Below are 112,568 nucleotides of genomic sequence, written 5' to 3' on the forward strand. Positions count from 1 at the left end.
CCTTCGGGACGTGGGGGTTCAAGTCCCCCTTCGCCCACAGGGTGCAGTTCCACGAACTGTGACGGACGAGGCCACGAACTCTTCGGAGATCGTGGCCTCGTCCTTTTTCGTTCCCGTTTTCCTGGGCCGGCCCCGGTCCCGGCTACTCGCCCGGCCGACTCCGCGGTACCGGCACGCCCGCGGGCACCCGGGTGCGTCGATTGCCGTGCGCGGCGGCGAGTTGCGGCCCGGTGACATACAGCGCGAGGGACAGATCGGCATCCTCCACCCGCGCGCCGCGGAGGTCCGCCCCGAGCAGATCCACCCCCGCGAGGTCGCATCCTCGGAGATCGGCACCGATGAGCAGCGCGTTCCTCAGGTCGGCGCCGCACAACCGGTGGCCGCGCAGATCGGTGCCGGCGAGGTCGGCTCCCGGGACCAGATCGGGATGCATCGGTGCGTCGTCCGCGAAGTACGAAGCCCGCACCTCCGCGCTGACCTCCAGCAGGACCGGTCGAACGGATGCGCGTATCTCCCCGATCCCGAGGGACTCGAGTTCGTCCACGCTCCGGCGGGTCAGGGTGGCAAGGGATTCGACGAGCTCCCGCGCGGCGTCCGCGATATCCGGATCGTAGGTGCGCTGCTGGGCCTCGAGCAGGTGCCACATCATCTCGTGCAGCTCTTTCGCAACGGCGAATGCCGAGAACATCCGGTCGCGAGTGTCGGGTCGGTCCCGCCAACTCATGCCGGCGAACAACCGCTGGGAGACCGCCTGTCCCGCACCGAAACAGTCGAAGACGGTGCAGCCGCGGAATCCGCGGGACGGCAGCGTCTCATGGATGGTGCACGAGAAGCGCCCGTCGAGATGCCGACACGGTGACCCGGCGGGCTTGTCCTCGGCGAAGTCCGAAGACCTGGTGAATCCGAAAGCCGTGCAACACAGTGCGAAACACCGGCTGCAGTCGCCCCGGAGGTCGGATCGATGGACGGTCGGCGACGGGGACGAGTGAAGCGATGGGGTGAACATGTGAACTCCGAGAGTCGATTCCGATGTACGACGGGATCGGGGAACCCTGGCGCGGGTTCCCTCTCGGTGCACACCGAATCACCGCCGCCTGCAGGCGCGGTTCGCGGATAGCGCGGGACATCTGTCTCACGGATACACGGTGCTGATCACTGGACCCGAAAATACCAGTCGGCACGCGCGGTGTCAGCGGGCCCGACGGCTGTCGTCGGACCTCGGGAAGACCACCTCGGGAAGACCTTCGCCTTCAGGCGCTCGCCTCGCGCGACCCCACCTGTGTCAGGGTGAGGCGCAGCAACTCGTCGAGGGCCTCACGACTACGTGTCAGGCACGCGATCCGGCCGTCGAGATCCTCGATCTCGTCGACGAGACGGGCGGCGAAGTCTCTGTCGCACTTGCTCGTCCACACGACCTCCCGGTCGACGCGCTGCTCGAGGACGATCGAGACCAGACGTGTGGGCACGCCCGAGGTGACGAGGTCGCGGATCAGTTTCGCGCGTGCCACGTCGTCGTCGGTGTAGTCGCGGTAACCGTTCGCACCCCGTCTCGGATGGATCAGACCTTCCTGTTCGTAGTACCGCAGCATCCGGGTGCTGAGGCCGGTTCGCCGGGACAGCTCGCCGATTCGCATGACTCTCCCCGTTTCGGGCTTGACCTTGACACTGATGTCAATGTTCAGCATGGTGCCATGACCGATACCGACGCACGTGATCCGGCGAGAATTCCGCCGGCGACGACAGTTCCGAACGCGTCTTCGACGGATCACCCACTTCCCTGGGCGACGCTCGTCGCCCTGGCCTTCTCGACCTTCGCGACGGTGACCGTGGAGATGCTCCCGTCCGGTCTCCTCCCGCAGATCGGAGGCGGCCTGGGCGTCGAGCCTGCCGTGGTGGGAGGCCTGGTCACCGCGTGGGCGCTCACGATCGCCGTGAGCAGCATGCCGCTGGTCCGGGTCACGCGGAACGTCCGCCGCACCCGGCTGCTCCCGGCCGCACTCGCCGTGGTGGCCGCCGCGGTACTGGCGACATCGCTCGCTCCGACCTTCGAGATCGCTCTCGCGGGCCGGATCGTGTCCGCGGCCGCGCACGGCGTGTTCTGGGCGGTGATCGTCGTGTACGTCTCCGAGATCGTGCATCCCGACCGGATCGGGAGAGCCTTGGCAATCGTGCTCGCGGGTCCGGCCGTCGCGGGACTGGTGGGCCTTCCGATCGGGGCGGCACTGGTCGACGTCGTGGGCTGGCGCGGCGTCTTCGGTGGCGCATCGGCGGTCCTGGCGATCACCGCGATCGCTCTCGCGCTGATCCTCACCGACCCCGGGAGGGCCACCGGAGACGGTGGGAGTTCCGGGCCGGGCGAGCGCACCTCGGGCTCGGGATGGGACCGCAGCGCGATTCCGTCCACAGGCACGGCCCTGGCGGGAACACTCGTGCTCCTGGGGCATTTCGTGTTGTTCACCTACATCTCGATGATCGTCACCGATGCGGCCCGGTTCGGATCCGGATCGCTTGCGATCGTCCTGGCGGTGTTCGGAGCGGCCGGCGCTGTCGGTGTGACCGTCTCCGGATGGCTGTCGGACCGCTGGCCGAGAGCAACCGTCCCCGCCGCGGTCCTCGTCCTGCTCACCGCGTTCGTCATCGTGGCCGTCGCGCCGACCGTGCCGGTGCTGTTCGTGATCGCGATCGTGCTGTGGGGACTCGTCTCCGGGGTGTTCCCGCCTGCGATGCAGGTCCGGGTCCTCCGGCTGGCATCCGCGCGGTTCCGCACGACCGCCGGCGGGGTGGTGGTCGCGACCTTCAATCTCGGTGTGGCCGCCGGTGCCGCTCTCGGGGGCATGGTGGTCGGTTCCGGCGTCGACCGTCTGGCTCCGGCGGCCCTGGTCGTCAGCGCGATCGGTGGAGTCGCTCTCGTGATCCTCGCCCGGACGGCACCGGTTCCGTCTCCGTGATCCGGGCGGCGTCCGATGACTTCGCGGGGTCCACGGGGTCTTCCTCTTCGTACCGGTCGATGGGGATGTGAGGAGAAGAGGGTGGCCCAGTTGCTGCGAGTACAGAACTTTTCGGTGTCGAGCGACGGTATCGGCGCGAGACAGAACCAGAGCTTCGAGAGTCCTTTCGGCCTGGATCCGGGTCCGATGTTCGAGTGGGCCGGCGCCACGGCGAGTTGGCACCTGCGCACCGAACCCGGCGGGAGCCGGGGACTCGACGACTACTTCATCCGGGACTTCTCCTGCAATATCGGCGCGGAGATCATGGGACGCAACAAGTTCGGTCCTCAGCGGGGCCCGTGGCAGGACCACGATTGGCAGGGCTGGTGGGGTGACGAGCCGCCGTTCCACACCCCCGTGTTCGTTCTGACCCACCACGCACGTCCGTCCTTCACACTCTCCGATACCACCTTCCACTTCGTGGACGGCGAACCGACCGCGGTGCTCGAACAGGCCCGCGCCGCCGCACAGGGTAAGGACGTCCGCCTCGGAGGCGGCGTCTCCACCATCCGCGAGTTCCTCGACGCCGATCTGATCGACACGATGCACGTCGTGGTGTCGCCGGTGCGGTACGACACCGGTCTGAAGCTCTGGGAATCCCCGGACGAGCTACGGGACCGTTTCCACCTCGAGGTCGTGCCCAGTGCGAGTGGGGTGGTGCATCACCTGTTCTGGAGGAAGTGAACGCCCGCGACCGGCGCATAATGGGGGGTGGGGTCAGGAGGTCGTCATGCGTGCTCTGAGTGGCCTACTGGATGTCGTGCTCGGACTTCTCACCGCCCTGCTCGGCACCGTCCTGGGGATCGTCGCTGCGGTGGTGATGCTCCTGGGCGCGGTGTTGTGCGTGACGATCCTGCTGATCCCGCTGGGCATCCCCGTCATCCGGCTCTCCCGCCGGCTGTTCACCCTCGCCGGGAAGATGATGCACGTGCCGTGAGTCCCGCGACCTATCGATGACGAGGCGCTCGGCCATCTCGTGAGGTGCTCGGGCAGGTCCTTCGCAGGCCTGCGGAACCCTCTTCGGATCGACCCCGCATTCTCGGGAATGCGGGGTCGACTTCTGTATCCGTCGTGACGTCATGGGCCTCTACCTGCGCAGATGCACGGCATACTCCATTGGTTGCCGCGTATACCCTAGGGGGGTATGGTATCGGTCAGGACGACCGACGCGACAAGGACGACTCCGATGCCGAATACCCCGAGCGAGACCGTGCACACCGATGCCGTCGCACACGACGACGCACATCAGCACAGCTACATCGCCAACAACACCAAGGCCGACTACCTCAAGCGACTGCGTCGTATCGAGGGGCAGGCCCGTGGCCTGCAACGGATGGTCGAGGAAGAGAAGTACTGCATCGACATCCTCACGCAGATCGCGGCGATGAAGAAGGCCCTCGGGGCCGTCGCGCTCGGTCTGCTCGACGAGCACATGGCGCACTGCGTGGCCGGTGCCGTGCGCGCCGGCGGCGACGAGGCCGACCTCAAGTTGAAGGAAGCCAGCGACGCCATTGCGCGACTCGTCCGCTCCTGATCGTCCCGACCCGTTCACGACCCGTATCCGAGGAGTTCCCATGAGCCAGACCAGCACCTACACCGTCACCGGCATGACCTGCCAGCACTGCGTCGCGTCGGTCACCGAGGAGGTCCAGGAGATCCCGGGCGTCGAGAACGTCGAGGTCGATCTTGCCACCGGTGCCGTCACCGTCACGAGCGCCGAGTCCCTCGACGATGCCGCCGTCGCGGCCGCCGTCGAGGAGGCCGGTTACAGCCTCGCATGAACACCCCGGCCAAGCTCACCGGCTTCGTCGCCGCCGTAGCCGCAGTTTTCGGTATCGCGCTGCTCGTCGGCGCGACCGTCGGCCCGGTGGAGGAGCAGACCGAGGATCCGGCCGTGAGCGCCCACGACGCCGGTCACGGTGAAGACACCGCCACCGGCAGTGCCGCGGAAACACCTGCCGCGGAAACACCTGCTGTGGAAGACATCCCGGGAGGTCTGATGACGTATCGGAACGGTTATACCCTCGCGCTCGCCGAGAAGAATCTCGAGTCGGGTGAGGACAGGAACCTGACATTCGCGATCCACGGTCCCGACGGCGCGCCGGTGACCGACTTCGACGTCACCCACGACAAAGAGCTGCACCTGATCGCCGTGCGCCGCGACTTCACCGGTTTCCAGCACGTCCATCCCGTGCTCGACGAGAACACCGGCATCTGGTCCGTCGACGTCGACCTCACGCCCGGCACGTGGCGGGTCTTCACCGACTTCACTCCCACCGGGGGAGAGGCGCTCACGCTGGGCACCGACCTCGCGGTGGCGGGCGAATTCGTCCCTGCCCCAACGGAAGCCGATAACCGCACCGCGACCGTCGACGGCTACGAGGTCACCCTCGACGGCGACCTGTCGTCGGGTGGTGACGCGATGCTCACCCTCACCGTGAGCAAGGACGGACAGCCAATCACCGACCTGCAGCCCTATCTCGGTGCCTACGGACACCTGGTGGCACTGCGCGGCGGCGACCTCGCCTATCTCCACGTCCACCCGGACGGGACACCCGGCGACGGCACCACACGACCCGGTCCCGAGGTCGTCTTCCACACCTCCGTCCCGAGTGCCGGCACCTATCACCTCTATCTCGACTTCCAGCACGACGGAGTGGTTCGCACCGCGGCGTTCACCCTCACCGCTGGGGGCACCGGCGAGGTGCAGTCGGGGTCCGGCGCGCACGGTGACCACAGCCATTCCGGCCGCTGACGGCCCTTTTCCCGAGGAGACACACATGACCACGCAGAGTCAGCCGGTCGCCGCCGAATCGATCGAACTCGCCATCACCGGCATGACCTGCGCATCCTGCGCCAATCGCATCGAGCGCAAGCTCAACAAGCTCGACGGCGTCACCGCGACCGTCAACTATGCCACCGAGAAGGCGAAGGTCACCTACCCCGACGACCTGACACCCGAGCAACTCGTCACGGTCGTCGAACAGGCCGGCTACGGCGCCGCACTGCCGCCGCCGCCCGCGCAGGGGGCCGACCGGACCGATGACGTGCCAGAAGCCGATCCCGTTGCGGCGCTTCGTCACCGGCTCGTCGTCTCGGCGATTCTGACGGTGCCGGTGATCGCGATGGCGATGATCCCGGCCCTGCAGTTCACCAACTGGCAGTGGCTCTCGCTCACCCTCGCCGCACCGGTTGTGGTGTGGGGTGCGTGGCCGTTCCACCGGGCGGCGTGGATCAACCTGCGCCACGGCACGTCCACGATGGACACCCTCGTGTCGCTGGGAACCCTTGCCGCCCTGGGGTGGTCGGTCTACGCCCTGTTCTGGGGCACGGCGGGTGAACCGGGGATGGTCCACCCGTTCGAGTTCACCATCGAGCGGGGCGACGGCAGCGGCAACATCTATCTCGAGGCCGCGGCCGGTGTCACGACGTTCATCCTCGCCGGACGCTACTTCGAGCAACGGTCGAAGCGACGCGCAGGCGCCGCCCTGCGTGCCCTGCTCGAACTCGGGGCCAAGGACGTCGCGGTCCTCGGACCGGACGGGACCACCGAAACCCGGGTGCCGGTGGAGCAGTTGGCGGTCGGGGATCTGTTCGTCGTACGGCCGGGCGAGAAGATCGCCACCGACGGTGTGATCGAGCGGGGCACGTCGGCCGTCGACGCGTCGATGCTGACCGGTGAGTCCGTTCCCGTCGAGGTCGGTGTGGGCGACAGTGTCGTGGGCGGCACGGTCGACGTGGGTGGACGACTCGTGGTGCGCGCGACCCGCGTCGGCTCCGACACCCAGCTCGCGCAGATGGCGAAGCTGGTGGAGGACGCCCAGAACGGCAAGGCCCAGGTGCAGCGCCTGGCCGACCGGATCTCCGGCATCTTCGTGCCGATCGTTCTGCTGATCGCCGCCGGCACGCTCGGTTTCTGGCTCGGCACCGGCAACGGAGCCGCGGCGGCCTTCACCGCGGCGGTCGCGGTGCTGATCATCGCCTGCCCCTGTGCCCTCGGCCTCGCCACCCCGACCGCGCTGATGGTCGGTACCGGTCGCGGCGCCCAGCTCGGCATCCTCATCAAGGGACCCGAGGTCCTCGAGTCGACCCGTTCGGTCGACACCGTGGTCCTCGACAAGACCGGTACGGTCACCACCGGCCGGATGACCCTGCGCGAGGTCGTCGCCGACGACGGTGAGAACGCCGACGACGTGCTGCGGTACGCCGGGGCACTCGAGTCGGCGTCGGAACACCCGATCGCACGTGCCGTCAGCGATGCGGCGGCGGACAGGTTCGGCGGTCTGCCCGAGGTCGAGGACTTCACGAACGTCGAGGGTCTCGGCGTTCAGGGAGTGCTCGTCGACGGCGACACGAGCCGCGCCGTGCTGGTGGGACGCCCGAAGTTGCTGGCCGACTGGTCACAGCATCTCTCCGAGAAGTTGCAGCAGGCGTTCGAGCAGGCCCAGAAGTCCGGTGGCACGGCCATCGCCGTCGGCTGGGACGGTAAGGCGCGCGGCATCGTGGTCGTGGCGGACGCGGTCAAGCCGACCTCTACGAAGGCCGTCGCCGAACTGCGGGAACTCGGTCTGCGTCCGATCCTGCTCACCGGTGACAACGCCGCCGTCGCGCACACCGTGGCGGCCGAGGTCGGCATCGACGAGGCCGACGTGATCGCCGACGTGCTGCCCACCGACAAGGTCGATGTGGTCGAGCGACTCCAGCGCGAGGGTGCGGTGGTCGCGATGGTCGGCGACGGTGTCAACGACGCCGCGGCGCTCGCCCGGGCCGACCTGGGTCTGGCGATGGGCACGGGCACCGACGTGGCGATCGAGGCGAGCGACCTGACGTTGGTCCGCGGCGACCTGATGGTCGCGGTCGACGCCATCCGGTTGTCGCGCCGCACGCTGACGACGATCAAGGGCAACCTGTTCTGGGCGTTCGCGTACAACGTCGCGGCTCTGCCGCTGGCGGCCGCGGGCCTGCTCAACCCGATGCTCGCCGGTGCGGCGATGGCGTTCTCGTCGGTGTTCGTGGTCTCCAACAGCCTGCGACTGCGACGGTTCCGCGCACACGCGGCCTGACCGCTTTCGGCTGCAGCGAGGAGGACGGCCTGTCAGGATCGGATCCATGACACAGCCGTCCTCCTTCCGTGCCCTGGTCGTCGACGACACCGACGACGACCAGGTGGCACAGTTCCGCGAACTGACCGACACCGACCTTCCCGACCACGACGTCCTCGTCGAGGTCGAGTACTCCTCGCTGAACTACAAGGACGGTCTCGTGATCGCGGGACCGCAGAAGATGGCGCGACGCACCCCGCTGGTCGCCGGAGCCGATCTCGCCGGGACCGTCCTCGAGAGCAGCAACCCCGACTGGAAGCCGGGCGACCGCGTCGTCGTCAACGGCTGGGGTCTGTCCGAGACGCAATCGGGCGGGTACACCCGGCGCCAGCGTGTGAAGCCCGAATGGCTCGTCCGCATCCCCGACGCCTTCTCCACCCGCGACGCCATGGCCATCGGCACCGCCGGCTACACGTCCGCCCTGTGCCTCGACGCGCTCGAGCGGTACGGGATCGCATCGGACGCGGAACTGCTCGTCACCGGCGCGGCCGGTGGCGTCGGGTCGATCGCCGTCGCCCTCGCCGCTGCCGCGGGACACACGGTCGTCGCCGCGACCGGCCGTCCCGAGACCCACGACTTCCTGAGCGAACTCGGTGCGTCGTCGTTCGTCGACCGCGCCGAACTGCAGGGCAAGGGCCGGCCCCTGGGCAAGGAACGCTGGGATGCCGCGGTGGACGCGGTGGGCGGTTCGACGCTCGTGAACGTGCTGTCGCAGATTCGCTACGGCGGTGCCGTCGCCGCGTGCGGTCTCACGGAGTCGCCGTCGATGCCCGATGCCACGGTGATGCCGCACATCCTGCGCGGCGTCGCCTTGCTGGGCGTCGACTCGGTGATGGCGCCGGCTCCGCTGCGCCGGTCGGCGTGGGATCGTCTCGCCCGCGATCTGCCTGCGAGCGCCCTGGATTCGCTGTCGCGGGTCGAACCGCTCTCGGACGTCCCGCGACTCGCCGAGGAGATCCTGGCGGGCAAGGTGCGCGGCCGGGTGGTCGTCGACGTCACCGCCTGAGAACGGTTCCGGAGAACGACCGGTGGGCAGCCACTTCGACAAGTGACTGCCCACCGGGCCGAGACGGACGGACGCTACGAGGACGCGTGGACCTCGCGCTCGTTGGGCACGCAATGCGTCATCTGCAATCCGGTCACATCACGGGGACCGTTCTTGCCGAGATTCGCTGCGCGTTGCAGTTCGTCCTCGTCGAGGGTCTGGCTCTGCAACGGAGGTAGATCCCGTACGTCGTTGGCACTGATACCGAGTCCGTCGCCGACGCGTTGTCCGAGCTCGTCGTCGCACATGAAGAAGTGCCACACCATCCGCTCCTGCACGTCGCGGACGGCCTGTCCGATACCGCCGACGAGGTTCTTCACCAGGTCGTCCTTCTCCCACTGCTCCATGAGCTGGTAGCGCTGACCGGCCTGCTCGTAGTCGTTGGTACGCGGAATACGTTTGCGCGTGAGACGACCCCGGATCTCCGGCCCCTGATCGTCGTGGGTCGGGAACTCGGCCTCGCGCAGACCGCCGGTGATGGACGGTTCGTAGTTCACGTGCGGGTTGTCGCCGACATCGTCGACGCCGTATGCCATCGGTCCGCCCTGCTGATTGGTGGCCACGTGGGCGTTCTTCGCCGAGTTGACCGGAAGTTGCAGGTAGTTGGGACCCACCCGGTAACGCTGCGTGTCGGAATAGGAGAACGTGCGTCCCACGAGCATCTTGTCGTCGGAGAAGTCGAGTCCGTCGACGAGGACGCCGGTGCCGAAGGAGATCTGTTCGTTCTCGAGGAAGTGATTCTCGACGTTGCGGTCGATCACCATCCTGCCGACCGGCATGGCGGGGAATTCGTTCTCCGGCCAGACCTTCGTGTCGTCCAGGGGGTCGAAGTTCAACTCCGGATGGTCGTCGTCGCTCATCATCTGTACGCGCAGTTCCCATTCGGGATGGTCACCGCGCTCGATGGCCTCGTACATGTCCTTGCTGGCATGCCCGAGATCGTGCGCCTGAATGGCCGCCGCGTCGTCCTCGGTCAGGCTCTTGACACCGATCTTCGGAATCCAATGGTATTTCACGAGGTGTGTCACGCCCTCGGCGTTGACCCACTTGTAGGTGTTGACCCCGAAGCCCTGCTGAGTCCGGTAGTTGGCCGGAATGCCCCGGGGACTGAACAGATTCACCAGCATGTGCATTGCTTCGGGGGTCTGCGACATGAAGTCGAAGATGCGTGCGGGTTCCTGCCGGAAAGTGACGGGGTCGGGCTTCAGCGAATGGATGACGTCGGGGAACTTGATCGCGTCGCGAATGAAGAAGACCGCGAGGTTGTTTCCGACAAGATCCCAGTTACCGTCCTCGGTGTAGAACTTGACCGCGAAACCTCGCGGATCGCGAGCGGTTTCCGACGAGTCGCGTCCACCGATGACCGTGGAGAGCCGGATGGCGACGTCGGTCCGCTTCCTCGGCTCGGCGAAGAGTTTCGCGCGCGTGTAGTTCGTGATGGGTTCATCGCCCCATTTCCCGGTGGCTTCGAAATATCCGTAGGCGACGAAACCGCGCGCGTGCACCACTCTTTCCGGAATGCGTTCTCGATCGAAATGGCTGATCTTTTCGAGGAACTGATAGTTCTCCAGCGTCGCGGGTCCGCGTGGGCCCACCGTCCGCTGATTCTGGTTGTCGTATACGGGATGGCCCTGGCGGTTGGTCAACACACGTCGGTCGTCTCTCCGGGCCGGGCCCTGCGACGAAACATCGGTCACGGTGTTCTCCCCTCGGATGCAGTTGATGGGCTTTCTCGTAATCGAGTTGTCGACCGTCCTGTGCGGCGGCGACATCCCTTTCACTATTACGTTCTTTCCGGGTTCCCGTCGGCCTTTCGCGAACAACAACCCGGATGCCCGACAACCGGCGCACCGTCTACACGATCAACTCGCGGTCTCCGCGTTCGGCAGTTGTTCCGGCGAGGCGGAGTCCGGATCGGTCCGCCGACCGAAGGCGAGCCAGAGCAGGAATCCGAATCCTGCTGTGACGTAGAGCGTGCCGAGCAGGTGCTGCCATGCGGCCCAGCCGAGTTCGAGATCGCCACCCGTGGGGAACAGGTGGTGCGGGCCGATCAGGAAGACGAGCGCGAGTCCGGCGGCGATCGCCGTGAGTCTCTGCGCATCGGGTGCGCACCACGCCCCGAGCGCGGGGGCGAGCAGTGCCGGCGCGACCCACACCCAGTGGTGCGACCACGACACCGGCGACGCCAGCAGCACGGCCGTCGCGTTCGCGAACAGGGCGAGCACGAGATCGCCCTGCTCGAGGGCACGGCGGATGGCCACCACCGCGACCAGCAGCATCACCGCGACGGCGAGCAGCCACAGCACGGAACCCATGAGTTCGGGCGGTCCGAAGCGGGAGATCACGGCCTTGAAGGACTGGTTGGTGGCGAAGTACGCCGCGCCGATCCGGCCGGTGTCGGGCAGGGTGTCCAGCCAGTACTTCGCGGAGGTCGCGGGCATCACGGCGAACGCCAGGGCGGTGAAACCGAAGGTCGACGCGAGGATGGTGGCGCTGGTCCGCCGGTCGCGTCGCAGCAGGAACAGCAGCAGGAACGCGATGGGAGTGAGCTTGACGGCGGCGGCCAGTCCGATCAGCATTCCGCGCGGCCACTTCGGGGTCTTCACCAGGACGTCGAGGGCGACGAGCGCCATCAGGACGAGGTTGATCTGCCCGAACGAGATCGTCTCGCGCACGGGTTCGAGCAGCAGCGCTCCGGCGACCGCGACGGCCGTGAGGATCCACGCCGTCCGCGCCTCGAAGTCCGGGCGGAGCCGGTTCAGCACGACCCGCAGGGTGACGACGAGCGCAGCGACCGACACGAGGGTGAAGACGATCTTGCCGAACGTCACGGGGATCAGCGCCAGGGGAGCGAAGAGCATCGCCGACAGCGGCGGGTAGGTGAACGGCAACGCGAAGTCGTCGGTCACCGGAGGCATCTGCCCGTAGATGTCGTCGCCGTCGAGCAGGACCCGGGCGCCCATCCGGTAGACCAGGAAGTCGATGAGTTCGCTCCGGACGAGGATCGCGACGAGCACACCCACGGAGACGAGCGACGCGATCACCGCGACGGCGGTACCGCGCTGTCCGGTGAGGAACGGAGGCGTCGTCGAGCCGATCGGATTCTGCCGTGATTGTCGCACCCGGCAACTTTAGTCAATTCCGATAATCGTTCCGGTCCGACGTGGGCAACACCATACGGACGGAATTTCACGAATCGACAGGTCGCAGCAGGTCGGGGTTGTTGTTCCGAGGTGAATTGACCGCGGTGCTCACCTCGTACAGTTCGAGGGTGGGTTCGGGAATCGAATTCAGCAGGGCGTCGACGTCGTCGCGGTCGTTCAGCCCGGGATCGAGCCACGGATCGACGAAGGTGTCGGGCAGGATCACCGGCGACCGTTCGTGGATGTGCCCGGCGGCGTCGGTCGCGGGACGGGTGAGCACGGTGCACGTCCACAACCAGCGGTCGGGATGGTCCTCCGGCAGCTCCGGGTTCGGCCACAGCTCGTAGAGCCCGGCCATGGAGATCGGTCCGTCCGCGTGGAGGAAGAACGGGATCTTCTTCCCGTCCTCGCCCTTCATCCACTCGTAGTACCCGTCGGCCGGCAGCACGCACCGCCGCTTCGCTGCGGCCGCCTTGAAGGCGGGCTTCTGGGTGATGGTCTCGGAGCGGGCGTTGATCATCCGCGACCCGATCTTCGGGTCCTTCGCCCAGAACGGTACGAGCCCCCACCTGATCTGCGAGGACACCATGCGGATCGGCTCGGCGTCCGGTTCCTCGCGCGGCGCTCGCTCGAGGACGACGTTCACGCGCTGGGTGGGGGCGATGTTGTACGACGGGGGCAGTTCCTCACCCACGGCCTCGACGGCGTCGTAGGCCGCGAGCAGATCCCCGCGGGTACTGGTGCTGGCATAACGTCCACACACGATGCATCTCCCGTCGGCGGCTCCGGAGCGACGATTCGATTCTCTCGCATCGGTCGCTCCGGAGCGGGTCGCTCAGACGGCGACTTCGACTCCCAGTGCCTCGAGCAGGGTGCGGCGGTACTCCGCGATCTCGACGACATGATCGGCCCGCGGATGCGGCAGGTCGATGGTGAGTTCGACGGCGAACGAGCCGTGGTCGAGCACGAGCACGCGGTCGGCGAGAGCGACGGCCTCGTCGACATCGTGGGTGACGAGCAGGACCGCGGGCCGGTGCTTGGCGCACAGTTCCTGCAGCAGTCCGTGCATCCTGATCTTCGTCAGTGCGTCGAGGGCACCGAACGGCTCGTCGGCGAGCAGCAGTTCGGGTTCACGCACGAGCGACCGAGCCAGCGACACCCGCTGCTGTTCACCACCGGACAGCTCGGTGGGCCAGGCCTTCTCGCGTCCGGCGAGCCCGACCTCCGCCAGGGCGGTGCGGCCGCGCTCGGCGGCGTCGCCGTCGAGACCGAGGATCACGTTGTCGAGCACCCGAGCCCAGGGCAGCAGTCGCGAGTCCTGGAAGACCACCGCCCGCTTCTGCGGCACCTCGAGGGTGCCCGAGCCGGGCACGCCGTGGTCGAGTTCGGCCAGGGCGCGCAGCAGGGTGCTCTTGCCGGAGCCGCTGCGTCCGAGCAGTGCCACGAACTCACCGGGGGCGATCTCGAGGTCGATGTTGTTCAGTACCGCCCGTCCGTCGAAACCGCGGCTCAGGCCCCGGGTGCGTACGGTCAGCTGCCGATCGTCCTGCGCCATGCCAGCGCCTTCCTCTCTGCCGCACGGACCAGCAGGTCGCTGCCGAATCCGAGGATCGCGTAGACCACCAGTCCGACGATGATGATCTCGGTCATGCCGTAGTTGCGGGCCTGGTACATCAGGTAACCGATGCCGCTCGAGGCGTTGACCTGCTCGACGACCACCAGGGCCAGCCACGAGATGGTCACCGCCAGGCGCAGACCCGTGAAGAAACCGGGCAGCGCCCCCGGCAGGGCGATGCGCCGGACGAACTGGGCGCGGGACAGATCCAGCGTCTCGGCCAGTTCGACGTAGCGGGCGTCGATGCCGCGCAGCGCCGAGTAGGTGTTGATGTAGACGGGGACGAACACCGACAGAGCGATGAGGAGGATCTTCATCTCCTCGCCGATGCCGAACCACAGGATGGCCAGCGGCATCAACGCCAGGGTGGGGATGGAACGCTTGATCTGCACCGGGCCGTCGATCAGCGCCTCACCGATGCGCGAGAGGCCGGCGGCCAGTGCGAGCACCAGACCGAGGACGACACCGATGACCCCGCCGATCAGCGCGCGCTGGACGGAGGTCCACAGGTTCGACTGCAGTCGCCCGTCGCCGATCAGATCCCAGGCGGTGGTGACGACCGTCCACGGCGCCGAGAGGGTCTTCGGATCGAGCACCCCGGTGGCCGAGGTGATGATCCACACCACCAGCAGCAGCACCGGACCGATCGCCAGACCGAACTTGATCGGCTTGCCGGGGGCGAGGCGGCTGCGGGTGGTGCGCGGCGACAGGTCGGCCGTCGCGCCGGGATCGGGCTTCTGGTCGGTGTCGGCGTCACCGGCCAGACCACTGCCGAAACGCCGGGGTTCGACGGAGACGCTCATGGCTCCAGTCCTTTCGTCGGTTCGGTCAGACGCCGGCGGCAGCGAGCTCGCGCGCGTACTGGCTCTCCGGACGCGGCAGGCCGTAGTGGTCGCGCAGCGTGGTGCCGGTGTACTCGGTCCGGAAGAGGCCGCGCTCCTGCAGGATCGGCACCACCTGGGAGACGAACGCCTCGAGGCCCTGCGGGTACTGCGGCGGCATGATGTTGAAGCCGTCGGCGGCACCGTTGGTGAACCACTCCTCGATGATGTCGGCGATCTGCACCGGCGTGCCTGCGACGACGTTGTGGCCGCGTGCGCCGGCGAGCTTGTGCAGCAGCTGACGCAGGGTCGGCTGTTCGCGCTCGACGATCTTCGCGAAGACCAGGCGGCGGCTGTTGTTGTTGTCGGTGATGTCGCCTGCGCCGGCGAACAACTCGACGGGCACCTTCTCGTCCAGCTCGAGTCGGGACACGTCGATGCGGCCCATCTTCTGGAGCTGCCCGAGGCCGTATTCGACGATGGTGAGCTCGTTGAACTCGCGATGCAGGTCCTTCGCCTCGGCCTCGGTCGCACCGATGAACGGGCTCAGGCCCGGCAGGATCTTCACGTGATCGGGGTTGCGTCCGAATGCCGCTGCGCGGGTCTTGATGTCGGTGTAGAAGGCCTGGGCGTCCTCGATGCGCTGGTGCGCGGTGAAGATCGCCTCGGCGTAGGTCGATGCGAAATCGCGGCCGTCGTTCGAGGATCCGGCCTGCACGAGCACCGGGCGTCCCTGCGGCGAGCGGGCCGAACCGAACGGGCCGCGCACCTTGACGTATTCGCCCTCGACGTCGATGCGGTGGATCTTGTCCGGATCTGCGTAGACGCCGGCGGCCTTGTCGATGACGAGTGCGTCGTCCTCCCACGAATCCCAGAGCTTGATCGCGGCGTCGACGAATTCGCGTGCGCGGGCGTACCGCTCGTGCACGTCGGGATGTTCGGTGTACCCGAAGTTCGCTGCTGCTGCCTCGGTCGCGGTGGTGACGATGTTCCAGGCGGCGCGGCCACCGGAGATGTGGTCGAGCGAGGAGAACAACCGGGCGAGGTTGTAGGGCTCGTAATAGGTGGTCGACGCCGTGGCGATCAGCCCGAGATGCGTGGTGACCGTGGCCATCGCGACCAGCGTGGTGATCGGTTCGAGGCCGTAGTCCGGACGGTACTTCACCTCGGTGCGCAGGGCCGGGCCGTCGGCGAAGAAGACCGCGTCGAGCTTCGCGCTCTCCGCGAGACGGGCGAGTTCCTGGAAGTAGGTGACGTCGTAGAGACGCTCGGGCACGCTGCCGGAGTGGCGCCACGAGGCCTCGTGGTGGCCGGTCGGGTAGATGAAGGCGTTGAGGTTGAGCTGGCGGTTCGTCATGTCGGATTCCCCTCGGAAAGGTCAGCTGCGGGTGTGGGACGCGCCGGTCTCGGCGACCGCTTCGGTGACGACCTCGTCGAAGCGAAGGTCGAAGGCGTCGGCGGCGTCGACGGGCTTGGGCAGTTCACCGGCGGCATCGATCACGTCGATGGTGTGCTGCTGGGTCGCGATGAGCTCCTCGTCGAGGTGCGGGAAAGTGGTGATCCCGGCGGTGTCGAGGATGCGCTCGCCGTCCGCGGCCGTCAGGCCCTGGCTCTTCACGAAGTAGGTGTCGATGTACGCGTCGCGGTTGTTGTCGGCCCAGTCGACGGACGTGATGTAGGCGGAGACGTAGGCACGGATCGCCGCGGCGGTCGCCGGGTCCGACAGGGCCTTCTTGCTCGAGTAGAGGTACGAGATGCCCTCGCTGAGGTCCTCGATCTCGGGGCGCGGCAGCGACGTCGCGCCCGGCGTCTGCATGTACCGGGAGAAGACCGGCTCGCTCATGGGGGCGGCATCGATCTGGTTGGAGCGCAGCGCGTCCGGGAAGTCCGGCAGCGACATCGACACGAGCTCGACGTCGTCGACCGAGAGGCCGGCCTTGTCGAGGCCACGGAGCACGAAGGCCTGTTGCGAGGTGCCCTCGGCGTAGCCGATGCGCTTGCCCTTCAGATCCGCGAGCGTCTCGATATCCGAAGCGTTCGGGGCAATGCCCATGTTGAGGCTGTTGTCCGTCTGCATGGCCGCGACGACCTGCACGTCGTCGCCGGCGACCAGCGACTGGACGGTCATGATCTCGCCGGCCCATGCGACGTCGACCGCGTCGGCGCGGAACGCCTCGAGGATCGAGGGCGCACCCTGGAAGGTCGCGAACTCGTAGGCGAACGGCAGCTCGTCGAGTTGTCCGGAGCCGGTGAGGAGGGCCAGCTGTCGCTCACCCTGGTCGGCGATGACGAGCTTGGTGCCCGCGGGGATCTCGGTGGGCAGCGCGCTGTCGGAACCGAGGCCGTCGCCCGAGGAACCGGAGCTACATGCCGCGACCGCGGTCAGAAGGAGCGCGATGATGGCCGTCGATCCGGCACGACGTAGACGGGGCATGGACTTCCTCACGGTTCTTGCGACGGGGAGCGATCTTCGACGGCGTCGAAGTCGTCACCGATCCTGTGCGATCCGTCGCCGGGGGACCAGGGTTTGCGTCAGCGTGAGCGAAAGGTCCTCTATTTCGCCCATCGGTGCTGTTCGCGGCCGATATCGCCCGTATCCGCGCATCGCGGCGGTTACCGTGCGAGGAAGAACCGGAGGCCGGGGAGGTGGCGCGCATGAGTGCGGACGATCGGCACATGTCGCAGACGGATCTGATGTCCTGGCGGATGGAGGAGGATCCGGTCCTGCGGTCCACGATCGTCGCGGTGGCACTGCTCGACCGCTCACCCGATCACGAGCGCTTCGTCCGGATGATGGAGCGCGGAACACGTGCGGTGCCGAGCTTCCGCCGCAAGCTCGTCGAATCCCCGTTCGGGCGGACCCCACCGCGATGGGTGGACGACCCGGACTTCGACCTGTCCTGGCATCTTCGGCGCATCGCGCTCCCGCATCCCGGGGGACTGGGCGCCGTCCTCCCACTCGTGCGCGCAGCGGCGATGTCGGCCTTCGACAAGGACCGTCCCCTCTGGGAGGCGACGATCGTCGACGGCCTCGACCTGCCTGTCCTCGTCGAATTGCTGGTGGAGGGCTTCGGTGACGTGCTCGCGGTGGGAGACGAGGGCACACGCATCGAGACCACGCTCTCTGCAACGGCGACCTCGCACCCCTGAGCGTCAACCGATGGTTGACGGATCCTATGCGTCAACTTAGAGTTGACGCATGGAACCCATTCGTCCTTCCCATCCCATCCGGCTCGACGACCTCATCGACGCGATCAAGAAGGTCCACGACGATCCGCTCGAGCAACTGTCCGATGCCGTCGTCGCGGCCGACCATCTCGGTGAGGTCGCCGATCACCTGATCGGCCATTTCGTCGACCAGGCCCGACGATCCGGCAAGTCGTGGTCGGAGATCGGCCAGAGCATGGGCGTGTCCAAGCAGGCCGCTCAGAAACGGTTCGTGTCGAAGAGCGACAACGACCTCGACCCCCAACAGGGGTTCTCCCGCTTCACGCCACGTGCACGGAAAGCGGTGGTGGCCTCGATGACCGGGGCGCGTGCTTCGGGCAGTCCCGAGATCACACCTGTGCATCTGCTGCTCGGCCTGCTCGGCGACTCCGATTCGATCGCCGCACGCGCACTCGCCGCCCAGGGAGTGGACTTCGCGACCCTGCGTGCGGCCGCCGAGGCGACGTTCCCCGAACCGGTCGGTGACCTCCCCGAACTCATCCCCTACGACGCCGCGGCCCGCAAGGTGCTGGAGTTGACCTTCCGGGAAGCCCTGCGTCTCGGTCACAACTACGTCGGTACCGAACACATCCTCCTGGCACTGCTCGAACACGAGAACGGTGACGGCGTGCTGGCCGGGGCCGGCGTGGACAAGAGCGCCGTCGAGCAGAAGATCTCGGAGGACCTCGCCGCGATCGTCGAGGCCCAGCAGTCCGAGGACGGCGGGACCGGGGGCGTAGAGCCGGGCAGGACCTGCGCGCCCCAGGTTCGCCGACGGCCCCCTCGGGGTACGTCGAAGGCATGAACACACGCCACGCATGTCTCGTCGCGGGCTTCTCCGTCGCCACGCTCGTGGCCGCCGGGTGCAGCACCGACGACTCGTCCACCGACACCGAGACCACCGTCGAGACCCCACCCACTTCGCTCACGACCACCACCACCACCACCGATTCCATGCCCACGCCGCTGCCCGGAATGAGTGGCGACGCCTTCGGGCTCCCGAACGAGGGAGGCGACGACGACAACGCCTTCACCTACGACGAAGAGGCCGTGCCGGTCGGCGCGACCTTCGACGTCGAATCCGAGGACGAGAACGGCCGGACCACCGTCACCCTCCGGGTGATGGGTCTGCAACCCGATCGGGACTTCGGAGCGCACGTCCACACGCAGCCGTGCGGGCCGAACCCGTCCGATTCGGGGCCGCACTACCAGAACCAGGTCGACCCGGCGGCGAACCCGGACTCTCCGTCCACCGACCCCGCCTACGCCAATCCGCAGAACGAGATCTGGCTCGACATCACCACCGACGCGCAGGGCAACGCCGAGGCGTCCACGACCGTCGATTGGGAGTTCCGCGACGACGAGGCCAACTCGGTGGTGCTCCACGCCCAGCACACCATGACCGCACCGGGTGAGGCAGGACAGGCCGGCGACCGGCTTGCCTGCATCGACGAGGACTTCTGACCCGGACGACGCAGTGACGACCCGACGGTCCGGTGGGTGAGCGCCACCCGCCGGACCGTTCTCGTGCCGTGAATCGGGCTCGGGCGAACGACTTCCGTGCCATGCTGACGCCGGAACCGGTGAAGGAGGAGCGTGGATGGAACCCGTCGTCGACACCACCGGCGGACGAGTACGCGGTACGACCGTCGGCGGCACGGCCGTCTTCAAGGGCATCCCGTACGCCGCCGCGCCTTTCGGTGAGCTCAGATTCGCAGCGCCCGGACCTGTTCCCCGATGGGACGGCGTGCGCCCCGCGACCGAGTTCGGTCCCACCGCCCCGAAGGCGCCGTACGCCCCACCGATCGATCAGCTCCTGCACGAACCGTCGATCCCGGGCGAGGACGTCCTCGGACTCAACGTGTGGAGTCCCGACCTCTCCGGCTCGCTGCCCGTGATCGTGTGGATCCACGGTGGCGCGTTCGTGCACGGCAGCAGCGCGGTGGCGCTGTACGACGGCGCGAACTTCGCGCGCGATGGTGTCGTCTTCGTCAGCATCAACTACCGACTCGGCGCAGAGGGATTCGCGCTCCTCGACGACGCGCCGGCGAACCGCGGTCTCCTCGATCAGGTCGCCGCCCTCGCATGGGTCCGCGACAACATCGCGGCCTTCGGCGGTGATCCGGATCGCGTGACGATCGCCGGTGAATCCGCGGGGGCGATGAGTGTGGTCTCGCTGCTGGCGATGCCCGCCGCGCGCGGGCTGTTCCGTCGCGCGATCGCCCAGAGCGGCGCCGGCCATTCGGTGATGTCGGCCGGCACCGCGCGGACGGTCGCCGGCGCCCTGAGCGCCATGCTCGGCGTCGCCCCGACCCGCGCGGCCTTCGCCGGGATCGAGCCGAAGGTGCTCGTCGACGCGCAGGAACGTCTCACGGCCCGGATCCGCAGTGAGCGCGACCCGGCGACATGGGGTGAGATCGCCACCGACTCGATGGCCTTCGAACCGTGCGTGGACGGGACCGTGCTCCCGGGCCGGCCGATCGACCTCGTGGGGAAGGGCGCGGGATCCGACGTCGATGTGCTCATCGGCCACAACGACGACGAGATGACGCTGTTCTTCGTGCCTCTCGGGGTCGACGGACTGCTCGACGAGGCCGCTGCGCGCGGACTCGCCGCCGCCTACGGCCTCACCGAGCCGGAGGCGTTCGACGCCTACCGTCGCGCCCGGCCCGATGCTCGTCCCGGTGAGGTGGCCATGCACATCGTGCGCGACTGGATGTACCGCATCCCGGTGCTCCGCGTCGCGGAGGCGCGTGCCGCACACGACGCCGAAACCCATGTCTACCGGTTCGATTGGAAGTCGCCGCTGTTCGACGGCCGGCTCGGCGCGACCCACGCGCTCGACATCGGTTTCGTGTTCGACAATCTCCATCTCCCTCAGGCCGCGGCGCTCGCGGGTTCCGCACCTCCGCAGGAGCTGGCGACGCGGATGCACCGGGCGTGGGTGGACTTCGCGACCACGGGTTCGCCGGGATGGCCGCCCTACGGGGACGAACGCACCGAGATGCTCTTCGGCGACACGTGTGCGACCGCCGACGACCACGAGGCCGATCTGCGGACGCTGTGGGACGGAATTCGCTGACCGAGTTTGATCTTTGTTCCCACGGGTAGTCGTGGGGAAGACGTGCCCAGCCCCGGATATCCACTCGACAGACGACAGCCACGAATCGGAGTTCCCATGCCCGCCGATACCCCGAAGATCCCCGGTGTTCCCTCGTCCACCGTGCCGTCCGTGGAGGAACCCACGACGCCCACGACTCCGCCCGAGCCCAAGCCGGATCAGGTCGAGCCCGAGGTCAGGACGGCCACCGGTACTCCCGCGGATCTGCCGCGCGGTCGTGCCCAGCAGGGGGAGTACCTGACGACGGCTCAGGGTGCGCGGCTGACGGATACCGACCACTCCCTCAAGGCGGGCCGGCGTGGTCCGATCCTGTTGCAGGATCATCACTTCCGCGAGAAGATCACCCACTTCGACCACGAACGCATCCCGGAGCGGGTGGTGCACGCCCGCGGCGCCGGCGCCCACGGTGTCTTCCGCGCGACGGGCGCCGCGAGCTCGATCACGCGTGCCCAGTTCCTCCAGAAGGACGTGGAGACACCGGTGTTCGTGCGGTTCTCGACGGTGCTCGGTTCCCGTGGCTCGGCCGACGCGGTGCGCGACACCCGCGGTTTCGCGACGAAGTTCTACACCGAGGAAGGCACGTTCGACCTCGTCGGCAACAACATCCCGGTGTTCTTCATCCAGGACGCCATCAAGTTCCCGGACGTGATCCATGCGGGCAAGCCGCACCCGGATCGTGAGATCCCGCAGGCGCAGAGCGCCCACGACACCTTCTGGGACTTCGTCTCGCTCCACACCGAGGCCACGGCCCACACGATGTGGAACATGTCCGACCGCGGCATCCCGCGCTCCTACCGCATGATGGAGGGCTTCGGCGTCCACACCTTCCGCGTGGTCAACGCCGAGGGCGACACCGCGCTGGTGAAGTTCCACTGGAAGCCGCGCCTCGGCGTGCACTCGCTGGTGTGGGAGGAAGCCCAGCTCATCAACGGTTTCGACCCGGACTTCCACCGCCGCGACCTCGCCGACGCGATCGAGGCCGGTGCCTACCCCGAGTGGGATCTCGGTGTGCAGGTCTTCCCGGACACCCCGGAACAGACCTTCGAAGGGATCGATCTGCTCGATCCCACCAAGATCGTCCCCGAGGAACTGGCTCCCGTGCAGATCATCGGCACGATGGTCCTCAACGCCAACCCCACCAACTTCTTCGCCGAGACCGAACAGGTCGCCTTCCACCCGGGCCACCTCGTCCCCGGCATCGACGTCACCGACGATCCGCTGCTGCAGGGCCGCCTGTTCTCGTACCTCGACACCCAGCTGACGCGACTCGGCGGACCGAACTTCGGGCAGATCCCGATCAACCGCCCGCACGCTCCCGTCAACGACATGTTCCGCGACGGCTTCCATCAGCACGCCGTCCACACGGGTGTCGCGCCGTACAAGCCGAACTCGCTCGACGCGGGATGTCCGTTCATGGCCGGCGTCGCCGACGGTGCCTTCGTCGACCTGCCGGTCGAGGTGCCGGCGGCGAAGAAGGAGCGCGAGATCTCCCGGTCGTTCGACGACCACTACACGCAGGCCCGCCAGTTCTACCTGAGCCTGTCGGAGATCGAGCAGGACCACGTGGCGTACGCCTACACCTTCGAGCTGGGCAAGTGCTACGAGCAGACCATCAAGGAACGGCAGCTGCAGATCCTGGCGAACATCGATACCGGGCTGTGCGAGAAGGTGGCGGCCGGTCTCGGTCTGCCGGCGCCGAAGCCGACCGTCGAGGTCTCCGATCTCCCGCAGAGCCCCGCGCTGGCGCAGGTCGGCAAGACGTGGCCCGTCCAGGGTCGTCTGATCGGCATCGTCGCCGACGACACCACCGACGTCGATCAGGTGCTCGCGGCCGTGCAGGCCGTGGACGCGGCAGACTGCGTCCCGCTGGTCGTGGCCCCGCACGGCGGGATGCTCGGTGGAGTCGTGCCGATCTCGCGTACCTTCCTCACGGCCCGCTCGATCGAGTTCGACGCCGTGATCATGGCGACGACCGTCCCCGACACGCGGGTCCGGATCCTCGTCGACGAGATGTTCCGGCACCACAAGGCGCTGGCCGCGTGGGGCGCCGGTGCGGCGGCACTGGAAGAGCTGAAGGCACCGGGTGTCGAGATCGTGGACGGACCGGAGACGGCCGTCGCACAGGTGCTGGAGCTGCTGGGTACCCACCGAGTGTGGGATCGAGACGCCGTGTGACAGACCTCACCTGAGCTCACCTTCCGAAGTTCGGGTGCCCCAAGTTATTCTTTCGTTACCTCTGGCCGCAGCTGATTCTCATCGCTGCGGCCAGTTGTTATTTACGCCCAGGTCAGGGCACGAATCGCATCATCGGGTGAATCGCGCTGCCGCGCCCACGAACGGGTCGCGCAGAGCCGTGAACCGGCGTGCGGTCGCCACCCGGGCAAGGGTTCGGGACGCGGGCACCAGCCGCTGGGTGCGGCGCCGCCGGGCGCGGTCGTATCGCTCCAGCGCCTCGGCCGCCGGATGCTCGGACAGCAGGACCGCGAGTGTCGCGCCGTCGATCATCGCCTCGCACGCGCCGCGACCGAGATTCGGTGCCATCGCGTGAGCGGCGTCACCGATCAGCGCGACGTTGCCGTGGACGAAGGACGGCAGCGGGGGCGATTCGTACAGATCGTGGTGCAGCACGTCGGCGGCGTCGATCCGGTCGAGTACGTTGCGCACGGCCGGGTGCCAGTCGCGGTAACGCTCGCGCAGTTCGTCGATGCTCCCCGCTCCGCCGGCCGGGGCGCGCACGGCGGCGAACCAGTTGGTCAGATCCCCGTCACGCGGGGTGATGCCGAACAGCGCGCCCGGTCCCCATGACTCGCTCGTCGTCGGCACCGTGCCCGATACCCAGCCGCGCCACGCCGAGTAGCCGGTGTACACGGGACGGTAGGCGGGACCGAACAGCCGGTCGCGCGTCGCGCTGTTGATGCCGTCCGCTGCGATCACGACGTCGTAGGCGGCGAGGTCGGGCAACTCGGGCGCCGGCGCTCCGAACCGGACGAGATCGGACGGGAGCCCCTCGGCCAGGATCGTGAGCAGTTTCGGCCGGGAGAGAAGGACGACCGGTCGCGCCAAGGTGCGGATGCGTCCGATCACCCGTCCGTCCCATCGCAGGAAGGCCGCGCCGTCCTGCAGCACGCCGAGCTTCTCCACTTGCCCGCCGAGACCGGAGCCGCAGCCGGCGGTGGTCAGGGCGTCGAGGGCTTCGGCCCACATGCCGAGTGCGGTGCCGGTGTCCGGGAGAGAGGGTGAGCGTTCGAAGACGTCGACATGCCAGCCGCGCCGGACGAGCGCGTTGGCGACGGTGAGCCCGCCGATCCCTCCGCCGAGGATCGCTGCCTTGCCGTGTCGTGTGGTCATGGCCCGAACGTACTACGAATGTAGTGCCGTGTCACTACTCCTGTAGTGAAGCTCGTAGGATCGAGTCGTGACCGACGAACGACCTCGGCCGGCAACCGACAAACGAACCGCCGACAAACGCACCGCGGCTCTCGACGCCGCGATCCATCTCGTGGGGACCGAAGGGCTGCGCGCCCTCACCCACCGCCGCGTCGATGCCATCGCCGGTGTGCCCGCCGGCTCCACGTCCAACTACTTCCGCACCCGCCAGGCTCTCGTCGAAGGGGTGCTCGACAGGCTTCTCGAGCAGGACCGGGTCCAGCTCGCGGCGATCGGCTCCGCGATGCCGGGCGACGCATGTGAGCTCGAAGACCTTATGCACGGTTATGTGATGTTCGTGACGGGGGACGACCTCGTGCGAACCCGCGCTCGCTTCGCGATGTTCGTCGAGGCGATGGCGACGCCCGACCTCCGTGCCGGGGTCGAGACCCGCCGCAGCGAACTGCGCGGATGGATCGGGACCGTGCTCGCGGGCCTCGGAGTCGACGATTCCGCCACCGCCGCGCGGGTTCTCATCGACTACCTGGACGGCCTGATCCTGCATCGCTGCACCTCGCACGACGACGGACCGGACCCGCGCGACGGCGTGGCCCGGATGGTGCGGATGCTTCTCCCCACAGCCGGGTGACGCCCGCGATTCCGGTGCGTTACAGCTGCGTTTCCGCAGGTGGGCGGGAGAATAGGGCAGGCTTGCTTGCATTACCCCCCGCCACCTGGCATATCGTTCGTTTCGAAGACGGTGGGACCACGACGTCCCACCGGTCGCCGGGTCCACGCTCGTGCTGCCGAAAAAGGCACCCGCACCGTCGCGGATGAGCGGATACTGGCGATGTCGAAGGTATCGGGCACCCGGCCGATACCCGTCTACGGCAGTAGATGGCCATCAGCGCTGCTGGTCGTCGGTGCTATCGCATCAACGAAGGCTAGGTATGACTCATCTCCCCGGGCCTCGAGGGCTCTACCACCCGGCGAACGAGCACGACTCCTGTGGCGTCGCGTTCGTCGTCGACATGCACGGTCGTCGCAGTCGCGACATCGTGGAGAAGGCGATCACCGCTCTGGTGAATCTCGAACACCGCGGTGCAGCGGGAGCGGAACAGAACACCGGCGACGGCGCCGGCATCCTGATCCAGGTCCCCGACGCCTACTTCCGTGAGGTCGTCGACTTCGATCTTCCCGCCGAAGGTGCATACGCGACCGGTATCGCGTTCCTGCCCAAGGACACGGCCAAGGCCGACGCCGCGGCCGCCGAGGTCGATCGCATCGTCGCCGAAGAGGGCCTCGAGGTCCTCGGCTGGCGCGAGGTCCCGATCGACGACTCCGAGCTGGGCTCCATGGCCAAGGACGCCATGCCCACCTTCCGGCAGATCTTCGTCGCCTCCGGCGCCCGCGCGCTCACCGGCCTCGAGCTCGAGCGCCGCGCGTACGTCGTGCGCAAGCGCACCGAGCACGAGCTCGGCCACCACGGCGCGGGCGAGGACGGTCCCGGCAGCGAGACCGTCTACTTCCCGAGCCTGTCGGCGTCGACCTTCGTCTACAAGGGCATGCTCACCACGCCCCAGATGAAGGGCTTCTACCGCGACCTGCAGGACGAGCGTGTCGTCTCGGCCCTCGGCCTCGTGCACTCGCGGTTCTCCACCAACACGTTCCCGTCGTGGCCGCTCGCGCATCCCTTCCGTCGCGTGGCGCACAACGGCGAGATCAACACCGTCACGGGCAACGCCAACTGGATGCGTGCCCGCGAGGCGCTCATCGACACCGAGGTCTTCGGCGGTCGCGACAAGCTCGAGAAGATCTTCCCGGTCTGCACGCCGGGCGCGTCCGACACCGCGCGTTTCGACGAGGTGCTCGAACTGCTGCACCTCGGCGGCCGCAGTCTGCCGCACGCCGTGCTCATGATGATCCCCGAGGCATGGGAGCGCCACGACTCGATGGATCCGGCCCGTCGCGCGTTCTACGAGTACCACTCGGCCCTCATGGAGCCGTGGGACGGACCGGCCTCGGTGTGCTTCACCGACGGCACCGTCATCGGCGCCGTGCTCGACCGCAACGGTCTGCGCCCCTCGCGTGCCTGGGTCACCGACGACGGCCTCGTCGTCATGGCCTCCGAGGTGGGTGTGCTCGACATCCCCACCGAGAAGATCGTCAGCAAGCGTCGCCTGCAGCCGGGCCGCATGTTCCTCGTCGACACGGCCAAGGGCCGCATCGTCGAGGACGAGGAGATCAAGCGCGAGCTCGCCTCCGAGCATCCCTACGAGGAGTGGGTCGCCAACGGCGTCACCCGCCTCGAGGACCTGCCCGAGAGCAAGTACACCTACATGTCGCACGAGCGCGTCGTGCTGCGTCAGCAGGTCTTCGGCTACACCCGCGAAGAGGTCGACCTCCTCGTCAAGCCGATGGCGGCCTCCGGCGCCGAGGCGCTCGGCTCGATGGGCACCGACACGCCGATCGCCGTGCTGTCGTCGCGTCCGCGTCAGCTGTTCGACTTCTTCTCGCAGCTGTTCGCGCAGGTCACCAACCCGCCGCTCGACGCGATCCGCGAAGAGATCGTCACCAGCATGGGCGGCATGCTCGGCCCCGAGGGCGACCTGCTGAACCCGACCGAGGCGTCGTGCCGGCAGATTCTCATCGGCGCGCCGGTCATCGACAACGACGACCTGCAGAAGCTCATCCACGTCAACGACGAGAAGCAGTTCCCCGGCTTCAACAGCGTCATCATCCGCGGCCTGTACCCGGTCGCGGAGGGCGGCGAGGGTCTGCGTCGCGCACTCGCCTCGATCCGCGAGCAGGTCTCGCAGGCCATCGAGAAGGGCGCACGTCTGATCGTGCTGTCCGACCGCGAGTCCGACGAGAAGCTGGCGCCGATCCCGTCGCTGCTGCTCACCTCCGCGGTACACCACCACCTCGTCCGCGAGAAGACCCGCACCAAGGTCGGTCTGCTCGTCGAGGCCGGCGACGCCCGAGAGGTCCACCACATCGCCGCCCTGTGCGGTTTCGGTGCGGCCGTGGTCAACCCGTACATGGCGTTCGAGAGCATCGACGAGCTGCTGCAGAACGGCGACCTGCCCGAGGGCATGACCCTCGAGAAGGCCATCGCCAACTACATCAAGGCGGCCTCGAAGGGCGTGCTCAAGGTGATGTCCAAGATGGGCATCTCCACGCTCGCCTCCTACACCGGTGCGCAGCTGTTCCAGGTCATCGGCCTGTCGCAGGAACTCGTCGACGAGTACTTCACCGGCCTGCAGTCGCAGCTCGGCGGCGTCGGCCTCGACGAGATCGCCGCGGACGTCGCGGCACGTCACCACACGGCCTTCCTCGACCGTCAGTCCGAGCGCGCGCACCGCGAGCTCGAGGTGGGCGGCGAGTACCAGTGGCGTCGTGAGGGCGAGTACCACCTGTTCAACCCGGACACGGTGTTCAAGCTCCAGCACGCGACCCGCACCGGCCAGTACTCGATCTTCAAGGAGTACACCAAGCTCGTCGACGACCAGTCGGAGCGACTCGCGTCGCTGCGCGGCCTGTTCGAGTTCAAGAAGGGTGTGCGCCCGCCGGTGCCGCTCGACGAGGTCGAACCGGCGAGCGAGATCGTCAAGCGCTTCTCGACCGGCGCGATGAGCTACGGCTCCATCTCGGCCGAGGCGCACGAGACCCTCGCGATCGCGATGAACCGTCTCGGTGGCCGCTCGAACTCCGGTGAGGGCGGCGAGCACCCGAGCCGTTTCACCCCGGACGAGAACGGCGACTGGCGGCGCTCGGCGATCAAGCAGGTCGCCTCGGGTCGCTTCGGTGTGACCGCGCACTACCTGAGCAACTGCACCGACATCCAGATCAAGATGGCGCAGGGCGCGAAGCCCGGCGAGGGCGGCCAGCTGCCGCCGCACAAGGTGTACCCGTGGGTCGCCGAGGTCCGTGGTTCGACGCCGGGCGTCGGCCTGATCTCGCCGCCGCCGCACCACGACATCTACTCGATCGAGGATCTCGCGCAGCTGATCCACGACCTGAAGAACGCCAACCCGAAGGCCCGCATCCACGTGAAGCTGGTCTCCGAGCTCGGCGTCGGCACGGTCGCCGCGGGTGTGTCGAAGGCACACGCCGACGTCGTGCTCATCTCGGGTCACGACGGTGGCACCGGTGCGTCGCCGCTGACCTCCCTCAAGCACGCGGGTGCTCCCTGGGAGATCGGCCTCGCCGAGACCCAGCAGACGCTGATGCTCAACGGTCTGCGCGACCGCATCGTCGTGCAGGTCGACGGCCAGATGAAGACCGGCCGCGACGTCGTCGTCGCCGCCCTCCTCGGCGCCGAGGAGTACGGTTTCGCGACCGCGCCGCTCGTGGTCTCGGGCTGCATCATGATGCGCGTGTGCCACCTCGACACCTGCCCCGTGGGTGTCGCGACGCAGAACCCGGTCCTGCGCAAGCGGTTCACCGGCAAGCCGGAGTTCGTCGAGAACTTCATGCTGTACATCGCCGAAGAGGTGCGCGAGTACCTCGCCGAGCTCGGTTTCCGCAGCCTCGACGAGGCCATCGGCCAGGTGGACGTCCTCGACACCCGCAAGGCCGTCGAGCACTACCGCGCGTCGAAGCTCGACCTGTCGCCGCTGCTCGAGAAGGTCACCTCCCCGATCTTCGGGGACCAGGACCTGCACTGCACCAAGGAGCAGTACCACGCTCTCGACAAGGCACTCGACAACGAGCTGATCGCGAAGGCGCAGCCTGCTCTCGAGTCGGGTACGCCGGTCTCGTTCGAGACCCCGATCACCAACGTCAACCGCACCGTCGGCACGATGCTCGGCCACGAGCTCACCAAGAAGTACGGTGCGGAAGGGTTGCCGGACAACACGATCGACATCACCTTCACGGGTTCCGCCGGCAACAGCTTCGGTGCGTTCGTCCCGCGCGGCATCACGATGCGGCTCCACGGCGACGCGAACGACTTCGTCGGCAAGGGTCTGTCGGGTGGTCGCATCATCGTGCGCCCGCCGCACAATGCGGCCGAGGGCTTCGTGCCCGAGGACAACATCATCGCCGGCAACGTCATCCTGTTCGGTGCCACCGGCGGTGAGGCCCTCATCCGTGGCATCGCAGGTGAGCGTTTCGCGGTCCGCAACTCCGGAGCCACGGCCGTCGTCGAAGGCGTCGGCGACCACGGCTGCGAGTACATGACGGGTGGCAAGGTCGTCATCCTCGGCAAGACCGGCCGCAACTTCGGTGCGGGTATGTCCGGTGGCGTCGCGTTCGTGTACAACCCGGACAAGGACTTCGAGAACAACCTGAACACCGAGCTGGTCGACCTCGAGGACCTCGAGGGCGAGGACTTCGTGTGGCTCAAGGGAGCCGTCGAGCGGCATCGTGACGAAACGGGCTCCGAGGTCGCAGCCCGCATCCTGGCCGACTGGTCACAACAGGTCAGCCACTTCGCGAAGGTCATGCCTCGCGATTACAAGAAGGTACTCATGGCTATCAAGGACGCCACCATCCGTGGTGCGAACGTGGACGAGGCGATCATGGAGGCTGCTCGTGGCTGATCCCACCGGTTTCCTCAAGCACGGTTCCCGCGAGACCCCGGTCCGCCGGCCGGTCCCGCTGCGACTCCTCGACTGGAAGGAGGTCTACGAGCCGTTCCCGCTCGAGACCCTCCAGACCCAGGCCAGCCGTTGCATGGACTGCGGTATCCCCTTCTGCCACAACGGTTGCCCGCTCGGGAATCTCATCCCCGAGTGGAACGACCTTGCCTACAAGGGCAAGTGGGAGGACGGGATCGAGCGTCTCCACGCCACGAACAACTTCCCCGAGTTCACCGGCCGGCTCTGCCCGGCGCCCTGCGAGGCGTCGTGCGTGCTCGGCATCAACCAGGACCCGGTGACGATCAAGCAGGTCGAGGTCGAGCTGATCGAGAAGGCCTTCGACGACGGCCGCGTCAAGCCGGTCCCGCCGTCGAAGCTCACCGGCCGCAAGGTCGCGGTCGTCGGCTCCGGCCCCGCGGGTCTCGCTGCGGCGCAGCAGCTCACGCGTGCCGGTCACTCGGTGACGGTGTTCGAGCGGGCCGACCGTATCGGTGGTCTGCTCCGCTACGGCATCCCCGAGTTCAAGATGGAGAAGCGCTTCATCGACCGCCGTCTCGCGCAGATGGAGGCCGAGGGCACCGTCTTCAAGCCGGGCGTCAACGTGGGTGTCGACATCACCGCCGACGAGCTGCGCGAGCAGTTCGACGCCGTGGTGCTCGCCGGCGGCGCGACCGTCGCCCGCGACCTGCAGATCCCCGGACGCGAGCTCGACGGCATCCACCAGGCGATGGAGTTCCTGCCGATCGCCAACCGCGTGCAGCTCGGCGACCTGCCGGCCCCGACCATCACGGCCGAGGGCAAGAAGGTCGTCATCATCGGCGGTGGCGACACCGGCGCCGACTGCCTGGGCACCTCGCACCGTCAGGGTGCGGAGAGCGTCCACCAGTTCGAGATCATGCCGCGGCCGCCGGAGCAGCGCGCCGAGTCCACCCCGTGGCCGACCTACCCCCTCATGTACCGCGTCTCGTCGGCACACGAGGAGGGCGGCGAGCGCGTCTTCTCCGTCAACACCGAGGAATTCATCGGTAAGGACGGCAAGGTCACCGCGCTCAAGGCACACGAGGTGCAGATGGTCGACGGTCGCTTCGAGAAGGTCGAAGGCAGCGACTTCGAACTCGAGGCCGATCTGGTGCTGCTCGCGATGGGCTTCACCGGTGCTGAGAAGCCCGGTCTGCTCACCGATCTCGGTGTCGACTTCGACCAGCGCGGCAACGTCGCCCGCTCGTCGGAGTGGGCCACCAATGTCGACGGTGTCTTCGTCGCCGGCGACATGGGTCGCGGACAGTCGCTCATCGTCTGGGCGATCGCCGAGGGTCGCGCGTGCGCCGCTGCGGTGGACCGCTTCCTCGAGGGTGAGACGGCACTGCCGGCGCCGATCGCGACCACCACGATGCCGCAGCGCTGAGCGCGGAATCTGCCGGCGTCCGAGTGGCGCCGGAGAGTTGAGCGCTCCAGCGTCGCAGCGCTGAACGAGGTACGACCACTGGGCCGCACACCGGAAGGTGTGCGGCCCAGTGGCATTCGTGGAGTGGCGTTCGTGAGTGGGGTCAGGCGTCGACGAGCGACGCGGGATCGGTGTCGGATGCGGTGGCCGGTGCCGGTTCGGCCGGCGCCGGTTCGGGTGTGGCCACCTCGCGTCGCCGCGCGAGGAGGCGGTCGACGGCCAACGATCCGGAGCCGAGGAAGATCAGGACGAACATCGCCCAGCAGAACAGTGCGGCGGATTCACCGTCGTTCTGGATGGGCAGTGCGCCGTCGGCCTGATGGCCCCAGAAGTAGGCGTACGCCATCGATCCGGAGCCGAGGAAGGCCGCGAGCCGGGTACCGAGACCGAGGATCAGGGCGGCGCCGCACACGACCTGGATGATCGCGCCCCACCAGCCGGGCCATGCGCCGAGCTGTGCGGTGGCTCCGCCGTAGGGTTCCGCAGGCCACGCCCACAGGCTCGTGGTGCCGTGGCAGACGAACAGGAAACCGACGACGATGCGGAAGGCGGCGACGGCGTGGTCGCCGAAACGGTCCGGCCAGTGGCGCACAGAGTTCATCACGTGCGGAAGTAAAGCATGCCTACCCTTACATACAGGCTGCTTGGTCATCGTTCCTCCGGTTTCTGTGGATCTGCCCCCGCTTCCCGGGGGTGAATCCACAGAAATCGGTTCAACAGCAACCGCCGGACGCGCTGCGCTTGTGACATTTCCGTGTCGCCGGGCGTCGCACCCGTTATGGTTCTGCGCATGACGGCTACGAGACGGGCACTGGCGAGGGTCGTGATGGGTGCGGGTGCCGTCGTGGCCGCCGTCGCGGCGGCTCCCGCCGCGGCCGCGGACCCTGCGGACGCGTGCATCCGCAACGGTGGTGGGCTCGTGACGATCGACGGCGCCGAGCCCGTCCCACCGGTTTTCGGATTCGACGGTCCCCGCCTGCTCGGACTCCAGGGCGGGGTCGGCAACGCGTGCATCACCAACGTGGGTCCCGGCGCCGTGACGGTCACGCATCCCGAGGGACGTGTCCCGGGACGCACCGAGGTGTCCACCGCGCTCGTGGAGATGCGGGTCGACGGCGGGCTCGGCAACGTCGCCGTCACCAATGTCGGTACCGGTGCGGTCACGGTGCACCGGACGGAGGTCACGCCCGAGCCCGTTGCGGCGCCCGCACAGGCTCCGCTCCCCGGGATGCCGGAGCTGATCCTCGACGCAGGAACCGACGGCGTCTTCGTCACGAACGTCGGTACGGGTGGTGTCACGGTCGTCGACCGTGGCGTCGCGCCGACGGACCTCCCGGCCCCGCCGCCCCCTCCGCCGGGTGCGGTGATCACAGATCCGTTCAGCGGAAACATCTATGTGACAAACCTCTTCGGACCCGACATCGTCGTCGCGGAACCCACCTCGACCGCCGAAGGAAGCGTCGTCGAGCGGCCGGTCCCGGGAACGGCGATCGACTACGGGACGGGCAACGTCTTCGTGACGAACATCGGCGGGGGACAGGTGACGGTCGTCCGCGGCTGATCCGCGGCCCCGTGATTTCCCGACAACGTTCCGGACTCGGATACATCACATCCGGTTCACGAATATGTCATCCTTCTACTCGATACTGCCGGGGAGGAACGCGGCACCAGGACAGTAGCGGGGCGGGGACATGGCTATGAGAAGAGTGTGGGCGGCAACGGTGGCCGCAGTGGCGGCCTGTGCAGCAGTATTCGTCGCAATGCCTGCAGCGCAAGCGAATCCGCCCGGATGCCCGACTCTGAACGTGGTTGCAGTGCCCGGCACGTGGGAGACCTCGAACACCCCCGACCCCGGCCGCGGGAACGGCATGCTCGCCCAGGTCACGTCCGGTCTTCCGGCAAGCTCCCGCGTCGACTACGTCGCGTATCCCGCGACCGCCTTCCCGTGGGAGGGCGACGTGTACGCGGCATCGCGCAACCGCGCCGTCGACAACGCGCGCGGCATCATCGCGGCCACCGCCGAGCGGTGCCCCCTCACGAACTTCGCCCTCGTCGGTTACAGCCAGGGCGCCGACGCCGCAGGCGATCTCGCCGCCGAGATCGGCACCGGGCTGGGAGTGATCGGTCCGCACCGCCTCGTCGCGGTGGGTCTGCTGTCCGACCCGCGTCGCTCCGAACTCGACCCGTTCGTCGGTCCGCCCGTCGCCGGCACCGGCGCGGGAGGTGCCCGCGCGGGAGGCTTCGGATTCGTAACACCCAACGTGCGCACCATCTGCGCTGTGGGCGACCTCTACTGCTCGACACCGCCGGAGGATTTCGTCACGCGACTGGCCGGCTTCCTCGCCATCTCGGCGGGCAGCCCGTTCGAGCAGCTCGAGAACTACCGCGACGAGGCGACCGCCCTCTACAACGACATCATGACCGCCGGGGGCATCCCGACGCTGCAACTGCAGCTCACGCCCGAGGCGAACGAACTGCGCGAGCGGAAGATCCGCACCTTCTACGAATCGCAGATCCACCAGGACTACTCGAACTACGTGGTCGACGGTCGCGGAACGACGGCCACGCGGTGGTTGCACGACTGGATCGCCTCGAAGGCCTGACCGGCCGGATCGGGCGGTGCCGGTCAATCGATGTCGAATCGTGCGCCCACACGCATGACGCGGGGTGCGAAGCGCATCAACCACTTGCGGACCTTCGCGCCCGGAGCGACCGTCACCACGGGCCGGTTGTGACGGACCGCCCCGACGATCTCCTTGGCCACCTTCTCCGGCGCGATGTGCAGGCGCCGGTACATCGCCAGAGTGCGGGTGCGTCGCGCCGCTCGTACTTCCTTGTTCGGCGCCACGTACGCCGTCGCCCGGGTGAGGTTGGTGTCCACCAGGTCGGGGCACACCACCGTCACGCCGATCCCGTGTTCGAGCAGTTCGGCGCGTAGGCATTCCGACAGCATGAACACCCCGGCCTTGCTCGTCGAGTAGGCGGCGAGGTTGCGTTGCGGCATGAACGCCGCGGCCGAGGAGACATTGACGATCTGCCCGCCCGTGCCTGCGTCGATCATCTGCTCCGTGAAGGCGCGGCAGCCGTAGACCACTCCCCAGAAGTTCACGTCCATCACGTTCTCGAAGACGCTCTGAGGGGTGTCGGCGAAGGCACCGATGACACCGATACCCGCGTTGTTGACGAGCACGTCGGCGACGCCGTGCCGCTCCCGGACGGTCTGTGCGAACTCCCGGACCTGCTGTTCGTCGGAGACGTCGAGTTCGTAGGCGTGAGCGGCACCGCCGAAGACGGCCTCGGAACCTCCGGCGCCCGGTGCGGGGACGTTCACGAGCGCCACCGTCTCGCGGGCGCTGTCGAGATCCTTGTCGGCGACGACGACGATGGCGCCTTCGGCAGCGAAGGCGATCGCCGAGGCCCGGCCGATCCCGCTACCGCCACCGGTGATGACGACGAGGGCGCCGGTCAGGTCGCGCAGACGGCTGCGTAGTGCAGCACCGGCGCGCCAGCGGCGTATCTGGGCGATCCGAGAGGTCACCCGACCATCGTGACGTACTCGCGCCGTGCGGTCAGTTCAGTACAGGATCTCGCGGTAGAGCTCGCCCTTGCCCGGCTCGGCGTCGGCGGGGATCTCGATCGCGTGGAGCTCGGCGTGCATGTCGCGCATCGACGGAACCTCCGTGCGCTCGGGATAGGTCGACGGATCCCACAGCTTGGCGCGGAGGATCGCCCGTGCGCAGTGCGTGAAGACCTCGTCGATCTGCACGATCACGGCCAGCTGCGCCGGCTTGTTCTGCAGCGCCAGCTTCCGGAGCAGGTCGGGGTCGGTCGACAGGGTGGCGCGGCCGTTGATCCGCAGCACCTCCTCGTCGCCGGGGACGAAGAACAGCAGCCCGACGTGAGGATTCTCGAGGATGTTCCGGTACGAGTCGGCGCGGCGGTTGCCGGGCCGGTCGGGCAGCACGATCGTGTGGTCGTCGAGGACGAGCACCGTCGACTCGATGTCGCCGCGCGGCGAGCAGTCGCAGTTCCCGACGGCATCGGTGGTGGCGATCGTGAAGAACCGCGCCAACGACAGGAAATGCCTGATGAGCGGTGTCAGATGTGGTCGTGCCTTGTCGACGATCGCCGGGTGCGGAATGCCCAGGACGGCCTCGAGCTCACCCTGTGTCCGTATCCCGCCCTGCACGAGCTCGTCGATCCTGTCCGCATCCATCCGGTGCACCTCCGGCGGTGACCGTACCAATCCTGCGCGGGAAGATCACGTCGGCACCTGGGTCGTGCCCTGGTCAGGGCCGCGCTTCCGGTCACCGGGACGACCCGGGAGGCAAGGCTCCCGATCCCGGTAGAACGAGTGGCGACGCCCCCGTCCGGAAGGATCGAGATGACCGACTCCGCCCTGCTGGCCTCCCTCCTCGAACGTGTACAGCTCCTCGAGGACAAGGCTGCGATCCACGAGGTCCTCACGGCCTACGGCCCGGCCGTCGATGCCGGTGACGCCGAGGCGGTGGGGGAACTGTGGGCGGAGGACGCCGTCTACGACGTCGACATCCGCCTGATGGAGGGACGCGACGCCATCATGAAGATGGTGCGTACCCGGCCGCACCAGGACTACATCGAGGAGGGCTGCGGTCATCTGCTCGACCCGGTGCACATCCGGGTCGACGGCGACACCGCCGTCGCGACCTGCCACTCGCTGCTGCTGCGCCGCAATGCCGATTCGGATTCGTTCCGGGTGTGGCGGGTGAGCGCCAATCGTTTCGAACTCGCCCGGATCGACGGCAGTTGGAAGATCGTGCGCCGCACGTCGCGGTTGCTCGACGGCAGCACCGCCGCCCGCGACCTCCTCGCGAGCGCACGGCGCTGAACCGACCACTCGCGGCCGGCGCCGCGAGAGAACTCAGACGCGCAGGGTGTCGCGCACGTGTCCGGTCTCGTTGAGCGACGCGACGCGGCGCGCACCGCTGCGTGAGACGAGGATGCGCGTCACCGACGCGTACTCGATGGGGAACATCAGCGGCCGGGGCAGTTCGAGCAGGTGCTGCAGCACGATGTTCACGACCCCGCCGTGGACGAACAGCGCCACGGTCTCGGCGTGGTCGCATGTCTCCACCACGTGGTCGATCCCTCGCAGCACCCGCGTGCGGAAGGCGTCTCCGTCGACGAAATCGGGCAGGTGACCTGCCAGGATGCGCTTGTAGGCAGCCGGTGCGACGTCCTTCGCGGCGTCGATCGTGAAGTAGTGGTCGTGGCCGTAGTCGTACTCGGCGATGTCCTCCAGCTTCTCCACGTCGAGGCCGCGTCGTTCCGCGACCGGCTCGGCCGTCTGCAGGGCCCGCAACTGCGGGCTCGAGAACAGGCGGGTGATGTTGTACGGGGACAGCGCGTCCGGCAACCGCGACGCCTGGAGACGACCGGCCTCCGTGAGCGGCGGGTCGGCGACCCCGGTCTCGGCGCGGGCGTTGTTCGGCTCGGCATGGCGGATCAGGAGTAGCTGCACGACCTCACGATGCCAGGTGGAGCGGTTTCACGTGAAACCACCCGTCAGGAGCGTCGCGGCTTCGTGAACGGGAACGCCAGCGACTCGCGGATGCTGCCTCCGAGCACGAGCATCACGATCCGGTCGACACCCATGCCGAGGCCGCCGGTGGGAGGCATCGCGTATTCGAGTGCTTCGAGGAACTCCTCGTCGAGTTCCATCGCCTCCTCGTCACCGCCCGCGGCGAGCAGCGACTGCTCGGTGAGACGGGCGCGCTGGTCGAGCGGATCGGTGAGCTCGCTGTAGGCGGTCCCCAACTCGACTCCCCACGCCACCAGGTCCCACTTCGCCGCGACACCCGGCTTGCGGGGATGCGGCCGGGTCAGCGGCGACACCGAGGTCGGGAAGTCGGTGTAGAAGGTGGGGAATTCCGTCTTCGATTCGACGAGGTGCTCGTACATCTCCTGCGCGGTGGCGCCGGCGTCCCAGGCCGGGTTGTAGGGGATCTCGTGTTCGTCGCACAGGCGTCGAAGGACGTCGACGGGGGTCTGCGCGTCGACGAACGTCCCGAGCGCCTCGGAGATCGCGTCGTGGAAGGACTTGACGGGCCATTCACCGGAGATGTCGATCTCGACCGGGGTGCCGTCGGGTCCGGGCCGCAGGATGATCTCGCGTCCGTGTGCCGCGCGGGCTGCCGCCTGGATCAACTCGCGCGCGACGACCCGCATCTTCTCGTAGTCGCTGTGCGCCTCGTACGCCTCGAGGATCGTGAACTCCGGGTTGTGCTTGAAATCCGCACCCTCGTTGCGGAACACCCGGCCGATCTCGAAGACCTTCGCCATGCCCGCGACGCACAACCGCTTCAGGTACAGCTCGGGAGCGATCCGCAGGTACAGATCGGCATCGTAGGCGTTGATGTGCGTGATGAACGGTGCGGCGTTCGCGCCGCCGTGCACCGCCTGCAGGATCGGGGTCTCCACCTCGAGATAACCGCGTGCCTGCAGTTCGTCGCGCAACGACCGCACCACCGCGCTGCGCGCCGCGAGGTGCTCGCGTGCGCCGCGGTCGATCGCGAGATGCAGATAGCGTTGCCGCACGCGAGCTTCAGGGTCGACGAGACCGTGATACTTGTCGGGCAGCGGGTGCAGGCACTTGCCGTCGATGCGCCACGAATCGGCGAGCACCGAGATCTCGCCCGTGCGGCTGCGTCCCATCTCGCCGGACACCTCGACGAGGTCGCCGAGATCGAACAGGAAACGTTGTCCGGCCACCCGTTGCCGATCGACGAGGATCTGGATGTCGCCCGACCAGTCGCGCAGTACCGCGAACAGCACACCGCCGAAGTTACGGATGCGCAGCAGGCGCCCTGCCACGGTCACCGGGGTGCCGGACTTCATGGTCCGGGCCTCGGCGGCGGTGTGTGTCGGGGGATGCGCGACCGGGTAGGGGTCGACACCGTGCTCGACGATCCGTTGCAGGGTGTTCATCCGCACCTGGACCTGCTCGGGGCGGCGACGTCCGTGCGAGACGGCCGGCGTGCCGTCGGCGAGTTCGACGTCGGGTGCGCTGCCGTCGTCGTGCAGTTCCGCCGCGACCACCTGGTCCTCGGGGAAGGCCGAGTGTGTTCCCGTGTGCTGCTGGGTGTTCCGGCGACCGAAGGTCGGGAGGGTGAGGAAGCCCTCGGCGATCGCCGACGCGAGCGCGACCCGCGGGATGAGCCGGTTGTCGCGGAAACACAGGAAGCGGGGCACCCACTCGGGGTGATACTTGACGTTGGACCGGTACAACGCCTCGAGCTGCCACCACCGCGAGAAGAACAACAGGATCGACCGCCACAACCGCAGGATCGGGCCGGCGCCGATCCGCGCGCCCTCCTCGAACACCGATCGGAAGACGGCAAAGTTCAACGAGATCCGCTCGATGTCGAACTCGGCGCCGCGTGAGGCCAGTTCGGACACCATGAGTTCGACGACCCCGTTGGGGGCCTGCGGGTCGCGGCGCATGAGGTCGAGTGACACGCCGTCCGCTCCCCACGGCACGAGCGAGAGCATCGCGACGACCTTGCCGTCCGCGACCGCTTCGACGAACAGGCAGTCGCCGTCGAGCGGATCACCGAGCCGGCCGAGGGCCATCGAGAAACCGCGCTCGTTCTCGGTGTCGCGCCAGGCCTCGGCGCGCTGGATCGCCGCCGACAGCTCGATGGGTGACAGTTCGCGGTGACGCATGATCCGCGCGGTCACACCGTGTTTGCGGGCGCGGTTGACGGCCTGCCGCACCGGTCGCATGTCGCGTCCGGCGAGACTGAAGTCGCGGGTGAGCAGGACGGCCTCGTCGCCGAGCTGCAGCGCGTTCAGACCCGCACGGTGGTAGGCCGTCGCACCGTCCTCGCTCGCCCCCATCACTGCGGGTGTCCACCCGTAGGCGCGGGCGAGATCGAGCCATTCGTCGATGGCGTGCGGCCACGCCTCGGGGTTGCCGATCGGATCACCGCTCGCGAGGCACACGCCGAGTTCGACGCGGTAGGTCACCGCGGCCTTGCCACTGGGGGCGAACACCACAGCCTTGTCGCGGCGGGTCGCGAAGTAGCCGAGCGAATCGTCGCTCTGGGCGAGCAGGCCGCGGATGGCCGATTCGTCACTGCCGGTGAGCGCGTTGCTCGCTCGCTGCGACCGGAACAGCACCACGACGGCCGCGAGCACGGCGAGGGCGCCGAGCAGGCCGAGGATCGTGTTGACCAGCCCGTTCGGGCGGCCACCGAACTGGTCGTTATCGATGAACGTCAGCGCGGTGACGCGGTTGAGCGCCCACAGGAACCGGTCGGTAGCGGGCAGGGTGCCGGGGAACAGTTCCACCAGACCCCAGCCGATCAGCGTCCCGACGACCAGGCCACCCACGAGCACACCGAGTGCGGCCCAGGCGTTTCCGCGCCGCACGCGCGTGTAGAACTCGGGATAGGACAGCAGCAGCACCGCGACGATCAGCAGGTGGACGACCAACGCGACGAGGTGGTTCGGGTCGCGCTCGACGATGCTCATCACGAGATTGGTGATGGTGAATCCGCCGAGGTAGATCGTCAGGATCCACCACGCGATGCGCTTGCGCCCGGCGATCGCACCGGCGAGCAGACCGAGGACGAGAGCGAACGACAGGCTCGTGTCGGGGGCGTCGAAGTAGTACTCGTCGAGATATTCACGCGGGGCGTGGATCCAGTAGCGCAGGGTCGGAGAGATCGACCACAGCGCGACCACGACCGCGTAGATGCCCAGGATCAGGCCGAAGATGTGCGGTACGGCGGACAGACGTCCACCGACACGGTCGGTCAGCGACGGCCGGGTGGGCGGTCGGGCGTCCTCCACCGGACGCGGGCGCTCGGCAGGAGCGGTGGAATCCGCAGACATGGAATAGAACGGTAACGGGCAAACGCGGCAGCCGTGGGACGAACGGCCGCGGGACCGGATCACATTCCCGGTCCCGCGGCCGTTCTCATCCGCTCAGGAGTCTGTCAGGAGCGGGGTGCTCCGGCGGTCGCGACGTCCTCGGTGGCGTCCGGCTCGGACGGTTCGGTCCGTGCGAGCCTGCTCGGCCACCAGATCTTCTTCCCGATGTCGATCGTCAGGGCCGGCACCACCAGCGACCGCACGAGCAGTGCGTCGAGGAGGACACCGAAGGCGACGATGAACGCGATCTGCGCCAGGAACAGCAGCGGGATCACGGCCAGTGCGGAGAAGGTGGCAGCGAGAACGATTCCTGCGGAGGTGATGACGCCGCCGGTCACGGTCAGGGCCCGCAGGGTTCCGTCGCGGGTGCCCACTCTCTTCGTCTCCTCCCGGACGCGGGTCATGAGGAAGATGTTGTAGTCGATGCCCAGCGCCACGAGGAAGACGAACCCGAACAGCGGCACCACCGGGTCGGCGCCCGGGAACCCGAACAGGTGGTTGAACACCAGCGACGAGATGCCGAGGGTCGCCGCGAACGAGACGATCACGGTGAGCATCAGCAGGACCGGCGCGACGACCGCCCGCAGCAGTGCGATGAGCACCAGCAGGACCACGATCGTGACCACCGGGATGATGACGGTGCGGTCGCGGGTCGCGGTGTCCTTCGTGTCGAGGTCGACGGCCGTGGGTCCGCCGACGAGTGCTTCGGCGTCGGGCACGGAGCCCACCGCCTCGCGGATGCGTTCGACGGTCTCCTCGGCGGCGAGGGAGTCGGCGGGATCCGACAGTGTCGCCTGCACCGCGACGAGTCCGTCGACCACGCGCGGCGCGCCGTCGGGGCCGGGGACGGGCTGGACGGTCGTCACACCCTCGACGCCCTCGGTGGCGCTGACGACACCCTCGAGCGCACCTTCGCGGGCGACGACGATGCTGGGCGAACCGGTTCCGGCGTCGAAGTGCTCACCGAGCACCTCCTGGCCGGACTTCGAATCGGTCTGCAGGAGGAACAGATCCGACGAGGCCACGCCGCTCGCCTTGAACTGCGGGGCGAGCAGGGCGAATGCGACGAGCACGAGGCTGCACACGATCCAGATGGGGCGCGGCTTCGATCCGACGAAGCCGGCGACGCGGCCCCAGAACTTGTGGGAGCTCTGTAGATCGCTGCGATCGGTGTCCGGCTCGAAGCGGGGCCGGCTGGGCCAGAACGCGGCGCGACCGAGCAGGACGAGGGCGGCGGGCAGGAAGGTGAGCGACGCGAGGAACGACGTCGCGATGCCGATGGCGGCGACCGGGCCGAGACCGCGGTTGGAGTTCAGGTCCGACAGCAGCAGGCACAACACACCGAGGATCACCGTGCCGGCCGAGGCCGCGATCGGTTCGATCGCACCGCGCAGCGCGGCACGCATCGCCGTGTACTTGTCCTGTTCGATACGCAGTTCTTCCCGGAACCGGGAGACCAGCAACAGGGCGTAGTCGGTGGCGGCGCCGAAGACCAGGATGAACATGATGCCCTGGCTCTGGCCGTTGAGGGCGATGGCTCCGGCGTCGGCGAGCAGATAGACGATCAGGCTGGCCAGTGCGAGTGCGAACACCGCCGAGATGATGACCACGAACGGCAGGATCGGGCTGCGGTAGACCACGATGAGGATGACGAGGACGACACCGCCCGCGACGAGCAGCAGCAGTCCGTCGATACCGGCGAATGCCGACGACAGGTCGGCGGCCTGCCCTGCGGGGCCGGTGACGTAGACGGTCAGGCCGTCCGGTGCGCCTTCGAAGGCCGTCCGGAGTTCCTCGACGGCCTCCTGGACCTCCCCGGAGGCGTCGAGCGGCACGATCATCTGCGCGGCTTCACCGTCCTCGGAGGGGATCGGGGGCGGTCCGGCCGATTCGGTGGCCAGGAAGGCGAGGTCCTCGTCGGTGATCCCGCCGTCGCGTTCGGCGACGACGATCGCGGGGATGAACTCGCTCTCGTTGAACTGCGCGTACAGCTCGTCGGCGCGGGTGGATTCGGCGGATGCCGGGAGGAAGGTGCTCGCGTCGTTGGAGGCGACCTCGCTGAGCTTGCCCGCGAACGGGCCGCCGCCACCGGCGGCCACGAGCCACGCGATGAGCAACAGGGCGGGTAGGAGCCACCGCCATCGGCTGGTTCTGCGTGGGGGCTCGGTAGCAGTGCTCAAGATTCCTCCTGGCGTGAGCGAATGTGTCGGAACTAGATTATTCAGCGTGCTGAACGATGGGGGTGGAGACGATCTCGACGAGTGGCCCACCGGTCGTCTGCTGTCCACCGCGGCACGGCTCGTCGAGCAGGCCTGGGAGCAGTCCTTGCGACGACGAGGGCTCACCCACGCGGGGGTGATCGCACTGCACGCGGTGGCCCATGCCCCGCTGTCGCAACGGGAGATGGCGCGCGCGTGCCGGGTGACCGACCAGACCATGAGCCGGACAGTCGACCATCTCGTCCGCGGCGGTTTCGTCACGCGCGCGGTCGACCCGGAGGACGAGCGGAGGATGCGGGTGGAGATCACGCCGTCGGGCGTGGACGCCTACCGGCGGGTGATCGAACTCGAACGCGACGACGCGCCCGGCGGCGATTCTCCGGTCGCGGTCGCGGTCGCGGTCTCGGACCCGGCGACCCTGCGCCGGCTCCTGCTCGAAATCGTTCGTTCCCACAGCACTCCTCGTGACAGCCCGGGGGGTACCCGCGATCGGGTGATCCCACCCCTCCACGGAATATGAGCTGCCACCCTCTCCGGAAAACGAGGAGATCCGTCCGAAGCGTGCGCGGTAGGGTGCCGCATGGTCTCCGCACCCCGGACCCACGCCGATGTCGTCTCCGCACTGCGAGCAGCCGGATGCGTGTTCGCCGAGGAGGAGGCGCAACTGCTCGTCGAGGCCGCCCCCACACCTTCGGATCTGGACCGGCTCGTCGCGAGAAGGGTCGGCGGCGAACCCCTCGAACACGTTCTGGGACAGGTCTTCTTCCACGGCAGGCGCATCGCGGTGCGAGAGGGGGTCTTCGTCCCCCGCCGGCGCACCGAGTACCTGGTGGACTGCGCGATCGATCTCGCGCGACCCGGCGCCGTGATCGTCGACATGTGTTGCGGATGCGGTGCCGTCGGTGCCGCGCTCGCCACCGCCGTCGAGGCGTGCGAGGTCTACGCGGTCGATATCGATCCCGTCGCCACCGCGTGTGCCCGCCTGAACCTGCCGCCCCACCGGGTGTTCGACGGTGATCTGTTCGATGCCCTGCCGGACATGCTGTGCGGTCGCGTCGACGTGCTCGTCGCCAACGCGCCCTACGTGCCCTCGGGGGCCATCGGATCGATGCCGCGGGAGGCACGCTGCAGCGAACCGCGACACGCACTGGACGGCGGGCCCGACGGACTGGACGTCCACCGCCGGCTCGTCGCCGACGCGGACCGGTGGCTCACCGACGGCGGGTCGCTGCTCGTCGAGTCGGCCGCGTCGCAGGGACCCGTCGTGCATGCCCTCATGACGCGGGCCGGGTTCGACGCCGAGGCGCGCGGTTCCGAGGAGGCCGATGCGACGGTCGTCATCGGCACCCGCCGATGACGTGCTCGCTGCCGCGAACATGTCAGTCGAGCGGCAACTGAGCGAAGATCGCGGTCGGCTGGGTCGACCCACCCGTCGGCTCGACGCTGAAGGCGAGCGCGGTGGCACCCGAGATGTCCTCGAGCACCGCGGTCGTCGACGGCGCGACGTCGTCGGGCGTCATCGTGCCCGCGGGCTCCATGCCCTCGGGACCGACCAGCCACATCTGGTAGACGCTGCCCTCGGCCGGCGGGGCGACGTTGTTCATCACCAGCACGCCCGCGTCCTCCTCCTTGGAGAACACCACGGTCGCGGTGCCGCCACCGTCGAGCTCGCCCGACGAGGTCCGTACGTCCTCGGCGGCGAAGACGCGTTCGCTCGTGCCCGGCTCGGACGTGGTCTGCCACTGACCGGCCACGACGACGCCGCCGATCGCGACGATCACGGCCGCTGCCGCGGCGAGCAGGAAGTTCCGCCGCCGGGCCTGCCGGCGTTCGTCGAGGGAGACGGGTGGGGGAAGGTGCTCGTCCTCCACCCGAGGTGCCTCGGGTTCACCGGGTTCTTCCGTGTGCGTCTTCTCGGCGGGCGTCTTCGTGGTGAGTTCGGCGTGGACCAGATCGAGCAGTCGCACCCGGAGTTCGGGCGGCGGTTCGGTCGCGGTACCGGCCGACATCGCTGCGAGAGTCTCGTGGACCTCGCGGACCTCGGTGTCGAACCGTTCGGACACCGCCGGGTCTGCTTCCGCGAGTCGCGCGGCGATCTCCCGGCGCTCCTCGGCTGTGACGGCGTCCAATGCGAAGACGGGTGCCATGTCGAGCAGATCGCGCGAGGAATCGTTCGCCTCGTCAGCCATCCACAGTCACCCCCAGACAATTCTTCAGTCGTTTCAGGCCGTCCCGGATGCGCGACTTGACCGTCGGCAACGGGGACGAAAGTTCTTCTGCCACTTCGGTGTAGGTAAAGCCTCTGTAGTAGGCGAGCTCGACGGAGCGTCGCTGCAGTTCGGTGAGCGAACCCAGGCACTCGTTCACCCGGCGGCGGTCGTCGCGTTGCGTGACCTCCTCGCTCACCGAGTCGAAGGCCGCGTCGACATTCGTCGAACCGTAGTGCGACTCGCGGTCGGCTCCGGACTGTTCGCTGCGGACCCGGTCGACGGCGCGCCGATGGGCGAGCGTGATGATCCACGACAGAGCGGAACCCTGACGCGGATCGTACCTGTCGGCCGACCTCCAGACCTGGAGGTAGACCTCCTGGGTGGTCTCCTCGCTGTAGCCCGGATCCCGCAGGACCCGCAGGACCATGCCGAAGACTCGGGAACGCGTCGCGTCGTACAGTTCGGCGAACGCCGTGGGGTCTTGCCGGGCCACCCGCTCGAGCAGTTCGCCGAGGGTATCGGTATGGCCTCCGACGCCGGTCATCGGCTCAGTCCGCTCATCAGGGAAAAGCCTAGCCGGGACATTACCTCCACTCAAGGCAAGCGTGTCGACCACGAGCATCACCCCATCCACATCCGAGCACGCAGGACCGTCGCGAGATCGACCGGTAGCCGTTCGCCGCTGACGGTCGCGGTGAACACCGGAACACCGGGCCGCCGCAGGGCGACCGAAACCGCGAACATCTCGCCGGCCCGGGTGATGATGTCGATCTCGTCCGAGCGCAGCGTGTAGCAGTGCCGTCCGTTCCGGCGCGAATGGATCTCCGCGACCACGCAGGACAGTGAGCCGCTCGGATCGTGGCACCAGAACAGGTTCAGCGGATCCGATCCGAGACCGAGGCGCCGGATGTTCAGCAGCGCCGTGATCCGCCCGCCCGGAACCCGCACCCCGTCGGCCACGAGCTGGTCCTCGACCCGCCCGCGGAAGGTGTCGGAATCGCTCGCGGCGAAGTGGTCCCACGGTTCGAACCGCATCAGCGTGCGCAGCCACCACGACGAGGGCGCCGCCTCGTCGACGTCCATGACCCAGCTGAAGCCGCGGTACTCGAGCGAGGGGGGCTCGGCCGAGCCCTGCGCGTGCCGGACGAAGGTGCGGTAGATCGCCGGCGTGACCGCCTCCCGGCCACCCGGGAACTCGACGTCGTCGCCGATCATCGCGACTGCGTGGGGAAGGTCAGGATGCATGGTCGTCTCCGGGGCACGTGGTCGGTTTCCCCGACAGTGTGCACGTGAGGAAATCGGCCGTGATGTCGGCCCACCAGCGCGGGTCGGTGAGGAGGAGATGTCCGGCTCCGGGCAGGGGCCGCCAGCGCGTGTTGACGCCCCGGTCTCCCGCCGCCATCGTCTGGCTCTGCGCCACCCGCGGATCGGACCGGGTGTCCTCCGTACCGTGCGCGACCAGCAGGTGCCGGCCCGCGGGGATCAGATCGGCGTCGTCGGCCGGCCACCACGGCGCCAGGGCGACGAGCGACTCGACTCCCTGCTGGGCCGCGAGGTGCGCGATCGCCCGCGCACCCATCGCGTGCCCGACCAGCCCGAGCCGGACGTCCCCGCGGCGCCGGGTCACCGACTCGATCGCTCGCAGACCGTCGCGGACCGGGCTCATGTGGTCGTCGTTCCACCCGCAGTACCGGTAGTCGACGAGGTCGACCGCGATGTCGTACTTGTTCAGCCGCAGGCGCAGGGCATCGGTGAACAGGCGCATGCGCAGCTGCGACAGATGCCACGCACGCGGCGGTGTGGTGCCGACCGGACGCCCACCGGGCAGCACGAGCACGTGAGCCGGTCGGAGATCCTCGACGTTGTCCATGACCTGCATTCGGAGCCGACCGTGATACGGATGGGTCGAACACCGGATACCGATCCGAAAAAAATTCTTTCGATCCGACCCATCCGCACCGCCCCGGGGATCGAATGCTCAGTGACACACCTGGTCGACGTGGCCGTTTCTCCGGTCACGGCATACGAAGGGAACCACGATCATGAACATCACTGCGCGCAAGAGCATGGCCGCCGTCGGAATCGGTGCGATGTCCCTCCTGGGTGTCGCTGCGTGTTCCGACGATTCGGGAAGCGACACGAACGAGACCACGATGGAAGAAACCGTCGAGGAGACCATCGTCGAGGAAACCACCACTGCCGCAACGGGAACCGCTGCTCCGGCCTCCGGCCCCGTCGGCCCGGGCTGCGCCGACTACGTCGCCGCGAACCCGACGGGCCCGTCGTCCGTCGAGGAACTCGCGAACCAGCCCGTCGCCGAGGCAGCCGGAAACGTGCCGATCCTGACCACTCTCACGCAGGCCCTGTCCGGCCAGCTCAACCCCGACGTCAACCTGGTCGAGACGCTCAACGGTGGCGAGTTCACCGTCTTCGCGCCGGTCGACGACGCGTTCGCCGCCCTGCCGCCGGAGACCGTCCAGACGCTGCAGACGGATTCGGCTCTGCTCACCGACATCCTCACCTACCACGTGGTTTCCGGTGAGCTGACCACCGCCGACATCGCCGGCACGCAGACCACCGTCCAGGGCGGCACCGTCGAGGTCGCCGGCGAGGGCGAGATGTGGACCGTCAACGACGCCAACGTCATCTGCGGTGGCATCGAGACCGAGAACGCCACGGTGTACCTGATCGACGGCGTCCTCCAGCCCCAGTAATCACCACCCGGTCGACGGAAAGGTAGAAGACATGCGTTGGTCCCGACACGGCGTTCGGGGGCTTGCGGCGGCGTTCGGCGCCGCCGCAGGCGCGCTCCTGTTCGCCACGCCCGCCGCCGCAGCGCCGCTCACCCCGGTTCCCGAGCTCGACGTGAACCGGTATGTGGGGCAGTGGTATCAGCTCGCCGCCAATCCGGCTCCCTACAACATCGACTGCGCTCGCGACACGACGGCGTTCTACACGCTGCTCGACGAACGCAACGTGCGCGTGGAGAACTCGTGCACCACGTTCACCGGTGATCGTCGCGGGATCACCGGGAACGCCCGCGTGAACGACACTGCTGCACTGCACGTGTCGTTCCCGGGGGTGCCGTTCCAGGATTCGCTCGACGGACCGAGCAACTACATCGTCACGCACCTCGCGGACGATTACTCGTGGGCATTCGTCGGTGACCCGTCGCGTATCTCCGGATTCGTGCTGTCGCGTTCGCCCGTCGTCGGCGATGACGCGTGGCGCGAGATCCGGAACGTCGTCGAGGCGAGCGGGTACAACTCGTGCCTCATGCTCACCTCGCCCACCACCGAGGGACTGCAGGAGATCAAACCGCTCTGCACCGTGTAACTCTCGGGGCGATCGGGGTGGTGTGTGGATCCGGAGGAAGATCCTCACACCACCCCGATTCGTCGTACCGAGAACATCCGCTCACGAATTCGCCATCCGCTACAGCAATTGCTGCAGCGGATGGCGAAGAACGTAGCGGATCGCTCTAGCGGCGGCCGGCCGTGCCCGCGATGTTCTCGAGCATCCCCCGGAAGATGATGCCGTGGAACGGGACGAGCACGTACCAGTAGAGGCGGCCGGCGATCCCGCGCGGGAAGAAGATCGCCCGTTGGTGCACACGCGACCGGCCCGACTCCAGCGGTTCGACCCTCCATTCGAGCCACGCCCCACCGGGTGCCCGCATCTCCGCGCGCAGACGCAGCAGAGTTGGGCGTTCGATCAGTTCGACGCGCCAGAAGTCCAGGGCATCGCCGGTGTGCAGGGTCTTCGGATCGCGGCGACCCCGGTCGAGACCGACGCCGCCGACGAAACGGTCGAGCCAGCCCCGGATCGTCCACGCCAACGGGAAGGAGTACCACCCGTTCTCGCCACCGATGCTCTCGACGACGGCGAAGACCTTCTCCGGAGACGAATCCGACTCGAGCGACCGCTCGTCGGTGAAGACGACCTCCCCCGCCCAGTCCGGGTCGGACGGAAGCGGATCGGCGGGTGCGCCGACCGGGGACGCGTTCGTCCACGTCGTCTCGACCTCTCCCCGCTCGATGCGGCCGAGGGCGAGCCGGACGGCGTCGCGATAGCCGGTGAGACCGGATTCCGGTGGAGGGATGATCGAGTCGATGTCGTGGTTGCGCATCACCGCGTCGGTCGACAGCGACTCGAGGAGCGCGCGACCGAGAGGCGGAGGAATCGGTGTCACCAGGCCGATCCACAGGCCCGCGAGCTTCGGGGTGAGGACGGGCAGGACGAGGATCCGGCGTTTCGTCAGACCGGCGACCTCCGAGTACTGCTGCATCATCTCGCCGTACCGCAGGACGTCGGGTCCACCGATGTCGTAGGTGCCGCTGCGGGGGAGGGATGCATCGGCGGCGGCGAGCAGGTAGTGCAGGACGTCGCGTACCGCGATGGGCTGGATCCGGTTGTTCACCCAGCGCGGGGTGGTCATGACGGGGAGCCGGTTGCTCAGGTGCCGGATCATCTCGAACGACGCCGAACCCGAACCGATCACGACGCCGGCCTGCAGCACGAGCGTCGGTACACCGGAATCCATCAGGATGCGTCCGACCTGGGCGCGTGAATACAGGTGCGGCGAGAGATCACCCGACTCCGGGTGCAGCCCGCCGAGGTACACGATGCGGGAGACACCGTTGTCCCGTGCCGCGTCGGCGACGTTCTGCGCCGCCCGCTTCTCCGCGTCGACGAATTCGTCGCGGCCACCCATCGAATGCACCAGGTAGTACACGACGTCGATGTCGCGACACGCCTCGTGCAGCGATTCCGCGTCGTCGAGGTCGCCGCGGACGATCTCGACGTCGTCCGCCCACGGCACGTCGCGCAGCTTGTCGGGGCTGCGCGCGAGCACCCGTACCCGGTAACCCGCGTCGAGCAGGCGCGGAGCGAGCCGGCCACCGATGTAGCCGGTCGCTCCGGTGACCAGGACACGCTTTCCGCTCACGACTCCTCCAGGATGTGGCCGAGTTGATGACGCAGCGACGCTTCGAGATCGGGACGCCGGAAGCGGTGCCCGGCGTCGATCAACGCCTTCGGGACGACGAACTGGTCGGCCTGGGCCACCTCGCGCGCGCCCTCGTCGCCGAGCAGCAATCGCGGGCCGAAACCGGGGACGGGCAGCAGTGCGGGACGGTGCAGCACCGACGCCAGTACCCGGGTGTATTCCTCGTTTCGGACCGATTGTGGTGCAACGGCGTTCACCGGTCCGGTCAGAGCGGGATCGGTGAGGGCGCGGTGGTAGACCTCGAGGAGGTCGTCGATGTCGATCCAGGAGAACCACTGCCGACCGTCACCGAGCCGGCCCCCGAGACCGCTCGCGAACAGCGGCCGCATCAACTGCAGTGTTCCGCCGCGGGGTGTCTGGACGATGCCGGTGCGCACGTGCACGACCCGCAGGCCCCTCTTCTCCGCGGGATGTGCTGCGGCCTCCCAGTCGGCGACGACGTCGGCGAGGAAACCCGTTCCACGGGATGCGTTCTCGTCGAGTGGTGTGTCACCCCGGTCGTAGCCGTAGAGACCGATCGCGGATGCGGAGACGAAGGTCGCGGGACCGTTGGGTGTGCTCGCGGCGAGTTCGGCGAGTCGGCGTGTCGGTTCGATGCGGCTGTCGCGGATCGCGGCCTTGTGGGAGTCGGTGAACCGTCCCGCGATCGACGCGCCCGCCAGGTGGACGACGGCGTCGACGCCTTCGAGTAGGTCGGGCGCCGGATCCTGCGGGTCCCAGCGTCGTTCGTCGGGCCCTTGCGGTTGCCGGCGCACCAGGCGGACGACCTGGTAGCCGCCCGTGGACAGGAAGGCTGTCAGGGCGGTACCGACGAGTCCGCTCGATCCGGTCACCGCGACCGTCGCCGGCCGGATGCCCTGCGCGTGCGACCAGCGGTGGCTCGCGAGATCGTCGGCGAGCTGGCGGTGCCGGTAGCGGAAGGTCTGGGTGAGGAAACGACCCGGTACCGGTGTGTCGACGCGATCGGTGACGCGGGTACGAAATTCGTCGACGACGTCGAAACGATGCTCGTGGCGCCACGAGCCGATGACGGTGGCGGGGCGCGACAACAGGCCGTCGTGCGAGAGTTCGTCGACGAAACGTGCTGGTGGATCGTAGTCCTCGGGGCTGTGCCGGGAGATCCAGCGCAGGCCACCGGGGAGACCGAGGACGGCCGTGCCGGATTCGAGGGAGTCGGCCTCGGCGACGACGTTCATCGGTTGCCAGGGTGGGATCAGGCGGAGGATGGCGCCGGGCCGGGAGTGCCAGTCGAACACCTCGTCGCGCGGTGCGTCGACGACGCTCGAGAATTCGATGCCCATGCCCTACCTCCCGTTTGCAGTGATGCTCACCCGGTGGTCACGGCGCCGGGGCGCCCGGTGGTCACGGCGCCGGAGCGGACTCCGGCGCCGTATCCACTCAAGCAGGAAGGACGCTGATCAGGAAGGTTTATGCGTCGACGAGCGGGTTGTGGATGGCCATGAAAGCTGCCTCGACGAGAGCGCGCACTGCGGTGTCCTTTCGTTGGGTGTACGGCGAACAGGTTGTCCGTCCAGAAGTTGTTCGGAGCACCACCACGACCGGATGGGTCGTGTCGCCGACTTTTTCATCGGGGTGAGCGAATCCGCTCGTATCTGTCCAGAGCGACGCGACGTTCGTGTGCGTGATCGACGACCGGCTCCGGATATCCGTCCGGAGGGCCGTCGGGCAGGCTGTGCACACGAGCGCCGTCGATGCTCCGCAGTTCGGGTACCCACCTGCGCACGTATTCACCCGTCGGATCGAACTTCTCGCCCTGCCGGGTCGGATTGAACACCCGGAAGTAGGGAGCGGCGTCGGTGCCGCTTCCCGCCGTCCACTGCCAATTGTGTTGGTTGGACGCCAGATCGCCGTCCACCAGGTGCTTCATGAAATGTCGTGCCCCACGCCACCACGGCAGGTGCAGGTCCTTCGTCAGGAACGACGCGACGATCATCCGTACCCGGTTGTGCATGACGCCCTCGGCGAGGAGCTGCCGCATCCCGGCGTCGACGATCGGGAATCCCGTCCGGCCCTCGCACCACGCGGCGAACAGGGCGTCGGCGTCGGGTCCGGAATCGTAGGTGATGGCGTCGAAGTCGTTGTTGTAGTTGGTCCGGGCGGTCTCGGGTCGCTGGAACAGGACGTCGGCGTAGAAGTCGCGCCACGCCAGTTCGCTGCGGAAGGTGACGGCCCCGTCGTCCGACCGGTTCCTCATGTCGTGCAGCAGGGTCCGCGGATGGATGCAGCCGAATTTCAGATAGGGAGACAGGCCGCTCGCGCCGTCGAAGGCCGGCCGGTCGCGGTCGGTGGCGTACCGCTCGAGCCCGTCGTCGAGGAATTCGTGCCACCGTTCCAGCGCGGCCGCCTCACCGGCCGGCGGTAAGGGTTCGTCGCCGGCCTCGGGAATCGGCAGGCGTGCGGAGTAGCCGCTCGGGTCGACCCAGTCGGCGGTGTCCGGTCCGGTCGCCGCGGGTGTGTGCCATCCGTGGTCTTTCCAGGCGCGGCGGAAGGCCGAGAACACCTTGTATGCAGTGCCGTCGGGTTTCGTCACGCGGCCCGGCGTGACGGCGTAGGGCGAGCCGGTGGCTACCAACGGAACGTCGCCGAGCGCCTCGGCGACCGCCCGGTCGCGTCGCGTGCCGTAGGGGCCGTGGTCGGAGCTGATGTGAACCGCGGTCGCATCGAACTCGGCGGCGACCTGCGGCACCAGCGTCACCGGGTCTCCCTCGACGACGAGCAGTTGTCCGCCGAGATCCCGGTCGAGGGCTCGCAGGCATCCCATGAGGAAGTCGCGCCGGCGGGCCCCGGACGGACGGAGCAGCGCGTCGTCGAGGACGAACAGGGCGAGGACCTCGTCGGCGGCCTCGGTGGCGGAGAGCAGGGTGGGCAGATCGTTCAGTCGGAGATCACGACGGAACCAGATGATGCTGGGGCGGGCCATGGATCCAGTGTCGGGGACAATGGGTGCCATGTCCGACGCATTCGATGTACCGATCCGCGACGAGTCGATCCGGCTCGGTCAGTTCCTCAAGCTCGCAAGCCTCATCGAATCGGGTGCGGAGGCCAAGGAAGTGATCGCCGACGGGCTGGTGTCGGTCAACGGTGAGGTGGAGGTGCGTCGCGGCCGTCAGCTGAAGGTGGGTGATGTGGTGGAGATCGCCGGGGCGAGCGCGCGGGTCGCGCACGAATAGCGGGTCGACCCGCGCGCTCGGGTGATCAGTTCTCGCCGCGGACGACGACGCCGTCGGAGTCGCTGTAGACGATCTCGCCCGGGTTGAACGTCACGCCCCCGATCTCGACGGGCACGTTCTTCTCGCCGGAGCCGGTCTGGGTGCTCTTGCGCGGGTTGGTGCCGAGGGCCTTGATGCCGATGTCGAGCGTGCGCAGGATCGCGGAGTCGCGGACAGCGCCGTTGACGATGACCCCGGCCCAGCCGTTGTCGACACCGCGACCGGCGATGATGTCGCCGACGAGTGCGGTGTGGATGCTGCCGCCGCCGTCGACGACGAGCACGCCGCCGTTGCCCGGCTCGGAGAGGGTCTGCTTGACGAGCAGGTTGTCCTGGAAGCAGCGGATGGTGGTGATGGGACCGACGAACTCGGCGCGGCCACCGAACTGGATGAACTGCGTGTCGCAGCTGCGGATGTCCGGGCCGATCTCGTCGGCGAGGTCTGCAGTGGCTGTGAAGGCAGGGGCGTCACTCATGGTGCGAGGATAAGCGGGCGCAGTTCCCCGCACGGTGGGGAGGTCCGGTCAGGACGCGCGGCCGAAACGGCGCTCGTAGTCCTCGCGTTCGCGCGCGGCGCGGGCGCGTGCCTTCGCGCTGAGCAGTTCCGGATCGAGCCCGTGCTGCTGGAGGCGGTGCCGTTGCCAGATGGGCATCAGCGCCACCGAGAAGTAGATCCACGGCAGCAGCAGCAACAGCATCATCGCGATCGGGATCCACACCGGCCCAGGGATGAACAGGAACAGCAGGAGCAGCGGGATGATCGGCAGGTTCCATCGCAGCAGGTAGCGGCGTGCTCCGCCGGGGCCGAGGACGTCCTCGCGTACCCACTCCCGCATCTCGGGCGGTAGCGCGCGACCGAACATGTAGCCGATCCGCTGCAGGAAATTCGGTCGTGCACTACTCATCATGAGATCCAGGATAGGCCGTCACTTGTCGTAGAGGCCTGCCAGCCTGTCGGCGAAGTTGTCGACGACGACCTTCCTGCGCAGCTTCATGCTCGGTGTCAGGTCGCCCGACTCGACCGACAGTTCGCGTTCGATGATCGTGAACTTCTTGATCTGCTCCCACCGGTTGAGCTGCAGGTTCAGCTCGTCGATGTATCCGGAGATCAGTTCGTGGGTCTTCTCGTGCCGCGCGATGTCCTCGAACGATCCGCTCAACCCGTTCTTGTTCGCCCATTCGCCGACGGACTCGGGGTCGAGCGCCACCAGCGCCACGCAGTAGGGCTTGCCCTCGCCGTAGACGACGATCTCCGACGCATACGGGCACATGCCCCTGAAGGTCGCTGCCAGCGACGACGGGGCGACGTACTTGCCCTGCGACGTCTTGAACATGTCCTTCTTGCGGTCGGTGATGCGCAGGTAACCCTCGTCGTCGAGGCTGCCGATGTCGCCCGTGTGGAACCATCCGTCGTCGGAGAGCGACTCGGCGGTCGCGTCGGGCCGGTTGTGATAGCCGGTCATCACACCCGGGCCCCGGACGAGCACCTCGCCGTCCTCCGCGATGCGGACCTCCGTGCCCGGGACGGGCCAGCCCACCGTGCCGATGCGGTTGGCGTAGGGACGGTTGACGAACGTCGCGGCCGAGGTCTCCGTGAGGCCGTAACCCTCGAGGACGGGGATGCCGACGGCGTCGAACCACTCGCCGACGTCGGGGTTGAGCGCCGCCGACCCGGAGATGAAGAACCGCAGGCGGCCGCCGAAGCGTTCGCGGATGGTGGAGAAGACCAGCTTGTCGGCGAGGCCGTGCTGCAGGTTGTCGAGCAGTCCGGGCGACCTGCCGGCCTGCTTGGCCCTCGACACGTTCCGGCCCACGCCCACGGCCCAGTCGAAGATCTTCTTCTTGGCGCCGCCTTCCTCCTCCATCATTCCCTCGACGCGTGCGTGGGCCTTCTCGAAGATGCGCGGGGCCGCACCCATGAAGGTCGGGCGGACGACGGCGAGGTTCTCGACGATCTTGTCGACGCGTCCGTCCACAGCGGTGGGGAAGCCGATCTGCAGGGGGAGGGTGAGCAGCACCTTGCCGAAGACGTGGGACAGCGGCAGCCACAGGTACTGCAGGTCGTCGGAGGTGAGCATGTGCAGCGAGTCGATGGCGGCGGCCTCGTAGGTCCACGCCGAGTGCGGCAGGCGCACGCCCTTGGGCTTACCGGTGGTGCCCGAGGTGTAGATGAGGGTGGCCAGGTGCTCGGCCCTGATGCTGTGGATCCGGTTCAGCACCGCGCCGGAGTCCTCGGCGAGCAGGCCGCGGCCCAGTTCGGCGAGTTCGTCGAAGGTGATGACCCAGTCGCCGTCGCCGGTGCCGTCGAGGACCACGACCTTCGCCACGTCGGGTAGATCGCCGCGGTGGCCCACGAGTTTCTCGACCTGCCCGGCGTCCTCGGCGATGACGATCCGGCTGCCGGAGTCGGCGACGATGAACGCGACGTCGTCGGCGTGGGTGGTGGGGTAGACGGTGGTGGTCGCGGCGCCCGCGCACATGACGGCGAGGTCGCCGAGCACCCATTCGTAGCGGGTGGACGACGCGAGGGCCACGCGGTCCTCGGGCTCGATACCCAGAGCGATCAGGCCGGCCGCGAGCAGGCGTACCCGATCACCGGTCTGTTCCCACGTGACCGACGTCCAGCCGTCCTTCCCGTCGGGGAAGCGGAAGGCCTCGGCGTCGGGTGTGGCGGCCACTCGATCGATCAACAGGCGGGCGACCGAGGGAGCCCGGTTGTCGATGACCGCTCGGTCGACCTTTTCCTCGGAGACGCGCGTCGTTGTCGTCATATATCGAAGTCTAGGTAGCGGAACCGTCCTTCTGGTGAATATAAGTTGGAACTTATATAGTGGGGCCATGCACGGGTTCGAGGTCCTCGCAGATCCGGTTCGCCGCCGCATTCTGGAACTGCTCGCGGGCGGTCCGCAGGCGGCCGGGGAGATCGTCGCGGCGATCGGCCGGGAGTTCTCCATATCCCAGCCGGCGGTCTCACAACATCTCAAGATCCTGCGCGACCAGCGGTTCACCGTCGTCCACAAGGACGGCACCCGCCGCTACTACGAACTCGATCCCGCAGTCCTCGTGGAACTCGAGGACTGGCTCGCGGGCCTGCATCCCCCGGTCTTCGCGGCGCTCGACGCGCTGGAGACCGAGATCGCGCGCGGCAAGCGTGAGCGGCGGAACCGCGACGCCGTCCCGCCCGCGCTCCCTGCTTCCGACGAGAGAAGGAAATCCTCATGAAGAATGTGATCACGGGCAACGAGACGAGTCGCCGCACGGTCGGTCGTCGCACCGTCGAGGGCCACGAAGCCAAGGTCGTCACGATCTCGCGCAGCTACCGCACGAGCGCCGAGGACCTGTGGGAGGCATGCACCGACCCGCGACGCATCCCGCGCTGGTTCCTGCCCGTCGAGGGAGACCTCGAGGTCGGTGGCCGGTACCAGCTCCAGGGCAACGCCGGTGGCGAGATCCTTACCTGCGATCCGCCCAGGACGTTCACGGCCACCTGGGAATTCGCGGGCCAGGTGAGCTGGATCGAGGTGTCGGTCCTGCCCGAACCGGGAGACCGTGCGCGCCTCGAACTCTCGCACATCGCCCGCCCCGACGAGCACTGGGAGCAGTACGGCCCGGGCGCGGTCGGTATCGGTTGGGACCAGGCACTTCTCGGACTCGGCCTGCACATCGAATCGGGAGAGGCGGTGGATCCGAAGGAATTCGAATCCTGGTCGATGTCCGAGGAAGGCCTGCAGTTCGTCCGCGACAGCAGCGCGGCCTGGTGCGAGGCCGACATCGCCGCGGGCGAGGACCCCGAACAGGCGCGCGTCGCCGCCGAACGGACGAGTGCGTTCTACACGGGCGGATAGAGAGCCGGATCAGGCAGGGGCGCCGACGCCGACCACGTCGAGATCGTGGCCGATCACCAGGCGCCCGTCGAATCCGGCGCCGCATCCTTCCCAGGTGGAATCGGGTCGATTGCCCGGGACCATGTGTGAGAGTACCAGCGTTCCCACGCCCGCTTCCTGGGCGATCGGACCGAGATCCTCGATGAGGGTGTGTGATTGGACGAGGTGCTGGTATAGCCCTTCCTGGGCATCCGTGCGGGGCTCGGGGAACAACGACTCCGGCCAGGCCGGGTCGATTACCTCGTGTACCAGAACGTCCGCTCCCCGTGCGAGTTTCACAAGATTGGGTGTGGGGCCGGTGTCTCCGGAGAAGACGATCGAACCGTCGTCGCTGTCGAAACGGTAGGCGAGAGCGGGAAAGACGGGAGCGTGGTCGACCATGGTCGCGGACACCCGGACGCGGTCGTCCTCGAAGAAGGTGAACGGTTCCATGTCGGGGCAGGGGTTGCCGTTCGGATCGGCCAGATACTGCGCCGGTACCGGAACGTCGAAGGCCTCCCACAGGGCGTCGGGGGCGGGCTTGCGGTTGTCGAACAGACGATCGTTGAAATCGGTGGCGAACGCCTGGACGATCAGGTCCGTCATCTCCCGGGTACCCGGTGTCGGATTGCCGGGTGCCACGGGTTCCGGTGCGGGGCCCTGCCCGAACAGGGGTGGGAGTACTCCACGATTGCCCGGGCCGTAGACGGGGATCTTCTCCACGTGCTGCAGTCCGTTGTAGATCCCCTCGGTGAGGATGTTGTTGAGGTCGACGACATGATCGGAATGGAGATGGGTCAGGAAGATGCCGCCCAGGGCATCGAGGGGGCCGTCGATATCGGTGTCGAAGTTGGGTCCGAGTTCCGCCCCTCGTAGGCGCCGCATGACACCGTGACCGGCGTCGACGAGGTAGTACCGGTCTCCGACCACGACGGCGGAGGAGATGCCTTCGCGTTCGCTCCCCGGCCAGTAGGGAGGACCGCCCGAGGTGCCGAGCAGAACCAGGCGCGTACGCTGCCCCCGATACGGCTCCGGCGCGAACCGGCGATCGGGCGATGGAGCCGCAACAGCCGTGTCGGTACCGGGACTGCATGCGGTGGCCGCCACAGCCGTGGCGCCGACGGCGAAACTGGCCAACAACTTTCGTCGGGACACTCCGGCCGAGTACAGCCGTCCCAGAACATCACACATGTACACGCTCCCCTCCGGTCGAGTCGCCGCGAACCGTTCCGTGATCCGATGTGACGCAGACCATATTTCCGGGATGAGGGGGCGTCGATCCGGTGAGCGCGGTCGTGATCCGGTGAGCGCGGCCGGACCACACGATCCGCCCGATGTCGGTGCCCCGCCGCTCGTGTTCAACCGTCCGAGCGTCGCCGCTGCCGGGCGTTCGCGTGTGCGGCAGCCGAACGCAGTACCTGCGGCGTGCGTCGCGCCGCCCGGAGAACGACGCGGTCGAAGGTGTTGAGCGAGACTCGTTTCCGCGGCGCCTGCAGGGACGGCTGTCCGCCGGTCAGGGCGAACAGGTGGACCTTGCCCGGCACGCCGGCGAGCCGATGCGAGCCCCTGTCGGCGAACTGCAGTCCCGATCCACCGGCCAGCTCGCGCACATGGCTCGAGACGAGCACCTCGCCGGGGCCCGCCGCTGCGCCGATGCGTGCCCCCACGTGCACGGTCAGACCGGTGACGTCCGTCCCGGTGGGCTCGACGGTGCCGACGTGCACCCCGGCGCGCACCTCGAACCCGAGGCGGCGGGCCTCCGCGACGATCCGCGCCGCGCACTGCACGGCGGCCACGGGCCCGTCGAACAGACTGAAGGTGCCGTCCCCGACGATGCTCATCAGCTCTCCACCCGCTTCGGTCACGGCGAACCGCACGTCGCGTTCGTGACGCGCGAGCAGAGCCCGGTAGGACGTGTCGCCGATGCGTGCGAGGAGCCTGGTCGATCCCACGATGTCGGTGAACAGGGTGGCCGCGAACCGCCGGCCGGCGTCGACGGGCGGGACGGACCCGCGGACGAGTTCCTCGACGATCGTCTGGACCTGCGACCACGCTTCGCCGAGAGCGGCGCCGCGCGGTGACGGCCGCGTGATCACGAATTCTCCGTGCGGCACCAGATCGGCCACATGTCTCGCCGCGGCCATCGGCATCGAGCCTCCGGCGAGCAGCACCACCTTCGTCGGGCACTGCACGGAGGCGAGGGCATGCGAATAGTCGATCCGCAGACTCGCCTCGAGGTGGGCGCTCATCGTGCTCGGCGACGCGGAGCACCGTTCGAGCATGGCCATCAGCCGACGGTTGTAAGGGCTGTCGACGTGGAGGTCGGTCAGCGCCATCGTGCGTCCCTCGCCCCAGTGCCGCACGGCGTCGCGCCACAGCGCGACGAACTCGTCGACGTCGGATTCGGTCCACCCGTGCGGGGGCCGGTCGTAATCGAGCAACGGTTCGCAGTACGGCGAGATCAACATCAGTGCGTTGACACGTTCGGGTGCGGTCGCCGCGACCAGCGCCTGTGGGCCACATGTGCTGTGGATCCCGACGAGGGTGGCGTGCCGGATCTCGCCCGGTTCGTCGGGTAATGAGCTTGTCCGCCGGAGAGGGATGTTCTCATGACACGTTCGTCGGAAGACGGAGATCTCGGTCGTCGTATCGCGCAGCTGGCGCGTGGCTTCTACCGTCCGACCGATCTCGACGAGACTCTGCGCGGTGTGACGGCGGCGGCCGTCGAACTGGTGAAGGGGGCCGCCTGTGCCGACATCCTCATCGTGACCGGACGCAAGCACTTCCGTTCCCTCGCCGCGACCTCGGAGATCGCCGAGCACCTCGACGACGTCCAGGAACAGTTCGGCGAGGGTCCGTGCCTCGATGCGAGCTTCAAGTACCTCGTGGTGCGCGCCGACGACCTTCGGACGGAAACACGCTGGCCACGTTTTGCGAAGGCCGCCGTGGATGCGGGTGTGCTCGGCGCCTTGTCGTTCCAGCTGTATCTCGATCAGGAGAGCATGGGCGCGCTGAACATGTTCTCCTTCGAGGCCGACGCATTCGGTCCTCTCGCGGAGGCGACCGCCGAGGTCCTGGCCGCCCACGCGGCGATGGCGATGAGCGCGGCGCGCAGTCAGGGGCAGTTCGCGTCCGCCCTGGCGACCCGCGACATCATCGGGCAGGCGAAGGGCATGATCATGGAACGTTTCGGTATCGACGCCGTCGCGGCCTTCGAACTGTTACGCAAGCTCTCGCAGGACAGCAACGTCCCCCTCGCCGAGATCGCCCGGCGGATCGTCGAGGCCGGTACCGAGCGCAAGGGCGACGAGCACAAGCACGAGGCGGAGGCCGACCCCACGTCTGTGTGACAGCACACACCCCGCCCGGGTAGGTTTGGTGAAACCGCAAGTACTACTCACCGGTAGGGGTGCATCATGCCAGCTCCGAGCGCTGCGACCTTCCAGCGTCTTGCCGACCTCATCGCGATCCCCGACGCCGCCGAGCGGACCACCCGCCCCGTCGTCGAGGCGTACACCGGACGGGAACTGGCCACCGTGCCGGTCGGCACGGCCGAGGACACGAAGGCCGCGATCGACCGGGCTCGCACCGCGCAGGTCGCGTGGGCGAAGCTCCCCGTCGAGAAGCGTGCCGCGATCATGCACCGCTACCGCGAACTCGTGCTCTCCCGGCGCGAGCAGCTCATGGACATGGCGCAGGCCGAGACCGGCAAGTCCCGGGTCTCCGCGCAGGAAGAGGTGCTCGACATCTCGATGACCGCGCGGTTCTACGCGCGCGTCGCACCGAAGCTGCTGCGCCCCCGCAAGGCCACGGGCATGCTGCCGGGCCTGACGAAGACCACCGTCCTGCACCATCCCAAGGGTGTCGTCGGCGTGATCGCGCCGTGGAACTACCCGATGACGCTGGCGGTCTCGGATGCGATCCCCGCCCTGCTCGCCGGCAACAGCGTGGTGCTCAAGCCCGACAGCCAGACGCCCTACTGCGCGCTCGCCGTCGTCGAACTCCTCTACGAGGCCGGTGTTCCCCGCGACGTCTTCGCCGTGGTCACCGGTCCCGGCACCGTGGTGGGCACCGCGATCGTCGAGAACACCGACTACCTGATGTTCACGGGTTCGTCGGAGACCGGACGTCTGCTCGCCGAGCAGGCCGGCCGGCGCCTCATCGGGTTCTCCGCCGAACTCGGCGGCAAGAACCCCATGATCGTCACCGCCGGGGTGAACCTGCGCGAGGTCACGAACGCCGCGGTGCGGGCGTGCTTCTCGAACTCCGGGCAGCTGTGCATCTCGATCGAGCGGATCTACGTCGAGAAGTCGATCGCCCCCGAGTTCATCCGGATGTTCGGGGCGCGGGTGCGCGAGATGTCGCTCGGTCCCGACTACGACTTCGGCACCGAGATGGGCTGCCTCATCAGCGAGAGCCAGGTCAAGACGGTGACCCGGCACGTCGAGGACGCCGTCGCCAAGGGCGCGACCGTCGTCGCCGGCGGAAAGGCGCGGCCCGACCTCGGCCCGCTGTTCTTCGAACCCACGGTGCTCACGGACGTGCCCGAGGACGCCGAGTGCTACCGGGGAGAGACGTTCGGCCCGGTGGTGTCGATCTACCCGGTGGACGACGTCGAGGAGGCGATCCGCGAGGCCAACGACACCGAGTACGGACTCAACGCGTCGGTGTGGGCGGCGACGAAGGCGCAGGGCGAGGCCATCGCGGCGCGGGTGCGTGCCGGCACGGTGAACGTCGACGAGGGATACGCCCCGGCATGGGGCAGCACCGACGCGCCGATGGGCGGGATGGGCATCTCCGGCATGGGCCGTCGCCACGGCGCGGAGGGCCTGTACAAGTACACCGAGGCGCAGACCATCGCAACGACGCGACTGCTCAATCTCGACGGCCCGCGCGGACTACCGCGGCGGGTGTGGGCGAAGATGCTCGCCCCCTTCGTCAAGTCGATGCAGTGGTTGCCGGGTCGCTAGGCACCGGATCGTTCTTCCGCACGATGGTGGTCGCGAGGGGTTTCTCGACGACGAGACACAGCAGGACCCCCGCGGCCACCACGAGCGGCGCGATGTACAGGTAGATCGGCACGAGCGCATCGTTGTACGCCTCGAGAACCGGGTGCCGGAGCGCGTCGGGCAGTGCCCGGACCGCACCGGGGGTCAGCGAATCGGATCGTCGATGCCGGTTCACAGATCGTTATTCTCACCGACGTTGGCGATCGGTGGCGGGCCGGATCTCGGCCTCGCGGAAACGGGAGACCGCCACCAGCCCCACCACGAGGAAGATCACCGGGAGCAGCACCGCATTGCCCATCGCGGCACCGAACGCAAGCGTCCCCTCGCCCATCTGCATCACCGCGCCGAGGGCGGCCGCACCGAGCACCGCGCCGACCTGCCGGGCGGTGTTGTAGACGCCCGAACCGGCACCGACGAGGTCACCGGGCAGGTCGCGCAGCGAGATCGTCGAGTTCGGGGCCCAGCACAACGAGTTGGCGAAACCGAGCAGCACGATCGGGATCAGGAGCCAGCCGACGGACACCCCGAGGTGCATCGCCACACCGAACGACAGCATCGCCGCGATCATCGCGGAGAAACCGATCCGGGAGATCCGACCCGGCGCGACCCGATCGGTGACGCGTCCGATCACCGGCGCCATGATCACCGAGATCACACCCATCGGCACCAGCATCAGACCCGCGACCTGCGCGGACAGCCCTTGACCGACCTGCAGGTAGAGCATGATCGGCAGGTTCACGGCGTAGACCGTGAAACCCAGCGTCGCCACGGCGGTCACTCCGAGGGCGAAGTTGCGGCGGGTGAACAACCCGAGCGGGGCCAGCGCCTCGGTGCCGCGGGCCGCCGCGGTTCGCTGCAGTCGCACGAACATCCCGAATGCCACGATCCCGATACCGAGGACGACCCAGACCCACACGGTCCAGCCGACCTCGGGGCCCTGCTGCAGGGAGAAGATGACCCCGGTGACCGCCACCAGCGAGACGACGGCACTCAGCACGTCGATGCGACGCGCACCGGTCGGCAGCTTCGGCACGTACCGCGCGACCATCACCAGAGAGATGAGGCCCAGCGGGATGTAGACGAAGAAGACCCACCGCCACCCGCCGGTACCGACGAGCACCCCACCGAGGACGGGGCCGAACAGACCCGCCGAACTCGCCACCGCGCTCCACACACCGGTGGCCGCGCCCCGCCGGTCGTGCGCGAAGATCCGGTGGATGATGCTCAGCGGCTGCGGGTTGATCAGCGACCCGCCGAGCCCCTGCACCGCACGCAGCGCGATCAACCACTCGATCGTCGGCGCCATCGAGCACGCGAGGGCCGCGGCCGTGAAGATCGCCATGCCCACCAGGTAGACGTTGCGCTGACCGAATCGGTCGCCGAGACGACCGGTGACCAGCAGCGGAACCGCGAAGGTCAGCAGATAGGCCGCCGACACCCACACCACCTGGTTGATGCTCGCGTCCAGATCCTCGCGGATGCGCGGCAACGACACCGCCACGAGCGACTGGTCGAGCAGGGTGATGAACAGACCCACGCACAGGGCCGCCAGCGCACGCCAGGCCCGAGGTTCGGGGATCGGGGCAGCGCTGCGTCCCGCAGCCGACGCACTCACTCCTCGACCGTGATCTCCGCAGCGTCGTCGTAGAAGCACACGTATCCCTCGATGAACTCCATGCCGGGGAACGGCTCGGGGTACGACCATGCGACGTTCTCGGCCGGCGGCGTCCCGGAGAACGACCAGTACCGCGCGACACCCTTGTAGGGGCAGCTCGTCCGCCACTCGGATTCCTCGAGCACCGAGAAGTCGACGTCCTCGGGTGGCAGGTAGTAGCGGGTCGGGAGGCCGGTCTCGAACACGAGCACGGGATTGCGGGTCTCGGCGACCACGACGTCGCCGATGGCCACCCGCACGTGCCGGGAGCTGCGCAGGGCGTCGACGCGGTGATAGGGGTCGCGCGGATGGGTGAACACCTCGGTCTCCTCCTCGAACCACCGCTCGCCTTCGTCGACGTCGTCACCCGACCCGGTCTCACCCCACCGGAACCACTGGAAGACGAGACGGTCGTCGAGCCCGTCGACGTCGAGCTGGCAGACCGGTGAATAGGCCCGCTGGTCGCCGACGACGATGTCGTACCACTGCCACACGTCCTGCCGGGAGCGGCTCGGCGACAGGGACGCCGAGATCAGGTCGAGCCGGACGTCCTCGCGGGGGAAGGCATAGAACGGGACGGGCTTGCCGGGCGCCCACACCAGCACGGCCCGGGTGCTGTCGACGACCTTCCTGCCGAACCACTCACCTCGGATCCTGCGATCGACGGGTTCGTAGAGGTAGTCGTCGGTCTCCGGCGGCCGTCGGAGCACAGCGGTCTTGCGGGCGGTCATACCTCGACCGTATCGCGCCCGTCCAGGGACGGGACGAATCCGGAAGCCCGACCCATCCGCGCGGCGACCGGCTCCGAATACGGCAAGAGACGGCGTGAAGGCCGTCACCCGAACCGACCGACACTCCGCACGCCCCTGCGGCTCAGGCGACGACCAGAGGAACACCGATCATGCCCAACTACGAAGCCCGGCAGAACGAGAATCGGCACCCGCACCCGCCCGTGGGTTTCCTCCAGCTGTTCATGGAAGCGCGCACGCGCACGGAGCAGACGACCCCGCGCGTGCAGGGAGCAAAGGCGTGAGGTCCGTCGGCGGCTCCGTCGAATCCGTCGTGGTGGTGGGTGCGGGCCTCGCGGGACTGTCCGCGGCGCTCCACCTCACCGGCGCCGGCAAGCGCGTCACCGTCCTCGAACGCGAGGACACGGTCGGTGGCCGCGTCGGTACGTACCCGGTGTTCGAGGACGGGCAGCATCTCTACGACATCGACAACGGTGCCAGCGTGCTGACGATGCCGAACCTCATCGCCGACGCGCTCACGGCCGTCGGGGAATCCTTCGGCTCGACCACCCCGGCTCTCGACCTCACCCCGCTCGCACCCGGCTACCACGCGCGCTTCGCCGACGGCACCGCCCTGAACGTGTACTCCGATCCGGACGAGATGACCGCCGAGATCGCGCGCGTGTGCGGTCCCGACGAGGCCGGCGGATACCGGCGGCTGCGCCGCTGGCTCGCATCGATCTTCGACGCCGAGTTCGACCGCTACATCGACTCCAACTTCGACTCGCCGCTCGACCTCGTGTCGACACCTGCGGCGCTGCGGGACACCGCCAACCTCGTCCGGCTCGGCGGCTTCGGCCGACTCGGATCGCGCGTCGGATCCTTCATCCGGGACGACCGTCTCCGGCGCATCTTCACCTTCCAGGCCCTGTACGCGGGCACCGCACCGTCGACGGCGCTGGCGGTCTACGGCGCCATTGCCCACATGGACACCTCGCTCGGCGTCTACTTCCCGAAGGGCGGCATGTCCACCATCGCCGCCGCGATGGTCGATGCGCTCGTCCGCAACGGCGGCACCGTGCACACCGGCGTCGAGGTGTCGGAACTCCGCGTCGACGGCGGCCGCGCGAAGAACGTGCGATCCGCGGACGGCCGGGAGTTCGCCGCCGACGCCGTCGTCCTCACCGTGGACCTGCCCGTGGTCGACGATCTGCTGCTGCGCGCCGGGGTCCCGCCGCGCCGCCGCGCCCGCAGCGCCACCGTCGCATCGCCCTCGGCCGTGGTCTTCCACGGCACGGTGCCCACCGACGTGACACAGGCCTGGCCGGATTCCCACCACACCATCGATTTCGGTGCCGAGTGGGCGGAGACCTTCGCGCGGATCACCGCGCCGCGCGGCCGCGGCCGGTTGATGGCCGATCCGTCCCTGCTCATCACGCGACCCGCCGTGACCGATCCGTCCCTGCGGGTCGTGCGGGACGGTATCGAGTGCGAGCCGGTCTCGGTGCTGGCGCCGTGCCCGAATCTCGCTGCCGCACCCCTCGATTGGGAGCGCCTCGGCAGGCCCTACATGCGGGAGATCCAGCAGGTCCTCGAGCAGCGCGGCTACCGGGGACTGGCGGGCTCCATGCGGGTCGACCACCTCGACACCCCGCAGACCTGGGCAGACAAGGGCATGCTCGACGGCAGCCCCTTCTCGGCCGCGCACCTGTTCCGGCAGACCGGACCCTTCCGCCGCCCGAACCTCGTGCACGGCGTCGACAATCTCGTCCTCGCCGGGTCGGGCACCACGCCGGGTGTCGGCGTCCCGACCGTGCTCATCTCCGGGCGTCTTGCCGCAGAACGAATCTCCGGTGGCGCGACCGCCGGTCCCACGACGATGTCGATTCCGATGGAAGCAGGTGCGGTTGCTCATGGGTGAACTCGACGGGATCGATCCCGAGCTGCACGAGGCGTATCAGCTGTGCCGTGAGCTCAACCGGCGACACGGCAAGACCTACTTCCTCGCGACCCGCATCTTCCCGGCGTCCAAGCGGGCCGGGGTGCACGCCCTCTACGGTTTCGCGCGGATGGTCGACGACATCGTCGACGTGAAACCGGTCGACGCGGCACCGGTTCTCGACGCGCTCGAGCGCCGCCTCTCCGATGCGCTCGGGGGCAGGCCGCCGACCTACGACGACTTCGGTCTCGTGCTGCGGGCCCTCGTCGACACCACGCAGCGGTACGACATCCCGCACGAGTACTACTACGCCTTCCTGCGGTCGATGCGGATGGACATCCCCGGCACCGAACTGTTCCGGTCGCGGTACCGCACGATGGACGAACTGTCGGAGTACATGTACGGCTCGGCCGCCGTCATCGGACTGCAGATGCTGCCCATCCTCGGGATCGAGGGCGCACGCGAACGGGCCGAGGCCCCCGCCGCCGCGCTCGGCGAGGCATTCCAGCTCACCAACTTCATCCGCGACATGGGCGAGGACCTCGACCGCGACCGCATCTACCTGCCCACCGACATCCTCGCCGCCTTCGACGTGGACGAGGACCTGCTGTGGCACTGCCGCACGACCGGGCAGCGCGACGTGCGGCTCGAGCGCGCTCTCGCACACCTGATCGCGCACACCCGCTCGATCTACCGCGTGGCCGAACCGGGCATCGACCTGCTCGACCCCAAGGTGCGTCCCGCGATGCGGACCGCCTTCGTCCTGTACGGCGACATCCTGCGGGCGGTGGAGGAGAGCGGATACCGGGTACTCCACCAGCGCGCACGCGTGTCGCGGCGCCGGCGCCTGTCGGTGGCGGCACCGCGGCTGGCCTCGGCCGGTTGGACCACGCTGCGTTCACGGTCGAGACTGGGGACGCCCACCGCGCCGCTGCTCGGCCGGTGACGCCCGTCCGGCCGAACCGGAATCCGGACACGAATACAGAACAGGACATCACATGGAACAGGTCGTGCTGCTCGACGATGCAGGTCGCGCGGTCGGGATCGAACCGAAGGCCACGGTGCACACCACGGACACCCCGCTGCACCTCGCCTTCTCGTCGTACGTCTTCGACCCCCACGGCAACGTTCTGCTCACCCGGCGCGCCCTGGACAAGTCGACCTTCCCCGGTGTCCTGACGAACAGCTGCTGCGGTCATCCGGCGCCGGACGAGCCGCTCACCGAGGCCGTGCGCCGTCGGCTGCATCAGGAACTCGGGCTCGACGTGCACGACATCGAGGTGGTCCTGCCGTCCTTCCGCTACCGGGCGGTCATGGACAACGGCATCGTGGAGAACGAGATCTGCCCCGTCTTCCGCGTGCTCTACGACGGGCCGGCGCCGGTCCCCGAGCCGTCGGAGGTGCACGACACCGAGTGGGTCGACTGGACGGAGTTCTCCGAGGACGTCGTCGAGGGACGCCGTGAGGTGTCGGTGTGGTGCCGCGAGCAGGTGGAGCAGCTCCGTAAGCTCGGTCCCGACCCGCTGCGCTGGCCCGTGGCGTCCGCCGCCGATCTGCCGCCCGCCGCACCCGACAGGACGGCACCCGAGCTCCGATAGGGCCTCATCCCGCCCACAGGGTCGTTAACGTCGACCCTGTGATCGACCCGACCGTCCTGATCCGCACGATCGTCGGCGTCCTCGCCCTCGCCGCGATCTCGACGGCGGTGCTGTGGGCGTTCCGGGTTCCGCACCGATTCGCGCCCGTCGGCGCCATCGCCCGCGGCGCGGTCCAGCTCGCGCTCATCAGCGTCGTGCTCTCCGGCGTCATCACCGACGCCCGATGGGTCGCGGTGGTGCTCGTCGTGATGTTCACCGTCGCGTGGTGGACGGCCTGCCGGCGGATCGGGAACGAGGCCGTCGTGCGCGGGGCGACGGCCGCCGCGATGTCGACCGGTGTGCTCGTCGCGGCGGGCATCGTCTTCGCGACCGGCGCGGTGGAGGCAACCCCGCGCTACGCGCTCGCGCTCGGCGGCATCATCATCGGCAACACCATGACCGTCGCGACCCTCGCCGGTCGACGCTTCCACGAAACCGTCGACGACCACTGGTCCGAGGTGGAGGGCTGGCTTGCGCTCGGCGCGACCATGCGGCAGGCGACGCTCGCCCCCGCTCGCTTCGCCGTGCACGCGGCGATGATCCCGTCGACCGATCAGACGAGGACGACGGGTCTGGTGACCCTGCCCGGAGCCTTCGTCGGCGCGATCTTCGGCGGGCTGTCGCCGGTGGAGGCCGGACGGTTCCAGGTGGTCGTGCTCGCCGCGATCATGGCGACGGCGTCGATCACGTCCGTGCTGATGGCGCTCGGCCTCGGTCGCGCCCTACGTCACCGCCCCGTCGTCGTCGTGTGAGACGGCGGTCTGCCGTGCGGGCGCCATCGGAGTAGGAGTGGATACAACCGCTGCCGAGGGAAGGATCGTCGATGCTGCTCGTAGCCAACCGGGGTGAGATCGCGTTGCGTGTCGTCCGCACGGCCGGGGACCTCGGACTCGACACCGTCGCCGTCCACGCCGCGGACGACGCCGACGCTCCGCACGTCCGCGCCGCCACGCGAGCCGAGGCCCTGCCGGGGTCCGGTCCCTCGGCCTATCTCGACCCCGACGCGATCGTCGGTGTCGCCCGGGCGACGGGATGCACGCTCGTGCATCCCGGTTACGGATTCCTCAGCGAGAACGCTGCCTTCGCACAGGCCTGCGCAGATGCCGGACTCACCTTCGTCGGGCCGTCCCCGGAAGCATTGCGCATCCTCGGCGACAAGCGGGCCGCCCGCTCGGTGGCGGAGGAACTCGGCATCCCGGTGACCGCCGCCGTCGAGGCGACGGATCCGGAGTCCGTGCGGGCCTTCCTGCGCGACCGTCCGGGCGGGATCGTCGTCAAGGCACTGGCAGGTGGTGGCGGTCGCGGCATGCGCGTGGTCCGCGATGCCGCCGATCTCGACGAGGCGCTCCGGCTCGCCGCTGCCGAAGCGCACGCCGCCTTCGACGACGACCGGCTGTACGCCGAGGCGCTCGTCGAGCGTGCCCGGCACGTCGAGGTGCAGGTCGTGGCTGCCGAATCGAGGCCGGGTACCCGCGCGGTGGCATTGGGCGATCGCGACTGCAGCGTGCAGCGCCGGCACCAGAAGCTCGTGGAGATCGCACCCGCGCCCGATCTGCCCCACGCCCTGCGGGAGGCGCTGCACGGCGCGGCGGTCCGGCTGATCGGGCACGTCGGGTGCCACGGACTGTCCACCGTCGAATTCCTCGTCCACGACGACGGTTTCGTGTTTCTCGAGGTCAACCCCCGGATCCAGGTGGAACACACCGTCACCGAGGAGGTGACGGGCGTCGACCTCGTGGCGACCCAGATCGCGATCGCTCGCGGGGCGGGATTCGACGAACTCGGTCTCCCGGAAGGAATCACCTTCGACGGCAGCGGGATAGGCGGACGTCCTGCGGCGGCGCAGGGCATCGCGGTGCAGGTGCGCGTCAACGCCGAGACGCCGCGCGCCGACGGCATCGCCCTGCCCGCCGCCGGGACGCTCACCGCGTTCACACCACCCACCGGACCGGGCATCCGCGTCGACACCCACGGCCGGCCCGGCCTCGAGGTGACCGGACGTTACGACTCGCTGCTCGCCAAGGTCGTCGCGTACGTGCGCTCCGGCGACCGCGCGGCGGTCCTGCGCAAGGCGTCGACGGCACTCGGCGAGTTCGTCGTCGACGGTGTGGACACCAACCGCGACCTTCTGCAGAAGATCCTGGACGACAAGGAGTTCCGATCCGGAAGTATCCACACCACGTGGTTGGGGGAGCGGCTCGCGGATTTCGTCGACGCGATCACGACAGCGCCGGTGGAGTACACGGATCTGCGCGCCGACGAACACGCGGTGCGCGCCGAGATGGTCGGCACGGTCGTGGAGATCGCCCGCGCAGGCGACACCGTTCCGGCGGGTGCGCCGCTCGCCGTGCTCGACGCGATGAAGATGCAGCACGAGATCCGGGCACCCGGCAGTGCCGTGGTCGAACGTGTGCTCGTCGAGCCGGGCCGCACCGTCGACCCGGGCACGGTGCTCGCGGTGGTCCGCCTGTTCGACGCGGAGACCGCGACGGACGACATCGCCGCCGTCGACCTCGACGCCGACCGCGCCGACCTCGACGAGATCCGTCGCAGACACGAGATCACCACCGACGCGGCGCGACCCGAGGTCGTGGCGAAGCGGCACGGGCGGGGCCGGCGCACGGCACGCGAGAACATCGCCGACCTCGTCGACGACGGCAGCTTCGTCGAATACGGACCGCTCGTCCTCGCCGCGCAGCGCGGCCGCCGCAGCGAGGAGGACCTGATCGCGAACACCCCGGCGGACGGGCTCGTCGGCGGCACCGCCCGGATCGGTGGGGCCGAGGTGGTCGTGATGTCCTACGACTACACCGTCCTCGCGGGCACCCAGGGCCGCAACAACCACCGCAAGACCGATCGGCTGCTCGAACTCGCCGCCCGGCGGCGGGTGCCGCTCGTGCTGTTCGCCGAGGGTGGCGGCGGGCGACCCGGGGACGTCGACGCCGGTTCCGGTGCGGGACTCGACCTGCCCACCTTCCGCTCGATGGCGTCACTGCGCGGACGCGTGCCCACCGTCGCGGTCGTCTCCGGCCGCTGCTTCGCGGGCAACGCCGCGCTCGCCGGGGTGTGCGACGTGCTCATCGCGACCCCCGACGCCACTATCGGCATGGGCGGTCCCGCGATGATCGAGGGCGGAGGGCTCGGGGTGCACCGCCCCGAGGACATCGGACCGATCGACGTGCAACGCCGCAACGGGGTCGTGCACGTCGCCGCGCGCGACGAGGCGCACGCCGTGGACGTCGCCCGGCGATATCTCGCCTACTTCACCGCGCCGCACGAGGACCGGCAGGCACCCGACCCGCGTCTCGCGCGACATGTGGTGCCGGAGAACCGTCTCCGCGCCTACGACGTGCGATCGGCGATCGACGCGATCGCCGACGTCGGATCGGTGCTCGAACTGCGCCCGGACCACGGCGTCGGCATCGTCACCGCCCTGATGCGCGTCGAAGGCGCCGCCTACGGTGTGCTCGCCAACAGCAGTGCCCACCTCGGCGGGGCGATCGACGCGGAGGCCGCAGACAAGGCCGCGGACTTCCTGGAACTGTGCGAATCGCACCGGCTGCCCGTGGTGAGCCTGTGCGACACACCGGGATTCATGGTCGGACCGGAATCTGAGAAGGACGCCACCGTGCGCCGCTTCGGACGCTTCTTCGTCGCCGGTGCACGCCTGACCGTCCCGTTCGGCATGATCATCCTCCGCAAGGGCTACGGCCTCGGCGCGATGGCGATGGCCGGCGGATCCTTCCACGCACCCGAATTCACCGTCGCGTGGCCGACGGGGGAGATCGGCGGGATGGGACTCGAAGGGGCCGTGCGGCTCGGCTTCCGCAAGGAACTCGACGCCGCGGAGACACCCCGGGAGCGCGAGGAACTGTTCGACCGGCTCGTCGCCCTCGCCTACCAGCAGGGCAAGGCGCTGCAGGCGGCGACGAGCTTCGAACTCGACGACGTCATCGACCCCGCCGACAGTCGCGCCTGGATCGCGCGACTGGTGCAACCGCGGTGAACCCGGGTATGCGACAGCCATGGTGACCTATCCCGGCGCGCAGCAGTACGTACCCGACAGCCGCGACCTCGCCGACCTCGCCGCCGCCTCGGCGGGATGCCGGGGATGCGATCTCTACAGGGCCGCCGAGCGGACGGTCTTCGGGGCAGGGGTGCGCGACGCACGCATGCTGTTCGTCGGCGAACAACCGGGCAACGAGGAGGATCTCGCGGGAGAACCGTTCGTCGGGCCCGCGGGGCACCTGTTCGACAAGGCCCTCGAACGCGCGGGCATCGATCGCGGGACGGTGTACGTGACCAACGCCGTCAAGCATTTCCGCTTCGACCGGTCCGCCAACGGCCGCAGACGGATCCACAAGAAACCGTCGGGTGGGCAGGTCGCGGCGTGCCGCCCGTGGCTCGAGGCCGAGCTCGATGCCGTCCGCCCCGACGTGGTGGTGTGCCTCGGAGCCACCGCCGCGCAGTCACTGCTCGGCAAGGACTTCAAGCTCACACAACACCGCGGTGAGGTCCTGAATCTGCCCGAGGAGCTGTGCGGGTCGTGCGATCCGGCGGTGGTCGTCACCGTGCACCCGTCGGCGGTGCTGCGGGCGAAATCGCAGCGCGACGACATGTTCCGCTCGTTCGTGCAGGACCTGGAACGCGCGGCAAGCCTGTGACGACTCGGCCGTCGTCGGTTTGTGACGGCTCGGCCGTCGTCGGCTTGTGACGGCTCAGCCGGTGGTCGCGAGCCCGGCCGCGAGCCCGAGCGCCACCGACATCGCGCACACCTCGAGGACGGCGTTGCGCAGCGACTCCTCCTCCGGCAGGCGGTGCGTCGAGGCTGCCGGGAGCCAGTTGCGTCGCCAGTTCCACGCGAGCCCGAGCAGGGCGCACAGCACGAACGCCTTCGCGAGCACGACGCGTCCGTAACCGGTGCCCAGTAGCGCAGAGACCGAGCCGAGCCGTACCGCCGAGTCGACCAGGCCCGTGATCACCAACGCCACCACGCACCGCACGGCCAACTGCGAGTAGCGCGGCAGTAGTTCCGCCCACGCGCCGCGGCCCCGCACGGTGACGGCCAGCGCCACGAGTACCCCGAACCACACCGCGGCCGCGAGCACGTGCACGGCGTTGAACAGCGACCCCAGCGGTTGCTGCGCCATGTGGCCGGTGACCGGGCGGGCAATCAACGCGAGCGCCGCGGCGACGAGCACCGGCAGGGTGGACCACGACGCCGACCGGCGGTACGCCACCGCGGCGACGACGACGATCGCGGCGATGCACACCCACGCCGACGCATCCACGCGGCCCGTGGTGGTGGCCAGGAACTGCCCGAACCGCCCCACGTCCACATCTGTGGCGGGAACGTCGGCGGCGGTGGACGCGGCCCAGGCGAGGTCGATGCTCGCGAGCGCGAGCCAGACACCGCCGAGCGCGGCGATCGTGCGCCACAGCGTGTCGGAGGAGACCGCGGGACGGCGTTGCCGCTGCACCATGACCGCCAGGACGGCGAGTCCGAGCACGGTCGAGCCGACACACAGCCCGATCGCCCGCACGGAACTCGACGGGGCGGGCAGGGCGAGGGAACCGGCCACGGCGATGCCCGCGACGGTTCCGAAGGCAACGCCGGCAGCGGCCACGACGAGCCACTGCCGGCGTTCCGGGATCATGCGGGTCAGGCCTTCGGCTTGCGCAGCGCGAAGGCGAGACCTGCGGCGACCACGACGACACCTGCGACGACGAACCACCACACGGCCGGTCCGCTGCTGTCGCTCTCGCCCGACTCCGCGCCGGTCTCGCCGGTCGCGGTGTCACCGGATGCCGCCTCGCCGGGCGTGCCGGTTCCCTCCTGGGTGAGCGTGAAGGTGCGGGTTCCGCTGACGGGATGTCCGTCGGCGGAGGTCACCCGGTAGGCGATCGTGTACTCGCCCACGGGGCCGAGGCCGTCGAGTTCGACGGCTGCGGTCGCACCCTCGATGATCGGGTCGCTCTTCGACCACAGGTTGCCGTCCGGCCCGACGACGGTCAGGGCCGCGAACTGTTCCTGCAGGTTCTCGTTGAACGTCACGGTCACCCGATCGGGTGCCTCGGCGATCTGCTCGCCGTCCTCGGGCGAGCTCGACAGCACCACCGAGTGGGCGGACGCGGAGCCGACGGACAGGGTCAGAGCCGCGATCACCGCGGTGAGGAGAACGAGGATGCGCTTCATGCCCGCCGCCCCCGGATCACGGCGCCGAGGCCGAGTGCGGCACCGAGCGCGCCGAGCACCAGGCCGATACCACCGAGCCACCGCGCGGTGCTGTCGGTGGTGGTGCCGTCCGACGCCGCAGCGGTCTGCCCGGTGTCGGTGGCGTGCGCGTCGCCGCTGCCGCCGTGCCCGTCACCGCTGCTCGCCGCGAGGGTCAGGTTCGGGGCGGGACGCTCGGGCTCCTCGTCGCCGGTCGCGATCTCATCCCACGCCACGACCTCGCCGTCGCTGTAGGTCTGGATCGCGGGGAAGGAGACCTCGTCCTCCTCGGGCAGCGGCCCGACGGACAGGACGAACTGCTGGAACTGTCCCGGCCCGACCTGCACGTCCGGCTCGGCGGTCCACGTCACGGAGGTCGCGAGCTGCGATTCGGGATCCTTCTCGACGGTCGCCGTCCAGCCGGGCAACGGCTCGGTGCGCGCCGAGCGCAGGCCCGGAAGCTCGACGGTGACGGCCGTCGTGCCGGCGGTCTCGGACTCGGTGGGGACCCGGAACGTCAGGACGGTGTAACCGCCCTGCTCGGCTCCGGGTGCGACGACGGTGACGTGGGCGGAGGCGATGCCGGCGCCCGCGACCATCAGCGCAGCGGTTGCTGTCGCGCCCACGAGGGCGCGACGGGAGAACTCGAACATGTATGGGTCTTTCTCGTGGTTGGAGGATCGATCGTCGCAGCGCAGCCGTGGCGAGCGGTGGTCCTCTCCGCGAGATGGCCGGGGGTGCGCGTCCCCACACGAGCCGGTCGGTCGACGAGGTGGGAGCGAGCACGGCGGGTGCGGCGACACGGGGGCCGCGCAGCAGCACGACCCGCAGCGCAGTGCCGCACGCCGCGTACACGTGGGCCGCGGCGGTGAGCAGCACCGCACATACGGCGACGGCGAGCATGTGGGCGCCCAGCATGGACACCGACAGGTGTTCGTGGCCGGGCACCAGCACGGTGAGCGCGACGTGCGTGGCCGCCTGCCCACCGGCGAGGAGCACGAGCGGGGACAGCGACGGCTGGTGCGCGCCGAGGATCCCGACGATCGCCGCGACCGCGACCAGCAGTACCGCGACCGGTCCCGTCGGCACACCACCGCCGGCGGCGCCGTGGGCGGCCACCGCGAGCACCGCGGTGGCGATGCCCGCGGTGGTGCCGAGAACGGTCGGGTACCTGGTCACTGTCGGTCGTGCTCGTTCCTGATGTGCAGGCCGTATCAGCGCACGCCGAGGCGCGCGAGCAGATCCGCTTCGATGCCGTCGAGTTCCGACGAGATCGCCGCGTGCGCCGACTTCCGGCGCGCGGCCGGCATCTGCTCGGCCGTCTGCACGGCGGCGGTCAGATCGGTGAGGCGCTCGCGGGTCGCGGTGGCGAACTTCTGCGTCTCCGCGTCCTTGGGGTTGCGCTGCTCGACCTTCGCGAGCGACTGCTCCGCACCCGCGATGCGGGCACTGAGCCGGGCACCGTGACCGGTGAACGAACCCAGTTCCTCGATCGGCACGCCGAGCTGCTGCGCGCGACGCGAGTCGAGCTGACCGCGCAGCGCCGTCACGGCCTGGTAGACGATCGGGACGAGCACCGGCGCGAGCAGACGCGCGACGCCGAGATAGCGGCGCACCTTCGCCGCGGTGAGTCCCTGGTTCTCGGCGGCCTTCTTCTGTGCCTTGAGGGTCGCGATCTGTTCCTTCTCGACCTTGGCCTGCGACCTCACGAGTTCCTGGTCGAGCTTGACCTGCGACTTCGCGAGCTTCTTGTCGATCTTCGCCTGGGCCTTCGCTGCCCGCCGGTCGTTCTTGAGCCGATTCTTCGCGACCAGCCTGGCCTCGAGCTTCGCCTTGGTCCTCAGCGCCTTCGCTTCCGCCCTGCGAGTCGCGCGACGCTTCCGTGTGAACAACCCCATCGAACAGCACCCTCCATTCGGTACGACACGACGCTCCGGCGCCCCGCGTCAGCCTAACGTGACGGTGCTGCTGCGAGCCGTCGCCTGTGCAGGGAATACCCTGGAATGTCGTGGACGCAACCGGAGAACTACCGCGGCCCGAACGCGGAGTGTCACAGCGCACAGCCGTCTCCCTCGAGGCCGCTGCGCTGACGAGGTGCCGCCACCGGGTCTATCTCGACGCCACCTTCCCCGACGAACTCGCAGGTGCACCCGAGAATCCGGGTGCGCGGCAACGCCAGGAGGCGGCGGCTGCGCATCGCGAGGCGATCCGTCAGACGTTGTTCGACGCCGACCCGGACGGGTGGGTGCTCATCGCCCCGGAAGGGCCGATGTCGCAGCGCGCCGAGCGCACCCTCGACGCGTGCCGCGCGGGAGCCGACCGCATCTGGGGTGCGGTGCTGCCGAGCGAACCCGACACCGGACGCCGCGGCCGCTCGGAGATCCTGCTGCGCGATGCCGAACGCGGCGGCTACATCCCGGTGATCGTCGTCAACCACAAGGTCACCGATCCCGGACGCGGCGCGCTCACCACCGACCTGTTCGCGTGGGCACCCGCCGCCGACGAGACCCGCAAGGTGCGCAGTCAGGTGCGCGACCAGATGCGCCTCGCGCACCTGTACCGGATGCTCGAACGTCACGGACTCGCGAGCCCCGCGAAGGTCGCCGGCGCGATCGGATACGGCGGCGACTGCATCCTCGTGCACGATCTCGACATCCTCGTGCACGATCTCGACCAGATCCTCGACGACTACGACGCCCGCCTGGCGGACCGACTCGAGATCGCGCGGGGTCTCACTCCGACGGCGCCGTCGCAGATCGGCGAGTGCAAGACCTGCCCGTGGTGGGACCGCTGCCGCGCCGAACTCACCGTCACCCGGGACGTGTCGCTCGTCGCGCCGGGGCAACGCGCCGCCGTGCTGCGCGAACTCGAGGTGCACACCATCGACGGCCTCGCCCGGTGGGAGGGCGAGGAACCCGAGGCGTGGCCGCAGGGTTCGTTCGAGGACGCGATCGTCACGGCGCGGGCGTGGATCGCCGGTGCGCCGCTCGTGCGTCGCTACCGGCACGTGCACGTCCACCGCGCCGACGTCGAGGTCGACATCGACATGGAGAGCTACCACGAGCACGGCGCTTATCTGTGGGGCACGCTGCTCAATTCGGGATCGTCCTCCGAGTACATCCCGTTCGCGACGTGGGAGCCCGTGCCGACCGACGACGAGGCGCGCTCGTTCGCCGAGTTCTGGCGCTGGCTGTCGGACCAGCGGCGCGCGGCCGAACGTCGCGGGAAGACCTTTGCGGCCTACTGCTATTCGCGGTCGGCGGAGGACAAGTGGTTGCTGTCGTCGGCGCGGCGGTTCCACGGATTCCCGGGTGTGCCGGAGCTCGCGGAGGTCAAGGCGTTCATCGGTTCGAACGAGTGGGTCGACATCTTCCAGGCCGTCACCGACCAGTTCGTGTGCCCGAACGGCAAGGGGCTCAAGAAGATCGCACCGATCGCGGGGCATCACTGGCGCGACGCCGAGGCCGGGGGTGAGGCGTCGATGAGCTGGTACCGCGAGGCCGTGGGTATGGCGGGCGAGCCCGATCCGGCGCAGCGTGTGCGGCTGCTCGAGTACAACGAGGACGACGTGATCGCCACGAAGATCCTGCGCGAGTGGATGAGCGATCGCGCGGTGCTCGACATCCCGTTCGTCGAGGACCTGTAGCGCAGAGCATGCCACGTGCGTGGTTCCGGCGGCATCGGCCACCGGAACCACGCACGGAGAATCAGACCAGTGCGGCAAGAGCGAAGGCCGCCAGGGCGATGAGGACACCGCCGGTGAGGGTCTGGACACGACGGTCGATGACGCACATCGCCGACAGGAAGCCGGGCATCGAACCACCGCGGCGGGTGTGCAGGATGGCCAGCACGCTCGGCATGCAGCGACCGAGGCTGACGGTCGCGAACATCGCGGCGCCGAGCACCGGCGAACCCGAGGCGATCACGCCGAGGACCAGCAGGTAGTACGCGCTGGACCGGATGAAGATCATGAAGCCGGGGCCGATGAGCGCGCCGAACAGCAGCGACACCTTCCACGGCGCCATCGTGCGCCGCAGATGGCGGGGGAGCTGCTGACGCCGCATGGGCGTCGGCAGGGTGATCATGCCCAGCTCGTGCAGGCCGTAGCCGAGCGCGATCACGCCCCAGGCCGCGAGCATCCATGCCCACGGCACCGAGCCGGTCACGAGCGCGCCGAGCGCACCGAAGAGCGCGCCGGTGGGGATGCCCGTCGCGAGCGATCCCAGGGCGTGCCAGCCGAGCCGACGGATCGGGGTCGACGACCCGCGGCGTCCCGGCTGCTTCGGTGCGGCGACCACGCCGGCCACCGACATGCCGCAGGTCGACCAGTTGGCGGCCAGTGCCGTCACCGCGCCGGTGGCGATCACCGCGGCGGTCATGGCCGCCGGGTTCGAGGGGGCTGCGACGAGACCGGCGGCGGCGCCGACTGCGGCGGCACCGGCGATCAGGCCGCCGCGGGTCTTCTTCGCGACGGCTCTCTCGAGCGTCGGGCGTATCTCCGGTACGTCGACTCCGAGGGGTGGGTGAGCCAGGGGCTCACGCACGAGTGTTTCCGTCATTGGGATGCTCCTTTGCTGTGGTGCTTACGGATACGACCGGACGGCGGACGGCGTTGTCCGTCACCCGGTCACGGTGACGGTTCCGGTCATGTACCGGTGGACCGAGCAGTGGTACTCGTAGACGCCCGGCGTCGTGAAGGTGTGTTCGAAGCTCCCGTCGGGGGTGATGCCGCTGTCGAACTCGCCCTCCGATCCGACGTGGTGCAGGACCCCGCCGTCGTCGAACGTCCACCGGACGGTGCCGCCCACCGGTACGGTCACGTCCACCGGCGCGAAGTGCACGTCGCGCACGACGATCTCCGCGTCCGGCCCGGTGGGGGAGCCGGCACACGAGGTCGCGGCCAGCATCGCGAACGCGGCCACGCCCCACCGGATCCGCATCACTGGACGATGATCGTGCCGACCATCGCGGGGTGCGGCGTGCAGTGGTAGGTGAACGTGCCGGCCTCGTCGAAGGTGTACTCGTAGGTGCCCTCGGTGAGCAGTTCGCTCTTCAGGTCACCTTCGAGCGGTCCGTCACCCGCCACATCGTGCGGCAGGCCCGAGTCGTCGAAGTGCCACTGCACGGTCTGGCCCTTCTCGATGGTGACCGATGCCGGACTGTACGACATGTTCGTCACCTCGATGACGACCGCGGGTTCGTCGGCGTCCGCACTGCCGCATCCGGTCAGCAGTCCCATCGCGAGTGCCGTGCCCGCGACCGCGGAAAGAAACTTCTTCATGATCTCGTCCTCACCGGATGTACCGCAGATTCGCGGTCATTCCTGCCTCGAAGTGATAGGCGTTGTGACAGTGGAACATCCACTCGCCCGGATTGTCCGCGTCGAACTCGATGGCGAGTTCGGTCCCCGGAAGCACGTTGACGGTGTCGCGTCGCAGACCGCCGTAGCTCGGTACGGCGAAGGTGTGGCCGTGGGTGTGCATGGGATGCCACATCGGCGACGAGTTGACCATCGTGATCCGGATCCGTTCACCCTCCTTCATCACCAATCGGCCGGCGTCGGGGCCGGCCATGCCCCACACGTAGCGGTCGCCGGCCTGGATCAGCTCGACGCGGTAGTCGCGGTCGACGTCGCGCTTCTCGAGCAGCACCGATTCGGCGGGCCGCAGTTCGCTCTCGGGTACCAGTCGCCCGTTCAGCTCCGGGATGTTTCCTCCCACATCGGGGTTCGACATCGGAACCGCGTCGTGGGACCGCAGCACGGTCGACGCGTAGCCGTCGCGACCCTCGACCTTCGCCACGATCGGCCACGCACCGGAGCGGACCGTGACGAGCACGTCCACCCGCTGCGCCATGCCGAGGATCACGGTGTCGGCGGTCGTCGGCTGCACGTCGAAACCGTCCACGGCGACGACGGTCAGTTCGTGGCCGGCCACGGCGAAGCGGTAGGGCGTCTCCGCGGCGGCGTTGATGATCCGCAGTCGCAACCGTTGTCCCGCAGCGGCTTCCACCATGGCGGGATCGTTCGGCGGGCGCCCGTTGATCAGGTGCAGCGGGTACGCGATGTGCTGGGTCATGCCGCCGAGCGGGACGGAGTCCCCGTGGCCCGCCGACGTGATCTGCTGCGCCACCGAGGCATCGGCGTCCGAGTACTCGGCCGGCCCCGAGCCGTGCCCGGCGTGACCGTGCCCGGCGACCTGCGGGTTGAGCGCGGCCAGGACCGCGTCGGGGGTGGTGCCCAGACCGTCGACCCAATCGTCGAGCACGAGAACCGCGTCGGCGTCCGCGCCGGTCGCGTCGTTCGGGTCCTCGATGATCATGGCCCCGAACAGGCCGCGGTCGGCCTGCAGTCCGCTGTGCGAGTGGTACCAGTAGGTGCCCGGATCGGGTGCGACGAAGTCGTACTCGAACCGGCCACCGTCGGCGCCGATCGGTTCCTGCGTGACCGGAGCCGCACCGTCCATGTCGTTGCGGATCCGGATGCCGTGCCAGTGCAGCGTGGTCTCCTGCGGAAGCCCGTTGTCCACCGACACCCGCACACGGTCGCCCTTCGACAACCGCAGCTCGGGTGCGACGGCGGCCCCGCCGTAGGTCCACGTGTTCACGATCCGCCCACCGAGGTCCACGGCGCCCACACCCGCAGCGAGCGCGAAGGCGGCCGTCGCCCCCGAGGTGGTGCGGGCCGCCTCGGCCGCGGCCACCTCGGGGTCGGTGGGACGGATGTAGTCGAGCTCGGCGGCCGCCGCCTGCTGCCCGGACGTACCGGAGCTGCAGGCGGCGGCACCGAACCCGAGGGCGCCGAGCCCCACCGCCCCGGCACCGAGGGTGCCCAGGCGGAGGAAGCGTCGGCGGTCGAGCACGAGCCCGGTACCGGGTCGTGTCATCGGATCACCTGCGGGGTCAGGAGGGAACGGATGTCGTCGACGGTGCCCGTGACGTCGGCGGCACTGACCTCGGCGCCGTCGCTCGCCGAGACACCGACGATGCGCTGGACCGACTCGCCGTCGACCTCGGGGCCCGAACCGACCACGTACAGGATCGATCCGTCGACGGAGAAGGCCATGGACGCGATGTCCGTCAGCCCCAGCGCCTCGAGATCGAGGGTGCGGATCGGTGTGAGGCCGGCGGCGTCGAACAACTCGACCTTGACGATGTCGCCGCCGCGCGCCGAGTGCGGATGGATCTCGCTGTCGGTGTACTCGATCGCGATCCGGTCGCCGGTGTTGTTGATGGCGTTCTCCGCGAAGCGGCCACCGTCCTGACCCGCGTTCCCGATGGGAGCGACGGGATCCTCCGGCAGACCGTTCGAGAAGTCGAAGACGAAGACGTCGCCGGTCGCGCCGACGAGCAGCGCCTTCTTCGCGTCCGCGGCCCAGGTCACCTTGCGGTTGCTGACGAAGTCGTCGGGCAGCACCTTCGTGCGCGCCGTCTCCGTGGGGACACCGGCATCGTCGATCGAGATCTGGATCAACTCGCGGGTGTCCTCGCACACGCTGTAGAGCTCGTGGTCGACGAGCCAGGTGAACGGCCCGCACCCGATGATCTGCAGCGCGCCGCTCTCCTCGCCGGCCTCGAGATCGACGACGCGGACGCCGTACAGGCCGTCGTCCCACGTCACGAAGTACTTCCCGTCCGAGGTGACGGCACTGGAACCGGGGCGCGAGTGCGCGCGGGCGTAGTCGGGCAGTTCGATCTCGTCCGGCTCGAGCAGGTCGCCCGAGTAGGTGGTGACGGTGAAGTCGGCCTGGCCGCGCGAACCGCGGGGACGCCATACCTCGGCGGCGAGAACCGCCGGGTCCGAGGAACTCTCGCCGACGAACCCGTGGATGACGGGATCCCAGATGCCGGGGCCCACGACGATGCGACTGCCCGCGACACCGGTGACCGGGTCGAGGACGTTCACACCGATCTCGAGTCCACCCGGAGTCCGGAGGACCGCGAGCAGGTCGTTCTCGCTCGCGGGCTGGATCTCCGAGACGTGCACGGGTTCCGGGATGGTGTCGCCGATCTCCTGGTCGTCGTGACCGAGGGAGATGCCCTCACCGGGAGTGGTGTAGGGGACGGTCGGGTAGGTGACCTCGCCCGCAGCGGTGGACGAGGAGTCGTCGTCGCTCGAGCACGCCGCGAGGGACAGTGCGAGAGCGAGCGGGACGGTCGCGGCGACCGCCCGTTGGGTGCGCTTCATGATCCGGCGCCCACCTTCGGTCGTGCGGCGGGACGGGTCTGGCAGTCCTCACCGATGATCGGTGCCATCGTGCAGGTGTACGACTGGGATTCGTCGGACACGCACCAGATGATCTCCTGGTCGAAGCTGCCCGAGACCGGGTTGTACATGATGGCCTGCATGTCGGGCTCACCGCAGAACGCGTTCGAGCACGACGGTGCCCCACAGCAGTCGTAGTAGGCGATCAGGTAGGTCTTACCGGTATCGGGATGCGTGCAGCACCCCACCCAGAACTCCGCTCCGGGACGGCTTCCCGGCGCACACGTGGTGACACCGCCGCCGTTGCAGGCCGCGCACGAGGTGCCGTCCATGTTGCACCAGCGCCAGTACTCGCACTCGGCGGGATCCTTGCCGTCGTAGACCGGAACGAACGGTTCGGGCTCGGCGGGGGCGGGCGCCGGCGGCTCCTGCGCCAGGGCCGTGCGGGTGACGGGCAGCGAACTGATCAGTGCCACACCGGAGACACCCATCGTCCACCGGCCGATCTTGCTGATCACCGAACGGCGGGAGACCCGCTCGGACATCTTGCGTCCGGTGCGGCCGATGAAGGACCCGCCGCGGCCGGCCATCCATTCGGCCTGTTCCTTGACGGTGGCTTCGTCCACCGGATATCGGTTCTCGTGCATCTCCGGTTCACCGGATGAGGGTCTGAGGTCCAACGACGTACTCCGATCTCGAGAAGGGGATGAGATTCCGCCCGTACCGACGGCGCGGTCCGCGCTCGCAGATCACAGACCGGCTGCGGCGCGAGTCTTGGCTGCCTCGTGCAGGTGCTGCAGCGACGGCGTACCGGATTCGAGTGCGTTGAGGAGGGATTCGACCTGCGCCATGTGGTTGCACAGGCCCTTGGCCTGGATCTTGCCGTGCTCGTCGAGGATCACGCCGTACGGAGTGGTGCCCACCTGGTAGGCGATGCCCACATCGCGGGCGTCGACGTAGCTGAGCTCGGCACCGATACCCGAACCGGCGAGGAAGTTCTGGTGCTCCTCCGGCGTGCCGTCCGAGATGATGACGACCTCGAGGTCCTTCTCCGCCTTCGCCATCGCCTTGACGCCGGGAAGCAGGCTCTTGCAGGTCGAGCACGACGGCGCGGTGAACAGCAGCAGCTGTGCCTTGTCGCGGTGGCCACCGACGCCGATCTCGCGGCCGAGGTGGTCCTTCAGGCCGCGGAAGCTCGGACCGACCTGGGCGATCTTCGGGCCGGTGTCCATCATCCGGGCGCCGAGGGGGCCGAGACGCACCTGCACGCGCCCGATCTCACGAGCGAGGGCGAGCAGCATGAGGAACAGCGCCGCGACGGCGACGGCCAGCACGATGACCGCGATCAGCAGGAAGGTGTTCACAGATTTCTCCGTTCGGATTTGTCAGTACCGCGAGAGGGTCGAGGCGGCACGGAGTTCGATCGAGGCCTTCGTCAGGTGGTCGTCGACCGGGCGCCGGCCCGGATGCACGATCGACCGCAACTGCACCGCGGTGACGACCACGACCAGCACGAGCGCGGCGAGCGCGACGGCGAGGAGGTGCTCGGCGAGCGACGGTGCGCCGGCGGGAACGAGGGCCAGGGCTGCGGAGACGAGCACGAACGCGCCGGCCCGCACCGCGTGGAACCACCCGATCCGCGGGACGTCGTGCGAACCGAATGCGAAGCAGCCGCAGTCGAGGTCACGACGGCCTCGGAGGAGGTTGATCGTCAGGCCACCGAAGAAGCACAGGAACAGCAGCGCGGCGCCTGCGGCCGCCCACCGTCCGGCGATGCCCGTGACGAGCGCGACACCGAGGACGATCTCGGCCCACGGCAGCGCGAACGACGCCGCTTCCTCGAGCGGGGCGGGCAGCAGCTTGTACCCGCGCACCGTGCGCAACAGACCCTGGCGGTCCCGGGTCTTGGGGATGCCGGCGAGCAACAGCGTGCCTCCGACGATCGATGCGATCAGCACCCACAGCATGTGTGCGACCACTCCTTCCGTTTCGCTGCGGGACCTTCTCGAGGTCCCGGCGGATCCCTCGCAGGTGGGGATGGACACATCGTGCTGTGGTCTCGAGTCGGGCATGCGACGCCGGAGAAACGAACGGGGACACCCCGAACGAGAACGCGAGCCGCGGAAATCGGTGGGGTGGAGGATCGGTGACGTGGGCTTTTGCGTTTGCGCAGGTCCGTGCGGGAGCCGACGGCGTGATGTACCTCGCATCGAGATCCCGAGCGAATTCTCATTCGGGACCCATACGGAGTTCGCGCAGGTAATGCAGCTGTAACAGAACGGGGTTAGCGTCCGGACAAATTCGGTGAAAGGACCACGGTCGTGACGTCAGCACTCCGGGCGGCGATCGACCGCGCGCAGGACGCGGAACCCGCCGGGGCTCACGTGCGCTCACCCCTGCACGCGCTCGGGCGCAGACAACTGTCCCAACTCGATCTGATCGGACAGTCGCTGTCGACGATCGCCCCCGCCACCGGCATGGTGTTCATCGCCCTGTGGATGACCGTGAGCGCTCCGGGACTCGGCGGTGTACTCACCATCGCCGCGACGACCGGCGTCGTCGTACTGGTCGCATGGTGCATCACACAGTTCACTCGACGCCTGGCCGCGGCGGGTTCGCTCTACAGCTTCGTCTTCCAGGGACTCGGCACGCGCGCGGCCCTCGTGACGGGTACGGCGCTCATCGTCGGATATCTCGGTATCTCGATCTCCGTGCTCGCCCAGGGAGCACGCACGGTACTGGACATCGGCGAGCTTGCCGGACTGCATCTTCCGGGGACGGGACCGTGGCTGGTGACGACGGCAGTGCTCGGCGGAGCCGTCGCCCTGATCGCGATCCGCGGCGTGCGGTTCGCGACCCGCGCGATCCTGCTCGTCGAAACATGTTCGCTGGTACTGATCGTCGCGACGATGCTGGTCGCGCCGGCGGGCGGAACGACGACGAGCGAACTGCCGGTCTCACCGCTGAGCCTGCTGCCCTTCCTCGCACTGATGACCGTCCTGTCCATGGCGGGCTTCGAGAGCGCGGCGTTCTTCGGTCCCGAGGCCCGTCGGCCGCTCGTCACGGTGAGCCGGACGGTGCTGATCACCCCTCTCGTCGTCGGGGCGCTGTTCGTCTTCGCGGCCGTCGCATCGCTGACCGGCCGCGGATCGCTCATCATCGGAGCGTATTTCGACGGTGTCGACTCCGGCGCGTCGTGGGCGGTCGTGCTCGCCGTGAAGACGGGCATGGCGTGCTCGTGGTTCGCGTCGACACTCGGCTGCGCACAGGCAGGCTCGAGGCTCCTGTACTCGATGGGTGTCGAACGGGTGCTGCCGTCCGCTCTGGCCCGCGTACACGGCACCCTGCGCACCCCCTACCTCGCGGTGACGGCGTTCGTCGCGGTGAGTGTCGCCGGTGCCGTTCTGTACACCCTGGCGGCGGACGCGGATTCGTCCGTCTTCGACGGGGTCGTCGAGGTCGCGCTGGTCGCGGCGTACACGCTGGTCGCGCTGGCGTCACTGCGGTTCCTGCACCGCATCGGTGAGGACACCGCGTGGACGCGGGTCGCGGCGGTGTTCGTCGCGTTGCTCGGTGGCGGCCTGCTGGTGGGCACGGCCGTCGACGGGATCACGCACTCGCTGCTCGTCGTGCCGTCGGCGCTCGTCGCGCTCCTGGTGTCGGGACCGATCTGGCGCGCGGTGCTGCGCCTGCTACGCCCGCAGAGTCTCGCGACGATCGGAGCCTTCGACACCGTCGAGACCACGGATCTGCTGCCGGGGGCGGGGACACTGGTCCTCGACGAGCACGGGCGACCGCAGATCGTCACGGGGGGCACACAGGGGGAGCGAATGTGACCGCCCACGTGCCGATCCGGTCCGCCGAGACACCTTTCGGAGGACGACAACCCCACGCCGTGCAGAAGGCGCTGGGGATGCTCGAGGCCGTCGCGCAGCTCGGTCCCGGCACCACCGCCAAGGAGATCGCCGCGTTCGCCGGAGTGCCTCCGGCCACGGCCTACCGGATGCTGAACCTGCTCGTCGCGGACGGTTATCTCGTGCGTGTTCCCGACCTGTCGGGCTTCGCGCTCGGTCGTCGCACCGCCGAACTCGCCCAGGCCGCAGCGGAATCCACTCCGTCCGAGTCGCTCCACGACGTGATGGAGGACCTGCGGGGCTGCACGCGTTTCGGGTTGCACGTCGCGTCCTTCGCCGGGAGCCGGCTCCGGTTCGTCGACCAGGATCCGGACCACGAGATCGTCGCCATCACGACTCTGTCGAAATCGTTGCACGCCAATGCCATCGGAAAGCTGATGCTGGCCCACGTGCCGGGAGTGGGTCCGGATGCCGAGTTGCGCCGGCTCACCGAGTTCACGATGTGCGAGCGCGAGTCGCTGGCGCGGGAGCTGCGCGAGATCGTCTCGTTCGGTTACGCGAAGGAGTGCCAGGAGACACGGCTGGGCAGGGCGGCGCTGGCCGTCCCGATCCGCGACTCGTCGTCGTTCGTCGTCGGCGGCCTGTACCTGCACGGGTCGGCCGCGAAGGTGCAACCCGATCCCGATCTGGTGAGATTCCTCGTCGACGGGTCCGCGAGGCTCACAGGCCTGCTCTGAGCCGGATCAATGCGTCCACCACGGGCGCGCCGAACATCGGTGGATCGTTGTGTTCGAGACCGGCGAGCTCGACCCGCTCGTGCAGCTGCCGGGTGGCATCGGCGACGGCCGTGCTCTGGGCGGGCGGGACGATGCTGTCGGCGGTGCCGTAGACGACCGTGATCGGCACGTCGATGCGGCCGACGAGTTCGGCGACGGGGAACTCGTCCTTCAACAGTGCGGTGGGGACGAACGGATAGTGGTGCCGGGCCACGGCGGCAAGATCGGTGAACGGCGAGCGCAGCAACATTCCGGCGGGCGGTTCGTCGACGGCGAGCGCGGTGACCACGGCGCAGCCGAGGCTCTCCCCGAAGTACAGCACCCGGGTGGGGTCGACGTCGTCGCGCGAACGGAGATGCTCGAGGGCCGCGCGGGCGTCGGCGGCGAGACCGTCCTCGGAGGGGGAGCCGGGATTACCGCCGTACCCGCGGTAGTCGAGAAGCAGCGTCGAGAAACCTGCCGCGGCGAGGTCGGCGGCGGTGTCGACGCGGCCGAGGCGGTTGCCGCCGTTACCGGGAGCGAGGAGAACCGTGAAACCGGCTCCGGGACCGTCGGGAGCGCGACCGGGCACGAACCAGGCGTCGAGCTCCAGACCGTCCGCGGTGGTGAGGACGACGTCCTCCGCGCCGGGCAGGACGGTCGCGGCGGACGGGGGAGTGGAGCTGTCGGGCAGGTAGATCAGGCGTCGCTGCAGCGACCGGCCGGCGACGCCGGCGAGCGCGCCGGCGAGCGCGCCGGCGAGCACCACGGCGAGAACGATCCGCATGGGTCCGGTCTAACGCACGTGCGCGTTTCCGGCAGCCGGAACTGCCGGAAACGCGCACGGAAGAGGCGTGGTTACCGAAGGCGTGATTACCGCGGTGCCATGCGCAGCGCGCCGTCCATGCGGATGGTCTCGCCGTTGAGGTAGTCGTGCTCGACGATCATCTGCGCGAGCTGCGCGTACTCGGCGGGCTGAGCCAGGCGCGACGGGAACGGCACACCGGCCTCGAGGCCCTTGCGGTACTCCTCGGTGACACCGGCGAGCATCGGGGTGTCGACGATGCCGGGGGCGATGGTGTTGACACGGATGCCGAACTGCGCGAGGTCGCGTGCGGCGGGGACGGTCATACCGTGCACGCCACCCTTCGACGCGGAGTACGCGATCTGGCCGATCTGGCCCTCGAACGCGGCCACCGAGGCGGTGTTGATGATGACGCCGCGCTGACCCGACTCGTCGACCGTCTCGGTCTTGGAGATCGCGTCGGCCGCGAGGCGCATGACGTTGAACGTGCCGAGCAGGTTGACGGTGATGACCGTGCGGAACAGCTCGAGGTCGTGCGGGCCGTTCTTCGACAGGATGCGACCGGCCCAGCCGACACCGGCGCAGTTGACGACGACGCGCAGCGGAACACCCGACTCGACGATGCGGTCGACGGCGGCCTGCACCTCGTCGCCGCTGGTCACGTCGGTGGCGAGGAGCGTGACACCCGCGGGTGCGGCATCGCCGACGCGGTCGATGGACTGCTGCAGGTCGAGGCCGAAGACGGTGGCTCCGGCGTCGGCGAGGCGGCGTGCGGTTGCGGCGCCGAGACCGGATGCGGCACCGGTCACCAGTGCGGCGGATCCCTGAATCTCCACTGTTCGTATCTCCTGTCCCGAGCCGAGGGCTGCGTGGACCCGACGGGTTCGGGCTCGTTGGCACCGAGTCCGACTCCGTCAGGTCCTCTCACAGAGCCCTACGGCGTGTGAGTGTCGTTCGTCACGAACCCTAACCGGTCACGCCCGCGGGTTCCGCAGGGGTCGTGGTCCGGCGGCGAAGTGCGACGACTCCCATCGCCGCGGCGACGAGACATGCGACGGCACCGAGCAGCAGTCCGGCCCGGCCACCCCACTGCTCGCAGACCCAGCCGGCGATGGGGCCGCCGATGGCCGTGGAGCCGAGGAAGGCGACCGACCACAGCGCCATCACCCGTCCGCGCATCATCGGCGCGGCGGCGAGCTGCAGCGAACTGTTGGTGGTGGACGTGAACGTCACGCTCAGCGCACCCACGATCACCATGAGCACGATGAGCGTGGTCAGGTTCGGGGCCGCAGCGGCGACCGCCATGGCGATACCGAACGCGAGGGAGGTGAGGATCAGCGGCCGGGTCCCGGTGCGGCCCCAGGTGGCGACGGCGAGCCCGCCCACCACCGATCCGGCGCCCATCGCGGCAGTGAGGAAACCGTAGGCCCCGGCACCGGCGGCGAAGGTGTGGTCGGCCAGGACCGGCAGGACCACCTGGAACTCGAAGGCCAGACATCCGACGAGCGCCATCATCAGCAGCGGGACGGCCAGATCGGACGTGCTGCGGACGTAGGCGAAGCCCTCGCGCAGCTGCCCCTTGGCGCGGGCGGCGGCGGGGGAGCGCTGGAGCCGGGAGACGTCGAGTCGCAGCAGGGAGGTGACGACGGCGACGAAGCTCGCGGCGTTGAGCAGGAAGCACACGCCGAGTCCGCCCGCGGCGATGACCAGGCCTGCGACGGCCGGACCGATCATGCGGGAGCACGAGGCGAGGACCGACTGCAGGCTCACGGCGTTGCGCAGATCCTCCGGACCGACGAGTTCGAGCATGAACGACTGTCGCGCGGGATTCTCGAAACACTGGTTGAGGCCGAGCGCGACCGCCAGGACGTAGACGTGCCACAGGGCCACGGTGTCGGTGACGACGAGCAGCCCCAGGATCAGGGCCTGCACACCCATGAGGGTCTGCAAACCGATCATGAGCCGGCGCTTGTCGGAGCGGTCGGCGACCACGCCGCCGTAGGGGCCGAGCAGCAGCATCGGCACGGTCTGCAGCGCAAGAACGATGCCGATGGCGGTCGCGGAGCCGGTGAGCTGCAGGACGAGCCACGACTGTGCGACGGTCTGCATCCACGTGCCGATGAGCGAGACGGCCTGGCCGCTGATGTAGAGGCGGAAGTTGGGGCCGCGCAGGGCCGCGAAGGTCTGTCCTCTGATGTCGGCGAGCACTGTCACGGGCGACCCCCCTCGACGGAGGGGCGCGGTGAATCGGCGACGCGCTGCGAGAGTGCCTCGAGGGCGGGCAGCGCGTCGTGCAGAGCTTCGAGGTGCCGGTCGCTCAGTTCGGTGAGGTGACGGGCGAACAGGGCGGTGCGACGATCGCGCAGTTCCGCCGACAGAGCGGCACCGGCATCAGTGATGTGGACGCGGACGACGCGCTTGTCGTCGGCGTCGGGGGACCGGGTGAGCAACCCGGCGTCTTCGAGTTTGCCCACCATGCGCGAACACATGGTGGGGTTGAGCCCTTCGATCTCCGCGAGTTCGCGGACTCCGATCGTCTCGTGGCGGGCGACGGTCGTGAGGAGGGTCGACTGCGAACGCGTCAGCCCTTCCTCCGAGGCGAACATGCCCATGCGGCGGGAGATCCGTCCGATCGCGATACGCAGACGATGGACGTCTTCCGCGTCGAACGGAGGAGTTTCGGATCGAGGGGTGCTGTCCGTGAGTTCAGACATGGAACCACCTCCGAATTTATTTGCCTATCGGCAAGCATACTCTTGTCCGGAGCGGAAAGACACTGTTCGGAACGGTGATCAGGGACGCATGAGCGCCGGGGACTCGTCCTCCGTGACACGGCGGGCGCGTCGGCGGACGACCACCATCGCGGCGACGGACAGCAGCAGGGCCACCGCGCCGGCGATCGGTCCCACGACGCCGATCTCCGGGAACAGACCGTCGCCGAGCATCCACGCACCGAAGCCGAAGAACAACGCCGAAGCGCCGTAGCGGATGGCGTTGTCGGGAAGGTGCCGGCCGAGCACGGCACCGATGACGATGGCCAGCGCATCGGCGGCGACCATGCCGACGGTGGACCCGATCCACACCCCGGCCCAGTTGTTGTCGGTCGCGAGCGTGATGGTCGCGAGCATCGTCTTGTCGCCGAGTTCGGCCAGGAAGAACGCCGAGCTCACGGCGAGGAAGGCGGAGCGCGCGACGCGTCCGGCCTTGGACTGCTCGTCGTCGTCGAGGGAGTCGCCGCGCAATGTCCACGCGCCGAAGATCAGGAAGGCGATGCCGCCGACGATGGAGATGGCGGTCGCGGGGATCGCGACACCCAGATAGTGCCCGACGGCCACCGACACGAGGTGGACGGCGGTGGTCGCGAACAGGATCCCCGACAGGACGACCCACCAGCGATGACGTAGGGCGAAGGTCATCGCCATGAGCTGGGACTTGTCGCCGAGTTCGGCGACGAAGGTGACCGCGAAGGACAGGACGAGCGCGGACCACATATGCGTTTCCTCCTTTCGTATGGAGGAAACGGGGCTTCCTCCGGACGCCGGACGCACGATGCGACCAGCGGCCGAAGGTCTCGCCCACCGGAGGGAGATCCGGTCCGCGGGGCCGGGCGGTGCCGTTGTCGGGCGCCGCCAGTATGTCGACCCTGCGATTGGGGGCTACTCCCCTTCGCCGACGACAACGTTAGCTCGGCGAACCGATTTCTGTAAAGGCAATGCTAACTTTCGGAGAACCGAACTCTCGCTTTCAGGGCGCCCTCACGAAGCGAGCAGCATGGCCAGAATCGCGGTGTCGGGATCGTTGCCCGGATCCACTCCCACCTTGCTGACCAGCGCCGTCACCGTGCCGTCCGGTTCTGCCTCGACCCACGCCGCGCGATGCTCGAGCCCGAGATGAGGGATCCCGGGGAGCAGCACGCAGCCCGACGCGACGCCCGCATTCTCCGGGAGTGACGGCGTCGTCTCCGACGGCGGATGCAGCATGATCAGCGCCGGTGGCTGATGCTCGGCGAACCGTCCGGGCTGCACGGCACGCTCGCCGAGCACCGGACCCTCGGCGACCACGAGGCCCACGGTTCCGGGCTCGGGGTCGTCGGGCAGTTCTTCCTTGACCCCGAACACCGTCGAGGTGGGCAGCAGTCCCGGCAGTGACGCGATCCGCACCGTCATCGCCAGCACCTGGGCCCATTCGCGGGTGGTCGCGGGCCATCTGCCCGAGACGACGAAACCTCGAAGCGACCCGTCGGACTGGAATGCGGACAGCTCGATGCGGCTGTATTCCTCGGCGTTCATCCCACTCCTCCCCCTCGGTCGGTAAGGGGAGAATGCCCGTTTTCTCCGTTGGCACACAAGAGGTGTCGAGTGCCAGCACTTCCGCTACACCTATTGCTATCCGCTACGGCAATTGCAGTAGCGGATGGCAATTCTTGTAGCGAGTGGGCAGAACCGGCCCCGGAGACGACGAAGGGCGCCGGTGTCCCGGCGCCCTCGCTGTCGGTCTCGCGACCTGTATGACCGATCCGTACTAGACGATCAGGCCCGAGGTGGCGGTGCGAGCGCGCTCGAAGCGAGCCTGTACGTCCGCCCAGTTGACGATGTTCCAGAAGGCCTTGACGTAGTCGGCCTTGACGTTCTGGTACTGCAGGTAGAAGGCGTGCTCCCACATGTCGAGCATGAGCAGCGGGGTCAGGCCGATCGGGATGTTGCCCTGCTGGTCGTACAGCTGGACGATGATCAGACGCTGTCCGATCGAATCCCACGCGAGGATCGACCAGCCGGAGCCCTGGATGGAGTTCGCGTTCGCGGAGAAGTGATCGCGGAACTTGTCGAACGAACCGAAGGCGTCGTCGATCGCAGCAGCGAGCTCACCCTCGGGCTTGTCGCCACCCTCGGGGGAGAGGTTGTTCCAGAAGACGGAGTGGTTGGTGTGACCACCCAGGTGGAAGGCGAGGTCCTTCTCGAGCTTGGTCGCCTGGGCCGCCATGGTGCCGTTCTCGCGGGCCTCGGCCAGCTTCTCGAGAGCGGTGTTCGCACCGGCGACGTAGGTGGCGTGGTGCTTCGAGTGGTGCAGCTCCATGATCTTCGCCGAGATGTGCGGCTCGAGCGCTGCGTAGTCGTAGGGCAAGTCCGGAAGTGTGTATTCAGCCACGAAGGGTCCCTTCTTCACCGGGCCGTTCGGCCCGTGCAGTTATTCCGTACCTTTTCGGGTTTCCACCCAAGTCCATAACTACACCGTCCGCAACATTCCCCGTAATGCGGACACGATCGGGCCCCGACTGTGGCGGAGAGCACCCGCAACCGTCCGCGCTTCCGGAAAACTGCTCTCACCAGCGGAAACGTTCGGATAACGGGACCATCGGCAACAGCTGCGTGAACGGGACCTTAACATTGGCGCGTGTTTCGGCCCTTCCTGAACGAACCGACACGCGGGGCCGATGCACCGCGTGTGGATCTGCCGGGCGTCGATGTCGTCCGGCTCGTCGCGGTCGCGGCCGTGCTCTACTCCCACATCGCCTTCTACCTGATCGACGACCTCGGGACGGGCTGGTGGGGCATCGACCTCACCTACGAGGTGCTCGTCAAGGGCGCCGGCCTCAACCAGCACCTGTCGTCCGTCGGCGTGACGGCCTTCATGATGCTCACGGGCATGCTCGTCACCCGGTCCGCGATCCGGCAGGACCGTCGGAAGTTCCTGATCGCCCGGGCCGCGCGGCTCCTGCCGGCCTTCTGGGTGGCGATCCTGGCCGCGGTCGTGCTCGTGTGGCTGGGCATCAACGGCACCTTCAGCGGCCACACCACCGTGTCGGTCTCCGACGCGTTCCTGTCCTTCTTCCTCGGCGCGTTCTTCCTGAAACCGCAGGTGATCGTGCTCGGCGTGGTGTGGACGCTCGCCGCGCAGATCTCGTTCTACCTGTGGTGTGTGGCAGGACGGTCGCTGCTGCGGACGGCGCCGGTGGCGGTGCCGATGCTCGGCGCCGTGCTGTGCATGCTGGTGCTCCTCTACAACCTGTACATCCCAGAGCCGTACACGGTGCCGTTCCTGTCGAAGATCGCGTCGACGCTGCCCACCCTGTTCCTCGGGCAGATCGTGTACTTCGGCTGGGCCGGCCTGATCTCGCTGCGCGCCCTGCTGGCGGCGATGTTCGCGCAGATCGCGGTGATCGTGATGGCCACGGACATCAACGTCTACTGGTCGGGCACCCGCTACCTGTGGACGGTGTCGGTGGTCTTCGCGGCGGTCGTGCTGGTCGCCCGGTACGACGGGCGGTTCGCGCGCTCGGCCGTCGTCTCCTGGGTCGCGACCCGCAGCTACTGCATCTACCTGACCCACACCCTCGTGATGTACCGGATCTACGAGAACACCGTGGGCCTCGTCGGCACGACCGCGGCGATCGTGCTGCTGCTGATCGGCTGCGGTCTCGTCGCCGAGGCGCTGTACCGCAGCGTCGAGGTTCCGGCCGCGCACTGGATCAAGAGCCGCTGGCTGACGCCGAAGCAGGCCGCCTCCGACGAACGGACTGCCGCTCCGACTCGCGCGTAGCATCGGGTCATGTCCTGGTTCGACGAGATCCTCGCCCGTGCAGGTTCGAAGTCGCAGATGGTGACGCGCGAGGACGCGCTCCCCGGCCGTGCCGAACCGCTGCCCGTCCCCGAGACCCATTACGTCAACGGCAACCGCATCGTTCCCCCCTTCCCCGAGGGCCTGCAGGCCGCAGTGGTCGGCATGGGTTGCTTCTGGGGCGCCGAGAAGGAGTTCTGGCAGCTCGACGGCGTCTACTCGACTGCGGTCGGCTTTTCCGGCGGTTACACGCCCAACCCCACCTACGAGGAGGTGTGCTCCGGCCGGACCGGGCACACCGAGGTGGTGCTCGTCGTCTTCGACCCGAAGGTGATCGGCTACGAGCACATCCTGCAGCAGTTCTGGGAGAACCACGATCCCACCCAGGGCATGAGACAGGGCAACGACCACGGCACCCAGTACCGCTCGGCGCTCTACACCCACGACGAGACGCAGATCGAGGTCGCCGAAGCCACGGCCGAAGCGTTCGGCAAGCGTCTGAACGACGCCGGATACGGGCAGATCACCACGGAGATCGCACCGCTGACGCAGTTCTACTACGCCGAGGACTACCACCAGCAGTACCTCGCGAAGAACCCCAACGGCTACTGCCCCGTTCACGCGACCGGTGTGAGCTGCCCGGTGGGCCTCGGCGCCTGACGGCGCTCGTCGGCCTCAGGTGCGACGGTGGCGCGCACCACATCTCCACTCGCAGTGCGAGTGTGAGATGCGTTGGCGTTCCTTGAACTTCCCCGAAAGCGGACGCATCCTGGAAAAAGGGATCATTCCAGAGGGGGAAAGGGACGGCTTGCCGACATGACGACCAGAGCGGGGTATCTGCGGCGCACACGGCGAAGTCTGCGCAGGCGGGATCCGCTCGTGCGTCGCACCGACAGGCTCGAGGCGCGCTGCTTCACCCTCATGATCGCCGTGATGGCGCTCCTCGTCCCCGTCGCCGTATGGGTCTCCGCCACCATGTGGAGCTCCCAGCTCGAACTCTCCGAGAAGCAGAACGCCGAACGTGTCAGTGTCACCGCCGTCCTCGACGCCGACGCCCTGAGCGACTCCTCCGGATGGGGCGAGACCGTGAAGATCGCCTCGGCACCCGCGACCTGGGGCTGGGGAGACGAGACGCGTCACGCCCTCGTCCAGGTCGACAGTCTCGCGACCGCGGGCAGCGAGGTCCCGGTCTGGGTCGACGCGACCACCGGCGAATACACGCAGGCCCCGCTGACCACCTCCGCCGCGAAGTTCACCGCAGTGCTGTCCGGAGTGTCGCTGTGGACGTTCTCCGCCGCCGCCGCGGCCGGGCTGTTCGCCCTCGCGCACTGGCGTCTCGAGGTACGGCGCAGCCGCGAGTGGAGCCGGGACATCGAAGCGTTCCTCGGCTCCACCAGCAGCCACTGATCCGCTGGGCGCGCGTCAGAGATCCGCGACCGCGGGCATGACCTCGTTCGCGACCAGTTCGAGGTGCTCGAGATCGGCGAGATCGAGAACCTGCAGGTAGATGCGCTGCGTCCCGGCCTCCGCGAAAGTGCGGATCTTCTCGATCAACTCCTGCGGCGTGCCCGCGAGTCCGTTCTCCCGCAGCTCGTCGACCTCGCGGCCGATCCGTGCCGCGCGATGCGCGATCTCGTCCTCGTCCCGGCCGCAGCACAGCACGAGTGCGTTCGAGTAGGTCAGTTCCTCGGGGTCACGTCCGGCATCCCGGCAGGCCGAGCGCACGCGCTCGAACAGGACCTTCGTCTCGTCCAGCGACTTGAACGGCACGTTGAACTCGTCGGCGTAGCGCGCCGCCAGTGCCGGCGTGCGCTTCTTGCCCGCGCCGCCCATGACGATCGGCGGGTGGGGACGCTGGTACGGCTTCGGCAGCGCGGGGGAGTTCTCGATCCGCACGTGCTCGCCCTCGTACGAGAACGTCTCGCCCTCGGGGGTGTCCCACAGGCCGGTGATGACTGCGAGGGACTCCTCGAAGCGATCGAACCGCTCCTTCAACGTAGGGAAGGGGATGCCGTAGGCGAGGTGCTCTTCCTCGAACCAGCCGGCTCCGAAGCCGAAGTCGACGCGTCCGCCGCTCATGGCGTCGACCTGTGCGACGGAGACCGCGAGCGGGCCGGGGTAGCGGAAGGTCGCCGAGGTGACGAGCGTGCCGAGGCGGATCGTCGAGGTGTCGCGGGCGAGACCGGCCAGCGTGATCCATGCGTCCGTCGGACCGGGCAGGCCCTCGACGTTCATGGCCAGATAGTGGTCGGAGCGGAAGAACGCGCCGTAGCCGAGTCGTTCCGCGGTCTGTGCGACGGCGAGGAGGTCGTCGTAGGTGGCGCCCTGCTGGGGTTCGGTGAAGATGCGTAATTCCATACCCCGATCATTTCAGCGACGGAACCGGCGCGGGGTATCGACGGGTGCTTGTCGACTGTGAGATGTCTCGAGTGTGATTCCCCATGCGTGGATAGGCCTGTTGATGAACCTGTGGAAACTGTGGATAACTCCAGCAGATGGGGTTGATGGGGAGTGTTGTGGAAGACCCACCGGCCCCACCTGCGGAACAGGATCGGTACGACCACACCCACATCCGTTCACGCCGCGTGCCACTATTGAGACGTGAGCTTTTCCGACGTGCCCACCGTGTCGGTCGACCTGGTACCCGAACTCGGCGACGAGGTCGTCCTCCTCGACGTCCGCGAGGACGACGAATGGGAACTCGGACACGCCCCCGGCGCGCTGCACATTCCGCTCGCCGACGTGCCCGCCCGCATCGAGGAACTCGACCCCGACGCCGAGATCTACGTGATCTGCAGGCAGGGCGGCCGCTCCCTCGGAGCGGTCGAGTACCTGGCCCGCATCGGGTACGACACCTTCCAGGTCGCGGGCGGCATGGTGGCGTGGCAGAAGCACGGACTCCCGCTCGTCTCCGAGCGCGACGAACCGGCAAAGATCTATTGATGTCGGCCTATCAGATCTGTGTGCGCTGTGAGAATCGCTGGCCCGTGACATATCAGCCGCGGCAGTGGTGCCCGGCCTGCCGCGGTGTGCTGCTCTCACCCGTCGCCCCCGACGGGTCGGTTCCTCCGTCGCGCCGTAACTTCCGCTGGGTCGCGCGACCCGCGGGTGGTGCTCCGACGACCGAACCGACGTCGCCTGCGCACGAGCGCCCGGCCGCCGAGACCCCGTCCTATCGCGAGATGCCCCTCTGGGGACTGCTCGATCCGCTCCCCGACGAGGACGTCGAACCCGACCGCACCGAGACCGCCGCCGACCTCGCGCCGACGCTGCTCGTCGGCACCGCCGTCGTCTTCGGCCTCGCGGCGCTCGCCGAAGCCGTCCGGTACGGAGTGTTGCTGTACAACCGGACCCGCCTCGTCGACCCGCTCGTGCTCGCGGTGTCGGATGCCGCGGTATGGGCGACCCAGGTGGTCGGCCCGGTCGTGGCGCTGGCCGCGGCGGTCGCATCCGGGCTGCGGCTGGTCGATCTGCGCCGGCACATCTACGCCGAGCGTGGTCTCGCCGAGTCACGGTCGCCGCTGTCCATCCTCGCGGGACTCGTCGTTCCGGGCCTCAACCTCGCGATGCCCGGTGTCTTCCTCACCGAGATCGCCGACCGCGACCCGCGGTTGCTCCGCGCGATCCGCACCTGGTGGGTGCTGTGGGTGGTCAACGGCGTGCTCGTCGTGGCGCTGCTCGCGTGGCGTCAGCGCGACACGCTGCAGGCCCGCGCCGACGGCGTCCTGCTCACCGCCGTCCTCGCGGCGCTCGGGGCGGTCGTCGCGCTGTCCACCCTGCACGTCCTGCGCCTGTTCGACGGCGCCGACCTGTGGGGGCGGCCGTTGCGCCGGCACCGCTTCACCCATGCGACCGGCCCGGCCTCGTCGCCGATCGCGCCCATCGTCCCCGCCGCCGTGCGCGAACAGCAGCAGGCCCGCGAGGAACCGGACGACGCTCCGGAGGAACCCGCCGGAGCCGCGGAACGAGCAGACGACGAGGAGCGCGCCGAGGCGGTGGCTCCGTGACCCGCAGCGCGCATCCCCGCGTCGTCGCGCATCGCGGTGCGTCCGCCGCGCTCCCGGAACACACGATCGGCGCCTACGAACTCGCGTTGAAGGAAGGCGCCGACGGCGTCGAGTGCGACGTGCGGCTCACCCGCGACGGTCACCTGGTGTGCGTGCACGACCGCACGATCGACCGCACCTCGAACGGCACCGGTGTCGTCAGCGAGATGACCCTCGACGAGCTCGCGCAGTACGACTACGGACGCCCCGGCGAGCCCGCCGATCTGCTCACCCTGCGGCAACTGCTCGAACTCGTCATGGACTTCACGAGCGTCCCGGTGAAGGTCTTCGTCGAGACCAAGCATCCCGTCCGCTACGGCGGTCTCGTGGAGAGCAAACTGCTCGCCGAACTGGCCCGCTTCGGTCTCGCGACCCCGGCGTCGGCCGATTTCTCCCGGGTGGTGGTGATGTCGTTCGCGGCCGGCGCCGTCTGGCGCATCCGCCGGGCCGCGCCGCTGCTGCCCACCGTGCTGCTGGGGGAGACCTCGCGCTACCTGCGCGGCAGCGCCGCCACCACCGTCGGCGCGACGGCCGTCGGCCCGTCGATCGCGACGCTGCGCGAGCACCGCGATCTCGTCGACCGGGCCGCGCTGTCGGGCCGGGCCACCTACTGCTGGACCGTCGACGACCCCGCCGACGTCGAGCTGTGCCGCGAGCTGGGTGTCGAGTGGGTCGCCACCAATCATCCCGGTCGCACCAAGCTGCAGCTCGACGCCTTCGATCGGTGAGCACCCCCGCCCGGTCTCGCGACCTCGACATCCCGGCACAGGCCGCCGTGTAGTTTGACGCCGTGGCCAAGAAGAGCAAGAGAAACAGCGGACCCAAGCCCGGCAACAATCGCGCCGCGAAGCTCGAGCAGCGTCGGCTCGAGCGGGAAGCAGCGGCCGCCGCGACGTCCCGGCCCTTCGAAGGACTCGCCTTCGAATGCGACCTCGTGGCACTGCGCGAGTTCGTGCCGTCGGCCCTCGCGGAGCTGCCCGCGGCCGCGGACGGCCGTCGTGTCGTGGGTGCGACCATCCTGCCCGGCGGGGTCGCGGCCCTGGTCCGCGAGGAGAACGGTGCGCCGGTCGCGTACGTCGGCCTGCAGCTCGCCGCCGGCTTCGGGCCGGACCCGGCGGGTGAACTGGCCGCGGCCCTGCACTGGGCGCACACGGCCGAGCCGGGCTCGTCGCTGCAGGTCGCGACCGTGGACGACGACACCCCGCCGCTGGCCGAGCTGATCGACCCGGCGGCCGTGCCGACGATCACCGTCCACAACGACTTCGATTGGTGGATCCCGGCCGGTGTCGAGCCGAGTGCCGAGATCGCGCACACCGTCAAGCACGCGAACGATGCCGTGCTCCCGTCGGCCCGTCTCGAAGGCGACGGTCTCCGCGGCGCGTGGTGGGTCGATCCGGGCGAGAAGGCGCACCTGCGCTGGGTGCGACCCGAGGACGAGGACGCGCTGATGGCTGCGTTGTCGCGCGTGCACGCGGCGGGCGGTCTGCATCTCGGTGAGGGTTCGCGGTTCGCCGGTTCGTTCCGCACCCACGGTCTGCTGGTGCCGGTCTTCGACCTCGACCGCGAGAAGCACCCCGACGAGTGGGTCGCCCCGACGATCGAGTTCGGGCAGCGTCTCGAGGAGGCTCTGGCCGTGGACGAGCCGCTCACCGCCGCCGAGCGCCGGTCGCGCGACGGCCTGCGCAGCCGCCAGGTCACCCTGCGCTGACCTTCCCACGACAGCACGAAGGCCACCTCCTGCGGGAGGTGGCCTTCGTCGTTCCGGGTGGGCTGTCCCCGGATGGAGGAACGATCAGATGGCGCCGCCGGCGGCGAGCGGGGCGTTACCGCGCGGCTCGCGCACCTTCGAGTTCAGTTCGCGGGCCACGAAGTCCTCGAGGTTGAAGAGGTTGGAACCGGCGCGGTCGGCCACGGTCAGCAGGGTCGTCATCGTCGCGACCTCCTCGACCTGCTCCTGCAGGAACCACTGCATGAACTGCTCGCCGAGGTAGTCGCCCTCGTCGCGCGCGGTGCGGGCGAGCTCGACGATCTGGTCGGTGACCTTCTTCTCCTGGGCGAGGGCCAGCACGATCGGCTCGCGGGCGTCCTCGAACATCGACTGCACCGCGTCGACGCCGGTGAGGTCGACGGCCATGTCGCGGTCCAGGAAGTACTGGACGATCATCATGGCGTGGTTGCGCTCCTCGACGGCCTGCGCGTAGAAGTGCTTCGCCAGCTGCGGGAGATCGGTGTTGTCGTAGAAGATCGCGATGGCGATGTACTGATGCGACGCCGTGAACTCGTGACGGATCTGGTCGTGCAGCAGCGTGTGGAACTTGGTCTTGGTCATTTCGCCCATCGTCGTCATGATCACGACGTTAGTGCAGGTCAACGCGCTTTTCATCCAAGCGTTGGCTACCCTTGGACAAAACAGCATCGGCTACCCTACGGAAAATTCGGACAGCCTTCCCCAAGATCGACAACGATTTCCCGCGTCCGTCAGGGGGCCGGAGCGAGCAGTTCCGGCGGGATCGGGTCGCCCTCCGAGATGGCCCCGAAGAACGGCACGGCGCGCTCACGATCCCACAGCAGGACGTTGCCGATGCCGTAGACGTCCTCGAATCCACCCACCGGAACCGTCGTGGTGATCGTCTCGCCGCGCATCGCCCACGCGAGTCGCGCGAGGTTCCACAGGTGGTCGCCGTCGTCGACCCGCAGCGATCCGGCCGCACCCGACATCAGCGACCACGCCCGGAAGGGGTTCAGGAAGGTGCCGGGGCTCGTGGCCTTGCTCAGCAGCGCCGACAGGAACAGGCGCTGGTTGTTCATCCGGTCCAGGTCGGCGAGCGGGGTGGCGCGCGTACGCACGAAGCCCAGGGCCTGCGCTCCGTTGAGCTCCTGGCATCCGGCTTCGAGCCTGAGCCCGGCGAGCGGGTCGTCGATCGGATAGGGCACGCAGATGTCGACTCCGCCTACAGCGTCGACGATCGATGCGAACCCGCCGAAGCCGATCTCGGCGTAGTGGTCGATGTGCACGCCCGTGGCTCCCTCGACCGTCTGCACGAGCAACTGCGGCCCGCCCAGCGCGAACGACGCGTTGAGCTTGTCCTGACCGAAGCCCGGGACACTCACGTAGGAGTCGCGGGGCAGGGAGACCATCGTCGTGGCGCCCCCACCGGGCGGGATGTGGACGAGCAGGACCGTGTCGGTGCGGTCGGCGCCGACCTCCCCGCCGGTCGCGAGTTCCTGCTCCTGCTCGGGGGTGAGTCCCACCCGGCTGTCGGAGCCGACGAGCAACCAGTTCGTGCCGCGGGTGTCGCCGACACGGCCGTCGTAATCGGCGAGCGCATCGACGCGCGCGAGCTTGCCGTCGAGGTAGACCATGCTCGCGCCCATCGCGACGACGAGCACGACCAGGACGATCGCGAGCCGCCGCAGGATGCGCCGGGCACCGAGCGGCCGTCGCGGTGCCGGTCGTGAGGGCGGGCCCGGTCGTGAAGGCGGTGCCGCGGGGCGTCGCGGGGGTGCGGGCGGTGGTGTGCTCCCGCGCGGCGGGCGACGGTTCGGGGCGGGCTCGGCGATCCGTTCGGGTCGCTGCGTCGGTGCCCAGTCGCGTCGTTGCTGCGGGGGCGGTTGCTGCCGGTCCTGCCGCGGAGCCTGCGCGGGCCGGTAGTTCGGGGCGGGTGCCTGCGACCACGCCTGCGGTGACTGCGGCCGTCCGTCGCGCCGGAGCACCTGGGTGCCCTCGGGGGACGGCGGAGGAGCACCCCGGCGCTGTGACGGGGGCGGTCCGGCGGGTCGTTGTGGCGGTACCCCGCGCTGCGGGTTCGGCTGTGCTGCCCGCCGGGGAGGTGGGCCCTGCGGGGGAGGTCCCTGCGGAGGCCGCGGCCGGTTCCGAGGGTCGCGAGGGTCGCCGTTCACCCGGACAACTCTACGTTCAGGGCAGCCAGGAGACGTGGCCCCTCAGTGCTTGGTAGCCCACGAAGGCGATGGTGTCGATGAGCGCGTGGGCGATCACGAGCGGCCACAACCGGCCGGTTCGCTGCCAGTACCGTCCGAAGACCAGACCCATGACGACGTTGCCGAACCCGCCGCCGACGCCCTGGTAGAGGTGGTAGCTGCCGCGCAGCAGAGCGGAGGCGAGCAACGACGAGTTCTCCGACCAACCGAGCTGCCGCAGGCGGGTGAGGAGGTAGGCGACGACCAGGATCTCCTCCGCGCCGGAGTTGGCGATCGCCCACAGCACCTCGGTGGGCAGTCGCCACCAGTAGTCCTCGAGCAGACTCGGTGCGACCGTCAGGTTCAGGCCGGCCGCGCGCGCCACCAGGTACAACACCAGGCCGGGGAGCCCGATCAGGGCGGCCAGACCCATGCCGGGCAGCAGGTCCCGTCGCAGACCCGGTCGGGCGAGACCTGCGAGTCGCGGTCCGACGCCGCTGCGCCAAAGCAGGTACAGGCCGAGGGCGCCCCAGGCGAGCAGACGCACGATGCCGAGGAGTTGACGGGCGAGATCGATGAACCCCTGCGACGAGCGCGGCGTGTTCAGGGCGACGGTCTGATCCGACAGCGGTTCCGGTGCCAGTGCCGCTTCGGCCAGCGACAGGATCGACGAGATCCCGCTCAGGCCGAAGGTGACGAGCAGGACGATGGTGATCTCGATCCACAGCGCGCGGCGTTCGGCGGGGTCGAGGGGCGGCTCGGGGTTGCGGGATGAGGGCCGCAGCCAGTCGCGGAGGGTCGTCACCGGAGCGATTGTGCCGGACCGCGCGTGGTCTGGTCCGTCGCAGCGGAGAGGCGATCCGCCGGCTCGCAGTGATGTGTCCAATTTGACAGCGGTCCTTGTGACCCATCACACTTCAGAACGCCCGACCGATCGATCGCTCGGGCGCGGATAGGGGCCTGTGGGCCAGGGGAAGTCTGCGACCCGGAAGTAGGGACATGAACATCGAAACACCTGAGAAGAATCCAGCGGCACCAACTTCGGTGACTCTGGCATCGAAGAAGAAGTCTCTTCTCGCCAGCTCCGTGGGCAACATCCTGGAGTGGTACGAGTGGAGCGCCTACGCGGTGTTCGCTCCGTTCATCGCCGCAGCGATGTTCAACAGCGACAATCCGGTCTCGGCGCTGCTGTCCACACTCGCGGTCTTCGCCGTCGGATTCCTGATGCGACCGCTCGGCGGCATCGTGTTCGGCCGCATCGCCGACAAACGCGGCCGCAAGTTCGTGCTCGTCACGACCATGCTCATGATGGCCGGCGGCAGCCTCGTCATCGGGCTCATGCCCACCTACTCGTCGATCGGCGTGTGGGCGTCGGTGCTCCTGTTGCTCGCCCGCGTGGTGCAGGGCTTCGCGCACGGTGGTGAGTCGGCGACCGCCTACTCGTACGTCAGCGAGATCGCGCCGCCGCATCGCCGCGGCATGTGGGGCAGCGTCGCCTTCGTCGCGATCTTCGGTGGTTCCGTGCTCGCGTACACGATCGGCGGAGCGGTCACCTCGACGCTCTCCGAGAGCGCCGTGGGCGAATGGGGATGGCGCGTGCCGTTCCTCCTCGGCTTCTTCCTGGCACTGTTCGCCCTCTACCTGCGACGCAGCATGGAGGAGAGCGAGGTCTTCGACCAGCAGGAGACCCGGGTCGACGAACCGCGCATCCCGCGCAAGGTGGTCGTGCGTGCGATCCTGCTGATGATCGGCATGACCTCGGGCGTCACGGCGGCGCACTACACCTGGACCTCGTACGTCTCGACGTACGCGATCACGCAGAAGGGCATGGACGCCGACACCGCCTACTGGATGCTCGTCATCGCCCAGGTCATCGCGCTGGTCTCGCTGCCCTTCTGGGGTCGGCTGTCCGACCGGATCGGCCGGCGCCCGATGCTCGGCGGCTTCGCGGTCCTCATGTTCGCGCTGCAGATCCCGCTGACGTCGATGATCACGTCGGCCGGGTGGACGCTGCTCGTGGCGACTACCGTCGCCCTGCTCATCGTGTCGGTCCCGGGCGCGATCCTGTCGTGCACCCTCTCGGAGAGCTTCCCGACCCGCCTGCGTACCCAGGCCATCGGGTTCGCGTACTCCTTCTCGGTGGCAGTCTTCGGTGGCACCGCGCCCTACCTGAACCAGCTGCTGACCAGCTGGGACATCGGTTGGATCTTCGGGGTCTACATCATGGCGCTGTGCGTCGCGACGGGCATCGCCGCGCTGATCATGAAGGAGACGAAGGGTATCGACCTGCACAAGATCTGATCGATACAGTTCGGATTCCTGCCGCCGCGCACCGCTCAGGTGCGCGGCGGCAGTCCGTTGCGGAACGGGCAGCCGACGAGCAGGCGCAGTGCTCGGCCCAGGGCGGCGGGATCGTCGACCGGTTCGTGGAAGGGGATCCGGACGTCGTGGTCGTCGCCTTCGGACTCGACGCGCAAGCGTAGCCCGTAGCGGTCGAGGCCGATGGGGCGGATCCGTCCGCTGCGGTGCGCGGGCGGGATACGGCGCGCGATCTGCCGCACGATGTCGGCGTGGTCCTCTTCGAGGTGCTGGAGCCACTCGGTCTCGAGTGCGGCGAACGGGTCGGGTGCGGCGTCGAGGATGGCGGTGACGTCGACGGCTTCGGCCCCGGTGGTGTCGGCGGCGACGACGGAGTCGAGCGTCAGGCACAGCAGTTCGGAGCGGTGTCCGACGTCGAGGAGTTCGGGGTGCGGGAGGATCTCCGCGATCTCGGCGGCGAGCCGGCGCGGATGTTCCACCGGGCGCAGGGTGCCGCTGAGCCAGATGAGCGAGCGGACCGGATTGCGCAGGGCGATCGGGGAGTGGTCGGTGAGTTCGAGCATCGCGGGGATGCCCGCGTTGCCGGCCTGCCAGGCGAGCGCGACGGGAAGGCTGTCGTCGGCGACCACCACGGCGACCTGTCCGTCGTCGAGGAGGTGGTGGACCGAGGTGGGGAGCGGATCGCAGCCGTCGATCGCGAGCTGGGTCGTGTCGGCGCGGATGAGGGCGGTGCGTACGCGTTCGGCCGTGGTCGGCGCGGGGATGACGGATGTGGTGGTCTGCATGCCAACCCTCCTTCTCGATGTAGGTGAGGCAAACCTAAGTCATTGTGATCGCGGTCGCAAGTGGTCCGTCGGTAGCCTGGATCGGTGCCGATCCCACTTCCCCTCGGAATGCCGCCGTCCCGCGACGAGCCCCGCGGACTGCTCGACGCGCTGCTCACACACCGGCACGACAGCCTCACCGACGCCCTCGCCGCGACCGGCCGCACACTCGCCCCGCCGATCGTCCCGGCCGCTGCCGTCACCGGATCACCGACCCGCGAACTCGTCGTCGAACTCGACGCCTCGGCCGAACTCCCCTCGCCCGCCGGGTGGCGTCCGGTCCGGTACCAGGTCGACTGCACCGCCGAGGACCTCGAGGACGTTCTCGCGACCACCGCGCCGGCACCGCTGGTCGTCTACCCGCACGTGCCCGACGCCGCGCTCGCCGACGCAGCCCGCGCGCTCACCGAGGCCGGTCACATCCCCGGCCTGACCGCAGGTCGCGGGGGTGACGCCGTCGCCGACTTCCTCTCCGTCCTAGCCCACGCCGACACCGGTTACGCCGCCCGCGCGACCGGCACCGACGACGTCGTCGCCCTGCTCTCCGTCACCGTCGCAGCGCTGAGCGGTTTCGACGTCCGCGAAGCCCTCGGGACTCCCGACGTGGCCCGGCTCCGGCGACTCGTACCGGAGGCCGCCGCGGCGGTGCGGGAGATCCTGCTGGTCGTCGAGGTCGACGACACCGACGCCGTCGTCCGGGAACTCGCGGGGCTCGGGCTCAGCGCGGGCTGACGCGGACCCATCGCTCGGGCGCGGTTCACGCAGAGTCCGCCTTCCGGTCACGGCCGATGCGTAACCTCGTACACGTGCCACGTATCGCCTATTTCGGACCGTCGGGAACGTTCACCGAGATGGCCCTCGACCGCTTCGAGAGCCTCGGTGCACTCGACGTGCTCGGCGACGGGTCCTCCGACGTCGAACGCATCTCGGCCGCCAGCCCGCCTGCTGCCCTGCAACTCCTGCGCGACCGGAAGGTCGACGGTGCCGTCGTCCCCATCGAGAGCTCGGTCGAAGGATCGGTGCCGCCCACCATGGACGCCCTGGCTCTCGGACCGCGGCTGCAGATCGTGTCCGAGGTCGAGCTCGACATCGCGTTCACGGTGGTCACCCGCGAAGGGATCACCCGCGATCGGGTCCGCACGATCGGCGCCTACCCGGTGGCCGCGGCCCAGGTGCGCCGCTGGATCGAGGACCACCTGCCCGACGCCGAGGTCGTGACCGCGGCCTCCAACGCAGGAGCCGCCGAGGACGTCGCGTCCGGCAAGGTCGACGCGGCGGTGTCCACGGCACTCGCCGGGGAGCGGCTCGGCCTGTCCGTGCTCGCCGACAAGGTCGCCGACTTCGAGGGTGCCCGCACCCGCTTCGTGCTCATCACGCAGCCGCGGCCGGTGCCGAAGCGCACCGGTGTCGACCGCACCTCGGTCGTGCTGCAGCTCCCCAACGAGCCCGGCTCACTGGTGCGCGCCATCACCGAGTTCTCCACGCGCGGAATCGATCTGTCCCGCATCGAGTCCCGGCCGACACGCAGGGAATACGGCACCTACTTCTTCCACTTGGACTGTGTGGGTCACATCGACGACGCGCTGGTCGCCGAGGCGCTGCAGGGACTGCACCGCTTCGCGCAGGTGCGGTTCCTCGGATCGTGGCCCGCTGTGTCCGAACACGGTGTCCCACCCGTGTCGGACGACGATGATGCGCGGTGGCTCGACCGACTGCGGCGCGGAGAGGACTGACGGTGAGCGGCAGATTGATCCTGGCCCGGCACGGCCAGACGGTGGCGAACGTCGCGCGGAGGCTCGACACGAAACTCCCCGGGGCGGAGCTCACCGAGCTCGGCGTCGAACAGGCCCGCACGCTCGGCAAGAACCTCGTCGAACGCGCGCCGTCGCTGCTCGTCGCCTCACAGGCACTTCGCGCCCGGCAGACGGCCGAGCACGCGGCACCGGCGGTCTCGCTCGAGACGATCGTCCGCGAGGGCGTGCACGAGGTGCAGGTCGGCGAGCTCGAGGACCGCAGCGACGAGGAGTCGCACAAGCTGTTCATGAAGGTCTACGAGGAGTGGCACAGCGGCGACCTGCGGGCGCGGGTCCCGGGCGGTGAGTCGGCGCTCGACGTGCTCGACCGGTATCTACCCGTCCTCGACTCGCTGCGCAGCGACTATCTCGACGCCGGTTCGGGCGACGTCGTGGTCGTCAGTCACGGTGCCGCCATCCGGCTCGTCGGCGCCTACCTCGGGAAGGTGCCGTCCGGCTTCGCCATCACCAACCACCTGGCCAACACCGAGACGGTCGAACTGGTGCCGGTGGCCGGCGGCGGATGGGAGTGCGTGCGCTGGGGAACCTTCCTCGCGCCCTTCCACGACACCGCGCGCGGCGGTGCCGACGATCCGATGGGGTGATACCGCCCACCTTCCGATCCTTCGACCGCAAAACATACGGGTATCCTCGGGGCGTCCGTATAGAAGTAGCGATCGGTAGGTAGGTGCGGTTTCATGGGTGCTTCGAGCGACGGGGCCGACACCCTCACCAACGGTGAGGCGATCCCGGACTGGCGCATCCTCGAACCGATGCAGCTCAGCCCCATCCTCACCGCTGCCCTCGACGCCTTCTACGAGACCGGCTTCCACGGCACCTCGGTGCGGGAGATCGCGCGCCGCGTCGGCGTCACCGTCCCGGCGCTCTACTACCACCACGAGAACAAGGAAGGGCTGCTCATCGCCCTTCTCGAGCTCTCGACCAGCGACGTGCTCTCCCGGGCGCACGCCGCCGCCGAGGATGCCGACGGCGACCCGGTGCGCAGGCTGTCGAACGTCATCGAAGCGATCGTGTTGCGCATGACCATGCGCGCACGCCTCGCCGCGCTCGAGGGTGAGGCCCGCTACCTGAGCCCGGAGAACCGCCAGCGCTACCGCGCGGTGCGCAAGGGCGTCGAGCAGTTGGTGCGGCAGATCGTCGAGGAGGGCGTCGCCGCGGGAGTGTTCGACGTGGACGATCCTGCCGAGACCACGCGTGCCCTGCTCGGCATGTGCCAGTCGATCCCGCGCTGGTACCACGCGGAGGGAACGCTCAGCCCCGAGGCCGTCGCGCAGAAGTACGTCGGCATCGCCCTCAAGACCGTCGGGGTCTGACGGCCCGATCCCGGTCGGACTGCGGTGTCGGTCGGACTTCAGAGGCGGCGGTCGAGCCAGGTGACCTGCGTGCCGTTGCTGAACTCCTCGCGCGCGGTGACGTCGAATCGCGTGGGGACGAAGTTGCCCGACAGCGCCGGGATGCCGTCGCCCGCGAGCACCGGATAGCTCTTGAGCACCAGCCGGTCGATCTCGTCGACGAGCTGCCCTGCGATGTTGCCGCCACCGCAGAGCCAGATGTCCATTCCCTCCTCCGCTTTCAGCGTGCGGACGAGCTCGACCGGATCGGTGTCGACGATCCGGACCTGTGGGTCGTCGACCGGCGCGAGGGTGCGCGAGACGATGTACTGCGTCAGGTGGGAGTAGGGACTGACGATGCCCTGCGACCGGGCCGGTTCGTAGGCGCCGCGCCCCATGATCACTGTGTCCCATTCCTTGTTCGGCGTATCGACGGGAATGCCGACATGTTCCCGGAACGCGGTGGGGACGGCTTCGGGATATCTCGCGCTCATCGCCGCAGCCATGTCGTCGCAGATCGGATAGAAGTCGTACTCCCCGTTCGGGCCGGCGATGTAGCCGTCGAGGGTCACTGCCACGTAGTAGACGAGCTTTCGCATCTTCGACCACCATTCGTAGTACTATGAGTGAAGTGGTTTGAACGTAGTACTACATATGGAGTGGTGTCAAGTGGTTCGCACGAATCCGGAACGGCGACAGGCCTTGTTGGATGCCTCGATCGAGGTGCTGGCGCGCGACGGTGCGCGCGGGCTGACCTTCCGCGCGGTGGACAAGGAGGCCGGGGTTCCGACGGGGACGGCGTCGAACTACTTCGCCAACCGCGACGACCTGCTCGTCCAGGTGGGTCACCGCTACTACGAGCGGCTCGTGCCGGCCGAGGAGGTCATGGCGCAGTCGCAGGCGCCGCAGACCCGCGAATCCATGATCGAGCTGATGACGGAGGTGGTCGGACGGCTCACCCGGTTCCGCGCCGGCTATCTCGCGCTCCTCGAACTACGCCTCGAAGCCACCCGGCGACCCGAACTGCAGGCCCTGCTCACCGAGCGGGTGCGCGCCGACCTGGATTTCAACATCGCCAACTACCGGCACTCCGGCCTACCGGGTGACGAGGACGCCGTGGTGCTGCTCTATCTCGCGCTGAACTGGCTCGTCCTCGACCGTCTCACCCTCCCCGGGATCGTCGACGAGAACCGTGTCGCGGAACTGGTGCGAGCCGCTGTCGAACGCGTGATCCCCGACGCCTGAAAAGACTTCGGTGGATCCGACCCCGCTCAGCGGGGTCGGATCCACCGAAATCGTCGACGGCTCAGCGACGGAAGTTCGCGGTGCGCTTCTCCTGGAAGGCCGTCACACCCTCGGTGAAGTCGGCACTGCCGAGCAGGACGAGCTGCCCCTCGCGCTCGCGGGTGAAGGCGTTGTCGAGTTCGGTGAGCGTTGCGTCGTTGATCGCGTTCTTCGTCGATGCGAAGGCCATCGACGGGCCGTCGGCGAGTCGCTGCACGAGAGTCTCGACGGCACCGTCGAATTCCTCGTCCGCGTAGACGTCCGCGATGAGCCCGGAGGCCAATGCCTCGCCGGCCGGAAGCCGCTCGGCGAGCAGGGCCATCTTCAATGCCCGCGCACGACCGATCGATGCGGCGACGAGCGCGGATGCACCGCCGTCCGGCATCAGCCCGACCCGGGTGAAGGCCAGCAGGAAGTAACCCGACTCCTTCGCGACGGTGAGATCGCATGCGAGAGCGAGTGATACACCGACTCCCGCAGCCGGGCCGTTCACCGCGCCGACGACCGGACGGGGGAAGGCCCGGATCGCGGCAACCGTGCGGTTGGCGGCATCGATCGTGTCGGCGGAGGGCGGCGCGCTCAGGTCGCGTCCGGAGAGGTCGGCGCCCGAACAGAACGCGCGACCGGCACCGGTGAGCACCGCGACCCGGACGGAGGCGTCGTCGGCGTACTTCTCGAAGGCGTCAGCGATCGCGTCGAGCGTCTCGGTCTTCACGGCGTTCATCCGTGCGGGTCGGTTCAGGGTGACGCGCAGGACGCCGTCGTCGACGGTGGCGTCGACACCGGGCAGGTCGTCGGTCATGACTGTTCTCCTAGGGTCGGGACGTCAGGTCGAGCGCGACCTTGCCGGTCGCGGAACGGTTCTCGAGCGACCGCAGTGCCGCCGGAGCATCGTCGAGGGGATGGAGGGTGGGTTCGGGAACGACGAGCGCCCCGTCGTGCAGCAACGGTTCGAGCGCGGCCCACTGTCGCGCCGGGTAGCCGGGGTCGGTGCGGAGGTACTCGCCCCATCCCGCGCCGACGACCGAGATGTTCTTGAGTAGAAGGCGATTGACCTTCACGGTGGGGATGCTGCCACCGGTGAAACCGAGAACGACGGCACGCCCACCAGGGGCGAGGCTGCGCAGGCTGTCGGTGAACCGGTCGCCGCCCACGGGATCGAGCACGATGTCCACCCCACGACCACCGGTCAGTTCGAGGACACGGTCCTTGAAACCGTCGGCGAGGACGGTGTGGGTCGCGCGGTTGGCCTTGGCCACCGCGGCTTTCTCCTCGGTACTCACCACCGCGATCGTTTCCAGTCCGAGCGCTGCGGCGACCTGCAGCGACGCCACCCCGAGACCACCCGCCGCGCCGTGGACGAGGATGGTCTCGCCGGCCCGGTACCGGGCGCGTTCGTCGAGCGCGAAGTGCGCGGTGAAGTAGTTCATGAGCATCCCGGCGCCCGCGGTCAGCGACACGTTGTCGGGCAGCGGGAAGACCAGTTCGCGCGGCAGTGCGACGGTCTGCTGCCACGATCCGGCGATGGACAGCACGGCGACGCGTTGTCCGGCGATGAGTCCGCTGCCCTCGGGGGCACTGCGGACGATGCCCGCTCCTTCGGCGCCGAGTACGCACGGCAGCGGCCGGACCATCTGGTAGCCGCCGGTCGTCTGCAGCAGGTCGGGAAAGGACACGCCGGCGGCGTACAGGTCGACGAGGACGAGCGAGTCGCCCGCCTCGGGTTCGGGGATGTCGGTCACGCGGACGGCGTCGGGGCCGGCGTGTTCGGTCAATTGCGCTGCGCGCACGGGCGTCTCCTCGACTCGGGTCGTGATCCATCACTATCAGAGTCGCTTAGCGTGCGCTAGCTCTCAGGCACCATTGACCGAGCGTTAAGTCCGTGGTAGAGCTTTAGCGATCGATAAGTACGCCGCTGGGAACGTCTCCGGCCCGCACGCTGCACTTTCGAAAGGATCGTCATGACCAACGCTGTCATCGTCGACGTCGTCCGTACCGCTGTCGGTAAGGGCAAGCCGGGCGGCGCCCTGTCCGGCACCCACCCCGTCGAACTGCTCGCCCACGTCCTGCGCTCGCTCGTCGAGCGCAACGGCATCGACCCCGCGCAGGTCGACGACGTGATCGGCGGCTGCGTCGCCCAGGTCGGCGAGCAGTCCCTCAACATCTCACGCACCGCGCTCCTCGCCGCAGGCTTCCCCGAGTCGGTGCCCGCGACCACCATCGACCGCCAGTGCGGGTCGAGCCAGCAGGCCGCGCACTTCGCCGCGCAGGGCGTCATCGCCGGGGCCTACGACATGGTCATCGCGTGCGGTGTCGAGTCGATGAGCCGCATCCCGATGGGCACCGCCACCCTCGGCAAGGACACCCACGGCCCGAGCGTGCGCGCCCGTTATCCCGAGGGCCTGGTCAACCAGGGCATCTCGGCCGAGCTCATCGCCGCGAAGTGGAAGTTCGACCGCGACGCCCTCGACGCCTACTCCGCGCAGTCGCACCAGCGTGCTGCCGCGGCCTACGAGGCCGGATACTTCGACAAGGAGATCGTCCCGATCACCGTCGAGAACGCCGCGGGCGAGCAGGTGCAGCACACCGTCGACGAGACGCTGCGTGCCTCCACCACCGCCGAGGGCCTCGCCGGTCTGAAGCCGTCCTTCTACACCGAGGAGTACGCGGCCCGGTTCCCCGAGGCGCAGTGGGTCATCACCCCCGGCAACTCCTCGCCGCTCACCGACGGTGCGTCGGCCGCGCTCATCATGAGCGAGGAGATGGCGAACAAGCTGGGCCTGACCCCGCGCGCCCGC

At 68.7% G+C, this 112,568-nt stretch carries 110 protein-coding genes, 1 tRNA gene and 1 pseudogene (2 of these 112 cut by a window edge); 54 read left to right on the plus strand and 58 right to left on the minus strand.

Features of this window, described 5'->3' with window-relative positions; translation table 11 throughout:
- Positions 1 to 37: transfer RNA gene (locus CKW34_RS00280), tRNA-Leu, on the plus strand; it begins 46 nt to the left of the window's first position.
- 105 nt (positions 38 to 142) lie between these two features.
- Here CKW34_RS00280 and CKW34_RS00285 read toward each other — a convergent pair.
- Together CKW34_RS00285 and CKW34_RS00290 are read right to left on the minus strand one after the other, a co-directional pair.
- Complete coding sequence (locus CKW34_RS00285; RefSeq protein ID WP_230840485.1) at positions 143 to 688, minus strand: pentapeptide repeat-containing protein; 546 nt, start codon at positions 686 to 688, stop codon at positions 143 to 145.
- 562 nt (positions 689 to 1,250) lie between these two features.
- Positions 1,251 to 1,634, minus strand: coding sequence for a MerR family transcriptional regulator (locus CKW34_RS00290; RefSeq protein WP_059381996.1), 384 nt, complete (start codon positions 1,632 to 1,634; stop codon positions 1,251 to 1,253).
- Between the two features lie 57 nt (positions 1,635 to 1,691).
- Here CKW34_RS00290 and CKW34_RS00295 point away from each other — a divergent pair, with 57 nt between their 5' ends.
- From CKW34_RS00295 to CKW34_RS00330, 8 genes are all read left to right on the plus strand, one after another.
- Entirely contained in the window at positions 1,692 to 2,948 is a 1,257-nt protein-coding gene (locus tag CKW34_RS00295; RefSeq protein ID WP_064059962.1) for an MFS transporter, read from the plus strand.
- An 81-nt stretch (positions 2,949 to 3,029) separates the two neighbouring features.
- On the plus strand, positions 3,030 to 3,671 hold the full coding sequence (locus tag CKW34_RS00300; protein WP_059381998.1) for a dihydrofolate reductase family protein: 642 nt from the start codon (positions 3,030 to 3,032) through the stop codon (positions 3,669 to 3,671).
- A 46-nt stretch (positions 3,672 to 3,717) separates the two neighbouring features.
- Positions 3,718 to 3,924, plus strand: coding sequence for a hypothetical protein (locus CKW34_RS00305; RefSeq protein WP_006553307.1), 207 nt, complete (start codon positions 3,718 to 3,720; stop codon positions 3,922 to 3,924).
- 249 nt (positions 3,925 to 4,173) lie between these two features.
- Positions 4,174 to 4,521, plus strand: coding sequence for a metal-sensitive transcriptional regulator (locus CKW34_RS00310; RefSeq protein WP_059381999.1), 348 nt, complete (start codon positions 4,174 to 4,176; stop codon positions 4,519 to 4,521).
- Positions 4,522 to 4,561: 40 nt separating this feature from the next.
- A complete protein-coding gene (locus CKW34_RS00315; RefSeq protein ID WP_016691112.1) occupies positions 4,562 to 4,768 on the plus strand; it encodes a heavy-metal-associated domain-containing protein in 207 nt (68 codons plus the stop codon).
- Complete coding sequence (locus CKW34_RS00320) at positions 4,765 to 5,742, plus strand: hypothetical protein (RefSeq protein ID WP_059382000.1); 978 nt, start codon at positions 4,765 to 4,767, stop codon at positions 5,740 to 5,742. Before CKW34_RS00315 ends, CKW34_RS00320 begins: the two co-directional genes overlap by 4 nt.
- 25 nt (positions 5,743 to 5,767) lie before the next feature.
- On the plus strand, positions 5,768 to 8,050 hold the full coding sequence (locus CKW34_RS00325) for a heavy metal translocating P-type ATPase (RefSeq protein ID WP_059382001.1): 2,283 nt from the start codon (positions 5,768 to 5,770) through the stop codon (positions 8,048 to 8,050).
- Between the two features lie 46 nt (positions 8,051 to 8,096).
- Positions 8,097 to 9,095: an MDR family oxidoreductase gene (locus CKW34_RS00330; RefSeq protein ID WP_059382002.1), complete on the plus strand. Its 999-nt coding sequence runs from the start codon at positions 8,097 to 8,099 to the stop codon at positions 9,093 to 9,095.
- A gap of 74 nt (positions 9,096 to 9,169) precedes the next feature.
- Here the strand turns inward: CKW34_RS00330 and CKW34_RS00335 are convergent, their stop codons facing one another.
- The 7 genes from CKW34_RS00335 to CKW34_RS00365 all read right to left on the minus strand — a co-directional run bounded on the left by CKW34_RS00335 (position 9,170) and on the right by CKW34_RS00365 (position 17,147).
- Positions 9,170 to 10,831 carry a catalase gene (locus tag CKW34_RS00335; RefSeq protein ID WP_059382003.1) on the minus strand — a complete coding sequence of 554 codons (1,662 nt, stop codon included), beginning with the start codon at positions 10,829 to 10,831 and terminating at the stop codon, positions 9,170 to 9,172.
- Between the two features lie 165 nt (positions 10,832 to 10,996).
- Complete coding sequence (locus tag CKW34_RS00340; RefSeq protein ID WP_059382004.1) at positions 10,997 to 12,256, minus strand: glycosyltransferase 87 family protein; 1,260 nt, start codon at positions 12,254 to 12,256, stop codon at positions 10,997 to 10,999.
- A gap of 67 nt (positions 12,257 to 12,323) precedes the next feature.
- Positions 12,324 to 13,040, minus strand: a complete 717-nt coding sequence (locus CKW34_RS00345) for an SOS response-associated peptidase (RefSeq protein ID WP_059382005.1) — start codon at positions 13,038 to 13,040, stop codon at positions 12,324 to 12,326.
- Between the two features lie 72 nt (positions 13,041 to 13,112).
- Positions 13,113 to 13,832, minus strand: coding sequence for an ABC transporter ATP-binding protein (locus CKW34_RS00350; RefSeq protein ID WP_059382006.1), 720 nt, complete (start codon positions 13,830 to 13,832; stop codon positions 13,113 to 13,115).
- Entirely contained in the window at positions 13,808 to 14,695 is an 888-nt protein-coding gene (locus CKW34_RS00355) for an ABC transporter permease (protein ID WP_059382007.1), read from the minus strand. Before CKW34_RS00355 ends, CKW34_RS00350 begins: the two co-directional genes overlap by 25 nt.
- A 25-nt stretch (positions 14,696 to 14,720) precedes the next feature.
- On the minus strand, positions 14,721 to 16,070 hold the full coding sequence (locus CKW34_RS00360; RefSeq protein ID WP_059382008.1) for an LLM class flavin-dependent oxidoreductase: 1,350 nt from the start codon (positions 16,068 to 16,070) through the stop codon (positions 14,721 to 14,723).
- 21 nt (positions 16,071 to 16,091) lie between these two features.
- Positions 16,092 to 17,147, minus strand: coding sequence for an ABC transporter substrate-binding protein (locus tag CKW34_RS00365; protein WP_059382182.1), 1,056 nt, complete (start codon positions 17,145 to 17,147; stop codon positions 16,092 to 16,094).
- A 242-nt stretch (positions 17,148 to 17,389) separates the two neighbouring features.
- On the opposite strand from CKW34_RS00365, the pseudogene CKW34_RS00370 reads away from it, so the two are divergent.
- The 5 genes and pseudogenes from CKW34_RS00370 to CKW34_RS00390 form a co-directional block, all read left to right on the plus strand.
- Positions 17,390 to 17,749, plus strand: a pseudogene (locus tag CKW34_RS00370) (wax ester/triacylglycerol synthase domain-containing protein); the annotation flags it as partial.
- A gap of 163 nt (positions 17,750 to 17,912) precedes the next feature.
- Complete coding sequence (locus CKW34_RS00375) at positions 17,913 to 18,725, plus strand: Clp protease N-terminal domain-containing protein (protein WP_080968216.1); 813 nt, start codon at positions 17,913 to 17,915, stop codon at positions 18,723 to 18,725.
- Positions 18,722 to 19,384 carry a superoxide dismutase family protein gene (locus CKW34_RS00380; protein ID WP_059382010.1) on the plus strand — a complete coding sequence of 221 codons (663 nt, stop codon included), beginning with the start codon at positions 18,722 to 18,724 and terminating at the stop codon, positions 19,382 to 19,384. The genes CKW34_RS00375 and CKW34_RS00380 overlap by 4 nt, the downstream gene beginning before the upstream one ends.
- A gap of 136 nt (positions 19,385 to 19,520) precedes the next feature.
- Entirely contained in the window at positions 19,521 to 21,002 is a 1,482-nt protein-coding gene (locus CKW34_RS00385) for a carboxylesterase/lipase family protein (protein ID WP_059382011.1), read from the plus strand.
- Between the two features lie 96 nt (positions 21,003 to 21,098).
- Positions 21,099 to 23,216 (plus strand): catalase, encoded by a 2,118-nt coding sequence (locus tag CKW34_RS00390; RefSeq protein ID WP_059382012.1) that lies wholly within the window; start codon positions 21,099 to 21,101, stop codon positions 23,214 to 23,216.
- A 129-nt stretch (positions 23,217 to 23,345) separates the two neighbouring features.
- On the opposite strand, the gene CKW34_RS00395 is transcribed toward CKW34_RS00390, so the two are convergent.
- The gene (locus tag CKW34_RS00395) at positions 23,346 to 24,389 is read right to left on the minus strand and encodes an FAD-dependent monooxygenase (protein WP_059382013.1); all 1,044 of its coding nucleotides are present in this window, start codon (positions 24,387 to 24,389) and stop codon (positions 23,346 to 23,348) included.
- A 67-nt stretch (positions 24,390 to 24,456) separates the two neighbouring features.
- Between CKW34_RS00395 and CKW34_RS00400 the strand changes: the two genes are divergently transcribed.
- The 3 genes from CKW34_RS00400 to CKW34_RS00410 all read left to right on the plus strand — a co-directional run bounded on the left by CKW34_RS00400 (position 24,457) and on the right by CKW34_RS00410 (position 31,397).
- A complete protein-coding gene (locus CKW34_RS00400) occupies positions 24,457 to 25,056 on the plus strand; it encodes a TetR/AcrR family transcriptional regulator (protein ID WP_059382014.1) in 600 nt (199 codons plus the stop codon).
- A 301-nt stretch (positions 25,057 to 25,357) separates the two neighbouring features.
- Entirely contained in the window at positions 25,358 to 29,953 is a 4,596-nt protein-coding gene (gene gltB, locus CKW34_RS00405) for a glutamate synthase large subunit (protein WP_059382015.1), read from the plus strand.
- Complete coding sequence (locus tag CKW34_RS00410; RefSeq protein ID WP_059382016.1) at positions 29,946 to 31,397, plus strand: glutamate synthase subunit beta; 1,452 nt, start codon at positions 29,946 to 29,948, stop codon at positions 31,395 to 31,397. The genes gltB and CKW34_RS00410 overlap by 8 nt, the downstream gene beginning before the upstream one ends.
- Before the next feature lie 142 nt (positions 31,398 to 31,539).
- Here CKW34_RS00410 and CKW34_RS00415 read toward each other — a convergent pair whose 3' ends face one another.
- Entirely contained in the window at positions 31,540 to 32,037 is a 498-nt protein-coding gene (locus CKW34_RS00415) for a DoxX family protein (protein WP_095091997.1), read from the minus strand.
- A 189-nt stretch (positions 32,038 to 32,226) separates the two neighbouring features.
- On the opposite strand from CKW34_RS00415, the gene CKW34_RS00420 reads away from it, so the two are divergent.
- Together CKW34_RS00420 and CKW34_RS00425 are read left to right on the plus strand one after the other, a co-directional pair.
- On the plus strand, positions 32,227 to 32,997 hold the full coding sequence (locus tag CKW34_RS00420; RefSeq protein WP_228525979.1) for a hypothetical protein: 771 nt from the start codon (positions 32,227 to 32,229) through the stop codon (positions 32,995 to 32,997).
- 199 nt (positions 32,998 to 33,196) lie between these two features.
- A complete protein-coding gene (locus CKW34_RS00425) occupies positions 33,197 to 34,039 on the plus strand; it encodes a cutinase family protein (RefSeq protein WP_080968217.1) in 843 nt (280 codons plus the stop codon).
- A gap of 23 nt (positions 34,040 to 34,062) precedes the next feature.
- On the opposite strand, the gene CKW34_RS00430 is transcribed toward CKW34_RS00425, so the two are convergent.
- A complete protein-coding gene (locus CKW34_RS00430) occupies positions 34,063 to 34,974 on the minus strand; it encodes an SDR family NAD(P)-dependent oxidoreductase (protein WP_059382020.1) in 912 nt (303 codons plus the stop codon).
- 36 nt (positions 34,975 to 35,010) lie between these two features.
- Entirely contained in the window at positions 35,011 to 35,652 is a 642-nt protein-coding gene (locus CKW34_RS00435; RefSeq protein WP_059382021.1) for an MSMEG_1061 family FMN-dependent PPOX-type flavoprotein, read from the minus strand.
- A 168-nt stretch (positions 35,653 to 35,820) separates the two neighbouring features.
- On the opposite strand from CKW34_RS00435, the gene CKW34_RS00440 reads away from it, so the two are divergent.
- The gene (locus CKW34_RS00440) at positions 35,821 to 36,303 is read left to right on the plus strand and encodes a nuclear transport factor 2 family protein (protein WP_024102596.1); all 483 of its coding nucleotides are present in this window, start codon (positions 35,821 to 35,823) and stop codon (positions 36,301 to 36,303) included.
- A 33-nt stretch (positions 36,304 to 36,336) separates the two neighbouring features.
- On the opposite strand, the gene CKW34_RS00445 is transcribed toward CKW34_RS00440, so the two are convergent.
- The 3 genes from CKW34_RS00445 to CKW34_RS00455 form a co-directional block, all read right to left on the minus strand.
- The gene (locus CKW34_RS00445) at positions 36,337 to 36,936 is read right to left on the minus strand and encodes a histidine phosphatase family protein (RefSeq protein WP_059382022.1); all 600 of its coding nucleotides are present in this window, start codon (positions 36,934 to 36,936) and stop codon (positions 36,337 to 36,339) included.
- A 44-nt stretch (positions 36,937 to 36,980) separates the two neighbouring features.
- Positions 36,981 to 40,313 (minus strand): bifunctional lysylphosphatidylglycerol synthetase/lysine--tRNA ligase LysX, encoded by a 3,333-nt coding sequence (lysX, locus tag CKW34_RS00450; protein WP_228525982.1) that lies wholly within the window; start codon positions 40,311 to 40,313, stop codon positions 36,981 to 36,983.
- 104 nt (positions 40,314 to 40,417) lie between these two features.
- Positions 40,418 to 42,532 carry an MMPL family transporter gene (locus tag CKW34_RS00455; protein ID WP_174479607.1) on the minus strand — a complete coding sequence of 705 codons (2,115 nt, stop codon included), beginning with the start codon at positions 42,530 to 42,532 and terminating at the stop codon, positions 40,418 to 40,420.
- Positions 42,533 to 42,578: 46 nt separating this feature from the next.
- Between CKW34_RS00455 and CKW34_RS00460 the strand changes: the two genes are divergently transcribed.
- Both CKW34_RS00460 and CKW34_RS00465 read left to right on the plus strand, forming a co-directional pair.
- Complete coding sequence (locus tag CKW34_RS00460; RefSeq protein WP_059382025.1) at positions 42,579 to 43,091, plus strand: MarR family winged helix-turn-helix transcriptional regulator; 513 nt, start codon at positions 42,579 to 42,581, stop codon at positions 43,089 to 43,091.
- 60 nt (positions 43,092 to 43,151) lie between these two features.
- Positions 43,152 to 43,928, plus strand: a complete 777-nt coding sequence (locus tag CKW34_RS00465; protein ID WP_059382026.1) for a putative protein N(5)-glutamine methyltransferase — start codon at positions 43,152 to 43,154, stop codon at positions 43,926 to 43,928.
- Between the two features lie 22 nt (positions 43,929 to 43,950).
- On the opposite strand, the gene CKW34_RS00470 is transcribed toward CKW34_RS00465, so the two are convergent.
- The 4 genes from CKW34_RS00470 to CKW34_RS00485 all read right to left on the minus strand — a co-directional run bounded on the left by CKW34_RS00470 (position 43,951) and on the right by CKW34_RS00485 (position 46,651).
- Positions 43,951 to 44,760: an anti-sigma factor gene (locus tag CKW34_RS00470; RefSeq protein ID WP_059382027.1), complete on the minus strand. Its 810-nt coding sequence runs from the start codon at positions 44,758 to 44,760 to the stop codon at positions 43,951 to 43,953.
- Complete coding sequence (locus CKW34_RS00475; protein ID WP_059382028.1) at positions 44,753 to 45,325, minus strand: sigma-70 family RNA polymerase sigma factor; 573 nt, start codon at positions 45,323 to 45,325, stop codon at positions 44,753 to 44,755. Before CKW34_RS00475 ends, CKW34_RS00470 begins: the two co-directional genes overlap by 8 nt.
- Positions 45,326 to 45,402: 77 nt before the next feature.
- Entirely contained in the window at positions 45,403 to 46,026 is a 624-nt protein-coding gene (locus tag CKW34_RS00480; protein ID WP_059382029.1) for a DUF1365 family protein, read from the minus strand.
- On the minus strand, positions 46,016 to 46,651 hold the full coding sequence (locus tag CKW34_RS00485) for an alpha/beta hydrolase (protein WP_231921779.1): 636 nt from the start codon (positions 46,649 to 46,651) through the stop codon (positions 46,016 to 46,018). Before CKW34_RS00485 ends, CKW34_RS00480 begins: the two co-directional genes overlap by 11 nt.
- Before the next feature lie 172 nt (positions 46,652 to 46,823).
- On the opposite strand from CKW34_RS00485, the gene CKW34_RS00490 reads away from it, so the two are divergent.
- Both CKW34_RS00490 and CKW34_RS00495 read left to right on the plus strand, forming a co-directional pair.
- Positions 46,824 to 47,495 carry a fasciclin domain-containing protein gene (locus CKW34_RS00490; protein WP_059382031.1) on the plus strand — a complete coding sequence of 224 codons (672 nt, stop codon included), beginning with the start codon at positions 46,824 to 46,826 and terminating at the stop codon, positions 47,493 to 47,495.
- Between the two features lie 31 nt (positions 47,496 to 47,526).
- Positions 47,527 to 48,117, plus strand: coding sequence for a lipocalin family protein (locus CKW34_RS00495; RefSeq protein ID WP_059382032.1), 591 nt, complete (start codon positions 47,527 to 47,529; stop codon positions 48,115 to 48,117).
- A gap of 145 nt (positions 48,118 to 48,262) precedes the next feature.
- On the opposite strand, the gene CKW34_RS00500 is transcribed toward CKW34_RS00495, so the two are convergent.
- The 3 genes from CKW34_RS00500 to CKW34_RS00510 all read right to left on the minus strand — a co-directional run bounded on the left by CKW34_RS00500 (position 48,263) and on the right by CKW34_RS00510 (position 52,730).
- On the minus strand, positions 48,263 to 49,729 hold the full coding sequence (locus CKW34_RS00500) for an SDR family oxidoreductase (protein WP_059382033.1): 1,467 nt from the start codon (positions 49,727 to 49,729) through the stop codon (positions 48,263 to 48,265).
- Positions 49,726 to 51,090, minus strand: a complete 1,365-nt coding sequence (locus CKW34_RS00505) for a TIGR01777 family oxidoreductase (protein WP_059382034.1) — start codon at positions 51,088 to 51,090, stop codon at positions 49,726 to 49,728. The genes CKW34_RS00500 and CKW34_RS00505 overlap by 4 nt, the downstream gene beginning before the upstream one ends.
- A gap of 284 nt (positions 51,091 to 51,374) precedes the next feature.
- Positions 51,375 to 52,730 (minus strand): cryptochrome/photolyase family protein, encoded by a 1,356-nt coding sequence (locus CKW34_RS00510; protein WP_059382035.1) that lies wholly within the window; start codon positions 52,728 to 52,730, stop codon positions 51,375 to 51,377.
- 28 nt (positions 52,731 to 52,758) lie between these two features.
- On the opposite strand from CKW34_RS00510, the gene CKW34_RS00515 reads away from it, so the two are divergent.
- Positions 52,759 to 52,980 (plus strand): RNA-binding S4 domain-containing protein, encoded by a 222-nt coding sequence (locus CKW34_RS00515; protein WP_006553353.1) that lies wholly within the window; start codon positions 52,759 to 52,761, stop codon positions 52,978 to 52,980.
- A 25-nt stretch (positions 52,981 to 53,005) separates the two neighbouring features.
- Here the strand turns inward: CKW34_RS00515 and rraA are convergent, their stop codons facing one another.
- From rraA to CKW34_RS00530, 3 genes are read right to left on the minus strand one after another with little or no spacing between them, the layout of a single operon-like run.
- Positions 53,006 to 53,494, minus strand: a complete 489-nt coding sequence (gene rraA, locus CKW34_RS00520; protein WP_059382036.1) for a ribonuclease E activity regulator RraA — start codon at positions 53,492 to 53,494, stop codon at positions 53,006 to 53,008.
- Positions 53,495 to 53,542: 48 nt separating this feature from the next.
- Positions 53,543 to 53,926: a DUF5313 family protein gene (locus CKW34_RS00525; RefSeq protein WP_059382037.1), complete on the minus strand. Its 384-nt coding sequence runs from the start codon at positions 53,924 to 53,926 to the stop codon at positions 53,543 to 53,545.
- An 18-nt stretch (positions 53,927 to 53,944) separates the two neighbouring features.
- Complete coding sequence (locus CKW34_RS00530; RefSeq protein WP_059382038.1) at positions 53,945 to 55,789, minus strand: AMP-dependent synthetase/ligase; 1,845 nt, start codon at positions 55,787 to 55,789, stop codon at positions 53,945 to 53,947.
- A 67-nt stretch (positions 55,790 to 55,856) separates the two neighbouring features.
- Between CKW34_RS00530 and CKW34_RS00535 the strand changes: the two genes are divergently transcribed.
- Complete coding sequence (locus tag CKW34_RS00535; RefSeq protein ID WP_059382039.1) at positions 55,857 to 56,240, plus strand: ArsR/SmtB family transcription factor; 384 nt, start codon at positions 55,857 to 55,859, stop codon at positions 56,238 to 56,240.
- Positions 56,237 to 56,863 (plus strand): SRPBCC family protein, encoded by a 627-nt coding sequence (locus tag CKW34_RS00540; RefSeq protein ID WP_059382040.1) that lies wholly within the window; start codon positions 56,237 to 56,239, stop codon positions 56,861 to 56,863. The genes CKW34_RS00535 and CKW34_RS00540 overlap by 4 nt, the downstream gene beginning before the upstream one ends.
- A 9-nt stretch (positions 56,864 to 56,872) precedes the next feature.
- On the opposite strand, the gene CKW34_RS00545 is transcribed toward CKW34_RS00540, so the two are convergent.
- Together CKW34_RS00545 and CKW34_RS00550 are read right to left on the minus strand one after the other, a co-directional pair.
- A complete protein-coding gene (locus CKW34_RS00545; RefSeq protein ID WP_059382041.1) occupies positions 56,873 to 58,018 on the minus strand; it encodes an MBL fold metallo-hydrolase in 1,146 nt (381 codons plus the stop codon).
- Positions 58,019 to 58,239: 221 nt separating this feature from the next.
- Complete coding sequence (locus tag CKW34_RS00550) at positions 58,240 to 59,349, minus strand: adenylate/guanylate cyclase domain-containing protein (protein ID WP_059382042.1); 1,110 nt, start codon at positions 59,347 to 59,349, stop codon at positions 58,240 to 58,242.
- 141 nt (positions 59,350 to 59,490) lie between these two features.
- Here CKW34_RS00550 and CKW34_RS00555 point away from each other — a divergent pair, with 141 nt between their 5' ends.
- Both CKW34_RS00555 and CKW34_RS00560 read left to right on the plus strand, forming a co-directional pair.
- The gene (locus tag CKW34_RS00555; RefSeq protein ID WP_059382043.1) at positions 59,491 to 60,231 is read left to right on the plus strand and encodes a GAF and ANTAR domain-containing protein; all 741 of its coding nucleotides are present in this window, start codon (positions 59,491 to 59,493) and stop codon (positions 60,229 to 60,231) included.
- Positions 60,232 to 60,297: 66 nt separating this feature from the next.
- Positions 60,298 to 61,851 (plus strand): succinic semialdehyde dehydrogenase, encoded by a 1,554-nt coding sequence (locus CKW34_RS00560; RefSeq protein ID WP_059382044.1) that lies wholly within the window; start codon positions 60,298 to 60,300, stop codon positions 61,849 to 61,851.
- On the opposite strand, the gene CKW34_RS00565 is transcribed toward CKW34_RS00560, so the two are convergent.
- Genes CKW34_RS00565 through CKW34_RS00575 form a run of 3 tightly spaced genes read right to left on the minus strand, consistent with a single transcriptional unit; the run spans position 61,820 to position 64,275 of the window.
- Positions 61,820 to 62,065 carry a hypothetical protein gene (locus CKW34_RS00565; protein WP_059382045.1) on the minus strand — a complete coding sequence of 82 codons (246 nt, stop codon included), beginning with the start codon at positions 62,063 to 62,065 and terminating at the stop codon, positions 61,820 to 61,822. The genes CKW34_RS00560 and CKW34_RS00565 overlap by 32 nt on opposite strands.
- 12 nt (positions 62,066 to 62,077) lie before the next feature.
- The gene (locus tag CKW34_RS00570; protein WP_059382046.1) at positions 62,078 to 63,505 is read right to left on the minus strand and encodes a DHA2 family efflux MFS transporter permease subunit; all 1,428 of its coding nucleotides are present in this window, start codon (positions 63,503 to 63,505) and stop codon (positions 62,078 to 62,080) included.
- A complete protein-coding gene (locus tag CKW34_RS00575) occupies positions 63,502 to 64,275 on the minus strand; it encodes a DUF427 domain-containing protein (protein ID WP_059382047.1) in 774 nt (257 codons plus the stop codon). The genes CKW34_RS00570 and CKW34_RS00575 overlap by 4 nt, the downstream gene beginning before the upstream one ends.
- A gap of 170 nt (positions 64,276 to 64,445) precedes the next feature.
- Here CKW34_RS00575 and CKW34_RS24750 point away from each other — a divergent pair, with 170 nt between their 5' ends.
- The 7 genes from CKW34_RS24750 (at position 64,446) to CKW34_RS00605 (ending at position 72,512) form a co-directional block, all read left to right on the plus strand.
- Positions 64,446 to 64,577, plus strand: a complete 132-nt coding sequence (locus CKW34_RS24750) for a hypothetical protein (RefSeq protein WP_255247728.1) — start codon at positions 64,446 to 64,448, stop codon at positions 64,575 to 64,577.
- On the plus strand, positions 64,574 to 66,193 hold the full coding sequence (gene crtI, locus CKW34_RS00580) for a phytoene desaturase family protein (protein WP_059382048.1): 1,620 nt from the start codon (positions 64,574 to 64,576) through the stop codon (positions 66,191 to 66,193). The genes CKW34_RS24750 and crtI overlap by 4 nt, the downstream gene beginning before the upstream one ends.
- Positions 66,186 to 67,157, plus strand: a complete 972-nt coding sequence (locus CKW34_RS00585; protein ID WP_059382049.1) for a phytoene/squalene synthase family protein — start codon at positions 66,186 to 66,188, stop codon at positions 67,155 to 67,157. Before crtI ends, CKW34_RS00585 begins: the two co-directional genes overlap by 8 nt.
- A 52-nt stretch (positions 67,158 to 67,209) precedes the next feature.
- On the plus strand, positions 67,210 to 67,809 hold the full coding sequence (idi, locus tag CKW34_RS00590) for an isopentenyl-diphosphate Delta-isomerase (RefSeq protein ID WP_059382050.1): 600 nt from the start codon (positions 67,210 to 67,212) through the stop codon (positions 67,807 to 67,809).
- 38 nt (positions 67,810 to 67,847) lie between these two features.
- On the plus strand, positions 67,848 to 68,600 hold the full coding sequence (locus CKW34_RS00595; RefSeq protein ID WP_059382051.1) for an ABC transporter permease: 753 nt from the start codon (positions 67,848 to 67,850) through the stop codon (positions 68,598 to 68,600).
- A gap of 71 nt (positions 68,601 to 68,671) precedes the next feature.
- Positions 68,672 to 71,854 carry an acetyl-CoA carboxylase family protein gene (locus CKW34_RS00600; RefSeq protein ID WP_059382052.1) on the plus strand — a complete coding sequence of 1,061 codons (3,183 nt, stop codon included), beginning with the start codon at positions 68,672 to 68,674 and terminating at the stop codon, positions 71,852 to 71,854.
- 19 nt (positions 71,855 to 71,873) lie between these two features.
- On the plus strand, positions 71,874 to 72,512 hold the full coding sequence (locus CKW34_RS00605) for a UdgX family uracil-DNA binding protein (protein ID WP_059382053.1): 639 nt from the start codon (positions 71,874 to 71,876) through the stop codon (positions 72,510 to 72,512).
- Positions 72,513 to 72,566: 54 nt separating this feature from the next.
- On the opposite strand, the gene CKW34_RS00610 is transcribed toward CKW34_RS00605, so the two are convergent.
- The 3 genes from CKW34_RS00610 to CKW34_RS00620 are packed head-to-tail and all read right to left on the minus strand — an operon-like array spanning position 72,567 to position 74,715.
- A complete protein-coding gene (locus CKW34_RS00610) occupies positions 72,567 to 73,505 on the minus strand; it encodes a copper resistance D family protein (protein WP_059382054.1) in 939 nt (312 codons plus the stop codon).
- Between the two features lie 5 nt (positions 73,506 to 73,510).
- Positions 73,511 to 74,044 carry a copper resistance CopC family protein gene (locus tag CKW34_RS00615; RefSeq protein ID WP_016695401.1) on the minus strand — a complete coding sequence of 178 codons (534 nt, stop codon included), beginning with the start codon at positions 74,042 to 74,044 and terminating at the stop codon, positions 73,511 to 73,513.
- Positions 74,041 to 74,715, minus strand: a complete 675-nt coding sequence (locus CKW34_RS00620) for a YcnI family copper-binding membrane protein (RefSeq protein ID WP_059382055.1) — start codon at positions 74,713 to 74,715, stop codon at positions 74,041 to 74,043. The genes CKW34_RS00615 and CKW34_RS00620 overlap by 4 nt, the downstream gene beginning before the upstream one ends.
- 74 nt (positions 74,716 to 74,789) lie before the next feature.
- Between CKW34_RS00620 and CKW34_RS24210 the strand changes: the two genes are divergently transcribed.
- The gene (locus CKW34_RS24210) at positions 74,790 to 75,263 is read left to right on the plus strand and encodes a hypothetical protein (protein WP_155418939.1); all 474 of its coding nucleotides are present in this window, start codon (positions 74,790 to 74,792) and stop codon (positions 75,261 to 75,263) included.
- Between the two features lie 13 nt (positions 75,264 to 75,276).
- Here the strand turns inward: CKW34_RS24210 and CKW34_RS00630 are convergent, their stop codons facing one another.
- Entirely contained in the window at positions 75,277 to 75,960 is a 684-nt protein-coding gene (locus tag CKW34_RS00630; protein ID WP_016695404.1) for a DUF6474 family protein, read from the minus strand.
- A gap of 149 nt (positions 75,961 to 76,109) precedes the next feature.
- Here CKW34_RS00630 and CKW34_RS00635 point away from each other — a divergent pair, with 149 nt between their 5' ends.
- A complete protein-coding gene (locus CKW34_RS00635; protein ID WP_059382057.1) occupies positions 76,110 to 77,708 on the plus strand; it encodes a TM0106 family RecB-like putative nuclease in 1,599 nt (532 codons plus the stop codon).
- Between the two features lie 61 nt (positions 77,709 to 77,769).
- Here the strand turns inward: CKW34_RS00635 and CKW34_RS00640 are convergent, their stop codons facing one another.
- The 8 genes from CKW34_RS00640 to CKW34_RS00675 all read right to left on the minus strand — a co-directional run bounded on the left by CKW34_RS00640 (position 77,770) and on the right by CKW34_RS00675 (position 84,232).
- Positions 77,770 to 78,621: a hypothetical protein gene (locus tag CKW34_RS00640; RefSeq protein ID WP_059382058.1), complete on the minus strand. Its 852-nt coding sequence runs from the start codon at positions 78,619 to 78,621 to the stop codon at positions 77,770 to 77,772.
- A gap of 60 nt (positions 78,622 to 78,681) precedes the next feature.
- A complete protein-coding gene (locus tag CKW34_RS00645) occupies positions 78,682 to 79,002 on the minus strand; it encodes a cupredoxin domain-containing protein (protein ID WP_059382059.1) in 321 nt (106 codons plus the stop codon).
- The gene (locus CKW34_RS00650; protein ID WP_059382060.1) at positions 79,002 to 79,343 is read right to left on the minus strand and encodes a cupredoxin domain-containing protein; all 342 of its coding nucleotides are present in this window, start codon (positions 79,341 to 79,343) and stop codon (positions 79,002 to 79,004) included. The genes CKW34_RS00645 and CKW34_RS00650 overlap by 1 nt, the downstream gene beginning before the upstream one ends.
- A 10-nt stretch (positions 79,344 to 79,353) precedes the next feature.
- Positions 79,354 to 80,946, minus strand: a complete 1,593-nt coding sequence (locus tag CKW34_RS00655) for a multicopper oxidase family protein (protein WP_059382061.1) — start codon at positions 80,944 to 80,946, stop codon at positions 79,354 to 79,356.
- Positions 80,943 to 82,247, minus strand: a complete 1,305-nt coding sequence (locus CKW34_RS00660) for a hypothetical protein (RefSeq protein WP_059382062.1) — start codon at positions 82,245 to 82,247, stop codon at positions 80,943 to 80,945. Before CKW34_RS00660 ends, CKW34_RS00655 begins: the two co-directional genes overlap by 4 nt.
- Positions 82,244 to 82,912 (minus strand): methylamine dehydrogenase light chain, encoded by a 669-nt coding sequence (locus CKW34_RS00665; protein ID WP_059382063.1) that lies wholly within the window; start codon positions 82,910 to 82,912, stop codon positions 82,244 to 82,246. Before CKW34_RS00665 ends, CKW34_RS00660 begins: the two co-directional genes overlap by 4 nt.
- Before the next feature lie 102 nt (positions 82,913 to 83,014).
- The gene (locus tag CKW34_RS00670; protein WP_059382064.1) at positions 83,015 to 83,629 is read right to left on the minus strand and encodes a redoxin domain-containing protein; all 615 of its coding nucleotides are present in this window, start codon (positions 83,627 to 83,629) and stop codon (positions 83,015 to 83,017) included.
- Between the two features lie 21 nt (positions 83,630 to 83,650).
- Complete coding sequence (locus CKW34_RS00675; RefSeq protein ID WP_059382183.1) at positions 83,651 to 84,232, minus strand: MauE/DoxX family redox-associated membrane protein; 582 nt, start codon at positions 84,230 to 84,232, stop codon at positions 83,651 to 83,653.
- Positions 84,233 to 84,586: 354 nt separating this feature from the next.
- Between CKW34_RS00675 and CKW34_RS00680 the strand changes: the two genes are divergently transcribed.
- Positions 84,587 to 86,101 carry an APC family permease gene (locus CKW34_RS00680; RefSeq protein WP_059382065.1) on the plus strand — a complete coding sequence of 505 codons (1,515 nt, stop codon included), beginning with the start codon at positions 84,587 to 84,589 and terminating at the stop codon, positions 86,099 to 86,101.
- Entirely contained in the window at positions 86,098 to 86,856 is a 759-nt protein-coding gene (locus tag CKW34_RS00685) for an IclR family transcriptional regulator (RefSeq protein ID WP_059382066.1), read from the plus strand. Before CKW34_RS00680 ends, CKW34_RS00685 begins: the two co-directional genes overlap by 4 nt.
- Here the strand turns inward: CKW34_RS00685 and CKW34_RS00690 are convergent.
- The 7 genes from CKW34_RS00690 to CKW34_RS00720 form a co-directional block, all read right to left on the minus strand.
- Positions 86,840 to 87,661, minus strand: a complete 822-nt coding sequence (locus CKW34_RS00690; RefSeq protein ID WP_059382067.1) for an alpha/beta hydrolase — start codon at positions 87,659 to 87,661, stop codon at positions 86,840 to 86,842. The two genes, CKW34_RS00685 and CKW34_RS00690, sit on opposite strands and share 17 nt — an antisense overlap.
- An 86-nt stretch (positions 87,662 to 87,747) precedes the next feature.
- A complete protein-coding gene (locus CKW34_RS00695) occupies positions 87,748 to 88,515 on the minus strand; it encodes an SDR family NAD(P)-dependent oxidoreductase (protein WP_059382068.1) in 768 nt (255 codons plus the stop codon).
- A 130-nt stretch (positions 88,516 to 88,645) separates the two neighbouring features.
- Positions 88,646 to 89,893: an MFS transporter gene (locus CKW34_RS00700; protein WP_059382069.1), complete on the minus strand. Its 1,248-nt coding sequence runs from the start codon at positions 89,891 to 89,893 to the stop codon at positions 88,646 to 88,648.
- Positions 89,890 to 90,393 carry a MarR family winged helix-turn-helix transcriptional regulator gene (locus CKW34_RS00705; protein ID WP_174479608.1) on the minus strand — a complete coding sequence of 168 codons (504 nt, stop codon included), beginning with the start codon at positions 90,391 to 90,393 and terminating at the stop codon, positions 89,890 to 89,892. Before CKW34_RS00705 ends, CKW34_RS00700 begins: the two co-directional genes overlap by 4 nt.
- Before the next feature lie 78 nt (positions 90,394 to 90,471).
- Positions 90,472 to 91,170, minus strand: coding sequence for a TMEM165/GDT1 family protein (locus CKW34_RS00710; protein WP_059382070.1), 699 nt, complete (start codon positions 91,168 to 91,170; stop codon positions 90,472 to 90,474).
- A gap of 264 nt (positions 91,171 to 91,434) precedes the next feature.
- Positions 91,435 to 91,968 (minus strand): hypothetical protein, encoded by a 534-nt coding sequence (locus CKW34_RS00715; protein ID WP_059382071.1) that lies wholly within the window; start codon positions 91,966 to 91,968, stop codon positions 91,435 to 91,437.
- Between the two features lie 232 nt (positions 91,969 to 92,200).
- Positions 92,201 to 92,824, minus strand: a complete 624-nt coding sequence (locus CKW34_RS00720) for a superoxide dismutase (RefSeq protein ID WP_006553395.1) — start codon at positions 92,822 to 92,824, stop codon at positions 92,201 to 92,203.
- Between the two features lie 297 nt (positions 92,825 to 93,121).
- On the opposite strand from CKW34_RS00720, the gene CKW34_RS00725 reads away from it, so the two are divergent.
- The 3 genes from CKW34_RS00725 (at position 93,122) to CKW34_RS00735 (ending at position 95,641) form a co-directional block, all read left to right on the plus strand.
- A complete protein-coding gene (locus tag CKW34_RS00725; protein WP_059382072.1) occupies positions 93,122 to 94,216 on the plus strand; it encodes an acyltransferase family protein in 1,095 nt (364 codons plus the stop codon).
- Positions 94,217 to 94,225: 9 nt separating this feature from the next.
- On the plus strand, positions 94,226 to 94,894 hold the full coding sequence (gene msrA / locus CKW34_RS00730) for a peptide-methionine (S)-S-oxide reductase MsrA (RefSeq protein WP_059382073.1): 669 nt from the start codon (positions 94,226 to 94,228) through the stop codon (positions 94,892 to 94,894).
- 156 nt (positions 94,895 to 95,050) lie between these two features.
- Positions 95,051 to 95,641 (plus strand): Rv1733c family protein, encoded by a 591-nt coding sequence (locus CKW34_RS00735; protein ID WP_226950033.1) that lies wholly within the window; start codon positions 95,051 to 95,053, stop codon positions 95,639 to 95,641.
- A 15-nt stretch (positions 95,642 to 95,656) separates the two neighbouring features.
- Here CKW34_RS00735 and CKW34_RS00740 read toward each other — a convergent pair whose 3' ends face one another.
- On the minus strand, positions 95,657 to 96,592 hold the full coding sequence (locus CKW34_RS00740) for an LLM class F420-dependent oxidoreductase (RefSeq protein ID WP_059382075.1): 936 nt from the start codon (positions 96,590 to 96,592) through the stop codon (positions 95,657 to 95,659).
- Between the two features lie 258 nt (positions 96,593 to 96,850).
- On the opposite strand from CKW34_RS00740, the gene CKW34_RS00745 reads away from it, so the two are divergent.
- The 4 genes from CKW34_RS00745 (at position 96,851) to CKW34_RS00760 (ending at position 99,988) form a co-directional block, all read left to right on the plus strand.
- Entirely contained in the window at positions 96,851 to 97,177 is a 327-nt protein-coding gene (locus tag CKW34_RS00745) for a rhodanese-like domain-containing protein (protein ID WP_059382076.1), read from the plus strand.
- Positions 97,177 to 98,241 (plus strand): DUF4328 domain-containing protein, encoded by a 1,065-nt coding sequence (locus CKW34_RS00750; RefSeq protein ID WP_059382077.1) that lies wholly within the window; start codon positions 97,177 to 97,179, stop codon positions 98,239 to 98,241. Before CKW34_RS00745 ends, CKW34_RS00750 begins: the two co-directional genes overlap by 1 nt.
- A complete protein-coding gene (locus CKW34_RS00755) occupies positions 98,238 to 99,008 on the plus strand; it encodes a glycerophosphodiester phosphodiesterase (protein WP_059382078.1) in 771 nt (256 codons plus the stop codon). Before CKW34_RS00750 ends, CKW34_RS00755 begins: the two co-directional genes overlap by 4 nt.
- Positions 99,009 to 99,070: 62 nt before the next feature.
- The gene (locus CKW34_RS00760) at positions 99,071 to 99,988 is read left to right on the plus strand and encodes a DUF5926 family protein (protein ID WP_059382079.1); all 918 of its coding nucleotides are present in this window, start codon (positions 99,071 to 99,073) and stop codon (positions 99,986 to 99,988) included.
- 84 nt (positions 99,989 to 100,072) lie between these two features.
- On the opposite strand, the gene CKW34_RS00765 is transcribed toward CKW34_RS00760, so the two are convergent.
- The 3 genes from CKW34_RS00765 to CKW34_RS00775 all read right to left on the minus strand — a co-directional run bounded on the left by CKW34_RS00765 (position 100,073) and on the right by CKW34_RS00775 (position 103,003).
- Positions 100,073 to 100,618 (minus strand): ferritin, encoded by a 546-nt coding sequence (locus CKW34_RS00765; RefSeq protein ID WP_226950097.1) that lies wholly within the window; start codon positions 100,616 to 100,618, stop codon positions 100,073 to 100,075.
- A gap of 140 nt (positions 100,619 to 100,758) precedes the next feature.
- The gene (locus CKW34_RS00770) at positions 100,759 to 101,994 is read right to left on the minus strand and encodes an LCP family protein (RefSeq protein WP_229579936.1); all 1,236 of its coding nucleotides are present in this window, start codon (positions 101,992 to 101,994) and stop codon (positions 100,759 to 100,761) included.
- A gap of 202 nt (positions 101,995 to 102,196) precedes the next feature.
- A complete protein-coding gene (locus CKW34_RS00775) occupies positions 102,197 to 103,003 on the minus strand; it encodes a CPBP family intramembrane glutamic endopeptidase (RefSeq protein ID WP_059382081.1) in 807 nt (268 codons plus the stop codon).
- A 194-nt stretch (positions 103,004 to 103,197) separates the two neighbouring features.
- Here CKW34_RS00775 and CKW34_RS00780 point away from each other — a divergent pair, with 194 nt between their 5' ends.
- Positions 103,198 to 104,499 (plus strand): MFS transporter, encoded by a 1,302-nt coding sequence (locus CKW34_RS00780; protein WP_059382082.1) that lies wholly within the window; start codon positions 103,198 to 103,200, stop codon positions 104,497 to 104,499.
- 35 nt (positions 104,500 to 104,534) lie between these two features.
- On the opposite strand, the gene CKW34_RS00785 is transcribed toward CKW34_RS00780, so the two are convergent.
- Positions 104,535 to 105,302 carry a DUF2470 domain-containing protein gene (locus CKW34_RS00785; RefSeq protein ID WP_059382083.1) on the minus strand — a complete coding sequence of 256 codons (768 nt, stop codon included), beginning with the start codon at positions 105,300 to 105,302 and terminating at the stop codon, positions 104,535 to 104,537.
- 108 nt (positions 105,303 to 105,410) lie between these two features.
- Between CKW34_RS00785 and CKW34_RS00790 the strand changes: the two genes are divergently transcribed.
- The 4 genes from CKW34_RS00790 (at position 105,411) to CKW34_RS00805 (ending at position 108,468) form a co-directional block, all read left to right on the plus strand.
- Positions 105,411 to 106,073 (plus strand): hypothetical protein, encoded by a 663-nt coding sequence (locus CKW34_RS00790; protein ID WP_059382084.1) that lies wholly within the window; start codon positions 105,411 to 105,413, stop codon positions 106,071 to 106,073.
- 74 nt (positions 106,074 to 106,147) lie between these two features.
- Positions 106,148 to 107,074, plus strand: coding sequence for a prephenate dehydratase (gene pheA / locus CKW34_RS00795; protein ID WP_059382085.1), 927 nt, complete (start codon positions 106,148 to 106,150; stop codon positions 107,072 to 107,074).
- Positions 107,075 to 107,076: 2 nt separating this feature from the next.
- Entirely contained in the window at positions 107,077 to 107,739 is a 663-nt protein-coding gene (locus CKW34_RS00800; protein ID WP_174479609.1) for a histidine phosphatase family protein, read from the plus strand.
- 93 nt (positions 107,740 to 107,832) lie between these two features.
- Complete coding sequence (locus CKW34_RS00805; RefSeq protein WP_059382086.1) at positions 107,833 to 108,468, plus strand: TetR/AcrR family transcriptional regulator; 636 nt, start codon at positions 107,833 to 107,835, stop codon at positions 108,466 to 108,468.
- A 38-nt stretch (positions 108,469 to 108,506) separates the two neighbouring features.
- Here the strand turns inward: CKW34_RS00805 and CKW34_RS00810 are convergent, their stop codons facing one another.
- The gene (locus CKW34_RS00810; protein ID WP_059382087.1) at positions 108,507 to 109,085 is read right to left on the minus strand and encodes a dihydrofolate reductase family protein; all 579 of its coding nucleotides are present in this window, start codon (positions 109,083 to 109,085) and stop codon (positions 108,507 to 108,509) included.
- 70 nt (positions 109,086 to 109,155) lie between these two features.
- Between CKW34_RS00810 and CKW34_RS00815 the strand changes: the two genes are divergently transcribed.
- The gene (locus CKW34_RS00815) at positions 109,156 to 109,731 is read left to right on the plus strand and encodes a TetR/AcrR family transcriptional regulator (RefSeq protein WP_059382088.1); all 576 of its coding nucleotides are present in this window, start codon (positions 109,156 to 109,158) and stop codon (positions 109,729 to 109,731) included.
- A gap of 61 nt (positions 109,732 to 109,792) precedes the next feature.
- Here CKW34_RS00815 and CKW34_RS00820 read toward each other — a convergent pair whose 3' ends face one another.
- The gene (locus tag CKW34_RS00820; protein ID WP_059382089.1) at positions 109,793 to 110,572 is read right to left on the minus strand and encodes an enoyl-CoA hydratase; all 780 of its coding nucleotides are present in this window, start codon (positions 110,570 to 110,572) and stop codon (positions 109,793 to 109,795) included.
- 10 nt (positions 110,573 to 110,582) lie between these two features.
- Positions 110,583 to 111,560 carry an NADPH:quinone oxidoreductase family protein gene (locus CKW34_RS00825; protein WP_059382090.1) on the minus strand — a complete coding sequence of 326 codons (978 nt, stop codon included), beginning with the start codon at positions 111,558 to 111,560 and terminating at the stop codon, positions 110,583 to 110,585.
- 171 nt (positions 111,561 to 111,731) lie between these two features.
- On the opposite strand from CKW34_RS00825, the gene CKW34_RS00830 reads away from it, so the two are divergent.
- Positions 111,732 to 112,568: the 5' portion of a thiolase family protein gene (locus CKW34_RS00830; RefSeq protein ID WP_059382091.1), read on the plus strand. It continues 357 nt past the right edge of the window; only the first 837 of its 1,194 coding nucleotides appear in the window; it begins with the start codon at positions 111,732 to 111,734; its stop codon lies off the right edge, out of view.

This window comes from Rhodococcus rhodochrous, assembly GCF_900187265.1.
Lineage (GTDB): Bacteria > Actinomycetota > Actinomycetes > Mycobacteriales > Mycobacteriaceae > Rhodococcus > Rhodococcus rhodochrous.

Excerpts from the sequence above, each read along its gene's own strand:
- CKW34_RS00585 (WP_059382049.1), top strand. The coding sequence starts at position 66,186 with ATGGGTGAACTCGACGGGATCGATCCCGAGCTGCACGAGGCGTATCAG.
- CKW34_RS00285 (WP_230840485.1), bottom strand. The coding sequence starts at position 688 with ATGTTCTCGGCATTCGCCGTTGCGAAAGAGCTGCACGAGATGATGTGG.
- CKW34_RS00605 (WP_059382053.1), top strand. The coding sequence starts at position 71,874 with ATGGTGACCTATCCCGGCGCGCAGCAGTACGTACCCGACAGCCGCGAC.
- CKW34_RS00610 (WP_059382054.1), bottom strand. The coding sequence starts at position 73,505 with ATGATCCCGGAACGCCGGCAGTGGCTCGTCGTGGCCGCTGCCGGCGTT.
- CKW34_RS00375 (WP_080968216.1), top strand. The coding sequence starts at position 17,913 with ATGGAACCCATTCGTCCTTCCCATCCCATCCGGCTCGACGACCTCATC.
- CKW34_RS00735 (WP_226950033.1), top strand. The coding sequence starts at position 95,051 with ATGACGACCAGAGCGGGGTATCTGCGGCGCACACGGCGAAGTCTGCGC.
- CKW34_RS00480 (WP_059382029.1), bottom strand. The coding sequence starts at position 46,026 with ATGCATCCTGACCTTCCCCACGCAGTCGCGATGATCGGCGACGACGTC.
- CKW34_RS00790 (WP_059382084.1), top strand. The coding sequence starts at position 105,411 with ATGCCGCCGTCCCGCGACGAGCCCCGCGGACTGCTCGACGCGCTGCTC.
- msrA (WP_059382073.1), top strand. The coding sequence starts at position 94,226 with ATGTCCTGGTTCGACGAGATCCTCGCCCGTGCAGGTTCGAAGTCGCAG.
- gltB (WP_059382015.1), top strand. The coding sequence starts at position 25,358 with ATGACTCATCTCCCCGGGCCTCGAGGGCTCTACCACCCGGCGAACGAG.
- CKW34_RS00620 (WP_059382055.1), bottom strand. The coding sequence starts at position 74,715 with ATGTTCGAGTTCTCCCGTCGCGCCCTCGTGGGCGCGACAGCAACCGCT.
- CKW34_RS00710 (WP_059382070.1), bottom strand. The coding sequence starts at position 91,170 with ATGTGGTCCGCGCTCGTCCTGTCCTTCGCGGTCACCTTCGTCGCCGAA.
- lysX (WP_228525982.1), bottom strand. The coding sequence starts at position 40,313 with ATGTCTGCGGATTCCACCGCTCCTGCCGAGCGCCCGCGTCCGGTGGAG.
- CKW34_RS00535 (WP_059382039.1), top strand. The coding sequence starts at position 55,857 with ATGCACGGGTTCGAGGTCCTCGCAGATCCGGTTCGCCGCCGCATTCTG.
- CKW34_RS00555 (WP_059382043.1), top strand. The coding sequence starts at position 59,491 with ATGACACGTTCGTCGGAAGACGGAGATCTCGGTCGTCGTATCGCGCAG.
- CKW34_RS00715 (WP_059382071.1), bottom strand. The coding sequence starts at position 91,968 with ATGAACGCCGAGGAATACAGCCGCATCGAGCTGTCCGCATTCCAGTCC.
- CKW34_RS00675 (WP_059382183.1), bottom strand. The coding sequence starts at position 84,232 with ATGCTGTGGGTGCTGATCGCATCGATCGTCGGAGGCACGCTGTTGCTC.
- CKW34_RS00350 (WP_059382006.1), bottom strand. The coding sequence starts at position 13,832 with ATGGCGCAGGACGATCGGCAGCTGACCGTACGCACCCGGGGCCTGAGC.
- CKW34_RS00395 (WP_059382013.1), bottom strand. The coding sequence starts at position 24,389 with ATGACCACACGACACGGCAAGGCAGCGATCCTCGGCGGAGGGATCGGC.
- CKW34_RS00495 (WP_059382032.1), top strand. The coding sequence starts at position 47,527 with ATGCGTTGGTCCCGACACGGCGTTCGGGGGCTTGCGGCGGCGTTCGGC.
- CKW34_RS00740 (WP_059382075.1), bottom strand. The coding sequence starts at position 96,592 with ATGGAATTACGCATCTTCACCGAACCCCAGCAGGGCGCCACCTACGAC.
- CKW34_RS00385 (WP_059382011.1), top strand. The coding sequence starts at position 19,521 with ATGGAACCCGTCGTCGACACCACCGGCGGACGAGTACGCGGTACGACC.
- CKW34_RS00420 (WP_228525979.1), top strand. The coding sequence starts at position 32,227 with ATGACGGCTACGAGACGGGCACTGGCGAGGGTCGTGATGGGTGCGGGT.
- CKW34_RS00320 (WP_059382000.1), top strand. The coding sequence starts at position 4,765 with ATGAACACCCCGGCCAAGCTCACCGGCTTCGTCGCCGCCGTAGCCGCA.
- CKW34_RS00600 (WP_059382052.1), top strand. The coding sequence starts at position 68,672 with ATGCTGCTCGTAGCCAACCGGGGTGAGATCGCGTTGCGTGTCGTCCGC.
- CKW34_RS00705 (WP_174479608.1), bottom strand. The coding sequence starts at position 90,393 with ATGTCTGAACTCACGGACAGCACCCCTCGATCCGAAACTCCTCCGTTC.
- CKW34_RS00665 (WP_059382063.1), bottom strand. The coding sequence starts at position 82,912 with ATGCACGAGAACCGATATCCGGTGGACGAAGCCACCGTCAAGGAACAG.
- CKW34_RS00640 (WP_059382058.1), bottom strand. The coding sequence starts at position 78,621 with ATGACGGAAACACTCGTGCGTGAGCCCCTGGCTCACCCACCCCTCGGA.
- CKW34_RS00470 (WP_059382027.1), bottom strand. The coding sequence starts at position 44,760 with ATGGCTGACGAGGCGAACGATTCCTCGCGCGATCTGCTCGACATGGCA.
- CKW34_RS24210 (WP_155418939.1), top strand. The coding sequence starts at position 74,790 with ATGGCCGGGGGTGCGCGTCCCCACACGAGCCGGTCGGTCGACGAGGTG.
- CKW34_RS00515 (WP_006553353.1), top strand. The coding sequence starts at position 52,759 with ATGTCCGACGCATTCGATGTACCGATCCGCGACGAGTCGATCCGGCTC.
- CKW34_RS00655 (WP_059382061.1), bottom strand. The coding sequence starts at position 80,946 with ATGACACGACCCGGTACCGGGCTCGTGCTCGACCGCCGACGCTTCCTC.
- CKW34_RS00550 (WP_059382042.1), bottom strand. The coding sequence starts at position 59,349 with ATGTTGATCTCGCCGTACTGCGAACCGTTGCTCGATTACGACCGGCCC.
- CKW34_RS00615 (WP_016695401.1), bottom strand. The coding sequence starts at position 74,044 with ATGAAGCGCATCCTCGTTCTCCTCACCGCGGTGATCGCGGCTCTGACC.
- CKW34_RS00360 (WP_059382008.1), bottom strand. The coding sequence starts at position 16,070 with ATGACGAACCGCCAGCTCAACCTCAACGCCTTCATCTACCCGACCGGC.
- CKW34_RS00425 (WP_080968217.1), top strand. The coding sequence starts at position 33,197 with ATGCCTGCAGCGCAAGCGAATCCGCCCGGATGCCCGACTCTGAACGTG.
- CKW34_RS00315 (WP_016691112.1), top strand. The coding sequence starts at position 4,562 with ATGAGCCAGACCAGCACCTACACCGTCACCGGCATGACCTGCCAGCAC.
- CKW34_RS00690 (WP_059382067.1), bottom strand. The coding sequence starts at position 87,661 with ATGCGGATCGTTCTCGCCGTGGTGCTCGCCGGCGCGCTCGCCGGCGCG.
- CKW34_RS00305 (WP_006553307.1), top strand. The coding sequence starts at position 3,718 with ATGCGTGCTCTGAGTGGCCTACTGGATGTCGTGCTCGGACTTCTCACC.
- CKW34_RS00805 (WP_059382086.1), top strand. The coding sequence starts at position 107,833 with ATGGGTGCTTCGAGCGACGGGGCCGACACCCTCACCAACGGTGAGGCG.
- CKW34_RS00820 (WP_059382089.1), bottom strand. The coding sequence starts at position 110,572 with ATGACCGACGACCTGCCCGGTGTCGACGCCACCGTCGACGACGGCGTC.
- CKW34_RS00530 (WP_059382038.1), bottom strand. The coding sequence starts at position 55,789 with ATGACGACAACGACGCGCGTCTCCGAGGAAAAGGTCGACCGAGCGGTC.
- idi (WP_059382050.1), top strand. The coding sequence starts at position 67,210 with ATGGAACAGGTCGTGCTGCTCGACGATGCAGGTCGCGCGGTCGGGATC.
- CKW34_RS00485 (WP_231921779.1), bottom strand. The coding sequence starts at position 46,651 with ATGGACAACGTCGAGGATCTCCGACCGGCTCACGTGCTCGTGCTGCCC.
- CKW34_RS00510 (WP_059382035.1), bottom strand. The coding sequence starts at position 52,730 with ATGGCCCGCCCCAGCATCATCTGGTTCCGTCGTGATCTCCGACTGAAC.
- CKW34_RS00440 (WP_024102596.1), top strand. The coding sequence starts at position 35,821 with ATGACCGACTCCGCCCTGCTGGCCTCCCTCCTCGAACGTGTACAGCTC.
- CKW34_RS00765 (WP_226950097.1), bottom strand. The coding sequence starts at position 100,618 with ATGGGCGAAATGACCAAGACCAAGTTCCACACGCTGCTGCACGACCAG.
- CKW34_RS00465 (WP_059382026.1), top strand. The coding sequence starts at position 43,152 with ATGGTCTCCGCACCCCGGACCCACGCCGATGTCGTCTCCGCACTGCGA.
- CKW34_RS00650 (WP_059382060.1), bottom strand. The coding sequence starts at position 79,343 with ATGAAGAAGTTTCTTTCCGCGGTCGCGGGCACGGCACTCGCGATGGGA.
- CKW34_RS24750 (WP_255247728.1), top strand. The coding sequence starts at position 64,446 with ATGCCCAACTACGAAGCCCGGCAGAACGAGAATCGGCACCCGCACCCG.
- CKW34_RS00295 (WP_064059962.1), top strand. The coding sequence starts at position 1,692 with ATGACCGATACCGACGCACGTGATCCGGCGAGAATTCCGCCGGCGACG.
- CKW34_RS00660 (WP_059382062.1), bottom strand. The coding sequence starts at position 82,247 with ATGAAGCGCACCCAACGGGCGGTCGCCGCGACCGTCCCGCTCGCTCTC.
- CKW34_RS00365 (WP_059382182.1), bottom strand. The coding sequence starts at position 17,147 with ATGCCCCGTCTACGTCGTGCCGGATCGACGGCCATCATCGCGCTCCTT.
- CKW34_RS00560 (WP_059382044.1), top strand. The coding sequence starts at position 60,298 with ATGCCAGCTCCGAGCGCTGCGACCTTCCAGCGTCTTGCCGACCTCATC.
- CKW34_RS00290 (WP_059381996.1), bottom strand. The coding sequence starts at position 1,634 with ATGCGAATCGGCGAGCTGTCCCGGCGAACCGGCCTCAGCACCCGGATG.
- rraA (WP_059382036.1), bottom strand. The coding sequence starts at position 53,494 with ATGAGTGACGCCCCTGCCTTCACAGCCACTGCAGACCTCGCCGACGAG.
- CKW34_RS00630 (WP_016695404.1), bottom strand. The coding sequence starts at position 75,960 with ATGGGGTTGTTCACACGGAAGCGTCGCGCGACTCGCAGGGCGGAAGCG.
- CKW34_RS00475 (WP_059382028.1), bottom strand. The coding sequence starts at position 45,325 with ATGACCGGCGTCGGAGGCCATACCGATACCCTCGGCGAACTGCTCGAG.
- CKW34_RS00325 (WP_059382001.1), top strand. The coding sequence starts at position 5,768 with ATGACCACGCAGAGTCAGCCGGTCGCCGCCGAATCGATCGAACTCGCC.
- CKW34_RS00415 (WP_095091997.1), bottom strand. The coding sequence starts at position 32,037 with ATGAACTCTGTGCGCCACTGGCCGGACCGTTTCGGCGACCACGCCGTC.
- CKW34_RS00785 (WP_059382083.1), bottom strand. The coding sequence starts at position 105,302 with ATGCAGACCACCACATCCGTCATCCCCGCGCCGACCACGGCCGAACGC.
- CKW34_RS00505 (WP_059382034.1), bottom strand. The coding sequence starts at position 51,090 with ATGGGCATCGAATTCTCGAGCGTCGTCGACGCACCGCGCGACGAGGTG.
- CKW34_RS00390 (WP_059382012.1), top strand. The coding sequence starts at position 21,099 with ATGCCCGCCGATACCCCGAAGATCCCCGGTGTTCCCTCGTCCACCGTG.
- CKW34_RS00540 (WP_059382040.1), top strand. The coding sequence starts at position 56,237 with ATGAAGAATGTGATCACGGGCAACGAGACGAGTCGCCGCACGGTCGGT.
- CKW34_RS00490 (WP_059382031.1), top strand. The coding sequence starts at position 46,824 with ATGAACATCACTGCGCGCAAGAGCATGGCCGCCGTCGGAATCGGTGCG.
- CKW34_RS00310 (WP_059381999.1), top strand. The coding sequence starts at position 4,174 with ATGCCGAATACCCCGAGCGAGACCGTGCACACCGATGCCGTCGCACAC.
- CKW34_RS00380 (WP_059382010.1), top strand. The coding sequence starts at position 18,722 with ATGAACACACGCCACGCATGTCTCGTCGCGGGCTTCTCCGTCGCCACG.
- CKW34_RS00355 (WP_059382007.1), bottom strand. The coding sequence starts at position 14,695 with ATGAGCGTCTCCGTCGAACCCCGGCGTTTCGGCAGTGGTCTGGCCGGT.
- CKW34_RS00780 (WP_059382082.1), top strand. The coding sequence starts at position 103,198 with ATGAACATCGAAACACCTGAGAAGAATCCAGCGGCACCAACTTCGGTG.
- CKW34_RS00750 (WP_059382077.1), top strand. The coding sequence starts at position 97,177 with ATGTCGGCCTATCAGATCTGTGTGCGCTGTGAGAATCGCTGGCCCGTG.
- CKW34_RS00435 (WP_059382021.1), bottom strand. The coding sequence starts at position 35,652 with ATGGATGCGGACAGGATCGACGAGCTCGTGCAGGGCGGGATACGGACA.
- CKW34_RS00645 (WP_059382059.1), bottom strand. The coding sequence starts at position 79,002 with ATGCGGATCCGGTGGGGCGTGGCCGCGTTCGCGATGCTGGCCGCGACC.
- CKW34_RS00525 (WP_059382037.1), bottom strand. The coding sequence starts at position 53,926 with ATGATGAGTAGTGCACGACCGAATTTCCTGCAGCGGATCGGCTACATG.
- CKW34_RS00575 (WP_059382047.1), bottom strand. The coding sequence starts at position 64,275 with ATGACCGCCCGCAAGACCGCTGTGCTCCGACGGCCGCCGGAGACCGAC.
- CKW34_RS00330 (WP_059382002.1), top strand. The coding sequence starts at position 8,097 with ATGACACAGCCGTCCTCCTTCCGTGCCCTGGTCGTCGACGACACCGAC.
- CKW34_RS00810 (WP_059382087.1), bottom strand. The coding sequence starts at position 109,085 with ATGCGAAAGCTCGTCTACTACGTGGCAGTGACCCTCGACGGCTACATC.